Genomic DNA, 112,751 nt, shown 5'->3' with positions numbered 1-112,751 from the left:
GCCGGGCGCCGGAGTATCTACGTTTAAATAAAGACGTGCTAACAATGATTCAGCACTTTTTTGAAGCGAATAAGCCCGTGGCAGCGATTTGTCATGCCGCGCAGCTGCTCGCTGCCGCCAAGGTGTTAGATGGCAAGCAGTGCTCGGCTTACCCGGCGTGTCAGCCAGAAGTCGAGCTAGCGGGAGGACGCTTTGCTGACTTGGAAGTGACCGACGCGGTCACCGACGGCAATCTCGTCACAGCTCCGGCTTGGCCTGCTCACCCCGCGTGGTTAGCACAGTTTATGGCCTTGTTGGATCGCTAATTTGGTCGCCATATAAGTCAGCGTTAAAGCGACTAGCCACGATGACGCAGCGTGATACGAACTCAGACATCGCCACCCAGGTGCGCGCACTGCTGGTGGAGAGCCCGGATGACGCATTACCCATGACCTACCAGCAAGTGGCCCAGGCGCTTGGGCTTGCGCCACCGCGCACTATTCAGCGCGTTGCCCAGGCGCTTGAGCAGCTCATGGCTGAGGATGTCGCCGCTGGGCGGCCGATGATCGCCGCGCTGGTGGTTAGCCGTCGAGGCGATGATCTGCCCGCCACCGGCTTTTTCGAACGAGCGGTAGCGTTGGGCCGTTTCCCCGCCGATACCTGCCAACATAAAGCGTTATATATCGCTGAGCGTGAGCAGGCGCTTAGGGATAGGTGCTAATGACCGATACTAGTGAAAGGTACCAGCGACAGGTACTGGGCACATTATCGTTTCCGCAGGGGTTCGAGCAGGTCACTCAAACCGTTGTGGTCAATCTCGTGCATTAAATGCAGAAGTTGGCCTATTTCTCCCGCAGGAAAACCTTCCCGCGCAAACCAGTTTAGGTACGGCCCGGGTAAGTCGGCGATAAGCCAGCCGGCATATTTGCCGAAGGGCAGCGTGCGCGTTACCAGCTTCTCAAGGTCTTCTGGGTTCACCGGTTCATTCCTTTAAAGCATAATTAATTTAGTGTCGCATGGCCTGTTCTTGGCGACGATGCTGCAACGGCGCGTCGCCAAAATAGCGCTTATAGTCGCGACTGAATTGCGGCCCACTTCGGTAGCCCACCGCCTGCGCCGCTTGGCTGACATTATGGTCATCTTGTAGCAGCAGTTGCTGGGCTTTAATCAGCCGCAGCTGCTTGATGTATTGCGCTGGCGATGCGCGAGTGATTTGTTTAAAGTGCTGGTGAAACGTCGAGGGGCTCATGTTGGCCTGCCGGGCTAGCTGCTCGACGCTGTAATCGTCGGCGAAGTGACGATGCAGCAATGACAGCACCTGAACGATACGCGCATAGTGGCCGTGGCCGCGCACCAATGCCCTGAGTGCCGGGCCTTGGTCTCCCTTCAATGCCTCAAATACGACATCGCGAATGCGCGCGTTACCCATCGTGGCAAGTTCCGCCGGATTGTGGAGGGCGCTCACGAGTCGCCCTACCGCGGCGTGCATGCCGTCATTCATCGCAACGGATGCCATGGGCATCGTAGTGGGATAATCGCCGGGCGCATCGCCCATGGTGGTCACCATCTCGCTAAGTAGCGCCGGCTCCAATTGAATGGAAACCCCCAGTAAAGGTGCTTCCGGGGTCCCATAGGTTTCACACTCAAACGGCAGCGGCAAGGTTTGTACCAAGTAGTGGCCGGGGTCGTAGTGAATTTCCCTATCGCCCAGATAGCCAATCTTCCGCCCTTGGGCAATGATAATTAAGCTAGGCTGGTAGAGCAGTGGTGTTCGAGCCCGGTGGTGGTCAAGGCTCAGCAGGGTGACGCCACTAAGTGCGGTAGGTGTTATGCCTTGTTGTTCCAGCAGCGGGGTGATCAACTCAGCCAGCGTACTGCCCACGCCGTCTATGTGCATGCTAGGGTTGAAGACTTCGCCCGACATAGCTACCTCATGAGAAAATTTCCAGCAATAAAGATAATTATGACATTTTCTAGCCCATCTTTTGTTATTTTATATCGTATGTATGGAGGATCGTGCAAAAGTTTCGTAGCTTCGTTCATCGCTATCTAAGCCTATTAGGTTAATAATGGGCGCCCATCCCCGTCGCTGAGGGGGATCACTGAAAAAGGAGCTTCATTCGATGAGCCAAGCTAATGCATATGCAGCCCACGCCGACGATAAGCCGCTTGAACCGCTAACGATTGATCGCCGTTCGCCGCGCCCCGATGATGTCGCCATTGAGATTCTTTACTGCGGCGTATGCCACAGCGATTTGCACTTTGCCAAAAACGACTGGGGGCTGACGCGTTACCCCGTCGTGCCCGGCCATGAGATTGTTGGCCGTGTTACCAGCGTAGGTGATGATGTCACGCGCTTTAAGGCCGGCGATGTCGTCGGCGTTGGCTGCATGGTCGACTCTTGCCGCACCTGTTCGGCCTGCCAGGATGACGTTGAGCAGTATTGTTTAAACGGCTTCACCATGACCTACGGCAGCGATGATCGCCAAGATGGCACCATGACCCAAGGTGGCTATGCTGAATCGATCGTGGTCAGCGAGCATTTTGTGCTTACCATGCCGGAAGGTATTGACCTGCCCTCTGCCGCGCCAATTCTTTGCGCTGGCATCACCACGTACTCGCCGCTTCGCCACTATGGTGTGAAAAAAGGCCATAAAGTGGGCGTTATCGGCATGGGCGGCCTTGGCCATATGGGCGTGAAACTGGCCAAAGCGCTTGGCGCTGAGGTCACGGTATTTACCCGCTCTGACGCCAAAGTCGAGGAAGCCAAGCGCCACGGCGCCGATCACGTCGTGGTCTCAACCGACGAAGCGCAAATGAAAGCGGTGGCTGAAACTTACGATTTCATGCTCGATACCGTGCCGGTCCAGCACGATATCAACCCTTACCTCGCTACGCTTAAGTACGACGGTACCCACATCATGGTTGGGTTGATGGACCCCATTGAACCGGCTGTTCAAGGTGCCAACCTGATCTTTAAGCGCCGTGTACTGGCGGGGTCGCTGATTGGCGGTATCGCCGAGACACAAGAACTGTTGGATTTCTGCGCCGAGCACAACATCACCTGCGATGTGGAAATGATCGATATGCAGAACATCAACGAGGCCTTTGAGCGCATGAAAAAAGGCGATGTTCACTACCGTTTTGTTATCGATATGAAATCGCTGAAAAACGCAGCGTAAAACCATAGAGAAAAACTAGCAGCGGCGCGGTAGATGCTGCTGAAAACGCCATCGGGGGAGTGCCCTCGGTGGCGTTTTTTATTAGTCTAAGGTCTATATTTTGGTAATGTTACTTCATATTGGTCAGGCTTGGCCGATGGCCGTTGATATTCACACCTAAAAAAGCAAAGGGATCAACAGGATGCATAACCTTTCGATTAAATGGAGCCTAACCGCTGCGCTGGTGATATTGCTATTAATCATTGGGTTGGTTAGCGGGCTGAGCTTTTACTCGAGCGTTACCAGTGAAAAAGCACTGCACGAATTAGCCATTAACAATGAAGAATTGGCGAACGCCGCTAACCGTACCCAAGTCAATGCCCTACGAGCTCAAACGTTTTTAGACCGCTACGCCAGCTTCAGCACCCAGGGGAACCCTGACAAAGGCCAGGAAAGCCAGGAAATGGCTCGCGCTGCCGTTGAAGCCGCCGAAGAGCGTTTCGAGCAGTTCCGCCAGGTTGAGCTGGCTGAGGATGACCCTCGCAGCGAATATGTCGAGGATATGGTGGTGGCTTACGATGCTTTCGTCACCGAGGGTATCATTCCCCTACTCGACGCAGCGCCGTTTCAAGTCCAGTTCCGTCAGGAAGAGTTAAGTGAGCTGGGGGCTGCCTTCGATGACGCCATGCTGGCGTTTACGGGATACGCCAACCAGCGTAGCGACACCATGTTGGACAATGTCTCCTCATTGAATAATATCGTGGGGATGATCGCCATTATCCTGCTGGTCATTGCCGTACTGGCAACGCTGATCATGCGCATGGTGATTGTGCGCGGTCTGGTGACACCACTGCGCGAGGCGGTTAGCCATTTTGAGCGGATTGCCAACGGCGATTTAACCGCAAACATTGAAGACCGAGGCCGAAATGAAGTCGGGCAACTCTATAAAGGGTTAGCCTTTATGCAGACCAAACTTAAGTCGCTGGTGACTTCGCTACGTGAAAATAGCGATAGTGTGTTCAGTGGCTCTGGCGATATTTCAGCGGGTAGCCAAGATCTCTCAGCGCGGACAGAGCAACAAGCCTCAGCGCTACAACAAACCGCCTCCAGCATGGAGCAAATGGCTTCTGCGATTAGCCGCAATACCGAAACGGCCCAAGAAGCGGATCAACTGTCGGTGGCGGCTTCGCAGTCGGCCGAAGCCGGGGGCAAAGAGGTATCTCATACGGTTCAGCTAATGCGGGATATCGCCATAAGTGCTGAACGCGTCAACGACATCATCGGTGTGATTGACTCCATTGCCTTTCAAACCAATATTCTTGCCTTAAATGCCTCGGTAGAGGCGGCACGGGCCGGTGAACAGGGAAGGGGGTTTGCCGTTGTCGCCAGCGAAGTGCGTTTGCTGGCAAGCCGCAGCGCTGATTCGGCCAAAGAGATCCGGCAGTTAATTGAAGCGACCACCGGTCAGATCAACCAGGGCGCGGCACAAGCAGAGCGAAGCGGCGAGACGATCAACGATACCGTGGATTCCATCCGTCAGGTCACCACACTAGTGAGCGAGATTTCCACCGCCACGCGTGAGCAAAACAACGGTATTGAACAAATCAATGCGGCACTGACCGAGATGGACTCCGTGACCCAGCAAAATGCTGCCCTGGTGCAGCAGACCAACGTGGCTGCTGTGTCGTTAGAGGGGCAAGCGAAACAGCTGGCCGACTTGATGGCGACCTTCCGGATAGAGCAGGGTGACGACGTGGCACGACAAAGTGTCGGCGCGAAGGACGCCTCAGTGCTGGCGGCGCCCCGAAAGGAAAGCCCAGAACCCCCGCGTGACAAGCAGGCAGTGCCAGCGCAACATGATAACGATGAGTGGGAAGAGTTCTAAATCACGAAGACTTACCCTGCCTCATACGAGGCGGGGTAAGACATCTAGACGCTGGCGCTGACTCTTATATAGACGTAATCCGCCGTCCAATTGTCATAGCCATCGTGTAGGGTGTAGCCCAAAGTCAGAAGCGCGTTATCGATAATCGTGAAGCGCAGATCCTCTTCAAGGCCGTGTATAAACGGTTCGGCAAAATGTGTTAGCCAGCGCTCCATCCCCGGGGGTAAAATTTTCGGGGATGGTACTAGCGCAAGACTCTTGACCTTAAACCCAACGGTTTCCAATACATGCCGATACTCATCCGGCGTGGGGAAATACCACGGGTAGCGCCCATGGGTGCTAATGCCACGAAACTGCAGCGCAGCGATCAGCGCCGTGCAAATCGCCGCAGTATTGCCATGTCCGCCAAATTCGGCCACAAAGCGTCCGCCGGGTTTTAGCGCCCGCTTAACGCCTGCCAATACTGTTTGCGGATCAAGCATCCAGTGCAGCAGTCCGTAGCTAAATACCGCATCAAACTCGTGATCAAAGGTCATTTGGTAGGCATCCATAACACGGGCATCCACCCCGCGCTCTTGCGCAGTGGCGACCCGTTCTTTCGCGGTATCTACCCCCACGACCTCGGCCCCGCGTTTGGCGATGCGCTCAATCAGCGTGCCATCGCCGCAGCCCAGCACCAAAATTCGCTCGCCTTGTTGGGGCGCAAGCATGCTTAATGCCTCATCACCTTGATTGGGTGCGAAGTTCGCATGCTGGGCGTACCCCTCAGGATTCCAAGGTTGCCTGGTAGGCTGGCGTGATGAATCAGTCATAAAAGCTTCTATGGTAGCGTTCGATTTGAGTCATTGACTAAGTATAGCGTGATACACGGCTAACTGCGTTGTGCCATCGGCATTTTAATGCAACGTAAAAGCTGGTTTTTGTATCTGAGTAATTGGTGGCTTAACACGGGTTCAGTAAATGGGCGCTGGCTATCCAATTAGCTGAGCTACCACTACGCTTAAAAGTGTATGTTCCTCTATTTCGTATCGTTGGCACAGGACGCACAGCATGAGTGAGGAAGAACAAGCGGAAGATGATTTTGAAGGGGGCTTAGACGCCGACTCGGGCGATGAGCAAGAAGGCTCAGACAAAAGCGCCGACACCAAGCACAGTTCTCACCGTACCCGTAACGATAAACCCCATGAACTCCCGTCCCAGGCGGCGGCGGTTCACCAGCGCCTGCGTTTGGATGGCCAAAAAGAATTGGCGCGCGGGTCGATGGCGCTGTTGCTCTCGGCGGTGGCTGCAGGCATATCGATGAGCTTTTCCATGGTGGCGCGCGGCATCATGCACGCCAAACTGCCCGATAGCGATGTGGGGTTCTTAGTGGAATGCCTGGGTTACACCATTGGGTTTATTGCCGTGATTTTGGCCCGCCAACAGCTTTTCACCGAAAATACCGTCACAGCCGTCTTGCCCGTTATGAGCCAGCCAACGCGGAAGAGCCTTGGTTCCCTGGGACGGCTTTGGAGCGTGGTGTTATTCGGCAACTTGGCGGGTGCGGCGATATCTGCCGTTACTTTTTTGTACATGCCGATGTTCGACGACGCTACCCACAAAGCGTTTATTACCTTGGGCGAGCACATTATGGAAAATTCGCCCTACGAAATGTTCGCCAAAGCAATTCTTGCCGGCTGGATGGTTGCCACCCTGGTGTGGCTGATCCCTGCTGCAGGGGAAGCCAAAGTATGGATTATCATCATCATCACCTATGTCATGGCGATCGGTGGGTTCACCCATATTGTGGTCGGGGCCAGCGAGGCGGTTTACCTGCTGCTGGTGGGTAATATCAACTGGCATGAACTGCTGTTCCAATTCGGCTTGCCAACGCTGGTGGGCAATGTGATTGGCGGCACGTTTATCTTCGCGCTGATCAGCCACGCCCAAATTCGTGGCGACAAAGACATCTCCATTAAAGATCAAACCTAGCTGATCCCAAGTGGTTGGCCGCCGTATAACGTTGATAACCCATGGGGGGAACAAACCTCAGGCCTGCGGGCACGCTTGGATGAATTGGCTATACTCCGAGGAACAAGATGTCTACACAACAACTGCGATGTTCAGGAGACCCCTATGACCTTAAAGCGTGCCTACTGCCTACTGGCAGCGTTCTACAGTCTATTGCTGGTAATCGGTATTGTCGCTGTGCTGATGGGCGGCGGTACACCGTTGGCAGCGGTCTATCTGGTCGTCGGTTTTTTTGCCGTGTTGGGGCTGTGGGGGACAAGCCTTCAGCGCAGCGTCATGAGCCCGCGTATGTGGCGTCCGCTGGCCGTCGCCTTGGCGGTGGGTGGCGTTGCACAGCTGGTGGTCATAGCGTTGGTGCCGGTATCGAGCGTGACCCTCACCTGGATGCTGATCAGCAGCATTTTTGCGCTGTTACTGGCCATGGTGCTTTACCACTACGGTAACCGGGATCAGCCGTTATGGGCCACGGAAGAAGAGCGAAACGCCGCCAGTCGTTTGCGCGCTATGTTCCATCAACAAACGGCGCTCACCGCGATCCACCGAGAAGGCGAGCGCGAAAACCACGCCAACGTGTTTAAAGTGGGTAATGAGTACGAAGCCAACATTACCCGCCACTCGCCGGAAGGTCAGGAAGCCTTTAGCGAACGCTTCCACCATCCTGAATCGCTCGTGTTTTTTCTGGAAAAATTTGCCTGTATCTCGGTTAACGATTTTCAGCGGTCAACGTCTAGCTGATTGCTGCTAGCCGTCAGTTAGCACTTCATCAATCCAGGTTAGCCATGTTTGAGTCAGTCGCTGGCCTAGGCGAAGTGTGTGCCAGGGCGCTCGTTCCTCGGCAGTCAGTGATGCCGGGTCAGCAAACCACGTTGCCTCAATGGCTTGGTAGCTCCTCAACCTCACGTTAAGTGATTCACGAAGGGCTAACAATTCTGCGTGCCTAGCCTCATCTGGCCATCGTTCCCAGGCAAAAAATTTTGCGAACAACGGCGAGCGGACTGGCTGAGGACCGAGCGGCTCCGCCAACCACGTTTCCAAAAATGCAACGCCCTCCTCAGTGATGCGGTAGACCTTGCGGTCCGGGCGGTCTTGTTGCGGAATAGTTTCGCAGCTAAGCAATTCCGCCATGTGCAGCTTATCCAGCTCTCGGTAAATCTGTTGATGACTTGCATGCCAAACGTGGGCAAGTCCGGTTTTAAAACGCTGCAGCACATCGTATCCAGAGCCGGGTTCTCGTTGCAGTGTAATAAGCAGTACAGCTTTTAGTGCCATAAATTACCCTACTGTATTTGTTATGCATATTGTTGCATATCAAGTCTGCCAATACTACGCTAGCTAATATGCAACAAGTGGCACTATATGGGGAAACAATGATGCTGATATTGCATATATGGGCCTCGTTTCTTGGGCTAGCGTTAGGGGCATTGGTACTGCTGGGTCGCAAAGGAACTCGGTTACATCAATTACTGGGGGGGATGTGGGTTTCATTGATGGCGGCATCAGCGCTAAGCTCATTCTGGTTAGGTGGTGGGGTGCTGCCCCTGGTTGGGCATTTCGGCCCAATACATTTGTTATCGCTTTGGATGCTTGTCTCGCTAACCTTGGCGCTTATCGCGATATCAAAAGGTCAGATAAGAGGCCATCAACGTTGGATGCAAGGCGCTTATTTTGGCTTAGTGGGGGCTTTTATTGGAACGTTAATGCCGGGTCGATGGGTTTCAACGCAACTGGGTATTTGGTAATTAGGAGTAGGTAATGTTTCATGGCCTGAGCGCCTTTCCGTTAACCCCCATGAATGAGCAGGGGCTCCAAGAACGCGAGTTTATCCGGTTAGTCGAACACTTAGCCGAGGCAGAGGTGGATTCCATCGGGGCGCTAGGATCCACCGGCAGCTATGCCTATTTAAGCCAAGCGGAGCGTGCTCGCGTTACCCAGCTTGCTGTGGCGAGCGCCGACAAGGTGCCGGTTATCGTTGGCATTGGTGCACTGCGTACTCGGGATGTGTTAATCCACGCAGAAAACGCCCAACTGGCAGGTGCTAGTGGCGTGTTGTTGGCACCGGTTTCTTACCAAACGCTCACCAATGACGAAGTCTATGGCCTTTATGAGACGGTAGGCCAATCGCTCAGCGTGCCGCTCTGCGTTTACGATAACCCCGGTACCACGCATTTTACGTTCAGCGACGAACTGCATGGCCGCATCGCGCAACTATCGCAGGTTCATTCCATTAAGATTCCCCCGGTCGCAGGCAACCAGGCCGCCGTGCGGGAGCGAGTTGAGCGGTTGCGCGCATTAATACCTGGCGATGTCACCATCGGCATCAGCGGTGATCCGATGGCCGCGGCAGGGCTCAGTGCCGGCTGCGATGCATGGTACTCGGTCTTGGGTGGTTTGTTTCCCGAGACAGCGCTGGCGATCACCCGCGCGGCTCAGGCAGGAGAACCTGACAAAGCGCAGGCTATCAACTGTGAACTTGAATCACTTTGGGCGCTTTATCGCGACTACGGCGGTAGCTTGAGGGTCATTGCCACCATGGCCGAAATCACGGGCAGGGTGAGTCACCCGTGTTTGCCCCTGCCGCTCAAGACGCTGCAGGGCAGCGCCAGGGAAAGGGTGGTGAAGGTGATAGAGCAGCTGTCTCTGGTGTGAGGTGCAAAAAAACACCCGGCCTCGGCCGGGTGCGATAGAGCGTGAAGCGGTGGTTACTCGACAAGTTCCAACAGGCGGTCAGGGTAGTTGGTGAACAGACCGTTGACGCCCATGTCCATCAGACGCTCCATTTCCTCGGTTTCGTTGATGGTATAGACGTGTACCGGCAGGCCGTTTTCCTGGGCTTGCTGGATAAAGTCGGCGTCAATCACTGGCTGACCGTCATAAAGGTAGTTGGTGCCAATGCCCACGGCGTAGTCGGCGACTGCCTGGAAGTCTTCATCGGTAATCTCAGAGGTCCCTGGCGTTACGTTCGTCCATTCCACCAGTTTCGAATTGTCTTCTTCGCTGGGGTAGTACCACACTAGCTGGATCAGCGGCACGTCGTCGTTCAATTCCTGCACTTTCAACAGGCTGTCCTGCTCGAAGGACTGCACCAGGACGCGACCGTTCTCGATCATGTCGTGCTCTTCCAGCTTTTCCACCAGGGCTTCTTCCAGGCCCGGGTTCAGCTGCGGCGACTTGGTCTCGATGTAGTAGCGGGCATCGTGGCCAAAGCGCTCGAAGAGCTCATCCAGGGTGAGCATCTTCGCCCCTGCAAAGTCATCGCTGGCGCTATCGGGGTTTGCCTCGTTGAACCAGGTGCCGGTATCCAGCGCTTTCAGCTCTTCCAGGGTGTAGTCGTTGATCGCGCCTTCGCCGTCACTGGTGCGGTCGATGGTGTCATCATGAAACACCACCACTTCACCATCGGACGATAGCTGGGCGTCCAACTCCAGGTAATCGACGTCCCACTCATGGGCCATCTCAAAGGCCGCCATGGTGCTTTCCGGCGCGTGGCCGCTGGCGCCGCGGTGGGCGATGACTTGAAAGTGCTGCAGCTCGGCAAGTTGTTCTTCAAGCGCGGGAGTGCTCGCGTGGCCGATAGCAGGAAAGGCAGCGGCAGTAAGGAGTGCAACAGGGAGCGTTTTAGTGAGTTGTTTCATTGAGGCACCTATATTCGCAGGGTGAAGGGTTTTTTTGAATGTTTGTTCAGCAAGCGTAGACGCGATTCGTCGTTCCAACATGATGAGACGGCTTCACGTCCATGCCGTATGCCAAGACTAACCATGCCCGTAGAGGTTGGCATTTTTATGAATGTGGTCGATATGCTCAAACTCTAAACTCGAGTGGGCTATGCCAAAGCGCTCTTTAAGTCGCGTTTTTATATCGGCCTTGATCGTCTCAAGCTGCTGCCAGCCGGATTCCGTGATCACCACGTGGCAATCAAGCGCGACGGCATCTTCTTGCATTTGCCATAAATGAACGTGATGAACTTCTATCACACCTTCGGCGTCACGCATCGCGTCAATGACGGCTTGTCCATCAATATCGGGCGGTGAGCCCAGCATCAGTGTACGGATCGGGCCGCCAATCTCGGCAAAGGCGAGATAAAGAATATAGACGGCAATACCGATGGTAATCGCGGGATCTACCCAGCGCATGTCGTACAATAGGATAAGGGAACCGCCAATGATCACCGCGACAGAAGCAAACGCATCGGAGAGGTTATGCAGAAACAGGGCGCGAATATTGACGCTATCTTTTTGCATTGACCACGTGAGGAGCGCCGTGAGGGCATCGACTGCAAGGGCAACGCCACCAATGATCACGATCATCCAGCCCTGAATTTCGGGTGGGTCGATCATGCGCATGGCACCTTCATAGATCAGATAGACGCCGACGAGAATGAGCGTGGTGTAGTTGACCAGTGCCGCCACAATTTCGATTCGGCCATAGCCAAACGTCATCTGGGCGTCTGCCGGTCGCCTCGCAATTTTGCGGGCTGCGAACGCAATGACAAGTGCGGCCATATCGGAAAAATTATGCAGCGCATCCGCAATGAGCGAGAGGCTCCCCGCTAATATACCCCCAATAATCTGGGCGATGGTCAATAACCCGTTGGCCCAGATGGAGATAGTCACACGTCGGTCGCCAGAGGCAGGATCAATGTGGTGGTGACCGTGATGTTGTCCCATACGTTACTCTCACTTTTTGACGAAAAGCCGCACAAATTGCTGTAAACACGACCGCACTAACGTCGAATGATCAAGGCACGCAAGAAGATGAAGCATTTCTCAGCCATCGTTGACGGCGGATAAGGCTCTTATCAAGCGTTCCCAGCATTTTGCCATTGTTACCTTACTGGGGAGAGTGGAAGTTTAGTATTGCCTAAACTCCTAGACTTTTCATGGCGGGAACGCCCACACTGAAATGACATCTCCCCTGGAGGGCCTAACTCATGCGCGTTTTTTCCAATCCTGTCGGCTCTGGTTCACTCTGGTTTGATAACCTGGTGACCGCTGATGGCTTCCCTGTCGCTTACGATCCACAGGCGCGGGCCTTTTTGCCCATGCCGCCTTTCTGTGCCAACCGTGAGGTGATCGGTTGTAACTGGATCGCTCCTAAGCAGGGCGCCTTCTGTCGATCTTGCGCCATGACGGCTCTGGCTCCCGATCCCTCGATTCCGAATGCAATACCCAACTGGACGCAAACAGAGGCCGCCAAGCGCTGGGTAATCGACAATCTTGGCCGCTGGCACTGGTTTCGGCCCGAAGATCCCGGCGCTCCACCGGTGTTTCATATGCTGGCCGAGGGGGCAACGCCGGTTCCCATGGGGCATGTGGGCGGCGTGGTGACCATCAGCGTGGCCGAGGCCGACCCAGTATTACGCACCATTCGTCGCGAAGCGCTGGAAGAACCCTACCGCACCATGATCGGGCATATGCGCCATGAGATTTCGCATATGCTGTGGTGGCGCTTGAGCCTGCGCGAAGATTTTCTGGATGCCTTCCGAGAGATGTTCGGCGATGAGCGCGAGGATTATCCCGCCGCCCTCCAGCGTCACTATCATGACGGCCCACCGCCGGATTGGAGGCAACGCTTCCTGACGACCTACGCCTCCGCCCACCCGCATGAGGACTGGGCGGAAACCGCAGCCCACCTGCTGCACCTAACCGACATTACCGATAGCTTTGTCGCGGCAGGGTTGTCGACGCCGGAGATGCCGCACCCGGGGTGGGATGCCTACGCCGAGCCGGATGCCGGGCGATTGATCCATATTGCCGCATCACTGGTGGCTGGCGTTAACCACGTCAATCGCTCCATGGGGTTGGCAGATCTCTATCCCTTCGTGCTTTCCGATGTGGCGATGCGCAAGCTTGCCTTCGTGCATGACTGGCTGCGCCGGGGAGCCCAAGGGCGTTAAGGAGCGCGTGATGCACGAGAACACTAAGAAAGAGGTCGCACTCGATAGGGTACGGCGTTACCTGGAACCCGGCCCTGTGGTGCTGGTCTCGTCACAGCACGAAGGTGAATGCAATCTTATGACCATGGGTTGGCATATGGTTATGGCCTTTACGCCGTCGCTATTTGGATGTTTGATCTCCGCGGGCAATCACAGCTTCGAGCTGGTGCGCAAAAGCCGCGAATGTGTGATCAACGTCCCGACCACCGACCTTACCGATGAAGTGGTTGGCATTGGCAACACCAGTGGCCGCGAGATCGATAAGTTTGCGCACTTTGGCCTAACGCCCGAGTCTTCCGAGCAAATCGACACACCGGGTGTGCGCGAGTGCTACGCCAACTTTGAATGCCGGCTGGTCGATGACAGCTTGGTGAATAGCTACAACTTCTTCATCTTCGAGGTAGTGGCTGGCCGGGCGGAGGCGGCCCCCGCGTACCCAGAAACGCTGCACTACACCGGCGACGGTGTCTTTATGGTGGCCGGTGAGATCATTGACCGCCATCGGCAATTTTTGCCTCAGATGCTCTGAGTGATGCCAACCAAGGTATTTTGTTGCACCGCCGGGCTCCCGGAAGGGCGTGACTGCAACGCCTCCGACGATTTTTCATGAAATAAGTCGCATCAGTGTTCATTGCTGCGGCAAGGGCATGTGCATCCCCACAGATAGCCATCGCACAATCATAGGGCGTGTTTAACCATTTAACCTCTTCGAGGATAGCGACGAGCCCCAGCCGGGCTACTCAGCTTGGTAAATTCGCACTACGCTAAAAGGTAGCATACAGCCATAGTGACACCCTATACCGGCGAGGGAGGCACATATGATTGGCGCGATAGCGGGCGACATCATTGGCTCGGTGTACGAACACCAGCCGACGAAAACCACCGACTTTCTGCTGTTTCAGGCGTCGTCGCGGTTTACCGACGACAGCGTGCTCAGCGTGGCAATTGCCAGCGCGATTCTCAATGACACGCCCTATGCCCAGGCCGTTCGGCAGATCGGCAGACAGTACCCTAACGCAGGCTACGGTGGCTCCTTCATCCAATGGCTGGGTGCTGACAATGCGGGGCCTTATCACAGTTGGGGCAACGGCTCGGCCATGCGCGTCGGTCCAGTAGGCTTTGCCTACACCACCGAAACCGAAGTGCTCGCCCAGGCCAAAGCCACCGCTGAGATTACCCACAATCACCCGGAAGGTATCAAGAGCGCTCAGGCCACCGCGCTTGCGGTATTCCTGGCGCGCACTGGTTCGGATAAAGCCACTATCCGCACGACCATCACCGAGCGGTTCGACTATGACCTGTCGCGCACGCTGGATGAGATACGCCCGCATTACTGCTTCGATGTGTCCTGCCAGGGCAGCGTGCCGGAAGCCATCATTGCGTTTCTTGAGGCGGATTCGTACGAAGCGGCGGTTCGCAATGCGGTGTCGCTGGGCGGCGACAGCGACACCCAGGCCTGCATTGCCGGGGGAATTGCCGAGGCCTTCTATGGCGGCGTGCCAAACGCCATCCGTGCCGAGGTAGAGCAGCGCCTAACGCCGGATTTATGGGCGATTACCGACGCTTTCTGCCGCCAGTTCCGATAAACCGGGCCGCTACGAGGCTCTTTATATAGCGAGGCACCCCATGGCCCATATCGTGGTATGCGCAGACGGCACCTGGAACCGGCCGGAAGAAGACATAGACAACGACTTTCCCACCAACGTGTTGAAGCTTGCCCGGTCGGTGACCCCGCAGGCGGAAGGCATCAAGCAGCACGTGTTTTACGACTGGGGGCTGGGCTCATACCACAGCAGCCTCAGCGCGGGCGCCACCGGCGTGGGGCTGCACAAAAATATCCTCGATGGCTACCGTTACATCGTGCAGAACTACGCCCCCGGCGATCATATCTACCTGTTCGGGTTTAGTCGGGGTGCGTACACGGTGAGGGCGCTAAGCGGGCTGATCAACAACTGCGGTATTCTCAAACGCTCCGATGCGCGGCTGATCACCGAGGCCTGGAAGATCTACAAGAGCACCAAAAAGACCCATCATCCTCGGGGCGAGGCAGCCATTCGGTTTCGTGACAAGCACAGCTATGCGCAGCGCGACGTGCATTTTATCGGCGTGTGGGACACTGTGGGCGCGCTGGGCATTCCAATCAGCATCATGGGCCTGTTTAACGGCACCGACGAATTCTACGACACTAAAATGGGCGCCAATGTCGCCATTGCCCGCCACGCCATGGCCATCGATGAACGCCGCGAAGACTTTAGCCCGACCATCTGGACGCCCCGTTCAGGCGTTGATTTAAAACAGGTCTGGTTTGCAGGGGTACACGCGGATATCGGCGGTTCCTACAAACCGGATAAACACGGCCTGCAAGCCGCCGACACGCCGCTTGCCTGGATGCTGGACGAAGCCAACGCCGCCGGGCTGATCACCGAACCGCATATTCGCGATAACCTCACCGACGGTGCGAGAGGCCAGATTCACCAATCGCGCAAGCACGTCTACCGTTTCAAGAAGCCGCTGGACCGTCCGCTGGTCATCGATGACAAGCCCACCCTGATTCACCCCAGCGTAAAAGCCCGCTACGAGCGCGACGACCGCTACCGCCCCAAGCAGTTAAAAGCGCTGGTCGAGCAGTATGGGTGGCAGGGCATCAAGGTGGGCGCGTAAATATCGACCAAGCCGTCTGGCCTCATGCATTCACCCCCTTCATGCCTTCCGGTGTATAGCGCTCACCGGTCACCGGCAGGTTGGCGGTAGCCGTTTCCAACTGCTGTTGTTCATCGGCGGTCAGGGTAATGGATGCCGCTGCCGCATTCTCTTCAAGGTAGCGCAGCCGCTTGGTGCCGGGAATCGGCACAATGTTATCGCCTTTGGATAGCAGCCAAGCCAGCGACAGCTGCGCCGGAGTGCAGCCTTTGAGCGCTGCCACTTCGCCGATCACGTCGGCGATACGGCGGTTGGCGCCCATGGCCTGTTCAGAAAAGCGTGGCAGGTTAGGTCGAAAATCGTCTTCGCCGAAATCGCTGGTATCCTGAAATCGGCCCGTCAAAAAGCCTCGGCCCAGAGGTGAGTAGGGCACAAAGCCGACACCGAGTTCCTTGCAGGTAGGCAGCACCGATTGCTCCACGTCCCGCGTCCACAGCGAATACTCGGTTTGCACAGCGGTGACCGGATGTACCGCATGGGCGCGGCGCAAGGTGTCAGCGCTGACTTCGCAGAGGCCAATGTGGGCAATTTTTCCTTCTGTCACCAACTGGGCTAAGCCCTCCATCGTCTCCTCAATGGGCGTTTCCGGGTTAACGCGGTGGACGTAGTAAAGATCGATTTGCTCGACACCCAGTCGCTTCAAAGACGCCTCGCAGGCCTGGCGGGCATAGCGAGCGCTGCTGTCTAGGCTGCGTTGATACTCCCCAGGGTTGCGCACAATGCCGAACTTGGTGGCGATACGTACCTTGGGCTTGTGACTGGCGAGAAAGCGACCAATCAACGCCTCGTTATGGTGCGGGCCGTACATATCTGCCGTATCGAAAAAGTCGATGCCCAGCTCCACCGCCCGCGCCAATACCCGTAGCGACTCGCTATCGTCTCGGGGGCCGTAAAACTCGCTCATTCCCATGCAGCCTAAGCCAATGGCGGAAACGGATAGATCGGTGCCCAGTGTGCGTGTTTGCATGATGTGTCTCCTGCGTTGTTTACCAATGCGATGCGCTAGAAACGTGCTTTAACCGTTCTTGAATCGCGCAGTTACAGCGTGGCACTATCCAGAAATGAAAAAAATTGACGAGTTTGATAAGCCGCTTTCCGGTTTTGAAAATCAGATGCCGCGTGGGTGGGTGTGGGACGATACGCGCACCTTTCTGGCGGTGGCCCGCCACGGCACGTTGAGCGGTGCGGCAGCGGAACTCCACCTGGGCATCGCCACGCTCTCCCGGCGTATCGAGCGGCTTGAGAAAGCCCTCAAGGTGCCGCTTTTTGTGCGTCAGCAGTCCGGTTACCAACTGACCGAGGAGGGGGCCGGGCTCATCGAAAAAGCCGAAGCGCTGGAAGCCGCTGCAGCAGCTTTTTCCAGCGGGGTGTCGCACGCCACACAGCTGAGCGGCTGGGTGCGGCTGGCCACCGCTGAAAACCTGGCCACGGCGCTGATTCTGCCTGCGCTGCCGCAGTTTCAAGCGCAATACCCCGGCATCAGGCTTGAGCTGGTGACCGATATCACCACCGTCAATCTGCACCGCCGCGACGCCGATGTAGCGCTTAGAATGGTCAAGCCCGAGCGCGGCAATGTCACCCTTCGCCGTCTCGGCACGCTGGGTTTCGGGCTTTACGCGAGCCCCGGGTATGTAGCGCAGCGTGAGGCTCATGAAGACGCGGGCGATTACGACTTGGATGCTTTTATCACCTGGGGGGAAACGCAAGCGCACTTGCCAGCCGCCCAGTGGGTTGAGCGGGTTCTGCAAGGTCGCGAACCGGCGCTAACCACTACCTCGCTGGCGACCCAGCTAGCGGCGGCCAAAGCGGGGTTGGGGATGGCGGTATTGCCGCATTTTCTGGCGCGAGAGGCCGGGCTGGACTGTGTTGCTGCGGATATTGGTGTGGATCAGCCCATCTACCTCGTCATCCAGACGGATCTCACCCAATCAGGTCGTACCCGAGCCGTGGCGGACTTTCTGGCTGAGTTGGTGGCTAACAACCGTGAACGCTTGAGCGGGTGAAATACATGTCCCTTTTCACGTTCGAAGGTTGCTAGCGATCTACCCCCAACTCCCGCTTGAGCCACGCGGCCAGCGGTTCGCTGCGGCGCATATCTGCCTGGCTGGGCAGCCACAAACACAGGCGGGCAGGCGTTTCGATGCTGCCCCAGGGGGCGACCAGTCGACCGCTCTTCAGGTCGTCTTCGACCAACAGGGTCGGTGCAATGGCCACGCCTAGGCCCGCCACCGCGGCTTCTATTAAATAGTAAAGATGCTCGAACCCCTGGCCGTTGCTGAGCGCCTCTTCCAGTTGCGCCAGCTCAATCCCTTGGGCGTTAGCCCACTGCGGCCATGCCTGGGGGCGCGAGGCGGTGTATAGCAGCGTGTTGGTAAACAGCGTTGCCGGTTGGGCGGGGTCGCACTGGGCCGCCAAGCGCGGGCTCGCCACCGCGCAGATGCGTTCCGGGGTTAGCTCGATCACCTGCTTGTCGGCAGGCCAGGGGGGTGCCGAAAACGCCAGACTGGCGCTGGCCTCCGTCTGCTTTTCGGGATGCTCGCTTTCGCTGACCACGACTTTCAGATTGAGCTCAGGCAGGTCTCGGTGCAGGCGATCCAGCCGGGGGATCAACCAGCGCGCCAACAGGCTGCCCGGGCAGGCGAGGGTGAAGGGTGCTTCCTCTAGTTCATGCTTGAGTGAAGCGCAACTATCGCGCAGGCGCGTAAATGCCTCGCCCACACCGTTTTGCAGCCGCTCGCCATGTGGGGTAAGCACAATGCCGCGTCCGGCCTTGGCAAACAACGCGACGCCAAAGTGTTCATCCAGGCTACGTAGCTGGCGACTGACCGCGCCGTGGGTCACGCTTAGCTCATCGGCGGCGGCAGTCACGCTGCCTAATCGGGCGGTGGCTTCAAAGGCACGCAAGGCACTGAGCGGTGGCATGCTGTGTGGCATAAATAGGTGACTCCAGCTCACATGTTGCTGCCATCTTATCGATTTTTATCCCCGCCTGCCTGCGCTACTTTCATTGCATTGTTTGATAACGCATGCCGAGGTCGTGATGAATAAACCCATGGATTTATCTTCCAGCTTACCCGATGCCAACGGGCTGTTTGGCAGCTTCGGTGGCCGCTTCGTCGCCGAAACGCTGATGCCTTTGATCTTAGAGCTGCAAGACGAATACGCCACCGCCAAAAACGATCCCGAATTCCAGCGCCAGTTGGCTTATTTTCAAGGCGACTACGTGGGCCGGCCAAGCCCGCTCTACTTTGCTGAGCGGCTGACCGAGCATTTTGGCGGGGCGAGTATTTACCTTAAACGCGAAGAGCTGAATCACACCGGCGCGCACAAGATCAACAACTGTATCGGCCAGGGGCTGCTGGCCAGGCAGATGGGCAAAAAACGCATCATCGCCGAAACCGGCGCGGGCATGCACGGCGTTGCCACGGCTACGGTGGCGGCACGCTTTGGCCTGCCGTGCGTGATCTACATGGGCACCGCGGATATCGAACGCCAGCAAACCAACGTATTCCGCATGCAGCTGTTGGGCGCCGAGATTGTCCCCGTGACCTCCGGAACCGGCACGCTCAAAGACGCCATGAACGAAGCGCTGCGCGACTGGGTCACCAACGTCGACGACACCTTCTACATCATCGGCACCGTGGCCGGGCCGCACCCGTACCCCGCCATGGTGCGCGACTTCCAAGCGGTAATCGGCCATGAAACCCGCGCGCAAATGCTCGAAAAACACGGCCGCCTGCCGGACTCGTTAGTGGCCTGCATTGGCGGCGGCTCCAACGCCATGGGGCTGTTCCATCCCTTCCTGAACGATTCAGCGGTGCAGATGATTGGCGTGGAAGCAGGCGGCAAAGGCGTGAACAGCGGCCTGCACGCGGCCAGCCTGAACGGCGGCACGCCCGGCGTATTGCACGGCAACCGCACGTATTTGCTGCAAAACGCAGATGGCCAGATTAGCGACGCCCACTCGATTTCCGCAGGGCTGGATTACCCCGGCATCGGGCCGGAACATGCCTGGCTGCACGAGCAGGGGCGGGTCGAGTATGTCTCCGCCACCGACGCCGAAGCGCTGGAGGCCTTCCAGATCTGCTGCCGCCAGGAAGGCATTATCCCCGCCCTGGAAACCGCCCACGCCCTGGCGGAAGTCGCCAAGCGCGCGCCCACGCTTCCCCGAGAGCATCTGATGGTAGTCAACCTCAGCGGTCGCGGCGACAAGGACATGATGAGCGTCGCCCACCACTTGGGTGAACAACTCGACGAGGCATGCTAATGATCGCCATCCAGGACAACACCATGAACGATACCGTTAACCAGGCTGTGACCCACTCATCGCGTCTTGAGCAGTGCTTTGCCACGCTCAAGCAGCAAAACCGCCCGGCGCTGGTCAGCTACCTCACCGCCGGCGACCCGGACGCCGATACCTCCCACCGCCTGCTGCACGGGCTGCCCGACGCCGGGGTAGATATTATCGAACTCGGCATGCCGTTCAGCGACCCCATGGCCGATGGCCCCGCCATTCAAAAAGCCGCACTGCGCGCCCTGGAAAGCGGCCAGACCCAAACCAAAACGCTGGAAATGGTGCGAAACTTTCGCCAGGAAAACTCCACCACGCCCGTTGTACTGATGGGCTACTACAACCCCATCTACTGCTACGGCGTTGAACGCTTTTTAACCGATGCGGCAACCGCCGGGGTAGACGGCCTGATCGTGGTCGACCTGCCGCCGGAACATGACGAAGAACTCTGCCAGCCAGCGGCGCAACACGGCATTGATTTTATTCGCCTGGCCACCCCGACCACCGATGCCAGGCGCCTGCCCAAGGTGCTGGCGAACGCTTCCGGGTTTATCTACTACGTCTCGGTGGCAGGCGTGACCGGCGGCAGCGCGCCCACCCCGGAAAGGCTGGAAAACTCGGTGGCGCACCTGCGCGAACATACTGACCTGCCCATTGCCGTCGGCTTCGGTATTCGCACTGCCGAACAAGCCGCCACCATCGGCCGCTTCAGCGACGCCGTGGTGGTGGGCTCGGCGCTGGTCGACTGCATTGAACACGCCGCCAGCGGGGATGATGCCGTCGAGCAGGTGCACGGCCTCGTCAGTGAACTGGCGGAAAGCGTCAGGGCGTGCAGGGAGGTGGATGAGCAGGTGATCAGTTAAAAGTGGAGATGGGGTAAGTGCAAAAGAGCAGGTAATGAACGCCTGCTCTTTTTTATCTGACCAGCTGCTTTGCCGGGGGCTTTAAGCGACGGGCACTGTATTTGTGGGTGCGCCAGGTAAATAAAAAATCGTATTTTGGTTGATTACTGAACATTTTCTTGTTGAAGTGAATAAAATATTTTGATTTGAGGCGCTTTGTGATGAGGCCGGTAGGTTATGCGTACCTGCATGAACATTTGGCGTTGGGGGTATGCCCACCCATTTACCCTGCGCGGGTGCGCCCAGTCACACGCATCATGTCTATGGAGAAGGAAATAGCAGTACCTGCCGTGCGTGCGCCAGAAACGTCATTGCTCGACCATCTGCTCTTCGCACTTAAGCACGAAGGTATCGACCTCGCCATTCTGGCGGGCGCATTGCCACATTTGCCTATAGAAGCGCTTCAAAACGCCTTGCAAGCCTCGCCAAACGGCATCTACTTAAGAAAGTTAGGCTATCTGTACGAAGCGTTCGTAAAGCGCTTGCCGTTCGATGTAAACGTCAGTGGCCGAGCAGTACCTCTGTTCGACCCCGTGCGCTATGTTACTGGCCCTGCCGTTCGTGATAGCCGCTGGCGGATTGACTTTAACGGGCTAGGAACACTGGATTATTGTGCAACCGTGAGGCGTACGCCAGAAATTGACGGACTACTTGAAGAAGACATTCTGACCCAAGCCGCTACTTTTATGGCCTCGTTGCCCCCCGGCATGTTGGACCGTGCCATTCAGTGGGCTTATCTCAGTGAAACCCAATCTTCGTTTGCCATTGAACGAGAATCGCCGTCGCAAGATAAGCAGCAGCGCTTCATGCAGCTACTACGTCAAGCCCATGAGGGTAAACGCCTGACTGAAGCGTACTTTGTTGAACTGCAAAATAGCACTATCAGCAACCCTTTTGACAAAGCAATGGCATTTCGCCATGAGCAAAACTATCTACATAACGGGTTGCCCGGCGCATTAGGCGTCAGCTATTTACCTCCACCGCCGGATCTTTGCAATAAATTAATGGGCGCATTGATGACCTGGGCGAACCAACTTCCAGACAGCGATTCGTCAGAGGCTGTGCCAGCGCTAGTAGCTTCAGCGATACTGTCCTTTGGTTTTGTTTTTTTGCATCCCTTCATGGATGGCAACGGTCGCATATCACGTTTTCTGATTCACCATACCCTGTGTCGAATGGATGGCCTTCCCCACGATAATCTTCTGCCTATCTCGGTTGCCATGAGGCGGTATGAAGCTGATTACCTAGCAGCGCTAGAAGCGTTTTCAAGGCCTGCTCGTGAGCATTGGCGAGTAAGCTGGGTAGATGCTGACCAGTATGATTTTGAGTATCTGGGTCTTGATGCGCTCTATCGCTATTGGGATGCCACAAACGCTGTGGCTTTTACATTGAAAATGGCAAAAGTAGCGCTGGAAGAGGAATTGAAAGCAGAAACACGCTACCTCGCTTGTTTTGACCGGGTATATGCGGCAGTGGATGCGAATTTCGATATACGTGGAGGTGATTTAGCACGCTTAGTGATGATGTGCCTAAGTAATGAGGGGCGCCTCTCCAACAACCGGCGTAAGCAGTTCCGTTACCAAGTGTCTGAAGAGGTGCTGGATGCTATCGAGGCAGAAGCACAGAACGTGCTTGAAGAGTACAAAAACCCGTAACACAGGCGGCAGTGCCTATACGCCAGCGCTGCTCGAGCAATTTAGTCGCCCAAGTGTGCGAAGATACCGAGCTGCCCATCGTCGTCGGTTTCGGCATCCGCACCGCCGAGCAGGCAGCGGCCATCGGCCGCTTCAGCGACGCCGTGGTGGTGGGCTCGGCGCTGGTCGACTGCATTGAACACGCCGCCAGCGCGGATGATGCCGTCGAGCAGGTGCATGGCCTCGTTAGTGAACTGGCGGAAAGCGTCAGGGCGTGCCGGAAGTAGGTCATTTCGGTGGCGCGCGGCTTTATAGATCCATGACCATCTCGTGCCATGTCATACCGCCATGATCGGAGTCCGAAGGTTTCACGTAGCGATAACCCATGCGTTTGTATAGTTCGACGTGACGCTCCTTACACATCAAATGAACCGTCTGTTTGCCCAGCGCTTTCATGTGCTCGACGAAGGCTCGCATCATCTTTGATGCGTAGCCCATGCCCTGGTACGCGGGGTCTATCACCACCGACATGATGACCACGTTGGGCGCCTTGGCATCATGGCCCTCCAGTTCCTTGAACGACTCGTCGGACATCGCCACTTCATGCGCGCACCCGCTGTTGATGAAACCGATCACCTGTTTGTCTAATTCCAGGACACGAAAGCCTTGCGGGTACTGCTCAATGCGTGTGGCGATCTTTTCCCGGGTGGCCCCTTCTTCGCCTTCATAGGCGGATGCCTCGATTCGGTAGCAGCGCATGGTGTCGGCCGGTATGGCGTTTCGGAAGATAGGTTCGTTCATGGTGCAGGCTCCTTTTCTGCCAGTCGGCGGGTTGGGTAGCAATTCGTTGACAGAATGATAAAGAAAACCAAAGATGTATGTCCTGCATTCTATTCAGGTCTTTATGCAGCTTATGCACTCCACTCTGCGCCGCCTTGATCTCAATCTGCTGTTGGTTTTCGATGCGTTATTCCGTCATCGCAGTGTGATCATGGCAGCCGACGAATTGTCGATGAGCCCTTCGGCGTGCAGCCACGCCCTATCACGTTTGCGTGACGCCCTCGCTGACGAGCTGTTCGTCCGCACGGGCAACGCCATGCAACCCACGGCGCAGGCCGAACTGATGGCCGATGGTGTTTCAGACGCACTGCACATTTTGTCAGACCGGCTCATTGATAGGTCTCCATTTTCGCCCGCTACCAGCGAGAAAACCTTCGTCTTCGCGGCCACCGATTACACTGCCTACGCAGTACTGCCGCTGCTGGTCGCTCGGCTGGAGCGTCTGGCACCGCATCTGCATCTCAAGGTGATCTATGCCACCCACCATGACTCGTTGGATGAGCTGCGCGAGGGGCGAATCCATTTTGCGCTGGGCGTTTCGCACGGCAAGGCGACGCTGCCGGAGGGGGTAGCGGCATGTGATTGCCTGAGTGATGACTACGTGGTGATTGCACGCAAAGGCCATGAACGGATCGGCGATTACTTATCGCTCGAACGGTACCTGGCCGAGCGGCATATCGCCGCTCGGCCCTGGGAAGATGCAAGTAGCGTGATCGACGGCGCTCTGGCACAGCTGGGGCGACAGAGAGATGTAGCCGTGCAGTTGCCAAGCCTCATGGCCGCGCCCTATATCGTTGCCCAGTCGAATTATCTTTTTACGTTGCCGCGTCGGGCCGCTCTAGAATGGGTCAACACGTTGCCGTTTATCGTGCATGACGTCCCCTTCGAGGCACCTCGCTATACGCTGCGCATGCTTCATCATGTCCGTCACTCAGGGGCGCCAGGTCACCGTTGGATACGCGAACAGCTGATGTTGGCATTGGATAATGCGTCAAGCGAACCTTCCGATGCCTCGGTCATTTAGCCCTTAATCGCGGATGATGAAGACGATGCCATCATGGTGGAGGAAAACGTGGAGCGGAGCATCGGGGAAGGCTTGAAACTCCAGGCCGCTGCTCATCAGTCCATGCGGGAAGTGTCAGGCCCTATCATCGCCGTGGGGCTGGGGCTGGGGCTGGGGCTGTGTGCGGTGTTTATTCCCATGGCTTTTCTCCGGGCGCGCCCGCCGCCATGACGGATAGCCCTAGCTTATGCCGGTAGCACTACGGATGCTTGTACATAATTACTCATTAACTGTGCAATGATGACCTATCGTTAGTGAACACCAACGAGGGGGCGTCATGAAAAAGCTCTTTTCACTGATGATGGTGCTGGCGCTGGCCGGCTGCGCCGCCATGGAGCCGCATGCGGAGCGTGACGTCCAGCGCGACGCCGGTCTGGCCATCCAGGCGATCTACGAGCAGGCGCTGCCGACGCTATCCGAGAACAAGCAGCGCCACTTTGCCCAGCGGCTCTACCGCCTGACGGGCGAGCAGCGCTGGCTGGCCCTCAATCGTGCCTACGGCGAGCGTCTACTGGTGCGACTCGAGGAGGACATTGTTGGCCTCGCCGAGCCCGGGTACGCGGCTGCCCGCAGTCGGGCGATCGTTGCCGACTACTCCCAGCGCACGGCCAAGCAGCGCGCCCGGCGCGCCATGCTGGGTGAGTGGGGGGAGATCGCCTTCGCTCGTTCGCTGCTGTTCCGGCTGGTCCAGGCCGAGTACCACGACCTGCTGCCGGCCATTGAGAATCACGAACGGGCGCTGGGCTACCAGGCAGAGGTCGACTGGTCGACCTTCCTGACCGCCCCCTCGGTGATCGGGGTCTATGCCGCTCAGGTGGCCAACTATACGTACTTCCTGCACCAGCTCGGCGTGATGGACCTGCGGCGGGAGGTGGAGGAAGCCTTCCGACGCCACTACCCGCCTGATCGAGTCGCCGATCTCGACGACGCCGAGTACCGTAACTGGCTCTATGGCCTGACCCACTTCGTCATCGCTGACAGCCGCTACTACCAACGGAAGGTGGACCCGGAGGTGCACGCCTGGGTGCTTGAAGCGCTGGAGCGAGAGACGGCCGGCATCATGGCCCGGGCCACGGCCGACATCCAAGCCGAGGTGGCATTGGCATTCCTGCTTGCCGGCCGCGAGAACCACCCGCTTGTGGGCCGGGTGCGTGAGGCACTGATGGCGGCGATAGACCCGGCCAGCGGCATTATCCCCTCGCCCTCGGGGGAAAAGGGGCTGGCGGGTGGTGAACACCGCAACGTTCTGGCGATCATGGTGTTGCGCTGGCCGGGCCGCCTGCATCCCGGCCCCGACCTCTCGGACGAGCTTGGCGGACGCTCAGCCGAATAGGATGGAATTGCCCCTGCACGGTTGAATTACCTCAATGTGCCTACACTGATGGGGTATCAGTTCACCATAAGGAGGTGCTATGACCACGCTAGTGATTGGCGCGAACGGACAGATTGGCAAACAGTTCTGCGAGCTGGCTCAGCAGGCGGGCACGCCCATCAAGGCGATGCTGCGCAGTGAAGAGCAGGTGCCGTGGTTCAAGGAGCGCGGCATTGAGACCGTGATTGCCGACCTGGAAGGCGACTTTGCCCACGCCTTTGAAGGCTGCGACCAAGTGGTCTTCACCGCCGGTTCAGGCCCCCACACCGGGCCGGACAAAACCCTGCTGATCGACCTTTACGGGGCCATTCGTGCGGCGGACATCGCAAGCGAGCAGGGCCTTTCGCGCTACGTGATGATCAGCGCCATGCGCGCCGAAGACCCCATGCAAGCCCCCGAAAAGCTGCGCCCTTACATGGCCGCGAAGTTTGCCGCCGATGCTCACCTGCGTACCAGCGGCGTGCCCTACGCCATCCTCAAACCCGGCCGCCTGACGGACGAACCCGCCAGCCAGCAGTTTGCGGACTCCCTGGATGAAGCAGGTGATAACCAGATCTCCCGTGCCAACGTCGCCCATGCGCTGCTGCATACCGTGCAAAACGCCAACATCACCAACCAGGAATTCATGCTGCTGGACGGTAAGCGACCGATAGGTGAGATCATCAAATAACCATCGCCGCAGGCATTGCCCGTCTAATAACCAACACGCCGCCGCCCTGAGTCGCTTTCTCGATACAAGGGTGGCGGCGTTGCGTTATGGTCTCTGTTACCGCAGGAAGCCACCATCCAAGTTCTGACAACTCGAGAAACTCGATGAAAAAGCTATTATCACTGTTAGTCGTGCTCGCGCTGGGCTATGCCGGGCTCTATGTTTATTACGGCGTGACCGTGAAGCAGGAAGCGCAAAAGCAGCTGGATGACCGAGGGCTTTCCTCCATCAGCGTGGATAACGTCGAGTATGGCCTGCTGGCGCCCATCAGCACCTCCGCGAACATCACCATGACCGTCGCGTACCGCGGCGCTGAGGTGGCACTGGATTTGGCGGTGCAAGGGCACCCGGTATTTTCAGACGAGGTAAGCGTCGAATTCGACGGCCTTCAGGCGCTGCGCCTGGGCATCGGCTTCGGACAGGGCGACGATTAAAAAACCGTATTAAAAAGCACAACAAGAACAAAGGAGCAGGGCATGAACCAACATGAAACGCTCAACTACGTCGAGTTCGCCGCCAAGGACTTGAACGCCACCAAAGACTTCTTCTCAGCGGTGTTTGGCTGGGAGTTCACCGACTACGGCCCCGAATACACCGCGTTTGCCAACCAGGGGCTGGACGGTGGTTTCTACCAGGCGGACGCCTGCAGCCGAACCGACAACGGCGCCGCTCTGCTGGTGTTCTACAGCGAACATCTTGAAGCCACTTACAACAAGGTGGTGGATCACGGCGGCGAGGTCATAAAGCCGATTTTCGAGTTCCCCGGCGGCTTTCGCTTTCACTTCATCGAACCCAGCGGTAACGAGTTTGCCGTGTGGTCAGAAGCGCGCGCCTAACGCCTCCCTTTGGGCTGATTGATATTGACGGGTTGATCATGAACAGTAGGAACGCGTTATCAAGCTAGGCAGTAGACGTGAGCGGTAACCAAACGTGCTCATAACCAATCGATAACGCCACGGCGACCAGCAACCCCGCCATCAGCCAATTGAAGCGCTTAACGATTCCTGGGCTTTTGATACGATTGCCTACCACGCTGCCGATCATCACATAACTGCCGGGTGCGCCCGCGGCTAGCATCGCCAGCCCGAACGCCCAAACCACTAAGCTAAGCCCATGTATGTCAGCGGCAGGAAACTGCAGTGTGGCAATGGGCAGGGTGGCCAAAATGGCTTTGGGGTTAAGCAACTGCATGATCAGCCCGTCTCGAAAACTTAACAGCCGAGGGGCGTTATCCGGCTTGCTTAAATCAATGCTTGAACGGGCAATTTTGCTCGCGAGATAAACAATATAGCCACAACCCAAAGCACTCACCACAAGCAGTGCTTCATCGTTAATCCAAGCGGCCCCCACCCAGCCCAATACCAATAAGTAAACCAGCATGGCGGTGCCCACCCCCAGGCAAAATCCTACCGATTGTTTGGCGCGACCATTGATACCAATATTCAGGCCAAGCAGATTCACAGGCCCAGGTGAATACATAGCGCCTAAGGCATAGGCGACGATTGCTAACATGGTGAAACCTCTATTTAGGTGTAAGGGTCTGTACGAAAAGTCGGCGAGCGAAGGCTAGACAAGGCAAAAATCAACGAAAAAGCGGAGTTTACGGGGAGTAAATGAGCATTTTGAGATGATTTTTAACGCAGTATTGGCGAGCGCAGCCAGTTTTCGTTCAGAGCCTAGCGCGCGATATCACGCTGATACTTATGGGGCGTCATGCCATAAATGCGCTTAAAGCGACGATTGAAATGGCTGAGATCGGCAAACCCATAACGCAAAGCGACCTCGGTCAGGGAAGCGCCTTGATCTAGCGCGGAGCGGGCCGCATTGATCCGGCAATTAATCACATACTGATGCGGCGTAATGCCGTAATGCTGACGAAACAGACGCAAGAAATGGTATTTAGATAGGTGCGCTGCTTGGCTGATGTCATCAAGAGAGAGATCGACGTCCAGATGGGCGTGGATATACTCTTTCGCCAAGCCCAGCAGCGCATCGGGCCGAGAGGGCGCCTGGTTGGGCTGAGAAACACCACCGAGCTGCACCGTGCGCTCGATCACCTGATAAAGCGCGTTCTCCTGATCAATACAGCTACCGGAGTGAGAAGTGACCAAGCGCGCCAGTTCCAAAATGGCATTGCGCAGCCGTACATCCTGAACAAGGGTGTTATTTGAGTGAAAGTCAGTCGTATGCTCGTGCCCCAGGGCATCAGCAAACAAGGGTTTAACCTGCTCGGGGTGTGCATACACCATCAGGTAATCCAGCACGCGCTCACCGCCCGGTTGGCCGTCGTGAACTTCCTCTGGATTGAACAAAATAACGTTGCCCGGTGGGCTACGATGAAACTGCCCGCCGCTGAAGAAATCCTGCCGTCCCGCCAGCGTTACGCCGAAGGCATACTCCTCGTGGGCATGGCGGTCGTAGCTGAAATCCTCAATAGCCGCGTGAAGCACCGTCAGTGTTGGCACGTGCTGGCTTTTGATGAATTGAAACCGGCTTGCGTTACTCATGCCGCCCCCTCCTGATTAGTCACACCACCTAGCTTATGCAGCCCCGCCTCCTAATGCTTGTACATAATTGCTAATCGGCTGTGGGACAATAAGCGTACAAATTAGCCTGAAATAAGAAACCTAAACGAACAGAGCTTCAACTTAACCACTACTCAGTGAGGCCCAAATTAATGCACTACCGCACGATGACCATTAACGACTACGAGGCCGCCATCGCTCTATGGAGCGAGAGTGAAGGCGTTCGCCTGCGCGATGCCGATTCACGAGAAGGCATCGAGAAGTACCTACTGCGTAACCCCGGCTTGAGCTTTGTGGCCGAAGTAGAGAAAGGAGCAGAGGGAAAGCTGGTGGGTACGTTAATGGCGGGCCACGATGGCAAGCGGGGCTATATCCAGCACTTATCGGTTGCGGACGCCCACCGCCGAAAAGGCATTGCGACACAGTTGGTTAGCCTATGCCTGGAAGCGCTGAAAAACGAAGGGATACTGAAATCGCACCTAATGATTATGGCCGAGAACGAAACCGCCAGACAGTTCTGGGCCAGCCAGGGCTGGGCGTGTCGTTCAGATATTCAGCTGTATTCGTTTATTAATGGGAATAATCAGAACGTTTAGCCAAGTTGAGCTTCAATCGCGGCCTTATCGATGACCGACCAGACCTCGCAAATCTTTTTGTTGTGGAAAAGGTAGAACGCGTTCTCGCAAAACGTCACTTTTTGCCCATTGATAGGTAAGTCCAGGAAGCTGCCTTTAGGCGTGACATCGAAACGAAGCCTGCACGCAATATTTGGCGGATCAGCGATCAACAGCTGAATGTTGAAGTGAAGGTCAGGTATCTGCTCGTAGTCGGCTTCCAGCATGGCGCGATAGCCATCGAGCCCCAGCGGCTTGCCGTTGTGGCGAACATCGTCATGCACGAACTGGCCAAGGTTCGTCCACGCCTGCTTATTGAGGCAGGCGATGTAGCCGCGATAGGTCGCTTTTAGATCAAACTTGCTCATCTTTGCTTCTCCTTTCCTGGGCAGGCGTGAAGGCATTCGCCAAGGGTACACAGGCCCAGTATCATAAGCAGCAAATCAAACCGCAGAAGCCATCATTTATGTCGTGCCCACCTTGCCCAAGTTGCCAATCTGAATTCGTCTATCAGGATCAAAGCCTGCTCATCTGCCCGGAATGCGGCCACGAATGGAACCCCGCTGAGCCAGAGGCGGAAGACACCTTAACTGTAAAAGATGCCCACGGCACCCTGTTATCGGAAGGCGACAAGGTAACGATGATTAAAGACCTCAAGGTCAAAGGCAGTTCACTGGTACTCAAGGTGGGTACCAAAGCCGTTATCAAGCGGCTCAAAGAAGGCAAGGATCACCAACTGGACTGCAAGGTCGACGGCGTCGGCGACATGATGGTCACCGCCCATTTTGTGAAAAAGGCCTGACTAAAATCTGAACTTACATGACAACCGTGCCGCCGATGACTGCTAGCCGACATTACCGATGGGTTATTCTGCTGATAGCCACCCTTGCTCAAGCAGCGGCTTGCTTTTTCGTTCAAGGCATCGGCGCCATAAGCGTGTATATACAGGCAGATATGGCGCTTTCTGCATTTCAGATTGGGACGCTGGTCTCTGCTGCTCAACTGGTGCCTTTAGTCGGGCTGTTAGTTGCCGGGGAACTGCTGGACAGGTTCAGTGAGCGTTTGGTGGTGGGAGTGGGAACCCTCATTGTGGGCATTGCGCTTAGCGCTGCCGTGCTGGCGGAGAGTTACTGGGCCATGCTGCTGTTTTTGGTCATTGTAGGGGCAGGCTACAGTACCGCTCAGCCTGGCGGTAGCAAATCGGTAGCCGCTTGGTTTGACAAATCCCAGCGTGGTTTTGCCATGGGGATTCGCCAGGCAGGCTTGCCACTGGGCGGGGCGCTGGCCGCGATCATACTACCAACCGTCGCGATCACCTGGGGGTGGCGTGCCTCTTTTCTGGTGGGTGGGCTGATCGCGATCTTCGGGGCGTTGGTCTTTATGCTTTTTTACCGTGCCCCTATTGGCGTGGTGCCGGTCGCAAGAGCCTCTGAAGGCAGCGTGACAAACATCATCTTGTCGCGACTGGCGATGATTCGCGAACCGGCCATGAAGCAGATCATGGCGTCCGGTATTAGTTTAATCTCGGTTCAGTACGGTATTTTGATTTTTACCGTGCTCTATCTGCATAGTCGTTTGCAGATGGAGGTACTGCAGGCGGCGACGTTGCTATTCGTAGCCCAGGGGGCCGGGGTTGCCGGGCGTATTTTGCTGGCGGCCTGGAGCGACCGCTGTCGCTCGCGCTATTTTCCGGTCATGGTGTGCATGGTGGCGGTAATCGTCGGGTTGCTGGTATTGGTTTGGCTGCCGCTTCACTCAACGCTCATGCTGAGCGGTTTGATGGCTTGGTTGGGCTTTTTTGGTTTTGGTTGGTACGGCCCTTGGGTCGCTTATGTGGCTGAGTCTGCACCTGCTGATAAAACCGGTTTTGTGCTAGGTCTAGCCATGGCGATTAACCAACTGGCGATTGTATCGATACCACCACTCCTTGGGTGGCTGTTAGATATAAGTGGCAGTTTTATGCTCGGCTGGAGTCTGCTGATCGCCATGACGTTATTGGGGCTATTAATGACCATCCAGCGGCAAGGAGAAATGAATGAAAGCGATCGTGTTTGACGTATTTGGCACTATTGTTGATTGGCGCTCCAGTTTGATTCATCAGTTCAATGCGCTAGAGAAAGAGTTGGGGATTGAACTGCCTAGTGAAGTGCTAGCTGATCAATGGCGTCAGCTTTATGCGCCTTCCATGGACAGGGTACGCAGAGGGGAAATCCCCTGGACGGTATTAGATGATCTGCATCGAGAAAGCTTAGTCAAACTACTCAATCAACATGGGATTGCGCTAGACGAAGCGACCATTGATCGCGTCAATTACTTTTGGCACCAATTAGAGCCCTGGCCGGATGTCCCACATGGCCTACAGCGCTTGAAAGAGCACACCATCATCGCAACGCTGACCAACGGTAATGTCTCATTAATGGTCGATGTTGCCCGTCACGCCAAGTTACCGTGGGATATGATTTTTTGCGCCGAGTTATTCGAGCACTACAAGCCTGATTCGGAGGTTTATTTAGGCGCTTGCCGTCTGCTACGCCTACCGCCTGAAGAGGTAATGCTGTGTGCGGCGCATAATGCTGACCTGCGTGCTGCCCGTGCATTAGGAATGAAAACAGCGTTTATACCCCGACGCACAGAATATGGCCCTCAACAGAGCAAAGATTTAGAAGCAGAGGAAGCATGGGATTTTGTGGCTGAAGATCTCGTCGCGTTGAGCGAGCGGCTAATAAGAGAGAGAAGGTAAGAGAGAGAAGGCGAGCTTAGTGCTGTGTCTCAGCCCGCAAGTTTTCTACTTCTTCCACGCTCAGCTCTTCGATGTCGGCGATCATCTGGTCATCCATTTCGGTGCGAGCGATTAGCTTACGGGCTGCATTACGCTTGCTTTCCAATGCACGCTGCTCAGCTTCTTGTTGCGCTTCTTGACGTCCTTCTTGACGTCCTTCTTGACGTCCTTTCTCAATACCCAGTCTCTCAATCGTGTTGACGTAAGGCATGTGCTTCTCCTCCTGTATGGCGTAGACCGCCTGTGCAAAGTCAGGATCTAAACTTCTAGGCAATTAGATCATCCAATCGATGATATTGAACAGCCGTAAAACCTGATCGCGGGTGGTCACCGTGGCGACTATCCTCCTGATCGCTCATGCCTACCCCTCGTATCAATGCGCTGCACTACCGCTTCGCAAAAAAAGATATATATCTAAGAATAAATAGCGGGTTTTCGGGAAGCAACTATTGGCTCATGAGAGAGAAGAGAGACCTATATAACCCCCCGAATTCTTCGATCCACCTCACGATGCAGTCAACTAAGACTCATTCACCACCACTGCATCACGAAACGTTTCAGCGAAGCTTGCCAGGGCGGGTGTCCAGGTTTCCGGTTCGGAGGCGGCAAATTTGGTATCGACCTTGGCGATGTATTTGCAGAAAACGGCATAAACCGCAACACTCTCGGTAACCCAGGGTATCCTCCAGCAGCATTTTCTACGTACCTAACAAAGGTAGTCACCATGTCAGCTACGATGAGCAAAGACGACGCACACAAGCTAATTGAGCAACTTCCTGCGAATGCCACCTGGGAAGACCTTATGTATGAGATCTACATCCGAGAGACCATCGAAAAGGGCATGGCAGATAGCCAAGCGGGTAACATTACGAACGTGGCAGATATTCGCAAGAAATACGGCTTGCCTGAATGAATGTGTTCTGGACAGCAACAGCAGAAGCTCATTTGGAAGCGATTTATGCCTATATTGCGCAGGACTCAGAAGCTTATGCGTTGAGTACCGTTGATAAAATCACCCGAAGGTCACAACAGATCGGTGATTTCCCCGCTTCAGGACGCAAGGTACCCGAGTACGATATCGCGCAAATAAGGGAAGTCTTGTGTGGCGCTTACCGCATTATTTACTACATCAAACCAGATCAAATTGACGTTCTCGCCGTCCTACACGCATCTATGAACCGACTGGAAAGCGAATAGGGCGACGCTATAGCGTAGTGTAGGTACCCACCTCACGACGCTGTAAGCTGAGGCTCATCCACCACCACCGCGTCACGCAACGTTTCAGCGAAGCTTGCCAGGGCGGGCGTCCAGGACTCCTGTTCGGAGGCGACAAAATAGGTATCAATATTAGCGATGGACGTGGGCAATTCCAGGTAGTGAACTTCGAAACGGTGTTGGTGAGCTTCGACCGTCACACGGGGCAGCACCGTGTAGCCCATCCCCGCAGAGACGCAGCCCAGCATTGCGTCCAGTGAACCGAACTCGAATATCCGGCCTGCATTGACGCCATAAGACGCCAGCAATAACTCGATACGCTGTCGGTAGCTACACCCCTGGCGAAACGCCAAGAAGGCAGACGTCAGCAGTTCTTGTGAAGAGGGCATCGTCGTCATAGGCGCTGAGCCCACTAACACAAGTTGCTCGCTAAACGCTTTGAGCAAGTGATAGCGGGGATGCTCGATACGCCCGGCCACAAAGACACAGTCCACCTGGCCGTTTAGCAACCATTCAACCAGTTCAGCCGTTGGGCCGGTCTTGAGTTTGATATCAACCTCGGGCTGCGCTGCGTGGTACGCGGCCAGTATAGGCGGAAGGCGCAGTGCCGTTGTGGTTTCCATGGCGCCTATGCGTAGCTGGCCACAGGTCTTATCTTGCCCCTTAAATAGCGATACCGCTTCATCATGGGCAGCCAACATGCGCTCAGCATATTCCACAAGCGCCAACCCCGCATTCGTAGGGCGGACTAGCCCCGCACGGTGAATGAGCTGTACGCCTAACTCCTCCTCAAGTTTCTTAATGTGGGCCGTCACGTTGGATTGCACGGTGTGTAGCTGTTTTGCGGCCGCCACGAAGCTGCCTGTTTCGGCCACCGCCATGAATAGTCGCAGCGATTTAAGTTGCACGCGCCCTCTCCCTGTCAGGCTATCTCTAAACAAGATAGTAGCGATCAAAACTAATCGTTTCTAGAAATAGTTCCTCGCACGTAGTCTGTCTGTGTACCAACGCGCTGCCCACCTTGTCTGAATGGCGGCACGAAAAGGACATAATATGATGAACAGTAAGCTTAATAGCCAAGACGTGCCCGCGCTGTTAACCGGGATAATGGCGACGTTGGCGGGAATTGGCATTGCTCGCTTTGCCTATACGCCGCTACTGCCTGCGATTATTCAACAGGGATGGTTCACCGCGAGCCAAGGCGCCTACCTTGGGGCCGCCAACCTGCTGGGTTACTTTATCGGCGCACTCGCAGCCCACTCGCTGAGCGAGCGTTTTTCTCCTCGCAAGGTGGTCGGCGCAAGTTTCGCGGGTATCGCGCTAAGCTTTGTGCTCTGCGCCGGGGAGGGCGGTTTCACCTGGTTCTTCTTCTGGCGGTTAGTCTCGGGCATTGCCGGGGCCATCTTAATGGTCGTTGGCCCTTCGCTGGCGCTGGCAGCTACCCCGCCTGAAAAGCGAACCCGTGTCGGTGCCATGGTGTTTACCGGTATTGGTCTAGGGGCACTGCTTTCGGCCTCCATCGTGCCGTTACTCATTGAGTTAAGCCTAGCGTTCACCTGGGGCACGCTGGGGCTGCTCTGCATTATTGCGGGTCTTATATGCGACCGAGGCGTCACTCGCCTGGCCTCACCGGTAGCGGCTAGCTCAGGGGGCAATGGTCACAAGGACTATGCGGGCGTAAAGGTAGTCGTGCTGCTTGTCATCGGTGCTTATGCCCTGGATGCGGTTGGGTTTGTGCCCCATACCGTGTTCTGGGTGGACTATCTCGCCAGGGAAAACGACCTGGGTAATCAAGCCGCTTCGCTTCAGTGGGGCATCTTTGGGTTGGGCGCCTTGTGTGGGCCGTTCATGGTAGGCGCACTGGCGCAGCGAGTGGGTTGGCATCGCGGTTTAGCGATCGCCTTTGTGGCGAAGGCCGCCGCTGTTTCACTGCTGGTGTTCTCGCTAGCATTCCTCAGTCAATCAGTTTCCTCCTTCATGGTGGGAGCGATGATCCCCGGCATTGTTGCACTCACCTCTGGTCGCCTTGCTGAGCTGGTAGGGCCAACCGCCCACAAAAAGCTCTGGGGACAAGCCACCGCTGCCTTCGCTGCCGCCCAAGCGGTGGCAGGTTATGCCATGTCAGCGCTCTATGCGCTTTGGGGCAGCTACACGCCACTGTTTGCCATCGGCGGCCTCATGCTAGCGGGAGGCTTTTTGCTGGTGCTTCTAAGCCGTGGTGTGCAACAGCGCCACAGCCATCTCACTGTTCAAAATAGGAGGCAATAATGGAACTCTACCTGAACGCAACGTCGCCTTATGCGCGCCTGGCGCGCATCGTTTTAATTGAAAAAGGGCTAGATGAGGCCGTTACGCTGAAGTGGTGCGACCCCTGGGCAGACGATGCCGCTCTATTAAAGGCCAATCCCGCCGGGCGCATTCCCGCGCTGATAACAGAGGACGGCACCACGCTAAGCGAGTCGATGCTGATTGCCGTTTATCTGGATGGCATCAGTCCCAACAAGCCAATGATTCCCTCAACGTGTTTGGGTGATGTGTTGCACCTGGCTGGGTTGGGCCAAAACCTGATGGATGCCGCTTTCACGACCGTGATTGCAAGAAAGCATTACGGCAATGAGATCGAAGAGAGCGAACTCGGGCTAAGACGCCAACGAGCCCTACAGCGAATCTTAAAACAACTGAACCGCGAGCTTAAAAAACCCTTTGCCTCGTCAGTTAATCTCGGTGAAATCGCGATAGCCGTTGCGCTCGATTACTTAGCTTTCAGGTTGCCAGAGGTGCGCTGGAAAGAAGCGTATCCACAACTTCAGGTTTGGCACGCTGGCATGGTCGCAACAAAGAGCTTCCAGCAGACGGCATTCTGTTAGTAGAGGCTGACCACATCAAAGCAACCATCCCAAGCCCGCAATCCATAGACCAAAACCGAAGCTGGAATGTGCCACAAGGCTGCGAAGCCTAGCGACGTTTGGCTGAGGTGTCTTACGGGCGGTGATCCCTGCGCCCAAGCAAGGTTGCAGGACAAGAAAAGGCGCAAGCACCGTCATCGCACCGAAACCTAGCGCAGGCATGAGCGTAGGGCGGGCGAGCCAGTCCGGCCCAACAAATACCAGGAACGTCATAGCGAAAGCGATCCCAATCAGGTAATGCGCAAACCACCCTAGAGGAGCTTCTGCTTGGATCTGTGCGCTATTGCCGATAGGCCGATGGATGAACCTGCCGCTCGGCAAGTGACCCAGCCAGCGCCCGACCATCGCGTAATTCAGTGAGGGGATACCCAGCAGGCGTTTTTGCAACAGTGCTACGATATCCATGAAAGCGGTCGCCCCAACGCCGAGCAATAGAGCATCGATCAGCAGCCCGTTCATTTCGGTGCAACCAAGGTAATGGCGAAAATCAGTGTGGCCTGAACGACTGCCAATCGCGTAAAGGCAGGGCTGACCCTGTGGGTGAAACGAGCCTGATTATTGAAAAGAGGCATCTTCCTCAATCTCCTTGAAGGCTAGGGTGAGGCGAAGTAGCTTATTACTTCAAGTCAACTTGAAGTCAAGTGCCATGCTCGATATTGCCGAACTCGCCCGTAAAAGCGGCATTCCCGCCTCGAAACTGCGCTATTACGAAGAAGTGGGGCTGATCAGATCAGTTGGGCGCAATGGGTTGCGCCGGGTTTTCGAAACGGACGTATTAACGCGCTTGTCATTGATTGCGCTGGGGCAGGTCGCGGGGTTTTCGCTGGCCGAAATACGCGAAATGCTGGGTTCTGAACGAGAGCCGGAAATCGACCGTGAGATGGTGAGTGACAAGGCGGATCTCCTGGATCGCCGCATCAAAGAACTGACAGCACTACGTGATGGTTTGCGTCATGTGGTGACTTGCACGGCGCCAAGTCATCTGGAATGCCCCACCTTTCAACGTCTGATGCGGATTGCACAAACGCGCCAGGCGACGCGAGGGCGTGAGCAGAAAAAGGCCCGCACGAGGCGGAAGGGTGGAGGGGGTAGTCGCGAGGCATCATCGTTAGGTAGAGACTGAAAAATAGTCCTGACTGAGTGATCGCCTGGCAGTGGGGTGACGCACTGGTTCCAGCGCTAATCACCCGTGCCTGGCTTATGTATTCAAAACAAGAATATCTAGGCTTGCTTATATGCTTTTTTGAAATGGCGAGATGCACTAAAATGGTGCTCTTTTAAGTCAGGCCGCTGGGCGCCTGTTGCCTCGTTAGGCCAAAGATAGGGATATCACCATGCGCACAACCCCGTTTAGGAACAGCCCCCTATGAGTGAGTCGAATCCGATCAAAGCCCTGTTGGCCGACGTACCCTTTATGGTCATCGACGGTGCCTTGGCCACCGAGCTGGAAGCGCTAGGCTGCGACCTCAATGACGCCCTCTGGTCGGCGCGTTTGTTGACTCAGGCCCCGGAGAAGATCCGTCAGGTTCATCAGGCTTACTTTGAAGCCGGGGCCGATTGTGCGATTACCGCCAGCTATCAGGCCACGGTGCCGGGCTTTATGCAGGCGGGGCTGACGGCAGAAGAGGCGCGGGCGTTGATTCAGTTATCGGTCACGCTGGCTCAACAGGCGCGGGATGCGGTCTGGCAGCCTGGCCAAACCGACCGGCCCAAACCGTTGGTGGCCGCATCCGTCGGCCCTTATGGCGCTTATCTGGCGGATGGCAGTGAATACCGAGGCGGCTATGACCTGGATCGCGCCGGGCTGGTTGAATTTCACCGCGAGCGTTTTGAACTCTTGCTGGCAGCGGGGGCGGACCTACTGGCCGCAGAAACCTTGCCCTCATTGGAAGAAGCGCTGGCGATCACAGATTTGCTGGCCGAACATCCGGGCGCGCAGGCCTGGATCACCTTCTCAGCGAAGGATGGCCAACACATCAGCGATGGCACGCCGATCGAGGAATGTGCGGCAGCCCTGGCCAACCGCCCGGGCGTGGCGGCGATCGGCGTGAACTGCACGGCGTTGCCCCACATTGAATCGCTGATTCAGGCGATCCGGCGTCAGTGCGACCTGCCGGTGTTGGTCTACCCCAACTCAGGGGAAGTGTACGACCCGGTGACTAAAACCTGGCACCCGGCCCAATGCGATCATACCGCTGCCGATCTTTCCGGGCTGGCACAAGGGGGAGAGCACTGGCTGGCAGCAGGCGCGTCAGGCATTGGCGGTTGCTGCCGGACGACACCAGAGGATATTCAAGCGCTGGCCGAGTGGCGGCGGTCACGCCAGCTTGCTTAGGCTTTAATGCCGAGTCTCTGCCCGTCACTTCTCCACCTCATCGACGGGCAGCTCTTCGATGTCCGCAATCATCTGATCATCCATTTCGGTGCGAGCGATCAGCTTACGGGCCGCGTAGCGTTTGCCTTCCAAAGCGCGCTGCTCGCCTTCCTGAAGCCCTTCCAAACGTCCTTTCTCAAAGCCCAAGCATTTATTACTTCAGCCAAAGGCATTGGTATAGCGGTAGCAATGGCATCAATATGACCCACGTCATGCCCGTATCCTAAAGTTTGATGAGGTAAGCGTAGGATTCAAGGGAGCCAACTGCTAGGCTGATTTTACTAGAGCGAAAAAACGCCGCAGGGAACAACCGAATGCCACAGGCACCTCGCATCGAGCTTCATCCCGTTAACCAGCGCGTGCAGGTGCATGTGGATGGCAAGCTAATCGCCGACTCCACTCAAGCCCTCGAACTCCGCGAAACCGGCTGCCCGCCACGCCACTACTTCCCACGCGAAGACGTGCGGATGGATTTACTCACTGTTACAGATACTGCAATCTATTTTCCTTTTAAGGATTATACTATGTGTTTTTGCTGGGTAATGTTTAGGATGATATTAGAATATGAATGGCTGAATGACAGATCGCATGTAACATTGGGCAGGGAAATACCAGGTTGAAAGTTTCAAAATTAAAATGAAATGAAATTAATTTAATGAGGTGGTTATGGCTTTTTATCCTAGAGGTTCCGAGTGGAGAAAGTGGGATCTACACGTACATACTCCTCTTTCAGTATTGAACAATGGATTCGGGAGTGATTGGGACTCTTACGTAAAAACGCTTTTTAAAAAAGCAATAGAAAACGATATTAGCGTAATAGGCATTACTGATTATTATTTACCTGAGGGATATAAAATACTTAAAAGAGAGTATTTAGATAACATAGGTAAATTACAGGCCCTGTTTGATGAAGATGAAATTAGGAAGATAAAAGAAATAAGAGTTTTTCCAAATATTGAGTTTAGAATTGAAAAATTAATTATTAGTAAAGAGAAGGGTTTAACTTGGAATAGAAAAGTTAATTATCATATTTTGTTATCTGATGAAGTATCTATTGAAAAAATGGAAAGTGATTTTATATCTCAAATAAAATTTAATTTTAATGCTGCCTCTGGGGCCACCGTAGAAAAAAGACCGCTTACGAAATCTAATTTGGAAGAATTAGGACGTAGGCTGATTGAAGAGCACCCCCCATTTTCCAAGAGTGGTAACGCGCTGTATGTAGGAATGCTAAATGCTTCTGTAGACGAAGATGATTTAATATCTATCCTTAATGATAATTCAAACTTTCGAGGCAATTATTTAGTAGGTTTACCATGTGATGAAGATTTAAGCGAGGTTAATTGGAATTCACAAGGACATAGCATAAGAAAAAATCTTATAAAGCAAGCACATTTTATATTTTCATCAAACCATAATACACGTAAATTCCTTCTTGGAGGAGCTGATAAAGAAGCACACGAAAAAGAATTTGGGCCGATTAAACCATGCGTATGGGGATCAGATGCTCATAATAACGAAAATCTATTCAAGCCAGATGAAAATAGAATCACTTGGATTAAAGCAGATGCAACCTTTGAAGGCTTAAAATCGGTTTTGTATGAACCTAGTTCTCGTGTGGCTATCCAAGAATTAAGTCCACAACAAAAAAGTGGTTATCAAGTTATTAGTCGAGTCAGGTATTTAGATGAGCAGAAAAGAGGCTTATTTAGTGAAAGTTGGCAGCCCATAAACCCAGATTTAAATACAATAATTGGAGGAAAGTCGTCTGGTAAGTCGCTTCTCCTTTATCATATTGCCAAAGCTATTAATAAAGAAGAGGTTGATCAAAAAATAAATCTATCAAAGGCATCTTCATACAGTGACTTATCTGGCATTGATTTTGAAGTTGAATGGGGTAATGGCGAAATAAGTAAACTTAGTGAAAAAGATGATGCTAAGCCCATTACTTATATACCTCAGCTTTATATAAATCACCTTGCAGAGGAGGATGGTAAAGGCCAGCTTAATAATCTTGTAAAAGATATTTTAAACCAAAGTCAAAACTTTAAAACATTTAGTATAAATCAAGAGAGGAAGATAGCTGAAATAAACAAAGAGTTGACTTCAAGAATTGATAAGCTTTTTGAGTTGCGTGAAAATTATGCCAGATTAACAAAGGATTCAGAAGCTTATGGAACTAAGGCAGCTGTGTCTGGTGAAGTTAAGAACCTTAAAGATAAGATTGAAAGCTTAAGAAAAAGATCGGGATTTACTTTGGAAGAAGAAACAGCTTATAAAATGCTGACCTCCAGAAAAAAATCTCTTGAAAATCGGTTAGCTGTTTTGGAGAAGCTTGATTTTTGCAGTAGTCAGGTAACAAAATCTTCAAAATCAAATCATATTAACTTGATTTCTGATTTTTGCGAAAAAATTATTTCTGATGTAGACATGCCGAATAATTCTACTTATTTGAAATCTCTGTTAATGTTTTTAGAAGATGAGCTTAAGAGTTCTATTGATAAATTTGATTTTCATGTTAAAAAGCGATCAAAAGGTATTCCTGTTGAAATAGAAAAAATTAAAAATAAAATGCTCTCTATTGAAGAGGATTTAAAGCCTATTGTGAGGAAGTTTACAGATAAAGAAGCTCTAAACACTTCTTCGGATCAATTGAAAAAGGAAGAGCATAAGCTTAAGAATATCGATGATATTGAAAAGAAAAAAATAGCAATTAGAGAGAGTGGGATAGAATGTAAAGAAGAAATAAAGAAATTGTATCGCATGCTTATAAATTGCTATAAGGAATACGCGGAAGAGATTTTAAAGCCCGAATACCAACCTGAAGAAGATTTAAAAATTTCAGCTGAAATAAGTTTTAATGAAGAGAGGTTCGGAGAGTTTGTTTCTTCTTTTGACAGGAGAGGGAATATGCAGGCGCTGCTGGGATCTCTTATAGATACCAGTGGTTATTATTGTTTTGATATTGATGTTCATTCTGAAAATATTTTTATCGTTCAAGAAAATATAGAAAGAAATAGAGATATACCAACTCTTCGCAAGGGTGTAACAGATATTGATTTGATTAAACGTCTATATAGCGACTGTTTCTATATAAGTTTTGTTGTCCATTATAAAGGTGATGATATAGTAAAAATGTCACCCGGGAAAAGAGGGTTGGTGCTACTTAATTTAATTATTTATTTGAGTAACTCTGAGCATCCTATACTGATAGATCAGCCAGAAGATAATCTTGATAATAGAACTATATATGACCAGCTTAATGAGTTTATTAAGTTAAGAAAGAAAAAAAGACAAATCATAATGGTTACTCATAATGCCAATCTTGTAGTTGCTGCTGACTCAGAATGTGTGATTGTCGCAAATCAAGCTGGACAACAAGCCAATATTGAGAATGAATTTTTTAAATTTGAGTATTGTAGCGGTAGTTTGGAGTGTTCATTTGAAGATCAAAATGAATCAAGGGCACTCAAAAAGAAGGGAATTCGTCAACATGTCTGTGAGATACTGGAAGGCGGTGTAACTGCTTTTAAAGAAAGAGAGTTAAAATATGGTTTTAAAAAATGATAGGAATTTTTCAAAATACGCCGATAAATTGAGATTTCAAGGTGGTTTTGTGGAAACTATTTCTGAGTGTAAATATGGATGCTTTGAAGATAAGTGGCATTTTGGGAGATAAGAGCGTTGATCTCGGTTGTTTATGGAATGCTATTTTTGTAATTGTACCTGTACCTGTACCTGTACGTGTCGTGCACATGAAATATTTTAGTTAGGTGGAAATACTTCATATGTTATATTTTTGTGTTTCAAGATTGATTTTTAACGGGGTGGTAGCTTGGATTTAAATAATTTAGGGGTGAACTTTCTCGAACATGCCGATGTAGAAAGAGGTTTTGTTTTACATAACTTTCTTTTAGTATTTAATAATACATTTGTAAAATCAAATAACGCTAGATTTAAGAGTTTTTTTGAAAAAAATCGTAACATAAATAAGTGGATGGTATTTAGTGATTACGTTCTTGATGATAAAAATAAACCTAATGACGTTGTTACATTTTCAATCCTACCCTACACGGAAGATTTTTTTACATTGGGAAAGAGTATTGATAAGTTATCGTTTAAAGATGTTAAAAAACTTAAGAGGGTAAAAAAAGAATTTATTGAATTTATAAATAACAGTGAGATAATAAATATATCTTTTATTATTTCTAAAAAGAGAAGGCTAGACCCACTGAATGAGAAAGAGATGCTTATAACAAGATATAAAATGGCTATCAACCAAATAAAAGTATGGATCTCAAATGATGCGGATAATAAAGAATATTTAACCTTATTAAAAAATTATGAGCTAATGCTTTCTGAAGTATGTAAGCCTAGAGCGAATCTTAAATATATCCGTGATATTGAGATAGTTTCATCATTGATTGCTTACTTAATATTTCAGATATGTAATGAGATAGAAATTGAAGTTATTGGTTGGTTCTCTGATAGAGATGCTCTATTAAGCTATAAAGCTGCTAAACTCAGTAAGCCTATAATATTTGATATGGCACATAACCTATATCATAACTTATCATTTAATAAATGTGAAGGTTATAAAGAGAAGTTCGTATTTGGTCTGCCTGAAAGAGAAGGGAAAGTCTGGTATGATTCCTACAATAGAATCCCTGACCTTATTGCAGCAACATTAGCCGATTATGATTATGAGAATAATGAAATTAGTCATAGTAAATTCAAGCCTGTGGTCGAAAAAATACTTACAAATAAAGAAAAAAATATTATTTATGAACTATGTCTTGATGGTGATGTTTTCTCAGCTGGTGTTTTAGATTTGGCTGTGTCTTGCGATAATTAGAGAAGTGTTTTTACAAAGATGTCTATTCATAAATTTTTAATGGATGTTTTTTAAAATCATAGGCTTCAAAATAATTTGTGCTGTATCTATCTTGTTAAGATACTTAATAAACGCATTGAATTTGTCGCTTGTAATTTAATAGCTCTACGCAAAAGTCAACTGTCCCTTTCTACCACCCCACTAACTCTCATAACCTCCCTAGTCACCGCATCATTCAATATCCCGCGTTTGGCTTCCACCACAGTGAGCCATTCGCGAGCGCGGGTTATGCCTGTGTAAACCAGCTCGCGGGTGAGGATGGGGTTGGGTGTGGGCGGTAGCAGCAGGGCGGTGTGCAAGAACTCCGAACCCTGGGATTTATGTACCGTCATCGCGAACACGGTTTCTACCGCGTGCAGGCGGGAAGGCAGCACCCAGTTGATGGGTTTTTCCTCGTCGCTGGTGGGGAAGGCGACGCGCAGTAATGATTTACCCGGCGTGCGCGGGTCCGGTACCGCCAAAGTGATGCCGATATCGCCGTTCATCAGTTTCAGGCCGTAGTCGTTTTGGGTCACCAGCACCGGGCGGCCTTCGTACCAGCCTTTTTCCAGCATGTGGTCGCTGCCGAACAGCAGCTTTTCGCTGCGTAGCGTTTTGGAGATGCGCAGGTTCAGGCCTTCTACCCCCCAGGGGCCTTTGCGCAGCGCGCACAGCAGCTGAAAGTGGCTGTAGGCGCTGAGCACTGCGCCGGCCCAGTCGTTATACGCCTTTTTATCTTCCTCAAACGCTAGCCCCTGCGGGCGCTGCGCTTTTAGCGTGTTCAGGTAGTGGCGGTAGCCTGTGGGCGGGGCGATGGGCGCGCCTTCGTGGTCGGTGCGTCCTTCGCCCGCGTTCGGAAACGCATCGGGGCTGCCGTGAATTACCAGCTTATCCAGCGTGGTGTCTTCCTCTCTGCTTTCAGCGTTATTGCCCAACACTAAATGATGCAGATCCGGGTAGCCGTGGTGCAGTACGCCATGCACCGCCTGGTGCTTTTCCCGTTCGCTTTGGGCGTGGCTGGGCTGGTTGATCGCCTGGGCCAGCTGGCCGATGCCGCTGGCGGCGTTGAAGCGGTGGCTGACCCGCAGCATGGTAATCGCCTGGTCGAGCGGCTGGCCGTTGGGGTCCAGGTAGTGCTCGGGCAGCGGCTGGCCGGTGGCGTTTTCCAGCCACTGGGCGGTTTCCGGGGTGTAGTGGGCGGCCTCGGCGCGGCGGCACAGGTCGCCGAGCACGGCGCCAGCTTCCACCGAGGCCAGCTGGTCTTTATCGCCCAGCAGCACCAGTTGCGCCTGGGCGGGCAGGGCGCTGAGCACGGCGGTCATCATTTCGATATCCACCATCGAGGCTTCGTCGATCACCAGCACGTCTAACGCCAGCGGGTTGGCGGCGTTATGGCGGAAGTGGCGGGTGTCGGGGCGTGCGCCTAATAAGCGGTGAAGTGTCGTCACCTCGGTGGGAATCGAGGATTTTAGCTGCTCGGTGACGGCGTCATCGCACAAGTCGGCCAGTGCTTCGGTGGGCAGCAGGCTTACCTGTCCGGCGATGGATTCATTCAGCCTTGCGGCGGCTTTGCCGGTGGGCGCGGCCAAGCGAATGCGCAGCGGTTGCGTGGGCGATTGGGCCAGCTGCATGGTTTGCAGCAGGGCGAGCAGGCGCACCACGGTGGTGGTTTTGCCGGTGCCGGGGCCGCCGGTAATGACCCCGAAGCGGTTACGGGCGGCCAGGGCGCAGGCGGTTTTTTGCCAGTCGAGGGTGGTGGTTTTTTTAAATAGAACGTTTAGGGCGTTGGGGAGTAATTCAGGGTGACTATCGTCACCCATCGCCCGATGAATCGGGCTCCTACAAGTGCTAGCGGGCTCCGTGCCTGAATCTATCGCCCGACAAGTCTGGCTCCTACAAGTGCTATTGAGCTCATCGCCATCTTTCGGGGAGAGGCGGTTGGCGATTTCCTGGTGCAGGGTTTGTTCATACTGCCAGTAGCGGCGCAGGTAGAGGCGGGTGGTGTGTTCGCTGTCGCTGCGTACCAGGGGGGTGTTGCCGGGGCCTTGGCTGATCAGCGTGGGGTGGTTGAGCGCGGTTTGCCAGTCGGCGAGGGTGAGCGTGGCCAGTACGTCGCTGGGCAGCGGCGGTGGGTCGGTTAGGTCGTCGCCTTCCGGGGGTAGCGAAAGCGCGAAGTCCGGGGCGTTGAGCGTGGCGTTGAGGTCCAGGCACACGTGGCCGCGGCCGAGCTGGTGGCTGGCGAGTGCGGCGGCCATCAACAGCAGCGGCGGGGCGTCCGGCGCTTCCGTGGCTAAAAAGCGTACCAGGGCGCGATCCAGGTCGCGCAGCCAGCCTCTTGCGACCCAGCGCTCGCATAGTGCCAGCAGCTCGACTGTATTGCTTAGCGCGGGGTGAGCGTTCACTTGCGCTGGAGTGCTTGGCGGGTCGGCTTCGGGGGCGTCGCCGAACAGGTCGGGCGTGTGGTGGTCGTGTTGTGAACCGCTCATGCGGTGGCCTCCTGTGACGTGCCTGTAAACAGGCCATCCAGTGCTTCGATCAATGCCACGGGGGCGGCTTCGGTGTATACGCCGCGCCCTGGGCTGCGGCTGCCGCGCAGAAATACCGTCATCGAGCCGCCCAGGTGCTGGTGCGGGTCGTAGTGGGGCAGCCGCGCTTTGAGCAGCCGGTGCATCGCCAGCAGGTAAAGCGCGGCCTGCAGGTCGTAGCGTTTGGCGAGCAGCGCGTGGTGCAGGGCGTCCGGTTCGTAGGCGCTGTCGTCCGGTCCCAGGTAGTTGGATTTCCAGTCGAGCACGTAAAAGCGCCCCTGGTGCTCAAAGGCTAAATCGATAAAGCCCTTGAGCATGCCGTTCAATGTGTCGGCATCCAGCGCGGGGCGTTCGTACCCCGGCAGTAAGTGCTTGCTAACCAGCGCGTCGATGGCCTGAGTGTTCACCTGCTTGGCGGCCAGCCAGAACTCCAGCTCGACCTGGTAGCTGGCAAGCTCGGTGAGCGCGACGCTTTGTTGAGAGGCCAGCGGCAGCGGGGTGGTCAGCAGCGCGGTCAGCCAGCCGGAAAGTGGTTCCTGCCACTTCTGCCAGCCGCGCAGCTGCACCCGCCGCCAGAGCATATCGTCGAGGCTCTCAGCGTCGCTGGCGGCGGCGTCAAAGCCTTGCCTGCCTGCCCATTCCAGTAGCCCGTGCAGGAAGGTGCCGGGGCCGGGGCCTCTGGGGAATTTATGCAGATGAAACGCCTCTGGCTGGGCGAGATCCTGAGGTTCGTCCAGCACCTCGAACGCCGTGGCTTCCTGGGCGGTGGTGGGTTCCAGCGGCGTGGTGACCGGGGCGGTCAGCGTGCCGGAAAGCCGCAGCGCCGAGTAGCTGGCAATCCACCAGTGTTCCTTGGCCGGGCGCAGCGGCGTGCGGGCGTGGCCCAGCGCGGCGGTGTCCTTGGGGGGCGTTAGCCGCTGGGCGGTGGGCGCGGGCGGTTCGTCAACGTGGATGTCGCTGCCTGCTGCCAGGTCGGCAAGTTTTGCGTTGAGCGTGTCCGGCGCCATGGCCTCGCCGCCGTTGATCAGGTGGCCGATGGCGCTGTCCTCAATCCCTTTGAGCGACGCGAGCCCCAGCCAGGTGGCGTGGCGGGCGCGGGTCAGCGCGACGTAGAGCTTGCGCAGGTCTTCGCCCAGGCGTTCGCGGTCGGCGGTGGCCAGCGTGGTCTCGTCGGCGTCCAGGCTGAGTTGCAGGCTGCCTTCGCCGTCGTGCCAGCGCAGCGGTACGTCACCGGCTTTAACCGGGCGGTGGTTGGCGATAAACGGCAGAAACACCAGCGGGTACTCGAGCCCCTTGGATTTGTGGATGGTCACCACCTTGACCAGATCGGCGTCGCTTTCCAGGCGTAGCTTGTGGCTGTCGCCGTGGCTGTCCGGGTCGGCGATGGCGTCATACAGAAAGCGAATCAGCGCGTGTTCGCCGTCCAGTTCCTGGCTGGCCTGCTGGAGCAGTTCGCCCAGGTGGAGCAGGTCGGTTAGCAAGCGCTCACCGTCCTCGAACTCCGCCAGCAGGCGGGCGGGGATGTCGAAATCCACCATCATGCGGCGTACCAGCGGCAGCACGCCCTGGCGTTGCCACAGCCGGTGGTAGTGGCTGAACTGCTCCACCCGTTCTTCCCAGGCCAGCTCGCTTTGTTGCAGGTGGTCCAGGTCGGCGAGCGTCAGGCCCAGTACCGGGGTGGCTAATGCTGCACGCAGATGGGCTTCGGCCTGGCGGGAGCTTGCCAGGGGCTCGGCACAGGCGCGCAGCCAGCGTTCTACCTGGGCGGCCATGGGCGAGCTGAATACCTTGTCGTGGTCGGAGAGGTAGACGCTTTTGACGCCACGGCTGGCCAGCGCCAGGCGAATCGCGCGGGCTTCCTGCAGGCCGTTGACCAGCACCGCCATATCGGATGGTTTGAGCGGCGTGAGGGCGTCGCCGTCTTGAAAGCCGCTTTCTGCCTGCTGGCCTGCCTCGAGCAGTTCTGTCATGTAAGAGGCGCAGCGCTCGGCCATTTCTGTCTGGTAGGCGGTTTTGGAGAGCGGCTCGTCGCTTTCAAGCGGCCACAGCGTCATCGCGGGCAGCGGCTGGCCCTGGTGTACCAGTTGTTCGTCGCGGCCTTTGGCGCCCACCGGGTTGAAGGGCAGAGGGTTGTCGTCGCCCTCGCGGAACAGGAACGCCCCGGCGGAGTGCCGATCGGCGTAGCGGAAGCAGTGGTTGACCGCCTCGACCATGGCGCGGCTGGAACGGAAGTTGGTGCCCAGCGTGACGTGGCGGCCGGCGGTGTCCTGACGGGCCTGCAGGTAGGTGAAGATATCCGCGCCGCGAAACGCGTAGATGGCCTGTTTGGGGTCGCCGATCAACAGGATGGCGGCATCGCGCCGGGGCTTGGCGACCTCGAACACCGCGTTGAAAATGCGGTACTGGATGGGGTCGGTGTCCTGGAATTCGTCGATCAGCGCCACGGGGAACTGGCGCAGAATCTGCGCGGCCAGCGCTTCGCGGTTGGGGCCTTGCAGGGCGCGGTCCAGGTGGGTGAGCAGGTCGTTGGGGCCCATTTCGGCGCGGCGTTCCTGCTCGCGTTCCAGGCGCACCTTGCACCACTGCACGGCGTGAATCAGCAGGTCGTTGCGCGGTTCGGGCAGGGCGTTAAGCTCGGCGGGCAGTTCGGCCAGCGCTTGCCATGCATCCGGGCAGGGCGGCGCGCCGTCTTTCCAGATCTCGGCCATGCCGTCCGGCGTCATGCGTTTCCAGGCGGCGTCGGTGAGCGCCGGGCGGTCGGCGTCGCTTTCGCTCCATTCGCGCAGCGCGCCCAGCCAGTTGGTGCGGCTGCGGGCATTGAAGCTCTGGCCTTTGAAGGCTTTGCGCTTGGCGGCGTCTTCAAGGGCGGGGCCGAGCTCATCCAGCCAGGCGGGCCAGGGGGCTTTCAGTTCGCTTAACGTGGCGCGGCGTTCGGCCTCGGCGGCGCTGAGCGTGTCGGCGGGTTCTGGGCGCTCGCTGCCCAGCGCCTCGCTTTCGGGCAGTAGCCGGGCGACCTGGGCGTGCAGCGCGTCGGGGGAGGCCCAATAGCGGGTGATGTTGCCCAGCGCCTCGGCATCCAACGGATAATAGAAGGTGCGCCAGTAGTCGCGGACGACTTCCTGCTCGAGTTCGTGCTGGTCGTTTTCCAAGTCGAGGGAGAACAGGCTGCCGCTGTCGAAGGCGTGCTCGCGCAGCATGCGGTAGCACCAGCTGTGAATGGTGGAGACGGCGGCTTCGTCCATCCATTCGGCGGCCAGTTCCAGGCGGCGGGCGCAGGCGGGCCAGGTGGCCGGATCGTATTGGTCGCGGAGCTGGATAAGTAGTGAATCGGCGCCTACGTCGGATGTGTCAGCCCGAAACACCCCGGCGGCTTCTACCAGCCGGTTGCGGATGCGTTCGCGCAGTTCCTGGGTGGCGGCGTTGGTGAAGGTGACCACGAGGATTTCCGGCGGCGTGAGCGGGCGCACAAAGGCGGTCTCGTCGTCGCTGTGCTGGCCGCCCAGCACCAGGCGCACGTAAAGCAGTGCAATAGTGAAGGTTTTGCCGGTGCCCGCGCTTGCCTCTATCAGGCGGCTGCCGTGGAGCGGTAGACGCAATGGATTGAGTGGTGCGGGCTGGCTCATCACTGATCTCCGGTAATCGACGATAGAAACAAAACGCTCGATAGCGGGGTGTGAGGGCAGATTGAAGCGAGGGTTTTTTTCCAGGGATGGAAAAAGTAGCGCCCAGGGATGGGTTCACAGCGCCCTCGCGGAAATCTGTCGTCGACACCCAGGCAGGTATGTATCCAGCACTCCCGAGCTATAGACTATATGAGAACCCCGCCACCTGATAATCTTGTCGCCGAGCCACTTTGGGTGCAATTAGTTTACGCTACCGGCGGCTTCGGTTCACTCTAACGATGGGATCTCATGCTGACATCGCTGCTGGATAATGACTTCTATAAGATCACGATGCAGAACGCCGTGATTAAACGCTTTCCTTATGCCCATGCGCGCTACGCCTTTATCAATCGTGGCGAGCACGCTTTTCCTGACGGCTTCGGTGCCGCTCTGCGCCGTGAAGTCAATCAGATGGCGGATCTTCGCCTGCGCGATGAAGAGAAGCGCTACCTCGAAACGACGTGCCCTTATCTCGACCCTACCTACCTCGACTTCCTCGCCGGGTTTCACTACAACCCCAGCGAGGTGATTATCGAGCAGCAGGGGAGTGACCTTTCGGTGATTATCGAAGGGCCCTGGTATCGCACTATTCTCTGGGAAGTGCCGCTGATGGCGTTGATCAGCGAGCTTTGGTACCTCGTGCGCGGTGTTTCGATCCCGCCTGAGGCCGATGCGGTGATTGAGCAACGCGCTCAGGAGAAGATCGAACTCTACCGCCGTTTAGGGCTGAAGATTGCCGAGTTCGGCACCCGGCGACGCTTCTCGTTTGACGTTCACGACCGCGTGGTGGGCGCGCTTGGCCATTACGGCGGCGAGGCGTTTAGCGGCACCAGTAATGTACTGCTGGCCATGCGCCACGGTGTTAAACCGATCGGCACCCACGCCCACGAGTGGTTTATGTTCCACGGCGCGCGCTTCGGTTTCAAAATGGCCAATAGCCTTGCCCTTGAGCATTGGGTGGATGTGTATCGCGGGGATCTGGGGATCGCCTTAACCGATACCTTTACCTCCAAGGCCTTTTACGACAGCTTCGATAAGAAGTTCGCCAAGCTGTTCGATGGCGTTCGCCACGATAGCGGCGACCCTTTCGAGTTTGCCTCCCAGACCATCGCGCACTACGAGCGCCTGGGTATCAATCCGCTGAGCAAGACGATTATCTTCTCCGATTCGCTGACCCCGGAAAGGGTCGAGCATATTCATGCCTTTTGCCAGGATCGCATCGGGATGGCGTTTGGTATCGGCACCAACTTTACCAACGACGTGGGCGTTGAGCCGATGAACATGGTGGTCAAGATGGTCGAGGCACGCCCTGAGGGGCAGGGCTGGCTACCGGTGATCAAGCTTTCCGATGTGGCGGAAAAGAACACCGGCGACCCGGAGATGATTTCGCTGGCCAAGCGGATTTTGTCGCTTACCCGCGAGAATCCTTAGCTATTGCTAACACTAGCTGCGCTTGCGGACGCTTCAGGCCAAATCACTCATCCCTTAACCGAATAGTGCAGCGGGGCGTAGAGCGCCTCGGTGAGCGTAGCGAAGCGGTGGCCGTGTTGGGTTTGCTCGTTAAATAACCGTTCGAAGCGCGGCCACTGGTGGCTCAGGTAGGCGCTTTGGGCGACTTCGCCGGTCTGAAAACGCCCGCCTTCATAGGCAGACTCGGCGGCGGCGTAGGCGTCGCTTTCCCGGCCTTTTTCTTCCGCCATTTCCGGCGTGCCTAGCTTGGTCAGCCAGGCAAACGCCGCCTGGGGCGCCAGCGGTAGCGGGGCTTCCAGGCCGTGTTGCCAGGCGCTCAGTTGGGTCGATAGGTGAGAGCGGGCGGTGTCGGCGGCGATGGGGTTTAGCGTAATGTTGCCCGCTTTGGAAAGCAGCTGGGTGGTCATCGGGCCGCTCAGGTTCCCCGCCAGGTGGGCGACCCAGGGGCGCAGCAGGTGAGCCCAGCGGTATTGGCCGCGCCCGCTGCCCTGGCTGATCAAGCTGCTGCTGAGCAACAACAACCGGCAGCGTTCACCCTGTTCGTTGTGGCGCAGCTCGCCCAGCCAGTCTTCCAGCACGATGCCGTCATTACCTTCTACATGAATGGCCTCCGGCGCACTGAGCGCCACCGGCCACTGGGCCAGCGCTTCTTCGTAAGCGCTGAACAGGTCGTCCATCGGCTCGGCCAGGGCCGTGCGCATGCGTTCGCCAAACGCACCCATGGCGAGCACGCCCTGGCCCTGGAAGCGTTCAAGCTCGGCGTTCAGCGCTTCAAGGCGTGGCTCGCCGCTGTCGACCGCGCGGCGTTGGGCGGCAATCAGCCGGTCTTGCAGCTGCCAGTTTTGCAGGCCGTCCAGCGTGAAGGGTTCGGCGTCCAGCTCGGCGATGGCTTCCTGCTCGAAATACACGCCTAGCCGGGTATTGAAGAAGGTACGCACCGGCTCACGCAGAAAGCCGCCCAGCTGGCCGAGGTTAAGGCTGGTGGGGGCGTTTTCCGGCTTGGGTAGCGCAGTTTGGGCTGCTGGTGCTGTGCGAGGCGCGTGGATCTCACGCCATTCGTGGGCAAAGGTGAACAGTCGCCCGGTGTCTTCCCCGCCCTGGAAGTACGCGCGGCTGAACGGCTGCAGTGGATGCTCAGTGGTCAACGCATCGAGCAGCGGCGCGTCGTTGTCATAGCCCCAGCCGGCGGCCAGGTGGTCGCGCAGCTGGCCGACCAGCACCGAGGGCGGTAGCGGGGTGTTGTCGATCTGGCTGCGGCCCACCCAGCTGACGTAGAGCTGGTCGCGGGCGGAGAGCAGCGCTTCGAGAAACAGGTAGCGGTCGTCTTCCCGGCGCGAGCGGTCGCCGGGGCGGTAGTCGCTGCCCATCAGGTCGAAATCCAGCGGCGGCTGCGAGCGCGGGTATTCGCCGTCGTTCATGCCCAGCAGGCACACGCGCTTGAACGGAATGGCGCGCATGGGCATCAGCGTGGCGAAGTTCACCGCTCCGGCCAGAAAGCGCTGGGAAAGGCTGTGCTCGTCGATCTGTGCCAGCCAGTGCTCGCGCACCATGGAAAGCGGCAGCGGGTCGGCAAGCTGGGCTTCGCTGCTGCTTTCCAGCAGTTGCTGAAGGCCGTTTTCCAGCTTGGTGAGCATCACGCTTTCCTGGGCGTCGTCGGTGAGAAAGAAGGTTTCCATCAGCGTGCGTAGCCGTTCCACCCAACTGGCGGCGTCGGTGGGCTGGCGGAAGGTTTCCCAGGTGGCTTCGAGTTTTTCCAGCAGCGTGGCCAGCGGCCCGGCCAGGCCCGCTTCCAGCCCGCCGATATCGTCGAACGGCTCGATGCCCTGCCAGGCGTCGCCTTCGCCCACGGTGTAACCCAGCAGCAGGCGGCGCAGGCCAAACGCCCAGGTGTTTTGGCTAAGCCCGCCAGGTAGCTCGAGAGTCTGGCGCTGTTTGGCATTCAGCCCCCAGCGGATGCCCGCGCCCTCCATCCAGCGTTCCAGCACTGGCAGGTCGCGTTCTTCCAGCCCAAAACGCTGGCGCAGGGCGGGTACGTCTAAAAGGTCCAGCAGGTCGCTGACGGAAAGGCGCAGCTCCGGCAGGCGCAGCAGCTTTTCCAGCGCAATCATTAGCGGCAGGCGGTGGCGGCTGGCCTGGTCGGAAAGTGTGTAGGGAATAAAGCGCGGGTCGTCCGAAGGCAGCTGGCCGAACACCGCTTCGATGTGCGGCGCGTAGCGGTCGATGTCCGGCACCATGACGATGATATCTCGCGGGCGCAGCTCGGGGTCGGCGCTGAACGCGGCCAGCAACTGGTCGTGGAGAATCTCGACTTCCCGCTGGGGCCCGTGGGCGATGTGAAACACCAATGAGTCATCCGCCGGGTCGAGGGCGGGCCAGTGGCTTTGGGTTTCGGCCACCGGGCGCAGCTCGCGGATGTCGTCCTGCAGCTGGCTGAGCAGGCAGCCGCGCTCGCCGGAGAACGGTTCGAACATATCGATGCGCAGCGCCTGCTGCTCGAATAGGGTCTGGTAGTCGCCGGTGTCGTCGTGCTCATCCAGCAGGCGCAGGTAGTCGCGGCCTTGTTTGCCCCAGGCGGCGAGCAGCGGCTGGGCGTGCAGGTGCAGGGCATCGTCGGCGTCGCCGGTGCCGAGCACATCCAGCGCTTCGGGCATGCCGGTCTTGCGCCGCTGGCGGTAGCGGCTGGCGCGCAGCAGGTCCTTGTGTTCGATGATATCCGCCCAGTAGAACTGGCAGGGGTTATGCACGCAGAGCACGATCTGGCAGCAGCGCGAGAGCGCGGCCAGGGCTTCCAACGTTTGCTGGGGCAGCGATGAAATGCCGAAAATGATCAGCCGCCGGGGGAGGCCCGGCGGGCAGGGCTGGCCTGCCAGCTGTTCGGTGGCTTTCAGGAAACGCCGATGCACCTGGGCGCGGCTGCTGTCGAGACCAGCATCGCCCTGGGTGGCGGCCACATCGTCGCGCAGAATGCGCCATAGCGCGGGCTGCCAGCGCTGGTGGTCTTCCAGCGGGCGGGCCTCGCCCCGGGCGGTAATCAGCACGTCGTCGCCGTTGGCCCAGGCGTCCAGCCAGTCGGCGCGGTAGACCTGATACTGGTCGAACAGGTCCGCCAGCCGCTCGGCCAGCTGGTGGTGCTTGCGCTGGTCGCGGTCGACTTCCAGAAACTGCGCCAGTGGGGCGAACACGTCCTGCTCGGCCAGGGTGGGCAGCAGGCGTAAAAGCCGCCAGACCAGGCGCGATTTATCGAACGGCGAGGTTTCCGGCACGGCGTCTTCATGCTGCGAGACATGGGTTAGCACCGTGCGATAGGCCTGCCACAGGAACCGCGCGGGCAGCATCACGTCCAGCGCCGCCGCGATCCCCGCGCCGCCGTTGTCCGGGTCTTCCGCCAGCGCCAGCTTCAGCCACTGCCCAATGCCGTTGCTCTGCACCAGAATGGTTTCATTTTCCAACGGCGAGAGCGGGTACAGACGCATCCACTCCACCGCCAGCCCGCGCAGGTCTTCCAGGCGATTGCCATGCACCACCATGAATCCTGGCGTTAACGGCGGCGTATCGAGGAGCGACGGATTGGCAGACATGCGGCGGTGTTCCTTCACGGCAGTGGTGGGAGCTAAGCGTATGGTGCCATAAGTGGTGGGCTAACGCTCAGTGCATTAGCATCTTGGCTTTTAGCTGCTATGATGAATATATGTTGTTTTTTGGTTGCATAAGTGCAGCGGGAGGCTTGTCATGGCGACAGCAATAGAAGAATCACATAGCGACCCGATGGGTTATCAAGCCCCAGATTCCTTTGCGCGGTTCCTTGCCGACTTGAAGGGTGTCGCTCGTGAAGAACGCCAGCCGCTCATCAATCCTAAGCTGTTTGCCAGCGCGCTGAGCATGGATATTCAAACGCTGGCCAGTCACGCGCACGTGCATCGCACGACTATCTCCAGGGCGCAAGGCGCGGAGAAGCTCCAACGCTATCTGCGTGATGCTCTTAGGGTATTAGGTGCGGCGGCTGATATTAATGGTGATTTCCACGATGCGTTGTTTTGGTTCCGAAATGAGCCTATCGGTGCCTTTGATTATAAAACGCCTGAGCAATTAGTGAGCGAAGGCCGCGCCGATGACCTTCTTCGTTATGTCAAAGCGCTGCAAGCGGGTGTGGTGGGATGATTGTACTGCCAGAGTTAAATACTCAGGCCTATCGTGTGTATGTACCGAAATGGGCATTTTCGCCTACTAGCGGCGCTGGAGCGAGAGAGCATGGTGGTCGATTAAATCGCCCCGGTGTGGCTGCCTTATATTTAGCGCTTGATGATCAAACAGCGCTGGCCGAGTACAAGCAGCTGTCTGCCTTGATGCCGCCAGGCTTGATCGTTAGCTATACATTAAGCGTTACTCAGCTTGTCGATTTTCGTGACGGTTATAGCGTGGAGTGGGATTCTCTTTGGCAGGAGCTGTACTGCGACTGGCGCAAGCTTTGGTTCAATGAACATATCGAACCACCCTGCTGGCTGTTAGGGGATATGGCATTAGCACAAGGGGCGAAAGGCGTACTGTTTCCATCCCTGGCAAACCCGTCAGGTATTAATCTTGTGCTTTATACCGACAATCTGACTGAAAATGACTTATTAGAAGCCTACGATCCGCGTGGCGATCTGCCTCGTAACGCACATTCCTGGGAGTAATTACTTGTATTTTGAGATGTTCCTCTAAGGTTGTGGCGATGTTTTAAAGCAGTTACTGGTCTTGCTGGAGGCGCGGTAAGCGCGTTAGCTATGCGCTTTGGGTCGTGAAAGTGGTTCGATGGATAGGCGCAATCCCAGGGAGTTAGCAACCTTGCTGATGGTTGAAAATGCCGGATTGCCTTCCCCAGACAAGGCCTTGTAGAGCCCTTCGCGGCTCATGCCCACGTCCTTGGCAAGTTGGCTCATGTTGCGTGCACGGGCGATATCACCGAGGGCGGCTGCCAGCAGGGCGGGATCATTTTCTTCCATCACTGCGTCCAGATAAGCTGCAATATCCTCCTCAGTTTGAAGGTAATCGGCAGTATCGTAGTGACTGAAAGTGACGTTAGTAACGGTCATGGAGTTACTCCTTCCATTGCGCGGCAATGGCTTTGGCCTGTTCGATGTCGCGGGGTTGGCTGGCTTTGTCACCACCGCACAGCAGTACCACGATCACTGGCCCCTTTGTAATGTAGTAAATGCGGTAGCCTGGTCCATAGGAAATTCGCAACTCAGAAATTCCTTCGCCAACCGGCTTCACATCGCCGGGGTTGCCCAGACTCAAGCGTCGGATGCGTGTTTCGATCTTGGCGCGGGCGCGGATATCGCGCAGCTCACGTAGCCATCCGTCGAAGACATCGGTTTTAATCAACTCGATCATGTGATAACTATAGTTGGCAGTGCGATAAGTGTCAACTTTGGTTGACACCTAATAAAAAGCAATGATGAGTCTACTGCTAGGGTGCCATAAGTAAACGTCTTGCGGGATGTGAGATATATCGCCAAGCTATGCGGATACCGTGAGCCAAGCTAAGAGAAGATGTCCATGACCGACCCTAATAATACCCGCCGCCATTCCGCCCCGGTCGTCGACGGCCCCGGCAAAGCCGCCAGCCGCGCGATGCTGCGCGCGGTGGGGTTTAACGACGACGATTTTAAAAAGCCCCAGGTAGGGGTGGCCTCGACCTGGAGCATGGTGACGCCGTGCAACAGCCACATTGGCGAGCTGGCCGAGTTTGCTCGTGATGGCGCAGATGCGGCCGGTGGTAAAGGCGTGATCTTTAATACCATCACTATTTCTGACGGTATCGCCAACGGCACCGAAGGCATGAAGTACTCGCTGGTATCGCGTGAGGTGATTGCCGATTCCATCGAAACCGTGGCGGGCTGCGAAGGCTTTGATGGCCTGGTGGCGATTGGTGGCTGCGACAAGAACATGCCCGGCTGTGTGATGGGCTTGGCGCGGCTTAATCGCCCCAGCGTGTTCGTTTACGGCGGCACCATCATGCCCGGCGAGGGCCACACCGATATCGTCTCGGTGTTTGAAGCTATGGGCGCCCACTCGCGTGGTGATATCGACCTGATCGAACTCAAAAATATCGAAGAGACGGCGATCCCCGGCCCTGGTTCCTGTGGCGGTATGTATACGGCCAACACTATGGCCTCGGCGATTGAAGCCTTGGGCATGAGCCTGCCGGGTAGCTCGGCGCAGAACGCCATCTCCCGCGATAAGCGCGAGGATTGCCAAGCGGCGGGCGAAGCCGTGCTGGCGCTACTGGCCGACGATATCAAGCCATCCGATATCATGACCCGCGAGGCATTCGAGAACGCGATCACCGTGGTGATTGCTCTGGGTGGTTCCACCAACGCCGTGCTGCACTTAATCGGCATGGCGAGCACCATTGGTGTCGAGCTATCGCTTGCCGACTTCACCGAGATTGGCAAACGCGTGCCGGTGTTGGCCGATTTGCGCCCTAGCGGCCACTATATGATGAGTGAGCTGGTGGCCATCGGCGGCATTCAGCCGCTGATGAAAGTCCTGCTGGACGTGGGCCTGCTGAACGGTGAGTGCCTGACGGTCACCGGCAAAACGCTGGCGGAAAACCTTGCCGACGTTGAGCCTTATCCGTTGGATCAGCAGATCATCGCGCCGCTGGGTAACCCGATTAAACAGGAAAGCCACCTGCGCATTCTGTTTGGCAATTTGGCGCCGGAAGGCTCGGTGGCCAAGATTACCGGCAAAGAAGGCACACGGTTTAGCGGTTCGGCGCGGGTGTTTGGCTCTGAAGAAGAAGCCCAGGCGCGCATCAACGACGGTACCGTTGTCGCCGGTGACGTGGTGGTGATTCGCTACGAAGGCCCCAAAGGCGGCCCCGGCATGCGCGAAATGCTCACGCCTACCTCGGCGATTATGGGCCGGGGCTTGGGTAGCGACGTGGCGTTGATTACCGATGGGCGTTTCTCCGGCGGCAGCCACGGCTTTGTGGTGGGCCACGTATCGCCCGAAGCCTTCGAGGGCGGCCCGCTGGCGCTGGTGGAAGACGGCGACACTATCACCATCGATGCCGAAGCCGACACCATTGAGGTGAGCGTGAGCGATGAGGAGCTGATGCGCCGCCGCGCTGCTTGGCAGCAGCCAGAACCGCGTTATCGCCGTGGCGTGTTGGCCAAGTATGCCAAGTTAGTGAGTTCCGCTAGTACCGGCGCGGTGACCGACAACGAAGACTAGGCTCTGCCTGAAAACTGGCTGCGCTCGCCGACTTTTCAGACCAAGCCTAACGCTGTCATCTGCATGTCAAACGCCAGGGTTAACCTGGCGTTTTTTTATGGGCGTAAAGGAAACCGTTTGATGACGACGCAACCGCTCTCCACAACGTCGCGGGTCAGCGAGGTGTTTAAGGCGTTTTTGCTCTTGGGGCTGACGTCCTTTGGCGGGCCGGTGGCGCATTTGGGATACTTTCGCAGCGAGTTTGTCGCCCGCCGCCAATGGTTGACCGAAAGCGCCTACGCCGATCTCGTCGCGTTGTGCCAGTTTTTGCCGGGGCCGGCGAGTAGCCAGGTGGGCTTTGCGCTGGGGTTGATGCGCGCAGGCCCCTGGGGCGCGGCCATGGCGTGGCTGGCGTTTACCCTGCCTTCCGCCATTGTGCTGGTGCTGTTTGCGTTTGGCGCAGCAGTGCTGGATGGCCCCATTGCCAGCGGGATCATTCACGGTTTAAAAGTCGTCGCGGTGGCGATTGTCGCCCACGCGGTGTGGGGCATGGCGCGCAATTTGTGCCCGGATAACACCCGTGCGGGGATCGCGCTTGCGGCGGTATTGACTGTGGTGATGGTAAGTGGCCCGCTGGGGCAGGTGGCGGCCATCGCGCTAGGCGGCTTAGTCGGGCTGGCGCTATGTCGCGATAGTGCTGCCGCCCCGGCAAGCGAGTCGCTTTCATTCCCGGTGTCTCGCCTTGCTGGGTTGGTCGCTCTGGGGCTATTTGGCGGGCTGCTGATTTTGCTGCCGCTACTGGCCGGAAGCGCCGGATGGCTAAATATTGCCGATGCGTTCTACCGTTCAGGCGCGCTGGTGTTTGGCGGGGGGCACGTGGTGCTGCCGCTACTCGAGGCGGAGGTCGTGCAGTCGGGCTGGGTGTCGGCCGAGCAATTTTTGACCGGCTATGGCGCCGCCCAGGCGATTCCGGGGCCGCTGTTTACCTTTTCGGCTTACTTGGGGGCGTTGATACCCGCAGGCGGTAGTTTACTTATCGCCGCGCTTTCGCTGCTGGCGATTTTTCTGCCGGGGTTTTTGCTGTTGGTGGGCATACTGCCGTTCTGGAACCGCTTTCGTCAGTGGCATTGGGCTCAGGCGCTGATGCGCGGCGCCAATGCGGCGGTAGTGGGTATTCTAGGGGCGGCGCTCTATCAGCCGGTGTGGACAAGTGCGATTCTCGGCCCGCCGGAGTTTGCCCTGGCGCTTACCGGTTTCTTGCTACTGACTGTGTGGAAGCTGCCCGCTTGGGCGGTGGTGATTGTGGTGGCGATGGGCGGTGTTTTTATCGCGCCCTAATTAGTGCTCTCTAAATACTATTTCCTAAACACTCGCCACTAAACATTCTTCTCTAAACAAGGTCCGGCATAAAAAACGGCCCCAGAGCGCATGAGGTGAACTGCGATCTGGGGCCGTTTGTTTTAGTATCACACCGAGATGTTTATGCCTTTATCAGACGCGGCTGACTTTTACCGGCAGTCCCTGCCGCACGCTAGCGCCGCTGATGGGTTCAAGCCAGGTGCCATCGACGTTGCGGGTGGGGTCTTTGAAGCCAAGGTTGTTAATGTTGATCCCCGCGCGCATCCACGGCATATCGGGCTGCGATTCCCCGTCGATGACATGCGGGGTGGCACCAAGGTCGCGGTGGCCGTAGCCGTGCTCGATACCTAACGAACCCGGCATCACGCTCTCGCTTACCAAGGCCAGCCCAATCACACTACCGCCGGGGCTTTCGATGCGAATGGTGTCACCGTGGGCGATGCCGAAGCGCTCAGCGTCTTGGCGGTGCATTTGCACTGGGTTGTAAGGCTTGATCATACGCAGCCGCTCGTTACCGATGGCGTAGGAGTTCATCAGACTCGACTTGAACGAGAACGCCAGAAGCGGCCAATCGTCTTCGGTGAATATCTCGCGCATGGTTTGCTTGTTCGCCAGCAGCGGTAGGCTGTGGTAGGGCACGCCGCGATTAGGCTTGCCGCTCGTGGTGTCGATGCTGGTGCCCACGGTTTCGTTGTAAACGCAGAGCGTGCGACGCCAGGCGCTGGTTAAGCGCTCGCCTTTGAAGTGATCGCTAAAATCTTCAAAGCGCCCGCCACGCGCGTACAGATAAGCCACGCGGCCGCGCTCCTCCGGCTTTAAGGTGCGCTCAATTTTGGGCAGCAAAGGTGCGATACCGCTGTGGGCGATATCAGCATCGCTGGCTTCTGGCAGCGGGTCGTTTTGAAAGGTGATATTGGCTGCGGCGCGTAAGTAGTAGTCTTCCGCGCGATTGAGCGGGTGCAGGTTGCCCTCGGCATCAGGAATGGCGTCATCGCCGAAGCCAGCAAGCCCCAAGCGCTTGGCGACGGCTATAAAGAAGCTATCTAGCGAGACCGGTTCGCCCTCGGCGCTTTTTTGCTGGCGCGGTTCCACCACCGGCCAGCAGGCGGTGGTCATCTTGCCCAGCGTGCCTTTCCACGCGCCGGCAAAGCCCCATACCTCGTACATCACCGAATCCGGCACGATGTAGTCGGCGTAGCGGTTAGTTTCGTTGATGAAACCATCTACCGCGACGAATAGCCCGAGGCGTTTCGGGTCTTTGAGCTTATCGGCAATCAGCGCTTCAAGCCCGGCTTGGCCGTAGATCGGATTTGCCATGCAGCCGATCACCGCTTTGATCGGGTAGGGATAGCCGTCAAGCGCTGAAGGCAAGTGCTCGGTGAGCGTTGGCGGCGCTAAAGAGCGCCACGGTGCTTTGGCGGGGTAGGGGGTTTCCCCGGCGGCGACTTTGCGTTGGTACTCTGATGACTTCTCGTAGGGAAAGCGCGAGCGGGAGAGGAAAACGCCCTGTGGGCCGCGCTTACCAGGGAAATTGGCCAGATCATAACGCGGGCCTTCGCCGGTGCCGTTGAAGGTGCCACCGCCCACGGCGCTGCCGCCTTTCATGTTGTAGTTGCCCGCTAACAAGTTGAGCATCTGCACGCCGAACGCGGCGTAGAAGCCATTGCCGGACATCATGCCGCCGTGGCAGTTCACCGCCGCGCGGCGACCGTGCTTAGCAAAGCGGGTGGCCAGTTCGACAATAGTGGCTTCCGGGATGCCGCAATGCTCGGCGTAGGTGGCAAGGTCATACTCGTTGGCCGCTTCGCGCAGCAAGGTCATGCTGCTTTTGACTCGCACGCGCTCGCCATCCGTCAGCTCTACTTCGCGGTCGACAAAAAGTTCGGCGGCCATCACGTCTTCGCTGTTTGTCAGCACGCCATTGGTCATCACCATAGGGGCGTCGTTGTCGCTTCCGGCCTCAGCTAGGCCAAGGTCGCTGGTGCGCAGGAAGTGGCCGCGGCGGGGGTAATCCTCGCTGTCGATGACGAGATGCGTGGCATTGGAGTGGGTCGCTTCACCGGCGGCATCGGCGGCGGCTTTACCCGGTAGTTCCAGAAATGCGTGAGCGTAGCCTTGGTGATTTAACAGCCACTGAATCACTCCCATAGCAAAGGCGCTATCGGTGCCCGGTGTGATGGGTACCCAGTGGTTATGATCCGCCGCGTGCGAGGCGGAGGTATTCAAACCGGGGTCAATCACCACGTATTCGAGGGTGCCTGCAGCGCGCGCTTGAGCAATTAATCGACCTTGGCGCTTGAATGGGTTGCCGGCTTGGCTGGGCGCGGTGCCGATGTACATGATAAAGCGCGCGTGCTGAATATCTGGCTTCACGTGGGCGTTTTTGGCGAGGTCATTCATTACCGCGCCCGAGCCCATGCGAAACGCCAGGCCGCAGTAGGAGCCGTGGTGGCCGTAGTTGCGGGTGGCAAAGGCGTTGAAAGCAAAGCGTTTGAGCAGGCTGGAACGGCCGTAATCGGTCGCCTCCATCACCATCAGCTGGTTGGCCTTGGGGCCGTATTCGGGGTTTTCCGGGTCAATCAGCGTGTCGTGATCGTGAATGTCGCGCAGGCCGTCGACATGGCCTTCACCAAAGAGATCGCCCCCTTCGCAGATATCTTCGATCAGTTGCTCAAACGAGATTTTTTGCCAGCGTCGCTCACCACGACCGCCTACACGCTTTAGGCAGTGGTCGACGCGAAAGGGGTTGTCTAGCTGGCTCATCATGGCGTTGCCGCGTGCGCAGGCGGTGGAGCGGTTGGCTTGGCCTTGATCACCATAGGCGCTGACGCTGCGCAGCGCATCAACCACCGGCGTGCGCATGGGCAGATGCTCATCGGCAGAGAGCGGGTGATAAGGGTTGCCCGCTACGCGCAGCACTTTATCGCTGGTGTTATCGATACGCACCCGCACGCCGCACTTGGTGGTGCAGCCGTAGCAGATGGTAAAGGCGGTGCGTTGATCCGGGTTGAGGGTTAATTCACCGCTATCAAGGTCGACGCGGTATTCCGGTGCAAGCGAGTTGCCATGAATAGGGTGGTTGGGCGTCTCCCCGGCGCTGCCGGTGGTGCCTTTGGCCATCTTCATTAGCGGGTCGGCGTAACCGGCAACGAAGGTGACAGCGCCTCCCGCGGCGGCAGCGCCTTTAAGGAAGCGACGGCGTGATGAATCCACGGAAGACTTAGCCATGGTGGGCGGCTCCTTTGACAGCAGCGTGATCAGAATCGGTAACGGGGTTAGCCGGGGCGTGGCCGCCTTGCGTTGCGTGGCGCCAGGGGATGAAAAGCTCAATGACTAGCACAGCGGCAAGCCAAAGGCCGAAGGTGCCGATGATGCCGAGCAGCCCGGCTGAGCCAGCTGGAATGCCATAGTGGTGAAAACCGGCGCTATGGCGCGCGACGGTTTGTACGTCCATCAACACGACCCAACGGAACATCCAGCCCATGTGAATGGCGAAAAGACCCACAAGCCAAGCCCAGCACAATAGCGAGCGTTGCTGCTCGCCTCGGCGCGTTAGCATCCACAGCACAACGGCCAACAACAAAACCCCTGATATTAGGCCCCATAGCGCAGTATCGCGCCAAGAAGGGCTGTGGCGCACAGATTCCAGCGCGGCGGTAACCGAGCCGATATTGGCATTGATGCCGTCAAGCAGCCAAGTCAGCGCCATCAGCCCGGCAATCGCACAGGCGGCTAACAACACCTTTAGCATTTGCATGTTAGTGGCGTGCTTGCGAACGCCGCTTACCCGGTTGAGCACGAGCAACAAACCCGCCGCTGCAATAAAGCCGGTGGCAACTAACATGGGCGGTAGCCACATGGTGTGCCAAAGCGGGCGCGCTTTGACGATGGCAAGCTCCGCACCGGTGTAAAGCATGATGCCGCTGGAGAGCAGCAAAGCGACAAGCCCGACCAAGACCACTAACGCACGTGGGGTGGCGCTAGTGCCGAATGCGAGTCGGCGCGCGACAAAACCGCTGATACCCGACGCTTCTCGGTTGTCGTGTAGCGCCGGGCGCCAAGCAAGCCAGGTGAGAGCCAGCACGCTGACGACATAAAGCGGCAGAATCAGGCTGCCAATCGACATCCACGAACTTTCAGTGGCGTAGGCGTAGAAGTGCCAGAAGCGAAGCGGCTGGTGTAGATCCGCCAGCAGTGCCACTGGGGCGACAAGCGTGGTGGTGACGCAGGCTAAAAGCGCCAAACGCGCGGTAGGTAGCCACGCCTTTTTGCCTAACACCAGCGCGGGGGCGGCGAGCCACAACGTGGCGTAGGAAAGCGCGATCATAAAAAAATACTGCACCGCCCAGGGGTACCAAGCAATATCATAGCGTGGGGCAAGTAGCTCAATGGTGGAATTCATAGCCCATCTCCTGACCGTGGGGGTCTAACACTTCTAGGGTGACCGGCTCAGCATTCGGACGCGTGATAAAGCGCTCGTCCATGCCGAGATAGAAGACCTGGGGCGCGGTGTTTTTTTCCGGCTGTAACACCATCAGCTCGTCACGGTAGTCGGCGATCATGCGACTGATCTGGCTTTCTGAGTTGCGCATGTCGCCGATGATCCGTGCGCCGCCCACGCAGCTTTCAACGCACGCAGGTAATAAGCCGGCTTCTAAGCGGTGCGCGCAAAACGTGCATTTGTCGGCGGTTTGGGTTTTATCGTTGATAAAGCGGGCGTCATAAGGGCAGGCGTTAACGCAGTAAGCGCATCCGACACAGCGGTCGCTATCCACCACCACAATGCCGTCGCGCTGTTGATAGGTTGCCTCCACCGGGCAAACGGGCACGCAGGGCGGATTCTCACAGTGATTGCAAAGCCTGGGCAGCATAAAGGTGGCGAGTTCGCCGCTCTCTTGATGCTCGACTTCATACTGCGCCACGGTGGTGCGAAATTTGCCCAGCGGCGCGTCGTTTTCGATATGGCAAGATACCGTGCAGGCTTGGCAACCGATACACCGACGCAGGTCAATCAGCATGCCGTAGCGTTTCGTCGGATCGCCTTCACGGCGAAGTGGTTGTTGATTAATGCCGGCTTGGGCAACGCTTGCCAGTGGCACGAGTGCTGCACCCGCACTGAGACGAGCGAGTTGGCCGAGTAGCGAGCGGCGGATGGGATCCATAGCGACTCCTGAACTTAGCAGAGGATCACTCTACAGGGTGAAACGTCGGGTTAAGGTTCAGGATAGGGGTTGCGCTATAGAAAAAATTGACGCGTATCAATGGCTTATATCGGGTTTTTTAATGCTCACTTAATCTTATGGGTAAGGGGTTGTTTGCTAACAAAAAAAGCCAACCGCATAGCGGTTGGCTTTTACCCGATGAAGGGCTCTTTTTCAGGGCGCGTTAATGCAGAGGCGCCTCCGTCTCTAATGTGCGACGCAAAACGTAGAGTTCGTCTACGTTAAGGTGCTCAAGCCTGCCAGCGAGAAGATCGCTTACCTTCTGTACCGGTAGTCCCGCCCGCCGAGCAATTTCACGGCTGCCGAGTTCGGAGACGGCGATAAGGCGGATAATAATACGCATTAGTCGCGTACGTTTTTCTAACTCCCTGACGTCAAGTTCGTCAGGGCAGCTTCGCGGAGGGTCGGTCATTTCCGCGTTTGCATATGAGCGTGCCGTACTCATGAGGCTCCATCAGGTCTGAAGTGACATCGACACAATGCCGCTAAGTGACGCGCTTTTCAATGCCCATTTGGTGAAAAGTTGATATCGCCCCAAAGCGCCCGCATGGGAGCGTGCTCTGGTAGACTATCGGCCTTATTTTTAACGTGGCGTTATGATCGCCGAGGAGTGAAAAATGTCGTCAAACAGCGCGCCCAAAGTGGGGGTGATTATGGGGTCTAAATCGGATTGGCCCGTCATGGAGCACGCCGTTGCCATGCTAGAGCGTTTAGGCGTGGCGTATGAAACGCGCGTGGTGTCTGCCCACCGTACGCCTGATCTGCTGTTTGACTATGCTAAAGGCGCGGCTGCGCGGGGATTGCAGGTCATTGTGGCCGGTGCCGGCGGTGCTGCGCATCTACCCGGCATGGTCGCCTCACAAACGCCGCTGCCTGTGTTGGGCGTGCCGGTGGAGTCGAAAGCGCTGAAAGGGCTCGACTCACTGCTTTCTATCGCGCAAATGCCCGGCGGTATCGCCGTGGGCACGCTGGCGATTGGCAAAGCGGGTGCTACCAACGCAGGCTTGCTGGCGGCGCAAATCATCGGCCTGCAAGAGCCTGCCGTACGCGAGGCCGTCGACGCTTTTCGGGCTGAACAAACCCGCACCGTACTCGATAACCCCGACCCGCGCCCTGACACAGAGTAAAGGAGGTGAGCATGAATATTGGTGTCTTAGGCGCAGGCCAACTCGGACGTATGTTGGCGCTAGCGGGCTATCCGCTGGGCAATCGCTTCACCTTTTTGGATACTACCGGCAAGCCTAGCGCCGGTATCGGTGAGGTGATCATTGACCCTGACAATCAGCACCTGGCGGAATTTCTCGCCAACGTCGACGTAGTGACCTATGAGTTTGAGCATTTGCCGGTCACGCTGGTGCGCGAAATCGAAAAGCACAAACCGGTCTACCCCGGCAGTCGTGCCATTGAGGTGTGCCAAAACCGCGTCGAAGAGAAAGCGCTGTTTGATCGGTTGAATATTCCCACGCCGGCGTATCGCGTGGTGCAAAGCGCTGAGCAGTTAGAGGCCGCCGCACGCGAGCTGGGTTGCCCGGTGGTTGCCAAGTCGGTGACCGAAGGCTACGACGGTAAAAGCCAAACCGTGCTGAAAGCGCCGGAACAGGCGCGCGAGGCGTGGGCAAGCATCAACCACACGCAGCTGATCGTTGAAGCATTTGTCGACTTTGTCCGCGAAGTCTCGATGATTGCCGTGCGCGGTCGCGACGGCGAGGTGAAGTTTTACCCCATGGCAGAGAACCAGCACGTTGATGGGATTCTGCGCTACTCGATTGCGCCGCTGCCGGATCTCGCTGCGGCTGTGCAACAAACCGCCGATAACTACATTCGCGCCCTGCTTGATGAACTGGACTACGTTGGCGTGTTAGCGCTGGAGTTGTTTCAGACCCGCGATGGAAAGCTATTAGCTAATGAAATGGCACCACGGGTGCATAACTCTGGCCACTGGACCATGAACGGAGCGGTCACCAGCCAGTTTGAAAATCACCTGCGCGCAGTTCAAGGCTTGCCGCTGGGTGAGACACAAGCGATTGCGCCGACCTGCATGGTGAACGTGATTGGCCGTGAACCGCAAAGCGCTGAAGTGCTGCAATTGGAAAACGCGCACCTGCACCGCTATGACAAGAGCGAGCGTGCCGGGCGCAAGCTTGCGCATATTAACCTGGTGGCGAAAAACCACGCTGAGCTTCTTAAAAAGGTTCAAACGTGCGCGGCACTGCTGCCAGATGCCCCGGCGCCCGTCTTTCATTTTGTGCCCTAACGAGCACGCCACTGGCACTTGCTTCTCTTTTGCGTTAAATATAACTAACCGTCTAGTCAGGCCGCCGTTGGGCGGCCTGAAGTGTCTAAGGCGTTTTGGCCTGTACGGTTTATCTAAAACTTGTTCTGAATGTCCATAGTATTTGGTATATAAAAATAATCGAATATTAGCGCCGTTAGTCAGCGCATAAAAAACGGAGTTTGTATGCCTAACGCTTCATCCACTGCGACAGCGTCCGGGCTTCGCAGTGACTTTCGTCGTGAACACTATGTCACGCTCAAACGGCTGCGCAGTGAGAAAGTGCGCTTACTTTACGACAAGCTGTGGCAACCGGTGTTGGCAAGCGTCGTAGCGGCTATTTTGCTGGTGGCAGCGCTGTGGCCGGTCGTGTCAGCGGAGATATTGCTTGGCTGGTTGGTGTCTGTGGTCGTGGTGTCTGGCGTACGCCTGGGCATTGCGTACCGTTACCATCAGTTGCCAATCATGCAGCAGCAGCGCCGGCGTTGGCTGTGGCGCTTCAGTGCAGGGGCCATCGCCGCTGGCTGTGTGTGGGGCGCGGGGAGCTGGTTATTGTTTACCCCGGAACACAGCGGTCAAGTCGCCGCACTCGCCATTGTAATGTCAGGCATTACCGCAGGAGGCGTCACCACGCTTTCCGCCGTTTGGTGGGTGGCGCTGGGGTTTGTGCTGCCGATTATGCTGCCTTTATTAATACGGTTTATATGGCTCGGTACGCCCCTGGCGATGTTGATTGGGGTGGTGCTCGTGCTGTTTTTGGGGCTGATTTTTGTGGCTAGCCGCCGCTTCAGCCGCATTATTCACGATAACATCGCCCTGCGCGTTAGCATGGCCGCGCGCGAGACCATGTTGTTAGAGAGTGAAAACCGCTACCGCTCGATCTTTAACCATTCGCCGCTTGGGGTGGTGCACTTTGATTGCGATGGCCAAATTACCGACTGCAATGACAAGTTGCTGACGATCTTGGGCGTGGAGCGCGGCCAGATGATGGGCTATAACATGCTGGCGCCTTCCGCCGACCCAGGCGTGGCAAAGGGAGTGCGCGATGCACTATCGCGCGGTACGGGCTACTACGAAGGCACCTACGTATTGCCTAAAGCCGAGCAGGGCACACCGCTGCGCGTATTTTTCAATGCGGTGCATAGTGCCGGGAAAGAGAAAGTCGGTGGCGTGGCGATCATCGAAGATTTTACCGAGCGCAAGCGCTACGAGGCGATTATTTACCGCCAAGCCTACTATGATGCGCTGACCGACATGCCCAATCGGCGGCTATTTATTGAGCGCCTTGAGACGCTGTGGCGTTCGCCAACGCCATGCAGGGGCATGCTGCTGTTTATGGACCTGGACCGTTTCAAACTTATCAACGACACGCTAGGACATGCCGCAGGGGATGATCTGCTGGTGCAGGTCGCCCGCCGGTTAGGTAGCTGCCTCGGCGAAAACGATATTGCGGCGCGTTTAAGCGGCGATGAGTTTGTGCTGCTCGCACGTTTTGATGATGCCTCAGACACTACTGCCATTGAGGCCCACGCCACGGCCTATGCCGAGCGCGTACAGCATGCGCTATCCGCCTCGTACCGCCTGGAAAGCCGCTGGGTCGATGTCACGCCCAGCATTGGGTACACCTGCATCAACAGCGCCGAACTTGATCACGAAGAAGCGCTCAAGCAGGCAGATATTGCTATGTACCGGGCAAAAAGCGCAGGGCGTGATCGCATGTGCCGTTATCAGACCGAGATGCGCGATGATTTCCAGCGCGACGCCGAGCGGGATATAACGCCTCACGACTAATGCAAAAAGCCCGGCAAGTGGAAGTGCTGGGCTAACGTGAGCGGGGTCAACGCCTTAGCAGTTATCGCTGTCGAGAAGCATTGCCTTGTCAACGGGGTATTGAATAATCGCTAGGCTCTGTCTGAAAACTGGCTGCGCTCGACCATACGGCGTTAAAAATCGGCTCAAAGTACTCATTTACACTACGTAAACTCCGTCTTTTCGCCGATTTTTGCCTTGTCTGGCCTTCGCTCGCCGACTTTTCAGACAAAGCCTAATTGTATGATCGTTAACCAGGTGCTTCTGGCGTAAACGGGTTTGATCTGCGACGCTTGCCTGTAAGAGTGTGGTAAAGCATCTGGATTAAGCGATAAATAAAAATAACGTCTACAACCGCTCACATGTGACCAAATACTATCATTATTGTTCGATTGGTTTCTGAGGAATGTCAGGAGGTAAGAAAATGCCAGAAAAACGAGGCGATAAAATACCTCTTTCCTCAACCAAGAGCGATGCATACTCGCTGACGGCTGACTCAAAAAGTGTACAGAATTTCTATGAGTTGATTGAAAACCTGCCAATGGTCGCCGTGCAGGGTTATAACAAAAAGCGCGAAGTTATTTATTGGAATGAAGCAAGCCGGCGTCTTTACGGCTATACCCGGGAGGAAGCGCAGGGAAAGTTATTAGAAGATTTGATTATCCCTGATTCTATGCGCGAAGACGTGATTGCCGCTCACCAGAACTGGTTAGATAACAATATTGATATTCCCTCAGAGGAAATTGAGCTAAAACACAAAGATGGTCACCTTATTCCTGTTTATTCCAGCCATGTGATGATTAAGCAGGATACTGGTGACTGCGAAATGTTTTGCATCGATATTTGCCTTCAGGAGCAGAAAGAAGCCAACGAAAAGCTGTATCGGATAGCACATTTTGACAATTTAACCCAGCTGCCCAACAGGCGGTTGATGGAGTTTGAATTGTCAAAGTATCTTGCCGTCGCAGAACGACGACCAGAGAGTCAAGTCGCGGTAGTGTTTATTGATTTGGATAATTTCAAGTTGATCAATGACACCCTTGGGCATCATTATGGTGACGATCTCTTGCAGGCGATTGCTGAGCGTCTTAAAAAAGAAATTCGTAGTTGCGATCTACTAAGCCGATTCGGTGGTGACGAGTTTGTATTGTTGCTATTTGATTTCGATAGAACCGAAAGTATTTATGAACTTCTTCAGCGTTTAATTAGCGTGCTAGATCAAGGCTTTGTTCTGGATGGCGTTCGTTATCAGATGACAGCCAGTTTTGGTGTCAGCCTTTTTCCCGATGATGGCTCGACAGTGGTAGAGCTTATGGGAAACGCTGATGCTGCCATGTACCAGGCTAAAGAGTCAGGAAAAAACAGTATTTGTTTTTACACCTCTGACATTAATGATCAGTTGGTTCACTATCAGGAAGTGACGGCACTTCTTCGAAATGCACTGGCTGCCGACAGTCTGCAACTTTATTTTCAGCCTCAAATTGATTTGAAAAACGGAGAAATATATTCCTGCGAGGCCCTACTGCGATGCTTCGATGGAAGTTCTCAGCCGGTTTCTCCGTCCATTTTCATTCCAATAGCAGAGAAATCAGGGCTAATTAATCGTATTGGCGACTGGGTAATTGAAAACGCCTGCAGACAGCTTAAAGCTTGGCAGGGTACAGCGCTTGAAAAGATACGGGTTGATGTTAATTTATCGGGTCGGCAGCTGACGAATCAGCACTTAGCCGACTACATCCTGCAGACGCTATACGACCATGACCTCTCTCCCTCTCAATTAGGCGTGGAACTGACAGAGAATGAAGTGATTGGTGTGGAAGGGGAGCAAATAAGGCAACTCAAGATATTGAAGCAGGCGGGCGTGCATATTTCCATTGACGACTTCGGTACGGGGTATTCCTCTCTGGTTTATTTGCGAAATTTACCCGTTTGCAGCCTTAAGATTGATAGAAACTTTCTTCATCATGCCATGGAAAATGATAGCGATATGGCGATCTTGCAGGCCATTATTACGGTTGGGCACTGCCTTGGTTTGACGGTGGTGGTGGAAGGCGTGGAAACCGCTGATCAAGACAGCCTAGTTAAAGATTTAAACTGTGATTTAGCGCAGGGGTTTCTTCACGCAAGGCCTATGCCGGCAAATGAGATGCCGTTATTCCTCGCTGATAGGGGGCAGATCAAAGAGCGATAGGCGTCGTTGGTTGTGTGAAATAAACCTCCCCAGCGGGCTGGGAAGGTTTTTTAGTTACTCTCTACTAAATAGTAACTCTCCGCTAAATAGTAACTCTCCGCTAAATAGTTACTCTTCGCCGAAGTAGCGCTGATGAATTTCGTCGTAAGTGCCGTCTTCTTCCAGCGACTCAAGCGCGTCGTTGAATTTCTCGGCGAGTGCTTCATCGCGTTGGCGGAAGGCGATACCAAAGCCATCGCCAAAGTACGCTTTTGGCTCGGTGATCATGTCGCCGATCACTTTGTAGTTGCGGTTATTGCTGTCTAAAAGCGTTGCCTTGCCAACCGGGTAGTCGAGGAAAAGGATGTCGAGACGCTCGGCTTCCATATCGAGGACCATATCGTCAGCGGTGGCGTAGCGGTTAACGTCAGCCACGTCGCCGTACATATCGGTAACGTAGTTGTCCTGAAGGGTGCCGCGCTGAACGCCGATGGTAAGATCTTCAAGCGACGCTTCGGTAGTTTCTTCAAGCTCGCTGGTGGCGGGCGCAAACCAGGCAGAGGGGGGTGTGAAGTAAGGCTCGGAGAAGAGTACTTGCTCACGGCGTTCATCGTTAATCGTCATCGACGACATAATAGCGTCGTACTTGCGCGCCATTAGCCCGGGGATGATGCCGTCCCAGCCTTGTACCACCCATTCGCACTGAATGCCGATTTCGGCGCAAAGCGCGTTACCCAGGTCGATATCAAAACCGGTCAGCTCACCGTCGGGCGTGCGGTATTCCATGGGTTCGTAAGGCACATCCACACCGATGCGAATCTCATCGTAATCGCGCGCCTGAGCACTGGTGGCGGCAACGGCTAAGCTGAGAATGGACAGTGACAGCACTTTTTTCATGGTATTGCTTGGCATCAAGCGGGTCATAACATTTCTCCAGAAGTAATGAGTTCACCTAATGGTGATCACCATTAATTTACCCCAGCCAAGCGTTGAGGCAAAGCCTAACGCTTAAAACAAACTAACGTTTGTTTTATGTCGTTGCTTTGTCTCATTGTTATGTCATCGGCTGCAAATGGGCGAGCAGCTTTTTCTCCAGATAGCGGAACAGATAGAGAATCGCAAAGGTGAGGCAGAGATAAATCGCTGCCACGAACAAAAACGCATCAAACGGCGCGTAAAAGCGGGCATAAACAAAGCGCGCGGCTCCGGTGAGATCCATGATCGTGACGACGCTGGCGATGGCGCTGGCGTGGAGCATAAAAATCACTTCGTTTCCGTAGGCGGGCAGGGCGCGGCGAAAAGCGCTGGGCAGCACGATACGGCGCAGTGTGAGCGCCGGTGACATGCCGTAGGCGCGCGCGGCTTCGATTTCCCCTTTTGGGGTCGCCTTGATGGCGCCGTGAAAAATTTCGGTGGTGTAGGCTGCCGTGTTGAGAGTAAACGCGACCAAAGCGGGCACAAAGGGCTCTTTCAAAAGCACCCACAGCCACGTTTCTTGAATTCCATCGACAAACACCACGCCGTAGTAGATCAAATAGAGCTGGATCAAAAGCGGCGTGCCGCGAAACACATAGGTGTAGGCAAAAATGGGCCACTTGATAAAGCGCCGTTTGGATCCGCGGCCGATGGCCAGCGGCACAGCAGCAACCAGCCCAATTAGCAGCGAGATAAAGACCAGTTGAACGGTGGTGGAAAGCCCTTCGCCGTAATAGGAGAGCGTTTGCAGGGTAAAAATGCTGTTCTCTGCGAGCAGTGCTTCCAATCGATTGATGAGTGCTTCCATTAGTCCGCCTCCCCATAGCCGATGTTATAGCGCTTTTGCAGGCGGGCAAATATCCATTCGGAAACGCTGGCAATCAAAAGATAAATCACCGCGACGGTCATCATAAACACAAACGGCTCGCGGGTGGCTTTCGACGCTTCGGCGGCTACGCGCACCATGTCCGATAGGCCGATGACCGAGACAAGCGCGGTGGTTTTTAACAGCACCATCCAATTATTGGAAAGCCCGGGTAGCGCGTGACGCATCATCAGCGGAAAGCGAATACGCCGGAACACCAGCGCATCGCTCATGCCGTAGGCTTTACCCGCTTCAACCTGGCCTTGATCCACCGCCATGAACGCGCCGCGAAAAGTTTCGCCCATGTAGGCGCCAAAAATCAGCCCGATGGTGACAACCCCGGCGACGAAGGCGTTGATATTGATAAAGATATCGATATCAAATTCATAATAGAGAAAGTCGGTGATGACATTGACGCCTATCTGGCCGCCAAAGAACAACAGCATCATTAGCACGAGATCCGGCACGCCGCGAATCACCGTGGTGTAAAACGTAGCGATACGGTGCGCTAACCAGCTGCGCGACATCTTGGCACTGGCCGTAATAAGCCCCAGCACAATCGCCAGCGCCAGCGCCAGCAGGGCTAGCGTGATCGTAACACCCGCCCCTTCAAGCAAGCGCGGGCCGTAACCGTGAAGGTCAAGCATGGTGAGCCTCGCAAAACATGTCAGTATTTAGGCGCCAGAAACTGCTTTAAGCGCGGCGATTGCGGGTTGCCTAGCACATCAGCGGGTGCTCCTGACTCTTCAATCAGGCCTTGATGCAAGTAAATCACTTGGCTTGAGACATCGCGGGCAAAGCCCATCTCATGGGTGACCACAATCATCGTGCGACCCTCGTCGGCAAGATCGTGCATTACCTTGAGGACATCGCCGACCAGTTCTGGGTCAAGCGCGGATGTCGGCTCGTCGAACAGCATGACTTCCGGGTCCATGGCTAGCGCGCGGGCGATGGCGCCACGTTGCTGCTGCCCACCGGACATTTGCGCGGGATAGGCATCGGCGCGGTGAGAAAGCCCCACCCGCTCAAGTAGCGCATTGGCGTGTTCGATGGCGTCTTTTTTGGGTTTGCCCAGCACGTAAATAGGCGCCTCGATGATATTTTCCAGAAGCGTCATGTGTGCCCAAAGGTTGAAGCTTTGAAATACCATCGACAGCCGAGCGCGCATCCGCACGACCTGTTTCCAATCGGCCGGCTCGCGCCCACGCTTGGTGGTTTTAAAGCGAACCTCTTCGCCGTGGACGATCAGATCGCCTTCGTCGGGCTGCTCTAACAGGTTCATGCAGCGTAAAAAGGTGCTTTTACCCGAGCCGGAGGCGCCAATCATCGTGATGACATCGCCTTTATGGGCGTGGAGTGACAGGCCTTTGAGGACTTCCGTATCGCCAAAGCGCTTTTTTATATTGCGCACTTCAAGGGGAATAGGCGTTGCGGCCATAGCAGGGCTCCAAAACATTGGCTCTAAAAACAGAGGCTCTAAAACGTGAGCGCCAAGAACGGGGACGGCTCAGCTGACGCGGTTACTCTAGTGAAATAGCAGCCAGCGCGAAAAAGGGAGCGATTCTATCATTGATTATCATTATGTGGGGGTGCGCTCGATGTTACTAACAAGCCCGCGCGGGCGCCAATTTCCACGTCGGCGTTGGGAAAGACCACGTGCAAGGGCGTCTCAAGAACGCGGATGTCTCCCTGCTGCCCATCTTTTGCAAGAAGCGTGCCGGGTCCAAAGGCGGTGAAATTCGGCGTGTCATCGGCAAAGCAGAGGTGGAAATCCTCGGCTTGGCGCCTAATTTCGTGCGCTACGCGGAAAAACGCCATCTGCTCGGGCGCGGCTTGCGCCGGGGCTTGGCCGCTCGCCAAGGCACTAAGGAGTTCGAGCATCGGTGCGAGGGACGCCAGATCATTGTGGCCAAAAGGGGCCACCCGCCCAAGCTCAAACGTGAACGCCTGCGCGCCGTGGTAGTGCTTGCTGTAGTGAGAAAAGGTGTCGCTTGGCTCGCGTTGGTGCAACACGGCTTGCATATCGGCGGCGGCAAGCCAGCGCCACTGACGTGGCTCGGTGGCGGTGTCGGCATGCGGCTCGACCACAAAGCGGGGGTAGCAGCTATCGCGAATGGCGGTGTGCAAGTCGTAATGCAGCGGGGTTTGCTTGGCGTGGCGGGCGTAAAACGCATCCACTTGCGCCATCAGCTCACGGGCGCGAGCTGGCTCATGCCCCGCGGCGGACAGGCCGCGCTGAAACAAGCGGTTAAGGTTGGTAGTCATAAAGCGCTGGCCGGCACGCAGCGCAGGTAGGTTGCCGAGTATCACCAATATTGGCGCGCCCAGCGGCAGCACGCCGGCTTCAATGCGCGCCAGCAGATCGCCGATAAGCTCGACCGGCGCGGTTTCATTGCCGTGGATCGCCGCGGAGAAAACGCAGGCCTGGGCGTTCTCGGTAGGGGCGAACGGCGTTAGCTCCAGCACGCCAGGGGCGAGCAGCGTGTAGTGGCCCGAGGGGAGCGGGCCTTGGCGATGCGACGTCGGTGCGCCTTCAAGCGTCCAATCGAGCCATTCGCTCAGCATGGCGAGCTCCTGTGAAGTAAATCGATGTTCTCTGTCGAAAACATTCGCTTTTATCTGTCTATGGGGCGGCTATCGTGTAGCGCATACATTCTGTTTAACGATAACCATTGTAAAGGAGTTAACGATGACAAAGGTACTGGTGCTTTACTATTCCATGTACGGCCATATCGATACCATGGCGCACGCCGTGGCGGAAGGCGCGAAAGGCGTTGACGGCGTTGATGTGACCGTTAAGCGCGTGCCGGAAACCATGCCGGAAGATGCTTTTAAAGACGCCGGCGGTAAGCAGGATTTCACCACCCCGGAAGCCACGCCGCAGGAGCTGGCCGATTACGACGCCATCATCTTTGGCACGCCGACGCGTTTTGGCAACATGGCAGGCCAGATGCGCACCTTCTTTGACCAAACCGGTGGGCTGTGGGCAAGCGGCGCGCTACGCGGCAAGGTAGCGAGCGTATTTACCTCCACGGGCACCGGTGGTGGCGACGAGCAGACCATTACGTCCACTTGGACCACGCTCGCCCACCACGGCATGGTGATAGTGCCCATCGGCTACGGCATTGAAGAGCAGTTCGACATCTCCAAAGTCAGCGGCGGTACGCCGTATGGCGCCGCTACCATTGCCGGCGGTGACGGTTCGCGCCAGCCGGATGAGCGCGAGCTGAAAATCGCCCGCTTCCAAGGTGAATTGGTTGCTAAAACCGCGGCTAAACTGGCCGGTTAACTAGCCATAAAGATTTGTTCAGCTGGACTTTTATAACGCCCCCCGCGGGGGCGTTTTGCATGGAAGAGAGGAAGTTTTTCAAGGTTAAAGGGCGGTAAATGTACTCGTTAGAGGCATTTTAGGGGCTCTACACACTCGGTTCCGGCCGCTTCTTTTTGCTTCATACAGCGCCTTGTCTGCGGCATCAATAAGCTCTGAAAAACCACCGCGTCCAATGCAAGATAATTCGGCGACCCCGATGCTTACCGTAACCGGGATAATTTGGCCGATCTCAGCAAGCCATACGCCCTCTTTATCGATAAAATTGCATATTTGATTGGCGAGTACCTCCGCTTCAGCTTGGGGGAGGGAAGGAAGCAGAACAGTGAATTCTTCACCACCAAATCGGCCTAGTGTTGCAATGTGGTCTTTCAGTTCTTCTTCACAACGTTGGGCAACGGCCCTGATCGCTTGGTCTCCGGCTAAGTGGCCCCAGGTATCGTTGATGATCTTAAAAAAGTCGATATCGATCAGCAGAAAGGAAAGGGGCTCGCCAAAGTGACGAGCACGTTCGACCTCCTCTTCACCCAGCTCCATCAGCCGTCGGCGATTGACGGTATTGGTTAATGGATCGTAGTTGGCCAAACGGTGTAGCTTTTGGTTCATTTTTTCGAGCTGTTCATTCTGGGCCGCCAAGCGTGCGTTGAGTGCGTTAAGCTCCTCTTTATAGCGCATCTGCTCTTCAAGGCTAAAGCACACCCCGGTAAAACGGTTACATCCATGGTGGTCGTCGCGATCAACGATCTTGCCGTAATTGGCAAACCATACCCATTCACCGGTTTGGTTACGCAGCCGGAATTCGCTGTAATAGCGTAATGTTTGGCCGTCGATATGGCGTTCTACGGCGAGCTTAACCGCGGCAATATCATCTGGGTGCATCAATGCATAGATGTCATCGACATAGGCAACCACATCTTGCTGGGTATAGCCCAGTTGGTAAAACACTTTGGTTAAGCCGAAGACAACCTCGCCGGTACTAAGGTCGTTTTCCCATAGATCCAAGCCACTTGCTTCCAGAGCAATATCCAGGCGACGCTCAAAGAGTTCCTGCTTGGTTAAGAACTCGTGCATAGCCGATACTCCGAAGTAAGTTGGCAAACGAGGCTCTAATCAATAGAAAGTCCGCCAGCTGTTTTGAGTAAATACTCCAACTTTTTTATTGCATCAGGATCCAATGCGCTCCGCAATCGCCTTGCCTAAACTTTCCGTCGTCCCCTGACCACCAATATCGCGGGTCAGTACATCGGCGTCGCCCTCGGCGAGCACCGCTTCGATGGCGTCGACCATTGCCTTTGCAGCGTCTTGATGTCCCAAATGCTCCAGCATCATCGCGCCCGACCAGATTTGGCCGATGGGGTTGGCGATGCCTTTGCCGGCGATATCCGGCGCGCTGCCGTGTACCGGCTCAAACAGGCTGGGAAAGTTGCCTTCCGGGTTGATATTGGCCGAAGGCGCGATGCCGATGGTGCCGGTACACGCAGGCCCTAAGTCGGAGAGAATATCGCCGAACAGGTTGCTGCCTACCACGACATCGAACCAGTCTGGGTGAAGCACGAAGTTGGCAGTTAAAATATCGATGTGGAATTTATCCACCGCAACGTCTGGGTATTGCTTGGCCATTTCGGCCACGCGCTCATCCCAGTAGGGCATGGTGATCGAGATGCCGTTGGATTTCGTCGCCGAGGTGAGTTTTTTGCGCGGCCGCGTCTGCGCCAAGTCGAAAGCGTATTTCAGCACACGATCAACGCCGGTACGCGTCATCACCGTCTCTTGCATCACCACTTCGCGCTCGGTGCCTTCAAACATTTTGCCGCCGACGCTCGAGTACTCGCCTTCGGTATTTTCGCGCACCACGTAAAAGTCGATATCGCCCGGTTCGCGGCCTGCCAGCGGACTTTTAATACCCGGCATCAGCTTGCACGGGCGCAGGTTGATGTACTGATCGAACTGGCGGCGGAACTGCAACAGCGACCCCCACAGCGAGATGTGATCCGGTACCGTGTCGGGCCAGCCCACCGCGCCGTAAAAGAGCGCATCGAAACCCTTCAACTGCTCAAACCAGTCGTTCGGCAGCATCTGGCCGTGTTCGAGGTAGTAATCGCAGCTGCCAAAGTCAAAGGTATGAAAGTCGAGGTCAAGGTTGAAACGCTTGGCGGCGGCTTCAAGGGCGCGCACGCCTTCGGGCATTACTTCGGTACCGATACCGTCACCCGCGATGACAGCAATACGCTGTGCCATGTCGCTCTCCTGGGATAAACAAAATAAATAGGATAAAAAGATGCCGTCAGTCTGACGGGCAGGCCTCGCCGTGCGTCACGTCGATGAGCTCGTCAGTGGGAAAGTCGAGTTCGGCGGCGCGCTCACGAAGCCGTGCTTCGGTGTCGGGCGCCATCTGCGGCGTACGCGAGAGAACCCACAGGTAATCGCGGTTTGGGCCTGCAACCAATGCCCATTGGTAGTCGTCATCGAGCGCCAGGATGTTATAGCCGCCGAAGAAGGGGCCAAAAAAGCTCACTTTCAGCCGGCCAACCGTTTCCTCTTCCATAAAGTACGCGCGCCCTTCGGCTTCATCCCACGCTTGCTCTTCAGTGTTATAGCCGCGGTTGATGACCCGAACGCCGTCGTCATCGCGTAGGCTGTAGGTGGCGGTTACGCAATTAAGGTCGCTCTCGAAGGAGTGGTCTAAGCGGGCGATTTCGTACCACTTGCCGAGATAACGGTCGAGTTCAAAACCTGTGATCGGCTCGGTACCGGAAGGCATACCGGTACAGCCGGCAAGAAAAACAGCCGCGGCAAAGCCGCCGCCAAGCGGTTTAAGCATAGTGCATCCTGGTGAGCGGTTGCTGATTAAAGTAGCGACAGAGTAACCCATACAAGTCGGGGTACGCATCGGCGAGCCGCTTGGGGGCTGAGAAAAACGTCTCACAACTAACGGCAAAGCACTCGCCGGGGTGGCTCGCGGCGTAGTCATCAATAGGCGTTGGTTGGTTTTGCGAGAGGCGACGCTGCAGGTCGTTCCATACTTGGGAAAAGATACCGTGCCACTCCGCCGGCGTAATATTGTTGGGTAGCGGCGGAAAGCCGTCGGTATCGATGGAATTGCCCATATCCAACTTGTGGGCGAACTCGTGAATCAGCACGTTAAAGCCGTTGAAATCGCCGCTTTGCATCAGATCGGTGAAGGAAACCACCACCGGGCCTTGGTATGAGGTTTCGCCCGCGCGGGTATCCGTATACGCGTGAACCACGCCAAATTCGTCCATCTCTTCCACATCGCGGGTAAAGCCGTCGGGCAGCACCACGATCTCATGCACGTTAGAGAAAGCATCCGCGTGCTCGAACTCGCTCCACCCGAGCGTAATCAGGCAGGCTTGCCCGGCTAACACCAGCTGCGCCGGGCGGTCGAAGGGCGTGTTTTCAAGCGCTGGATGAAGCGTGATGCGTTTGCGCTCAAGAAACTGCCAGGCACGTTGGCCCAAGCGTTCAGCCTCCTCTTCTGAGAGCGAGCGCAGCAGCGCCACGCGCTGGCACGCCGCGTGCCAATCGCCAGCCGGAAACGTGCCAGATGAAGAGCGAGAGCTGAACCAGCGAAACAGCATGAGCGAAAGCCTGTTAACAGTACGGTAAGGAGCAGCGGGTAAGCGACTATGCAACAATCTTATACTAATGGATAGAAGGGCATGCAACTTATCAGCGGCGTTTAAAAGCCATCAAAAGCCGTTACCGCTTCATGCTGCATATCGACGGATGCTGATAGTGAGTTTGTGCGGTTTGTCTAAGTGATAGTCTGCAGCGTTTTCTGATGCAATCGACTGATAGCTCTACGATATGCGTAGGGCAGTTTGATAAGGATGTTTTGATAGATGACGAATTTTCGCTCCATGCGCAAACTGATTGCTGCAAAGCTGCCTGATATTGCCGAAACGGCGGAGGTTTTAACCTCGCGGAGCTTGAATCACCAGCCAGAATATTTCCTTGCCTTGAAAACGGCTGAAGCGATTCATGACCATTTCAAAAGCTACCGCTTTTCCATGGAAGTGCAGCTTAAGGATATATGCGCGGATGCTGATATTCAAATGGAAGCCGTGCCGGAGCAGTACCGCATAAATGGGTTGAAGCGCGCCGATTTGGTGGTTCGACACTCAAAAAATGGGCGCTATCGGCATGTGGTCGAGTTCAAGCGCAGCGTGAAACAAACCAATTTAATGAAGGATGCCAAGCGGCTAGCTTGGCTATGCCAAAATGTGCAGATAGGCCACAAGATGGAAAAGAATTTTTTGGTGGCTATCTCCACGTTTGGCCCAAATGTGCTCGCAAAGAGAACCCAGGCGATGACCGGCATGCTTGAAGTGGATTTTCCGTATGTGGTTCTGAAAGATACATACGTCGATCTTGAAACATTCGAAAGTACCTCCCCTAAAACCCAAGGTAAGCCTCTCCATGCCATGGTTTGGGAGTTCCATTATAAAGAGTGAGTAGACCGAGTATATGATGTAATTGCTCGTCACAGTCGCAAAAAAAGCGCCCATCGCAAAGATAGCGTGGGCGCTTTTGGTATCTCAATGTTACTCGCTAAGCGTTGCTTCTACCGCCGGCCAGGCGGGTTCGCCGTCGCGGGTGGTCACGTTCTCTAGCATGGATTTAACTTTATCGCGGTTATCGTTTATCCATTGGGTGGCGACCGTGTTCAGGTCTTGCTCTTCTTGACCGAACTGCTGAATCATCCAGCTTTGCTCTTCGGCGGTGAAGCTAAACCCTTCAAAAAAGGTCACCACGTTGGGGTGCGCGTCCGCGTACTCGCTACGCATGACCGTGAGTACTTCGCTTTCGCCGTTGTTTTCGCCGAACAGGTCTTTCGGGTCTTCGAGATAGCGCATGGGGAGCTCAAGGTTCATCCAATGCGGTGTCCACCCGACCCAGACAATCGGTTCTTCGCGGGAAATCGCATCGCGGGCGGCCGTCAGCATGCCGACCTCACTGGTGTCTACCAGTTGCCAGTCACCCAGGCCCCAGACATCGTTATCCATCGCGTTATGGAGAATTTCGCTGGCGGCGGAGCCGGCGCCAAAGCCGTGAATCTCACCTTCGAACTGCTCGCGGTTGGCGTCTAAATCGGCGAAGCTTTGCACACCAGCGTCAAAGGTATATTCCGGCACGGCAAGCGTCATCTGTGCGCCGTCAACGTTATTACCCGCGGCGCGAATGCTGCCCGCTTCCTGAAGTGGGTGGAACATTTCGCGCTGGGCGGGCAGCCAAGCGCCAAGAAAGGTGTCGATATCGCCACTTTCAAGGCCTTGATAAATCACCTGAAGGCCGATGTTTTCGCTGCGCGTCTCGTAACCCAGCGGGGCGAGCAGCTGTTCGGCGATGGCCGTTTTTACCGTGATCCCCGGCCACGCTGGCACACCAAAATCCAGGGTGTCATTGTCGGCGTGGGCGCTAACGCCGTGCAGGCTTGCTGCGCCGAGTGCGATAGTGAGGGCGGTTTTCGTCATGGGGTTTAACATATTTTTCTCCTCGCATTGTCGTGAAGTCACGTTGTCGTGATGTCGTGTTGTTATCGGTTTAGCCCTGTTGGCGGGCGATAACGCGTAGACGCGATTCCAGCATATCGCGGTCAAGGTAGGTGCCCTGCAGGTGACGCGGGCCGCTATTAGGGTCAAAGGAGCGCCGACCGTGGAGTACGCGGCGATTATCGAAGGCGACCATTTGACCGGGTTCAAGGGTGAACTCGAGTTGGTGCTCGTCGCTGTGAAATAGTGTCCATAGCGTGCGGTAAGCGCGGTACCAGCCATCCATTTGCTCAGCCGGAAGGTGCAAGGTATCGCGAATCCAGTTGTTAAAGCGCAGCTCGTGCAGGGTGCCGTCTGCGTTAAGGTCGATCAGCGGCGCGCGCACGGCGATATCGTGAGTCTCGTCCTGAAAGCGGAAATCAATCGGCGTTTCGCTCAGAATACGCAGGGCGCTGGGGTCTTGTGCGCGCAGTGCTTCAATCACGCGTTCCCCATCGGCAAAGGTGGATTCGCCGCCGGTGGCGCCGTTTTCCAGGCAGTAGAGCAGCTGAATATCCGGCGGATGACGCCAATTGGGTAGGTCAATATGCAGCGCTAGCGCGACCGGCGTGTAGGCAGCGTTGTTGGGGTTGGGCTTGGATTTGACATCAAAACGAGCACCGAAGTTGGTGGCGCGTTGTGGGCCGATCTTTTCCGCAAGGCGGCTGACTTCTTCCTCCACCAGCGGCCCATCGGTGAGAAGCGCCAGTCCATCGCGCAGCATGGCGGTTAACCAGGCCTGCTCGCCTTGGGGCTTCAGAAAGTCGGCGTGGGGAATGCGCTCGGGGGTGAAGCGGTCGCGCCAAGGCTTCTGCGCGGGTAATACATTGGGGAGTGCTGTTTCCGGGCGGCGCTGGTGCAGCCAGCCACTATGAAAGGCGGTACGATGGCCATCGGCCCAGGTCAGCCATAGATGGCCGTCAGTGACGCTAATATCGCGGGGGGCTTTGACCTCATCGAGCGGGATGTAGAGCCGTTCGCGAGTCTGCGGGTGGCGGCACTCGCTGCAGGCGCAGTGGTCGCGTAGCCACAGCCAAGGGAGCTGCGTGGTGTCGCCGTTCTGCCAAATAAGCTGAAGGCTTGCGGTATCGGCGTTGGCCTCGGCTAACAATGGGCCGTCGGCGTAGGGGTAAAGCTCCTGCATATTGGGAGCGACCGGTGTTGCCACGCTGTTCATAAGAGTGCTCTCCGTTATCACGGGTGTGGGCGTTAAGTGAGTCTTAGGGTGGCGGTTGGCAGCGGCAGTCACAAACGATTAATCTGATGGCTAAGGCCAAGCTCTGCTTATAGGTAGATTTCTCATGAGTGCACTTCCTCCTTTGATGTGGCTGCAGGCGTTCGAAGCGGCGGCCCGAACGCTGAGTTTTACCGCCGCTGGGCACGAGCTAGGCGTCACACAAGCGGCTATCAGTCAGCGCATTCGACTGCTGGAGGACCGATTGGGGCAGAAGCTCTTTGTCCGTCATCCACGAAGCCTCTCGCTGACGCCGGCAGGACACGCGTGGCTGCCCAGCATTAATGACGCCTTTACCCGCCTTCAGGAAGGGACCTCGGAAGTGTTTGGGCAAACCGGTGGCCAATCGGTCACGCTACGCGCCACGCCCATCATTCAGCAGACGTGGCTTGCGCCGCGCTTGGTCGCGTTTCACCTTCAAGCACCACATATTGCGGTGCGTACCGTGAGCGCGATCTGGCCGGATGACTTCGGCCCTGAAGGCGCGGATATTGAAATTCGCTATGGTCGGGGTGATTGGCCTGGCGTGGAGGTTTGCTCGCTAGGGGAGGAGCAGCTGTTGCCAGTGTGCCACCCCGCGCTGGCGAGTCGGCTGGGACAGCCTGCCGACTTGGCGGGGCATACGCTACTTCACGCGGTGGGTTTTAGCAGCGGCTGGGCAGCATGGCTTGCGTTTGCCGGCGTGCCCGAGGTAGAGCAACGCTGCCATACGTTGACCTGTGATAATCAAGTGATGTCGTTAGCACTCGCTGCTCAGGGCGGCGGCATTGCGCTGACGCACCGCCGGCTCTTGTCAGGACACGAGCGCTTGGTGGCGCCTTTTGATCTGTTCCTGCCAAGCGATGAGTGCTTTTGGCTAGTCCGCCCGAGCCGTCGCCCCGTTAGCGATGAAGCCGAACGCTTATGGCAGTGGTTGTGCGAAAGTCGCGAAGATAAAGGCGATGACGATGAAAACGTCGATGCAGGATAGGAGGCCGCTATGCCACGCGCCGAGCTACTTGAGCAGATTTACACCATTGTGGATCAAATCCCCGAGGGGCGAATCACCACGTATGGGCGCATTGCGGCCATGACCGAGGGCGCTACGCCGCGTATGGTTGGTACGGCGATGCGCAAGCTGCCTACAGGGCACACGCTGCCATGGCATCGGGTAATCTCGGCAACCCGCCGCGTGGCCGATCACGGTGGCGCGGCGCGACAGTTGGAAAAGCTGCGCGAGGAGGGCGTGGTGCCCGATGTCAAAGGTCGCCTCCCCGCGCATCTTATGTGGCCTTAGATGCCGTTTCGTTACTGATCGTCGAGATTGGCGCCGGACTTCCACGACCAGTCGCGCCAGCGTAGATCAAACAGATCCTTACGGCGGTCTTTTAGGTTGGTCACCGAGCCTTCAGCGCGCAGTATCGTCAAACGGGTAAGGTCGAGATCCGAGAACAGCACCATCTCGGTATTGGGGGTGGTTTCGGCCAGTACTGCATCGTGCGGGAAGGCGAAATCGGAGGGGGAGAACACTGCTGACTGGGCGTACTGGATATCCAGGTTTTCGATTGACGGCAGGTTACCGACGCTGCCGCACACCACCACATAGCACTCGTTTTCGATGGCGCGTGCCTGAGCGCAGTGGCGTACGCGCAGGTAACCGTTTTTGGTGTCGGTCCAAAACGGCACGAAGAGCATGTCCATGTCCTGATCGGCCAGCAGGCGGCTAAGCTCGGGGAACTCGACGTCGTAGCAGATCAAAATCCCTACGCGCCCGGCGTCGGTATCAAACACCTGTAGATTGTCGCCGCCTTCGATCACCCAGTCGCGGCGCTCCTGCGGTGTGATGTGCAGCTTAGCTTGGTGCTCGACGCTGCCGTCGCGGTGGAAGAGATAGGCGATGTTGTAGAGCCGGTCGTCGTCACCCACTTCGATCATTGAGCCGCCCACAATGTTGATATTGTAAGAGACCGCCATGCGCGAGAGCTCGGTTTTGAACTTATCGGTGAAGCCTGCCAAAAAGCGAATCGCGCCCATTTGATCCTGCTGCGCGGCGCGGTCTTGTAGGCCCATCAGCGGCGCGTTGAAGAGCTCTGGGAACACGGCAAAGTCGCTTTGATAGTCGGAAAGCGCGTCGACGAAATACTCAATTTGCTGCAGCGCCGCCTCCACCGAGGCGAACTCGCGCATTTGCCACTGCACGGCGCCGATGCGGACCTGTGTCGGGCGCGTATCGAGCACGTTGTCCGCCGGCTCAAAGAGGATATTGTTCCACTCCAATAGCGTGGCATAACCTTTGGACTGCTCGTCTTCGGGCAAGTACTTGCGTAGCAGGCGCTTGACCTGGAAGTCATTGGCGAGCTGAAAGGAGAGAATCGGGTCGTGGATCTCCTTGCGCGAGACCTTTTCGATGTACTCCGCGGGGCTAAGCTCGTGGGCGTGCTGGTAATACTCGGGGATGCGCCCGCCAGCCAAAATGGCGCGCATATTGAGCGAGCGGCACAGCTCCTTGCGCGCCTCATAAAGCCGGCGGCCGAGACGATAGCCACGGTAGTCGGGATGAATCAGCACATCGAGCCCGTACATGGCGTCGCCGTCGGCATCGTTGCGGATGATCTCACGATGACCGATCAAGTCGTCGTACTGGTGTGGGTTGGAGAACTCGTCGTAGTCCACCCGCACCGTCAGCGCAACACCGACAATGATACCGTCGTCTTCAATCGCAATCTGCCCGTCAGGAAACTCCTGAACGAGTTTGTCGATGGTGTGCTGTGGCCAAGCGCCGCCAATGTCGTGGTAGACGGCATCCATCAGCTTTTTAAGCTGAGGGTAATCCTCAGAGGTTAAGTTGCGCAGGTTTAAATGCAGGTCTTCTAAGGACATATCAGGGGTTCCCGTTAATCATTAACATTGCCGCCATCGTAACATTGGTATGCGTTTACTGCTGAGCACGCTTGATACGACGCGCAGCAAGCACCTGTTTTAGCGGCTGGGTTAGCCGTTGCGCCATGATGACGCCGGCTAAAATCAAAAGCCCCCCAATGACATGAAAAACGGCTAAACGCTCGGCCAAAAACACCATCGCGATCACGGCGCTGAAAAGCGGCATCAGGTTTATGAAAATGCTCGCTTGGCTTGCGCCAATCAGGCGCACGGCGCGCATCCATAAAAACGTGGTAATGATTGAAGCGGGTATGCCTGCGTACAAAATCAACCAGACGTTGTGGCTATTGATCGGCGTCATCGGCCCGATCAGGTAAGGCGGGAGCAAAAACAGCACGGCAAAGCAGACCTGGGCATAAAGCATGACCCACGGTGGCAGCCCCATCTGCCAGCGCTTGAGCATCACGCCATAAAGGGCATAGCAGGTGGCAGCGAGAACCATCAGCGCATCCCCCGGCGAGACCTCAAGGCGTATAAGCGATAGCGGATTGCCTTGCCCCAAGAGCACGGTGACACCAAAAAATGCCAGCACGCCGCCGGCAATACCGCCAATCGTCGGCGGTTCACGCAGAATCAGCGCGCTCAAAAGCACCGTGAGCAGTGGCACCATGGCGGCTAAAATGCCCATATTGGTGGCAGAGGTCGTTTCCGCCGCCACGTAAGCAAGCCCTTGCCACAGCCCCATGCCCAGCATGCCGAGCGCCGCAAGCTTTGGCCACTCGCGGCGGATATCCGCGCGGAAGCGCCACGCGGCGGGCAGCACAAACGGCGTTAACACCAAAAGCGCGAGCAGCCAGCGCAAGAATGCAATGCTGCTCGGCGCAATCGTCCCCACGGTAAGCTGGTTGATGGTCATATTGCCCGACCAAATCAGCACCGTGGCCAGGGGCGGTAAGAAGTAAATGAGTGGCATCGTGTCACCTATTTAGTTAGCCGGGTAATGTGACGTGTCTTTCGTCAGACAGCAAGGGGTGTACGCAACGCGCTGGATGTCATACGCTTGTTTTAATGAGGTTCGAATAATACCAATTTTCTCGTCAGGAGACCGTGATGACCGCTTACCCGCACCTGTTTCAACCGCTCACGTTAGGCCCGTTGTCGCTCCCAAATCGTGTGCTGATGGGCTCGATGCACACCAATCTGGAAGAGGCGCCGGACGGTTTTACCCGCCTGGCGACGTTTTACGCCGAGCGCGTGCGTGCAGGCGTGGGGCTGATTGTGACCGGCGGTATCGCGCCCAATGCCCAAGGGGCGGTGTTTCAGGGCGCCAATGCGCTCACCGATGAGACGCAGCTGGAAGCGCATCGTCATGTAGTCGATACCGTGCACCGCGAAGGCGGACACCTATGCATGCAGATTTTGCACGCCGGCCGCTACGCCTACTCGCCGGACTTAGTCGCGCCGTCGCCGATTCAGGCGCCGATTAACCCGTTTACCCCGCGAGAACTCAACGGCGACGAGGTCGAGCAGCAAATTGACGATTATGTGCGCTGCGCGCGGCTGGCACGCGCGGCAGGCTACGATGGCGTGGAAATCATGGGCTCGGAAGGCTACCTGATCAATCAGTTTCTTTGCCGTCGCACCAACCATCGTGAGGATCAATGGGGCGGCAGTTTCGACAACCGTAGCCGCTTTGCCATCGAGATCGTTCGCCGGGTGCGCGAGGCGGTAGGGCCCGGTTTCGCGCTGATTTTCCGTCTCTCGATGATCGATTTGGTCGATGAGGGCAGCAGCTGGGAAGAAGTGGTTACCTTGGCAAAGGCCATTGAAGCCGCCGGGGGGGATGCGCTCAATACCGGTATCGGCTGGCACGAAGCCCGCGTGCCGACCATTGTGACGAGTGTGCCGCGGGCGGCGTTTACGCAGGTAACGCAAAAGCTGCGCGCCGAGGTACAGATTCCGCTGATCACCACCAACCGTATCAATATGCCCGAAGTGGCGGAGCGCGTGCTCGCCGAGGGGCATGCGGACATGGTTTCTATGGCGCGGCCGTTTTTGGCCGACCCGGAATGGGTGGCCAAGGCCCACGACGGTAAGGCGAACGAGATCAACACCTGTATCGCCTGTAACCAGGCGTGTTTGGATCATACCTTTGCGGGCAAACTGACCTCTTGCTTGGTTAACCCACGTGCTTGTCACGAAACCGAGTTTAACCTTGAACCAGCCGCAGCGCCTAAGCGCGTGGCGGTGGTCGGTGGCGGCCCGGCGGGGTTAGCCACGGCAGTCAGCGCCGCCAGTCGCGGCCATCAGGTGACGTTATTTGAGCGCAATGCCGAGCTTGGCGGCCAGTTTAACTTCGCGCGTAAGATTCCCGGCAAAGAGGAGTTTAACGAGACGCTGCGCTATTACCGCGTGATGCTCGATAAGTACGCAGTGGAGGTGCGCCTCAATACGGCGGCAAGTGAGGATCAACTGGCGGATTTTGATGATGTCGTGTTAGCCACCGGTGTGCGCCCGCGAGAGCTTGTGCTTCCTGGCGCTGACCACTCCAAAGTGCTCTCTTACGCTGAGGCGATTACCCAGCCCGAGCGCGTGGGCCATAAAGTGGCGATTATCGGCGCGGGCGGCATTGGCTTTGATGTCGCCGAATTGTTAGTCAGCCAAGAAGCGACGGCGCTGGATCTGGCGGCCTGGTGCAACGAATGGGGCGTGGACTTAAGCGTTAGCCAGCGCGGCGGTCTGAAAGCACTCGAGCCGCCCCAGGTGCCCCGCGAGGTCACCATGCTGCAACGCAAAACCTCAAAACCGGGCAAACACTTGGGCAAAACCACCGGCTGGGTGCATCGCGTCTCCCTCAAGCAACATGGTGTAGCGATGCTCGCTGGGTGCGAGTACGTCAATATCGACGATGATGGTCTGCATATCACCCATGAAGACACGCCGCAGACCTTGGCGGTTGATACGATTGTCGTTTGTGCAGGACAGGAATCGGTGCGTGAGTTGCTGGCACCCCTTGAGCAGCGCGGTGTCAACGTGCACGTGATCGGCGGAGCTGATGAGGCGTCAGAGCTTGATGCCAAGCGGGCGATTGACCAAGGCACGCGCTTGGCGGCAGCTATGTAAAGGCCTGTAGGCATAAAAAACAAGGCAGATACCCGTGCGTAGATGACGCCAAAGGACAAAGCGCGCTAGGCTTAAAGCACGGCTCTCTTTGGGGAGCCGTTCGCGCTTACGGTAAATAGCTGGCGCGAGTCATCTTCAGATAATAAGGATTTTTGCCCATGACATCAGAGTGTAGCCCGCGTTTTTTGGCCAGTGACAATACATCTGGTATGTGCCCGGAAGCGATGGAAATGCTGCTGAAGGCCAATCACGAGGATGACTTGGCGTACGGCAATGATCGCTGGACGGCCCTCGCGGCAGATCGCTTTCGCGAAATGTTCGACTACGACTGCGAAGTGTTTTTCGTCTTTAACGGCACAGCGGCCAATTCGCTGGCGCTTTCCGCCATGGGACGCAGCTACCACAGTGTGATTTGCCATGAGTTGGCGCATATCGAAACCGATGAGTGCGGCGGGCCGGAATTTTTCTCCAACGGCGCGAAGCTGCTTACTTCCCCTGGGGCTAACGGCAAGCTGACGCCAGAAGGGATCGAGGCGCTTGTGACCAAGCGCAGCGATATACACTACCCCAAGCCCAAAGTTATCTCGCTCACCCAAGCAACCGAGGTCGGCACGGTTTACTCCCGCGAGGAGCTACTCGCCATTCGCGCCATGGCGGATAAGTACGATTTGCGCCTGCATATGGATGGTGCCCGCTTTGCTAACGCCTGCGTGGGGTTAAATGCCTCTCCCGCCGAGTTAACCTGGCAAGTGGGGATCGATGCGCTGTGTTTTTCCGGTACCAAAAATGGGCTGGCTTTTGGCGAAGCCATCCTGTTTTTCAACCGTGACCTCGCGGAAGACTTTGCCTACCGCTGCAAACAGGCAGGGCAACTCGCCTCCAAAATGCGCTTTATCGCCGCGCCGTGGCTGGGGCTTTTGGACAACGACGTGTGGTGGCATAACGCCGCACACGCCAACGCGATGGCGCGCTACCTGGCCGATGGCCTGGCGGACTTGCCCGGTGCATCGCTGATGTTTCCTGTCGAAGCCAATGGCGTCTTCGTTGAATTGCCGCTAAATGCCATTGAAGCGTTGAAAGCGAAAGGTTGGACCTTCTATACCTTTATCGGCGCGGGTGGCGCACGGTTTGTGTGCTCTTGGAATACGTCGACGGCATTGCTGGATCAGCTTTTGCACGATATCCGCGCGGCCTTGGACGCGTAAAACGCCCCACCTGGCCCGCTTCGCTGCAAGGCGAGGCGGGTGCTGCGTTCAATGTGCAATGCCACATTCAACGCAACTTATTGACTCATTGGGTTCTCTTAAGCATTAGCCACCGGCCACTTTGCGCTGCGTTGAAGGAAATGGCATCACGTTCCGCTAATGCTGGCTAAGCTGATAAAGCGATACTTGGAAGTGAATCAACCCGCTGGGTTTTTAGCCTCCGAGTCTGGGCTATAGGAGATTTCCATGAGCATCTTTGACCACGTTCAAGACCGTTTCGCCCGTGTTCAGCAAGAAGACATGAGCCTAGAAGAGTACTTGGCGCTATGTAAACGCGACCCCACTACGTATGCCAGCGCGGCGGAGCGAATGTTGGAAGCGATTGGTGAGCCCGAGGTCATTGATACGGCAAAAGACCCTCGGCTTTCGCGGATTTTTTCCAATAAGGTCATCCGCCGGTACCCGGCTTTTGCCGAATTTCACGGTATGGAAGAGGCCATTGAACAGATCGTTTCTTACTACCGTCACGCGGCGCAGGGGCTAGAGGAGCGCAAGCAGATTCTTTACCTGCTAGGGCCTGTCGGCGGGGGTAAATCGTCGTTGGCGGAGCGCTTGAAGCTTCTGATGGAGCGGATGCCGTTTTATGCCATTAAAGGCTCACCAGTGTATGAATCACCGCTGGGGCTTTTCTCACCGGAGGAAGATGGCGAGCTGTTGGAGAAAGAGTACGGTATTCCGCACCGTTACTTAAAGAGCGTGATGTCGCCCTGGGCGGCTAAACGGTTGAAAGAGTACGGCGGTGATATTTCGCAGTTTCGCGTGGTACGGCTTTATCCGTCGCGGCTTAATCAAATCGCCATCTCCAAAACCGAGCCGGGCGATGAGAATAACCAGGATATTTCGTCGCTGGTGGGTAAGGTGGACATCCGCCAGCTGGAACTTTACTCACAAGATGACCCCGACGCCTACAGCTTTTCCGGCGGGCTTTGTCGCGCCAACCAGGGGTTGATGGAGTTTGTCGAGATGTTCAAGGCGCCAATTAAGGTGCTGCATCCGCTTCTCACGGCAACGCAGGAAGGTAATTACAACCCCACCGAAGGCATGGGCGCGATCCCGTTTGACGGCATCATTCTTGCCCACTCCAACGAAAGCGAGTGGCAGGCATTTCGCAATAATCGCAATAACGAGGCGTTTCTTGATCGGGTGTATATCGTCAAGGTGCCGTACTGTCTGCGCGTTTCTGAAGAGATCAAAATCTATCAGAAACTGCTGGAAGACTCCTCGCTACGCCATGCTCCCTGCGCGCCGGATACACTGCGCATGCTGGCGCAGTTCTCGGTACTTTCGCGCTTGAAGGTGCCGGAAAACTCGAGTATTTACTCCAAAATGCGGGTCTACGATGGTGAGAACTTGAAAGACACCGACCCACGGGCGAAGTCGATTCAAGAGTACCGCGACGCAGCGGGCGTAGACGAAGGCATGGAAGGGCTTTCGACCCGCTTTGCGTTCAAAATTCTCTCCAAAGTCTTCAACTTCGACAGCACCGAAGTCGCCGCCAACCCGGTGCATCTGCTGTACGTGTTGGAACAAGCGCTTGAGCGCGAGCAGCTGCCCTCCGAGGTGTTCGAGCGTTATCTGGGGTTTATTAAGGAGTTCTTGGCGCCGCGCTACGTCGACTTTATCGGTAAAGAGATCCAGACCGCGTATTTGGAATCGTACAGCGAGTATGGCCAGAATATTTTTGATCGCTACGTGATCTACGCCGATTTCTGGATTCAAGACCAGGAGTACCGCGACCCTGAAACCGGCGAGCTGTTGGATCGCCAGGCGCTCAACGAAGAGCTGGAAAAAATCGAAAAGCCGGCGGGCATTTCCAACCCCAAAGATTTCCGCCACGAGGTGGTCAACTTTGTGCTAAGGGCGCGGGCGCAAAATAATGGCATGAACCCGAGCTGGCAGTCGTATGAAAAACTCAAAGGCGTGATCGAGCACAAGATGTTCGCCAATACCGAAGAGCTGCTGCCGGTGATTTCTTTCAACGCCAAGGCATCGAAATCCGACCAGAAAAAACACGAAGATTTTGTCGAGCGTATGAAAGAGCGTGGCTACACCGAAAAGCAGGTGCGCTTGCTGTCCGAGTGGTACCTGCGCGTGCGTAAATCGCAGTAGGTGCGGTTTTCGTATTTTACGCTCGATGCCAGTTTTTAGGAGGTCGTATGACCTACTTTATTGATCGACGCCCCAATGCCAAGCACAAAAGTGCGGTCAATCGGCAGCGCTTTTTAGAGCGCTACCGCAAGCATATCAAGCGCTCGGTGGAAGAAGCGGTCAACCGCCGCTCCATTACCGATATGGAGCGCGGGGAAAAGGTCTCGATCCCCGCCAAAGATATCTCCGAGCCGGTTTTTCAGCACGGACACGGCGGGGAGAGAAGTATTGTCGCGCCGGGTAACAAGGAGTTTGTTGAAGGCGATAAAATCCGCCGCCCCGACGGTCAGGGCGGTGGTGGCGCAGGCGAAGGCGGTGCATCCAATCAGGGCGAAGGCATGGACGAATTCGCCTTTACCCTAAGCCGGGAAGAATTTCTGGAGTTTGTATTTGACGGTTTGGAACTGCCGCACCTGCAGCGCAAGCCGCTGAAATCAATGGAAGAAGTAAAAATGGTGCGGGCGGGGTTGGCGCGTGAGGGCGTGCCGTCGCGGATCAGCATTACCCGCTCGATGCGCGAGGCTTACGCTCGGCGTATCGCCATGCGCGCGCCGATCAAGCGTGCCCTTAGAGAAGCCGAAGCGGCACTAACGGCAGAAGAGCGAAAAGACCCGGTGTTACGCAACCCCGCCCGCATCAGCGAACTGAAAGCGGAAATTGAGCGGTTGAAAAAGCGCATCGAAGCCGTGCCGTTCATCGACACGTACGATCTGCGCTACCATCAGTTGCAAGCGCAGCCACAGCCTTCCAGCAAAGCCGTGATGTTCTGCGTGATGGACGTGTCCGGTTCGATGACCCAGCAGCATAAAGACATCGCCAAACGCTTCTTTTTGCTGCTCTACCTATTTTTGCAGAAGCACTACGAAAAAGTGGAGCTGGTGTTTGTGCGCCACCACACCACCGCCCGCGAGGTCGGCGAGGAGGAGTTTTTCTACTCCCGCGAAACCGGCGGTACCATCGTATCGAGCGCCTTGACGCTGGTGAACGACATTATTGAGGCGCGTTACCCGCCGAACCAATGGAATCTTTATGTGGCCCAGGCCAGCGACGGCGATAACTGGGACGATGATTCCGGCACTTGCCGCGAGTTGCTGGTCAAAGAGTTAATGCCGCAGCTGCAGTATTACGCCTACGTGGAAATCACGCCTCACGACCATCAATCGCTGTGGCAGGAGTACGAAAGCGTGGCGGCACAATTTCCCGAGCGTTTCGCCATGCGCCAGATTGTCGAAGCGGGCGAGATTTACCCGGTATTCCGCGAGCTATTCAAGCGCCGCTTGAGCCAAGCCGGGTAAGGAGGTTCTGATGAGTGCTCTTGGGAGAAAAAAACGCCAACCCATTGCGACCGGCTCGGACTGGAGCTTTGCTGTGTTGGAACGCTTTGATGCCGAGCTTGCAAGGCTTGCCGATGAGTATCGCTTGGATACGTATCCCAACCAGATGGAAGTCATCACCACCGAGCAGATGATGGATGCCTACGCTAGCGTGGGTATGCCGGTGGGCTATCACCACTGGTCGTTCGGTAAGCAGTTCCTCGCCGTGGAGCAGGCGTACAAACGCGGGCAGATGGGGTTGGCGTATGAGCTCGTGATCAACTCCAACCCTTGCATTGCCTATCTCATGGAAGAGAACACGCTGATGATGCAGGTGCTGGTAATGGCGCACGCCTGCTACGGACACAACTCGTTTTTTAAAGGGAACTATCTGTTTCGCACGTGGACGGATGCCGACTCCATCGTCGACTATCTAGTGTTTGCGCGTAAGTACATCGCCAAGTGCGAAGAGCGTCACGGGGTGGCGGCGGTCGAGCAGTTGTTGGATGCCTGTCATGCGCTGCAGAACTATGGCGTGGATCGCTACAAGCGCCCATCGCCTATCTCCGCCCAGGAAGAGGCCAAGCGCCAATCGGAGCGCGAAGCGTATCTGCAAACCCAGGTGAACCTGCTTTGGCGAACCATTCCGGATGCCCCAGACGGCAGTGAACCGCTACCGGGCTCGCTATCGCAGGAGGACGACCCGCTGGGGCTACATGCTGGCGGCGTCTACCCGCCAGAACCGCAAGAAAATCTGCTCTACTTCATCGAAAAGAACGCGCCGCTTCTTGCGCCCTGGCAGCGCGAAATAGTACGTATCGTACGCAAGCTGGCGCAGTATTTTTATCCTCAGCGGCAAACACAGGTGATGAACGAGGGCTGGGCGTGCTTTTGGCACTACACATTGATGAACCGCTTGTACGATGAGGGCACGGTCGATGAAGGGCTGATGCTAGAATTTTTGCAGTCGCATTCGGCGGTCATTAATCAGCCCGATTTTGATAGCCCTTATTACAGCGGCATCAACCCCTATGCGCTGGGGTTTGCGATTTTCATGGATATCAAGCGTATTTGTGAAGCGCCAACGGAGGAGGATCGTCAGTGGTTTCCGGACATGGCGGGCAGCCCCTGGCGGGAAACGTTGGAGTTCGCCATGCGTAACTTTAAAGATGAGTCGTTTATTCAGCAGTTCTTGTCGCCCAAGGTCATGCGCGATCTCAAACTTTTCATGGTGGTGGATGACGATCAAGAAGAGATGCTGAATGTCGCGGCCATTCATAACGAGCGTGGCTATCGCCGCGTGCGCGAGGCTCTCGCGACGCAGTATGCGTTATCGGTGCGGGAGCCGAATATCCAAGTGGTGGAAGCGGCGATTCGCGGAGATCGTTCGCTTACCCTGCATCATGTTCAAGACAGCCGTCGGCCGCTTGCGCGTAGCGTCTACCCGGTGGTGCGTCATCTGCATCAGCTGTGGGGGTTTCCGGTGAAATTGGTGTCGATGCAGGAGGGTCGTATCATGCGACATTACCATTGGCCGGTTGAGGACACGCAGGAATAAAGAGAGCGAACGGCGGCTTTTGGCTTTTTAAGCACAAAGAAGCCCGCATAGGCGGGCTTCTTTGTGCTTAGCGTTGTATGCGCGCTAGTTTTAACCTGCTGACGTCCAGGACTGGCACCAGCCAGCCGGCTCGACGCTGTTCTGCGGGAACAGCTGGCATCCTTGGTTTTCAGCTGTGTAGAACATGCAGTTATCGCAGCGTTCACCTTCCTCGTAAGCCGGGTGGTCGCTGGCTTCGCTTGCGACTTCTACGTAATTAAGCGCTTGGGCGTTGGCTGCAGATGGGTCCAGGCGCGGCAGGTCTTGGGCAAAGGCTGTTTTCGACAGGATGCCGGCACCCAGCGGCAAAGCGGCAAGGCCGAGCACGCTGTTACGCATAAAGTCACGACGACTATAATTAGCCATGATATCTCCTTCTCGTCACGGTCTGACGTTTGGTCACGGTGATCGGGTGGTTTTCCACCTCTTTAAAGCTCCGACAAGACCTGCTTTTCGGAGTTCATCAACATATTAGCGGAACGCGCACCAGAGTGCGAATAACCTTAGCGCGGTAGCGACAATTCGCCACGCGCGGTATTTAAAAGGCGGCTTTCTTGCAAGGCTACGCGGCTTGGCAGGGCGCTGTTATACTCCTGAAACTGCTTCTATTTATTATCATTTTCCTGTGTGCAAGTGAGGTCGTGAAATGCAAAATGCTGTGATTTTAATCAATACCGAGAAGGGCCAGGTCAAAGCTGTGGCAGAGCGTTTAGCCGATGTTGAAGGCATTAGTGAAGTCTATTCCACATGTGGCCGCTACGATTTGGTCGCGATTGCACGCACCCGTGATTTTGAAAGCCTGGCGGATCTCGTCACTGAGCGCTTGAATACCGTTGAGGGAATTAGCGACACCGAAACTCTCAATGCAATGCAGGTTCATTCCCGCCACGACCTTGAGACGATGTTCTCACTCGGCTGGTAAGGCATGTCGCGTTGTTAAGGTGCATGGGCTAAGCAAGCGTGACGCTGTGCTTCTAAGTGTTACGTGTATTTTAGGTTAATGATGAGGAGTGTCGCCGTTTGGGTATGTCGTTTTTACGCTGGCGTCGTCAAGGGCGCCGCCTTGGTGTGTCTTTGCTTTTTGTGCTGTTGGGCTCAGGGCTATGGCAATATCAGGAGCGTCAGCACGGCGATGCTTATACCTGGGCAGGCGTGCCCAGCTGGGAGAGTTTAACCCTGACCTCATTTCATCGTGTTTTTCGTAATGAAGGCTATTTAGTCGGATGGTCTGATGTGCGCGCGGGTGCGCTGTGGGTCAGCTACCAAGTAGAGGCGGTGGAAAATGCCAGCATTGGCTCGCGTCCAGGGTTTAAAGCCGATTGGCGCACTCTGTGGCCGATTAGTACCGATAGCTATGCTGGTAGTGGTTATGATCGCGGCCATTTAGCACCCAACTACGCTATCGCCGCGGTGCACGGTCGCGACGCGCAGGTCGATACGTTTTTTATGAGTAACATGTCGCCGCAACGGCCGAACTTAAACCGGCAGCTTTGGCAGCGCTTAGAAGAAGCGGTGATGGACCACTTCGCGACACGGTATGAGCGCCTGCAAGTGGTGACAGGGCCTATCTATCCTGAAAACTTTATGGATAACGCCTTCAACCGCGTTGGTTTTATTGAAGTGCCTGAGGCGTTTTATAAAATTATCGTCGCGCCGCACCCGGAAACACCGCGCGCATTGGCGTTTATCATGCCGCAGAATGTTCGCGGCAATGAGCCGTTAGATGACTATTTGGTATCCATTGACGAGGTGGAAGCACGCACTGGGCTCGACTTTTTCCCTGAGCTTTCGGCTTCGCTTGAATCAACGCTAGAAGAGAAAATTCGCACGCAGGGCTGGGCCGTTGAGCAAGTGGCAAATAGGCCAGGACGATTTCAGTAAAGTCGGCGGGGTGTGGGTAGGTATAGGTATATTAAGCGCGGCGCTGGTTGGTCGCGTTTTTTAATGATAGGGGAGTAATAATAGAGGGAATATCGGTATTGCCTTGGTGCCCAGGAGAGGACTTGAACCTCCACGTCCATACGGACACTAGCACCTGAAGCTAGCGCGTCTACCAATTCCGCCACCTGGGCATTTCACATACGGTCTTTTAGGCTTTCTTACTGTTTGTGTTCACGTGGTGCCCAGGAGAGGACTTGAACCTCCACGACCATACGGTCACTAGCACCTGAAGCTAGCGCGTCTACCAATTCCGCCACCTGGGCGAACACAAATCTTGCTTTTGCACTAATAAATGACGAAAACATTTATACCGTCAATCATTGGTGCCCAGAAGAGGACTTGAACCTCCACGTCCATACGGACACTAGCACCTGAAGCTAGCGCGTCTACCAATTCCGCCATCTGGGCAAGTGGCGCGTATGATACCGAGGCAGCGATGAAATGCAAGACTTTTCGCGGCCTTCAAGGCGCCCAGTTTTGAGCCTATAAGACGATGCGTTAGGCCTGTTTTAAGCAGGGTTGCGTACTAATTTCGCGCCTTAGACGGTTGGGTGATTGATCTGGCGGCGCTATACTGGGTGGATGACCAAACAAAACTCCGATATTTTTCGCGTTTACAGCGCTGAACCTGCCCGTCCGCGGCGTATTTCGCCTGCGATGTGTCACTGTTTTTTAATAACGCCATCAAGGATGTTGACCGTATGAAGCACTGGTCGTTAAGTGATGATCCGCACGCCAGCCGCGAAGCGCATAAATACGATAACCCCGCGCCAAGCCGGGAATATTTGTTAGAAGCGCTGGAAACGTATGGCAGGCCGATTACTCATGAAGATATGAGCCGCAAGCTGGGTCTTGAAGATGAAGACCTGCTGGAAGCCGTGCGCCGCCGTCTTGCTGCCATGGAACGCGATGGCCAAGTGCTGCGCGACCGGCGTGGTGCTTATGCCTTGATTGATAAGCTAGATTTGATCAAGGGCAAAGTGCTAGGGCACCGCGACGGCTTTGGCTTTTTATTGCGCGACGATGGCAAAAAGCCCGATCTCGTTTTGCCCCCCAGGCAGATGCGGCGTGTTTTTCACGGTGACTATGTCCTCGTGCGTATCAGCGGCCGTGACCGCCGCGGTCGCGATGAGGCCACGATTGCAGAGGTGCTGGCGCGCAACACGCAAACCATGGTCGGGGTCTATCGCAGCAATACACCTGAATTTGGCATTCTGATCCCGGAAAATCCACGTATCACCCAAGAGGTCATTATTCCGCACAGTGCTTGCGGCGGGGCAAAAGATGGCCAAGTGATTTCTGCCAACATTACCCAGCAGCCGGCGACACGCGTTCAGCCGGTTGGTGAGGTAGTGGAAGTGCTGGGTGAGCGCATGGACCCCGGTATGGAAATTGATATTGCGATCCGTAGCTATGATATTCCTGCCGAATTTCCGCCGGAAGTGCTGGACCAAATCGCCACGATCTCTGCGGAAGTAGAGGAGGATGACAAGCAAAACCGCGTTGACCTACGCGATGTCCCGCTTGTCACCATCGACGACGAATCAGCCAAAGACTTTGACGATGCCGTCTGCGCGTGGAAGACCAAGTCAGGCAGCTGGAAATTGCTGGTAGCGATTGCCGATGTCTCCCATTACGTGCGCCCCGGTGCACCGCTGGACGATGAGGGTCGCACACGGGGTAACTCGGTTTACTTCCCCGGCCAAGTTGTTCCTATGTTGCCGGAACTTCTTTCTAATGGGCTCTGTTCGCTGAACCCTCAAGTGGATCGTTTGGTAATGGTCTGCGAGATGAATATCTCGAAGACAGGGGCTATCAGCCGTTACCGCTTCTACGAGGCGGTAATGAACTCTCACGCGCGCCTGACGTACAACAAAGTTGCAGCGATGTTGGATCAGGAGAGCGAAGAGGGTGAGGCGTTGCGCAAGGAGCACCAAAACCTCGTGGCGCCGCTTAAAGATCTGCACGAGCTCTATCATCTGCTGCGTAAAGCGAGGGAAGAGCGCGGCGCGATTGATTTTGATACCACCGAGACGGCCATCATCTTTAATGATGAGCGCAAGATCGAAAAAATCGTGCCGCGTAGCCGTAATGATGCGCACAAAATGATCGAAGAGTGCATGCTTGCGGCGAACGTGGCGACGGCGCGCTTTTTGGATAAGCACGATCTTCCAGCGCTGTACCGCATTCACGAAAAACCCACGCCCGAACGGTTGGATAAATTACGCTTGTTCTTAAACGAGCTTGGGTTAACGCTACCGGGTGGAGACGATCCTACGCCGCAGGATTTCCAAACCCTGCGTGAAACCATCGCCGGTCGCCCCGACGCCGATATCATCCAAACGGTGATGCTGCGCACGATGAATCAAGCGGTTTATTCGCCGCAAAACGAGGGGCATTTTGGTCTCGCGTATCAAGCATATGCTCACTTTACCTCACCGATTCGTCGTTACCCAGACTTGCTCGTGCATCGCGCGATCCGTTCGGTGCTGCGTGGGCCGCGGCAAACCAATACGGTATTGCGGGTCGAAGGTGCGCCGGTAGAGCCGCCGAGCAAGTGGTGTCCTTACACCTTTGAGCAAATGGTTGAGCTGGGTGAGCACTGCTCAATGACCGAGCGCCGCGCAGATGATGCGACTCGCGACGTCGAGAGTTGGCTGAAATGTGAGTTCATGTCCGACAAGCTCGGCGAAACTTTCGAAGGAACGGTGGCGTCTGTCACGCAGTTTGGCCTCTTTGTGCGCCTTGATGAGTTTTTTGTCGAGGGGTTGGTGCACGTCACCTCCTTACCGTCTGACTATTACCATTACGAGGCAGAAAAACATCGCCTTAAAGGCGAGCGCACCGGAACGTCGTATCGCTTAGGCGACGGCGTCACGGTTCAGGTAGCGCGCGTCGACATGGATGATCGCAAGATTGATTTCAGTCTCGCCGATGAGAAGCCGCGCCCTCGCCGTCAGCCGCGTAAACAGCGCAATGAGCAACCGGCTAAGCGTAATAACAATGACGGCCAGCGCCGTTCTCGCCGCGGGCCGCGTAAACCGTAAACTCGCTGTGAGTTTAGTTTGTTACGACGAAAACTAAGACTGGCAACGTATAAGGATTAAGAGTGAAATCAGCGTCATCACGCCGTGGGCCGCGTCCACCCGAAGGGCTGGACCAGGTGTTTGGGGTTCATGCACTAGAAAGTCTGCTAGAGCGCGGTGAGTCGCCTAAGGTGCTATGGGTGCAGCAAGGCGCGAGCAAGCGGCTTCACGCGATCATAGCTCAGGCGCAGTCCGCTGGCGCGAGCATAAAAGAGCACCCACGGGAGGCGTTGGATCAGCTAACCCAAGGTGCTTCGCATCAGGGGGTGGTGGCTTTTTGCCCGCCACTAATACCTGAAGGCGAGGAGTCGCTACTGCTCAAACTACGGGCATGGCAGCCGGCGGCAGCGCCGCTGTTTCTTGTGCTCGATGGCGTGACCGATGTGCACAACTTTGGCGCCTGTTTACGTAGCGCCGATGCGGCTGGTGCCCATGGGGTGATTGTGGCCAAGGATAAAGCGGCCCCGCTGAATGCGACAGTACGAAAAGTGGCTTGTGGCGCGGCGGAATCCGTGCCAGTTTACCAAGTCACTAACTTAGCGCGTACGCTGGGTAAGCTTAAAGATGCTGGCGTGTGGATTACCGGTGCCGCCGGTGAGGCCAGTGCTAGTGTGTATGAGATGAATTTTATTGGCCCTGTTGCGTTGGTCATGGGAGCCGAAGGCAAAGGGATGCGCCGCCTAACCCGTGAAGCGTGTGATCACTTGGCCAAGCTGCCGATGGCGGGCCAGGTCTCAAGTCTCAATGTATCCGTTGCCACCGGCATCTGTTTGTTTGAAGCGGTGCGCCAACGCCAGCTTGCAAGTCAGCCAATGTCCCACTAGAATACTTCCGCCTGTTTACCTTGTAAGCAGGCATTCGTTATATCTACTGGTTTTTTACCAGATCTGCTTGATGCCTTGGCACTGCCGATTAGCACGGCGGTGCTGAATGCATTTCAGTTAACTCCTTGCTTCCTTGTGCACGTATTGCCAATGGCATACGTCTCAGTGAAGCTGCCAAACCGCAAGGAGATTCCATGCGTCATTACGAAATCGTGTTTATGGTCCACCCGGATCAGAGCGAGCAAGTGCCGGCAATGGTCGAGCGCTATACAGGCATCGTGACCGAAAATGGTGGCACGGTGCATCGCTTAGAAGATTGGGGACGCCGTCACATGGCTTACCCGATCAACAAGATCCACAAAGCCCACTACGTGTTGATGAACGTTGAGTGTGCCGGCGAGACGCTCGAAGAAATCGAGAACATCTTCCGCTTCAACGACGCTATCATCCGCAGCCTGGTTGTTCGCTGCAAAGAAGCCATCACCGAAGCATCACCGATGATGAAGCCGGCTGAAGAAAAGCGTCCGCGTCGCGAAGAAAAGCCGAGCGCTGAAACCGCTTAATTCACCCTCATTGCACGTATAAAGGAGCTCATCCATGGCACGTTTTTTCCGTCGCCGTAAGTTTTGCCGCTTCACTGCTGAAGGCGTCAAGCAGATCGATTACAAAGATCTGGATACGCTGAAGGCTTACATCACCGAAACCGGCAAGATCGTTCCGAGCCGTATTACCGGCACCAAAGCACGCTATCAGCGCCAGCTAGCAGGCGCCGTTAAGCGCGCTCGCTACCTAGCACTGCTGCCCTATACCGATAGCCACCAGTAAGCCGTTAACGTGATGCTGGCACTTGCCCGATGGCTGATGCAGGCGACGCCTTATGCTGTAGGCGTCGCAGCACTTGCGTCATTAATCCCTTGGCTATTTTGGCTGGGGGCGGCGATAGCCGGGCTTGTCACACTACGTAAAGGGTTTGCCCCTGCGCTACCCGTGATTATTGCCGCCGCTCTCCCCGCCGGTTGGTGGTGGATGCAAGGCGATGTGATACCACTGGCCAGTGTTCTTCTGGTGTCCTTGATGGCGGTTGTCCTGCGTGAGCGTATGCGCTGGAGTGAAGCGCTGATACTTGGCGCTATCGCAGCCTCCGTGATGGTGCAGTTGGGTATTTTTACCCCACCAGGAAGTACCGAGGCAATGCTTACGCAGCTGCGTGAGAGCTCGCAAGAGGTCGAGCAGGTGCTAAGTGAGCTGACCCAGCAGGGTTACGATACGCAAACGTTGGCTGAGCTAGTGGTTGGCGGCGTCACGGGGTTAGTAGTTTTGATCGCCGCGGTTGTCTGCTTAGTATTAGCACGCAGTTGGCAAGCTGGGCTCTACAACCCGGGGGGCTTTCGCGAAGAGTTTCATGCCTTACGTTTAGCACCAAAAGAACTTGCTGTTCTGGTTGTGTTGGGCGTTCTGAGTATGCTCTTTGAGTTGCCCGCGTTTTCGATGCTTATCTGGGTGCCGCTGCTGATTGCGGGTATTGCGTTGGTGCATGGTGTTATTGGATTAAAGGGAATGAACGGGCTGTGGTTGGTGGCATTCTATCTATTGCTGATCACCACGTGGCCCACGATTCTCATTGTGCTGCTGATAGGGTTAATGGATACATTCGCGAACGTTCGCGCACGCCTTGCCCGCAGCAATTGATAAGAGGTTTACGAGATGGAAGTCATTCTGCTCGATAAAATTGGTAAGCTGGGTAGCCTGGGTGACAAAGTCACCGTTAAGCCCGGTTACGGTCGTAACTACTTAGTGCCTTACGGCTTAGCCGTTCCGGCCACTAAAGAAAACATTGCCGCTTTCGAAGCCCAGCGTGCTGAGCTTGAAGCCCAAGCTGCAGAGCGTAAGGCGGAAGCCGAAGCGCGCGCTGAGCAGCTCAACGACATCGAGCTGTCGCTGGTGTCTAAATCCGGTGATGAAGGCAAACTGTTTGGCTCAATCGGTCCGCGCGATTTGGCAGACGCTATCTCCTCTGCCGGTATCGAAGTGGCGAAGAGCGAAGTACGCATGCCAGAAGGCCCGATTCGTCAAACTGGCGAATATGACATCGCTCTCCACCTGCACGCTGAAGTGGATGCTGTTGTTCGTGTAGTCGTCGTCGCAGAGTAATTCTGCACGCCGTACACGGTTTGAAAGGCGCGGGAAATCCCCGCGCCTTTTGCTGTTTATAGTGACCCAATTTCCGCCTCGATAGATAGGCGTCCCGAATGGGGTACAATATCGTGTTATTACGGCTGGTTTTCACCCCTGCTTTATTGCGCTGAGCTAAGGAGTTCGTTATGCAGGACATCGCTGATCAAGAAACGGCAGCGCTGAAACTGCCTCCGCACTCCCTAGAGGCAGAGCAGTCGGTGTTAGGCGGGCTAATGCTCGATAACCAGGCCTGGGACAACATTTCTGACCGTTTGGTCGCCGACGATTTTTATCGTTACGAACACCGCTTGGTGTTCAATGTGATGAATCATTTAGCCGAAGCGGGTCAGCCGCTGGACGTGGTGACGCTTTCAGAGGCGCTGGAGGGGCGTGACCAGCTTGATACCGTCGGCGGTTTAGCCTTTCTCGCGGAGCTTGCGCGCAATACACCTTCGGCCAGCAACATCCGCGCTTATGCTGATATTGTTCGTGAACGGGCGACACTGCGAAAGCTGATTCGGGCGGCGAATCAAATTGCGGAAGGGGCATTCGCGCCGCAAGGGCGCCCAGCGGATGAGCTTCTGAACGAAGCAGAACGCCTGGTCTTCCAAATTGCCGAAGAGCGGCCGAAAACCGGTGGCCCCATCGGTATGAGTGACCTTTTGACCAAAGCGGTTGATCGTATCGACGAGCTTTTCAACCTCAAAGGCGAGATGACCGGCCTATCTTCTGGATTCCGCGATCTGGATGAGATGACATCAGGTTTGCAGCCCTCCGATATGGTGATCATTGCCGGAAGGCCCTCGATGGGCAAGACCACGTTCGCTATGAACGTGGTTGAGCATGCGGTGATTTCAAGTGATAAGCCGGTTATGGTGTTCTCCATGGAGATGCCGGCTGAATCCTTGATGCTTAGGATGCTTTCCTCGCTCGGGCGAATTGATCAAACCCGCGTGCGCACCGGTCAGCTAGAAGATGAGGATTGGCCGCGCCTGACCTCAGCGGTGAATTTGCTCAAAGATAAACAGCTCTTCATCGATGATACCGCCGCACTATCGCCCAACGAGATGCGCTCGCGGATTCGTCGGGTGGTGCGTGAGCAAGGCAATATGGCCTTGATCATGATCGACTACCTGCAGCTCATGCAAATCCCCGGCTTCTCGGAAAACCGCACCGGTGAAATTTCTGAAATTTCACGCTCACTCAAAGGGTTGGCCAAAGAGTTCAACTGCCCAGTGGTCGCGCTTTCGCAGCTGAACCGCTCGCTTGAGCAGCGTCCTAATAAACGCCCGGTGATGTCGGATCTACGCGAATCCGGCGCGATTGAGCAGGATGCTGACGTAATTGCTTTTGTGTATCGCGACGAGGTGTATAACCCGGATAACCCAGATAACCAGGGATTGGCGGAGTTGATTATCGGTAAACAGCGTAACGGGCCGATTGGAACGGTTCACATGGCGTTTATCGGTAAATATACGCGTTTTGAAGATTTGGCGCCGGATAGCTATGGTGAAGCATTTGGCGACTAACTTGAGCCTTGGCGGCGAGCCCGTATAATGCGCAGCCTTTTACACGTATTTGTGCATTTCATCATACGATAGGGGATTAGCGATGGCAGGTGGTTTTAAACGCGGTAATCGACAGCGCGTACCTAAGCTTCAAGGGCGGGGTGAGCTTCAGGAGCTGGAGAGAGAAGGGCCGTTTAAAGAATGGCTGGGGATGCCAGATCTCTACCGCTACTATCTTACTGTCGACGGTGAGAAATACAGCTATCAGACCGAAGACCCGGAAGTGCCGGTGGCTATTGGTGACAAGGTGGTCTTTCGCTATAAAGAAACCAAAGCAGGGAATTGGATTGACCGCAATTCCCTGGGCAAAGCCATCGATCCTTCCGAGTATCAGTAAGCAAAAGGATGTGATGTAATCTGCGTAACGGCTTCATAGCTGTGTGAGAATGAACAAGCGAGGAACTCTCCTATATTGCGATCGTCATATGGCTGACATATAAAAGCCATTGGAATGTCATTGGGTGGCGTCATGCTGATCTTTATTCGTAAAGGCATTCACCGACAAACCCAACGACACGACGTAAATAAAAAAAGTTAATAACAGGAGGGAGCCATGGAGCTTAAAGCACTTAAGGCTTTTGTTGAAAAGCACGATAATTTTGAAATTCGTGTCATTACTCACGCAGGAAGCCGTTTTTATCAAGCCGAGCTAGAGGACGTGGAAGGCGAGCGCTATATGCTATCCCAACGGGGTAAGCCGATGCTCTTTCGCTCGCTTGAAGACGTTTACAATGAGCTCAAGCGCGCCGGTATCCGTCGTGCGTATTTGGTACAGCATGTGCCCCACGACGAGGTAATCGGCCGTGACGCTCACTACAGCGAGCCATTGACATCGCGCATGCCACTGGTTTTTTAACATTCGCTCTTTTAACGTCTGTTCTTTAAGCGCCTATCTCGCTCGCGATTGGCGTTTTTCCCACCATTGCCCCAGTCTTACCCGCCGGCGAGCAAAAAAGCGGTAACTAGCGTCCATCACGGCGCTAACAATGGGCAAGCAAGAAATCCACACCAGCCGCCGGTAGCCCAGGACTGCATAGAGGGCCCGGCTGGCATCCATACCGATGTACCACCTTCCTTGGTTATCCAGCACGTGCAGTTTGCCCATCATGGCATCAAAGTGGGTATCGTAATCGTCTGCACAAAAATGCTTATCTTGAATATCCACTAACTTAACGCGCTCGCGGTGGTGATGTTTGCCGAGCCAGTTGACCTCAACGCGGCAGAAGGGGCAATGGCCGTCGTGAAACAGCGTCACCGGTGCCTTGGCATTTAGCATGCGAAAACGGCTCATGATGTTGCCTCTGGGTTGGGTCGGGTTTTGCCATCGTAACCGTCGGTGTGAATGGCATCGCCGTAGCCGGGTGCGGTGTCGAGTTTGGCGAGAAACGCTTGGGCTTGCTGGCGCATGGCGTCGCGTTTTTCCGTTTTCATCCTGGCGAGCGAGCCGTAAATCAGCTTCATGCGTGGATTTTGGCTCAGCTTGTTCTCATGTGTTTCCAGAAAGTGCCAGTATAAGCTGTTTAATGGGCAGGCCTTGGCCCCGGTGACTTGTTTCGGCGAGTAGCGGCAGTGCTGGCAATGATCTGACATCTTGTCGATATATTTACCCGACGCGCAATAGGGTTTGGAGCCCATCAAGCCGCCGTCAGCATGGAGGACCATGCCGAGTGTATTGGGCAGTTCGACCCACTCGCAGGCATCGGCGTAGACGGCGAGATACCAATCGCACAGTGCTTCTGGCTTCACACCACACAGCAGGGCAAAGTTGCCGGTCACCATCAGGCGTTGAATATGGTGGGCGTAGCTGTTGTCAATTGTCATCTCAATCGCGCGCTGTAAGCAGCGCATATCGGTGTTGCCATCCCAGTAGAAAGCCGGCAAATCGCGGGTAAAGCCCAACCGGTTTTCGCGCTTATAATTTGGCATTTGTGTCCAGTACAAGCCGCGTACGTACTCTCGCCAGCCGAGAATCTGCCGAATAAAACCTTCTACCGCGTTAATCGGCGCTGACCCTGTGTAATAGCAGGTCTCGGCAGCCTTGCACACTTCGCGCGGTGAGAGCAGGCCTATGTTCATCGCGACGGCTAAACGCGAGTGAAACAGAAAGGGATCGGTATCGCTGATGGCATCCTGATAGCGGCCGAAATCGGGCAGGCAGTGATCTAAAAAATGACGCATATCCACGAGTGCCTGGCGCCGCGTGACCGGCCAGTTGAATGTTTCGAGCGTGCCCATATGGTGTCCAAAATGTTGCTGAGCCACGGCCAGCGCTTCACGGGTTAGCGCATCCTGTTGGTGTTGCGGTGGGCGAGGGGACTCAAACGTCTCGGGAAGTGGCTCGCGGTTGTCGTGATCGAAGTTCCACTGTCCGCCAGCGGGTTCGCCATGTTCCATCAAAAGCCCGCTGCGTTTACGCTGCTCGCGATAAAAATACTCGAGCCGCAGCTGCTTGCGCCCTTTGGCCCACTGAGCAAAATCCTCTGGCGTGGTGAAAAAACGATCATCTTCAAATAGTTGCCAAGGTAAAGCGGTATCCTGGCGGTTTTGCATAGCTTGCCAAAGCCGCCATTCGCCGGGTCTTACCGCTTGAATATGATTGCAGTCGTAAGCACTTGCTAACCGCTCAGCCTCGCTGATTAGGGTATGCGTGTTGTCGGGGTCGTCCAACGCGCTGTAGTGAACGGTGAAACCCTTGTCGCGCAGCGTTTGGGCAAAATGCCGCATTGCCGCCAAAAAAACACCGATTTTGTGAATATGGTGAGGGACGTAATGCGCTTCACTTGCTACTTCACACAGGGCAACGACGGCGTTTTCCGGTGCCTGGCGCAACGTCGGCAGTGAAAGCGTCAGCTGATCTCCCAACAGGATAATAAGCGGCTTGGACATAAGTTTGCCTATAGTTATACAAATTGTGCTGATAGTATAACTTCATGCCGCCTATTTGCGAAAAATGTTACGATGACATCACAAGTTACGTGTTTGGCCACGTGGCGCGTTTGCGAGAGGAGATTTGCATGACCACAGATGTTGCGATGGATCAGCCGGGAGAAGGCCGCTTGGTCAACGCCCCAAGTGACCACCCCCCCATCCCGCGAGCAAAAGTGGGGGTTGTGCTGGCGAATTTAGGGACACCGGATAATACCGACTACTGGTCAATGCGCCGCTATCTCAATGAGTTTCTTTCCGACAAGCGCGTCGTCGATTATGCCAATTGGAAGTGGCAGCCGCTTTTACAGCTAATTATTTTGACTAAGCGCCCGTTTTCTTCCGGCGAGGCCTATAAAAGCATTTGGAACACAGAAAAAGACGAAAGCCCGCTGTTGACTATCACCCGCGCACAGACGGAAAAAATGACCGAACGTCTCAAAGCGCTTTATGGCGATGATGTCGAAGTCGATTTCTGTATGCGCTATGGCAATCCATCGACGGAAAGTGTGCTCACGCGCATGAAAGAGAAGGGCTGCGAGCGTATTGTCTTCTTCCCGCTCTATCCGCAGTACGGTTCGCCCACGACCGCCACGGCTAATGATCAGGCTTTCCGCACGCTGATGAAAATGAAGTGGCAGCCTTATATCCGCACGGTACCGGCTTACTATGAGCACCCCGCTTACACTCAGGCGCTGGCGAACTCGGTACAGGAGGCGTATGACAGTTTAGACGGGCGGCCGAGCAAACTCGTCGCCAGTTATCATGGTGTACCGGAGCGCTATTTGCTCGAAGGCGACCCCTACCACTGCCAGTGCCAGAAAACCACGCGCCTTCTGCGTGAGAAGCTTGGATTTAGCAAAGAAGAGGTCGATACCGCGTTTCAGTCGCAGTTCGGGCCCGAGAAGTGGGTGGGGCCGCAGACGGTGAACCACGTCGCTGAGCTGGCCAAACAAGGCCATAAGCATATCGCGGTATTGTCACCGGCGTTCTCCTCGGACTGTGTGGAAACCTTGGAAGAAATCCAGGAAGAGATCCATGACAGCTTCATGGAAGCCGGCGGTGAAACCTTCACCTACATTCCCTGCTTGAACGACCGTGATGATCATATCGAAGCGCTGACGCAAGTGGTTAACAATGAGCTGCGAGGCTGGCTTGGCTAATTCGCACGATACAAAACGTATGGCACTTAACGGCGAGCATCATGGCTCGCCGTTTGCCTTTCTGCTATGCCTATAATTCATTACCACTTTTTGGTACAACAGCTTAGCTCTATAGATGAGTGCGACAAACGCTATAGATTAGGACAACAAACAAAGTGGGTGCGCCGTGTTTTTCTGCCTTGACGAGGATGACGACTCGGCTTTCAGATAAGGCCTAAGGCGTTAGTTTACAGGTGGGTTAACTCGTACGCAGCCCATAAGGAGAGTCCCTTGATTCAACTGGCCGTGTTGCTGGGATTTGTGCTGGCGGCGGCGTCACCGCTTCTGCACCGCTGGTGTGGGGATCGAACGAGCTCAGTGCTGGCCCTGTTTCCAGCGCTTTTAGCGGTCTGGTTGCTCTTGCAAGCGCCAACGGTCGTGGCCGATGGCGCTATGCTGCTGGAGTGGGCCTGGGTGCCATCGCTGAGTATCAGCCTGTCGTTTTTGCTCGACGGGTTATCGCTGCTGTTTGGCCTCTTGATTACCGGCATCGGCGCATGCGTACTGGTGTATGCCGGTGAGTACTTGAAAGGCCACCCGGATTTGCCGCGCTTTCACATCGCGTTGATGGCCTTTATGGCGTCAATGCTGGGGCTGGTGATGGCCGATGGGTTATTGACGCTGTTCGTGTTTTGGGAACTCACTAGCATTACCTCCTACCTCTTGATTGGCTTCAACCATAGCGATGTCGAGGCGAGAAAGTCAGCACGGCAAGGGCTCTTTGTGACCGTTGGTGGTGGGCTGGCGCTGATGGCAGGGTTAACGCTTTTAGGGGTGGTATCTGGCAGCTGGTCGCTTCACGAGATTGGTGAATTAGATATCGATCTGCGTGAACACGCCCTGTACACGCCCATGCTGATTTGTCTGCTTCTTGGCGCTTTTACCAAATCGGCGCAGTTCCCGTTTCACTTCTGGCTGCCCAATGCCATGGCGGCGCCAACGCCTGTATCGGCGTACCTTCACTCGGCGACCATGGTGAAAGCCGGGATTTATCTCTTGGCGCGGCTGCAGCCGGAATTAGGCGGCACAGAGCTTTGGGTCAACACGCTAACGTTGGTGGGTGGCGTGACCATGTTTACCGGTGCCTTTATGGCAATTCAGTTTACCAACATCAAAAAGCTGTTGGCTTACTCCACCATCATGGCGCTGGGCACGCTGACGCTGCTACTCGGCATTGGTACCCAGGGCGCGATAGTGGCGTTTGTGGGTTTTTTGCTCGCCCACTCGTTGTATAAAGGCGCGCTCTTTATGGTGGCGGGGATTTTGGATCACGAAACCGGCACCAAAGACGTGACGGTGATGGGCGGTTTGCGCCCGTTGATGCCAATCACGGCGGGGGTAGCACTGCTTGCCGCGTTGTCTTTGGCCGGTGTGCCGCCGCTACTGGGCTTTATTGGCAAAGAGTTGATGTTTGAATCCGTGCTTGGTGCGAGTCGCTTTCGTGGGTTTTTGATAGTGCTGGCCTTTGCTGCAGCGTTTCTGATGATTGCCGTGGCGGCCGTCGTCGCGTTACGCCCGTTTTATGGCAAGCGCCACCAGACCCCGCGCGTACCGCATGAGGCGCCGCTTGCCATGCTGATAGGGCCGGCGCTGCTTGCGGGGCTGTCGCTAATATTGGGCGTGGCGCCCTCGCTTCTAACGGGGCTGGTCTCCTCCACGGTATCCGCGGTTGTAGGCGAGCCAGTTGAGGCATATTTGTCGCTCTGGCATGGGGTGAATTTGCCCCTTGTGATGTCGGTGGTGAGCCTGGGCTTGGGCTACTGGCTATTCAGGCACTGGGATCGTGTGCGCGGTAAGTTATTGTTGCTGGCGCCGATTATGCGAAATGGTCCGGAAGCCGGCTATGAGGCCATCATGGCAGCGTTTGTGCGCTTTTCTGAGTGGCAAACGCGGCTGCTGCAAAATGGCTACATGCGCAATTATATTCTCGTCATGCTGCTGACGCTGATTGGATTGGTGGGCACGTCGCTTCTGGTGCGCCATTCCCCGATTATTGCGTTTGAGTTTGATGTGCGCTTTCACGAAGCGGTGGTGGTCGGCACGATGGCCATGGGGGCGCTGTTTGCTGCGATTGCGCGTTCTCGCTTGGGGGCAGTGGTCTCCGTCGGCGCGATGGGCTTTTCGATTGCGATGATTTTTATCCTCTTTAGCGCGCCCGATTTAGGCATTACCCAACTGCTGGTGGAAACGCTCACCGTGATTCTGTTGGTGTTGGTTCTCTTCCGCTTACCGCGGTTCTCCAACCTGTCGACCAGCCTTGAGCGAATTCGCGATGGGTTGGTGGCAGCCACCGTGGGGATATTGATTTGTCTGTTGATTCTCACGGCGTGGAGTATCCAACAGTTTGAGCCGATTTCAGGCTACATGGTGGAAAACAGCGTCCCGTTGGGACACGGGCTGAATATCGTCAACGTCATTTTAGTTGACTACCGGGCGCTGGATACCCTGGGTGAGATGTTCGTGCTCGCGCTTGCCGCGATTGGTGTCATCGCCATGTTAAAACTTCGCCACGACGCATCACCTCCATCAGTCACTGAAGGCAAAAAAACGGCGGCCAAGGAGCCTTACGATGGTTAAGTCAGGCACGCTTATTCTCAATACGGCGGCGCGTTTTCTCATGCCGCTGCAGCTTTTATTCTCGGTGTTTTTGCTTTTACGCGGCCACGATGAACCAGGTGGTGGCTTCATTGCCGGGTTGGTCGCGGCCGGTGCGTTTACACTTTATCTTTTTGCGTTTGGGGTGACGGCCACCAAAGAAGTACTGCGTATGGTCGACCCGCGCGATTTGATCGGCGTTGGGCTGCTACTGGGGATGATATCGGTGTTTCCGGCGTGGTTTCTCGATCAGCCTTTTTTAACTGCGCAGTGGTGGACGATTCCGGTGATCGATTTTAAAGCCTCCACCCCGCTGATATTCGATATTGGTGTCTATTTGGCGGTGCTAGGTTCCGTGACGGGGATGGTAATGACGCTCATGGAGGTAGATAAAGATGAGCCATAAACCACAGGCCAAAATACGCGCAGCAAAACGGGGAGGCTGCCTATGGAGCCGTTAATGGCGATTGGGATAGGGCTTTTATACGCCACCGCTATCTTTCTCATGCTGCGGCGCTCAATTGTGAAACTGGTCATCGGTTTGATGCTGCTCTCAAATGCCGCCAATCTGTTGATTTTTACTACCGCAGGGATGACCCGAGGCGCGCCACCGCTGATTCCCAAGGGGATGACCGCCCCGATAGGGGAGGTAGCCGACCCTCTCCCGCAAGCCGTCGTTCTTACCGCGATTGTGATTGCCTTCGGGGTGCTGGCGTTTGCGGT

109 protein-coding genes, 3 tRNA genes and 1 pseudogene (2 of these 113 only partly in view) are annotated in these 112,751 nt (G+C 55.8%); 69 read left to right on the top strand and 44 right to left on the bottom strand.

What is annotated here, in order from left to right; genetic code table 11:
- Together HZS81_RS02460 and HZS81_RS02455 are read left to right on the top strand one after the other, a co-directional pair.
- Nucleotides 1-305 carry the 3' portion of a DJ-1/PfpI family protein gene (locus HZS81_RS02460; RefSeq protein ID WP_179928941.1) on the top strand. The gene continues 265 nt to the left of window position 1, outside the view, so 305 of the gene's 570 nt are visible here — the last part of the coding sequence; its start codon lies beyond the left edge, outside the window; it ends in the stop codon at nt 303-305.
- Between the two features lie 41 nt (nt 306-346).
- Complete coding sequence (locus HZS81_RS02455; protein WP_179928940.1) at nt 347-700, top strand: hypothetical protein; 354 nt, start codon at nt 347-349, stop codon at nt 698-700.
- A 44-nt stretch (nt 701-744) separates the two neighbouring features.
- On the opposite strand, the gene HZS81_RS02450 is transcribed toward HZS81_RS02455, so the two are convergent.
- Both HZS81_RS02450 and HZS81_RS02445 read right to left on the bottom strand, forming a co-directional pair.
- On the bottom strand, nt 745-957 hold the full coding sequence (locus tag HZS81_RS02450; RefSeq protein ID WP_179928939.1) for a putative quorum-sensing-regulated virulence factor: 213 nt from the start codon (nt 955-957) through the stop codon (nt 745-747).
- Between the two features lie 28 nt (nt 958-985).
- A complete protein-coding gene (locus HZS81_RS02445) occupies nt 986-1,903 on the bottom strand; it encodes an AraC family transcriptional regulator (RefSeq protein WP_241697341.1) in 918 nt (305 codons plus the stop codon).
- A gap of 199 nt (nt 1,904-2,102) precedes the next feature.
- Here HZS81_RS02445 and HZS81_RS02440 point away from each other — a divergent pair, with 199 nt between their 5' ends.
- Both HZS81_RS02440 and HZS81_RS02435 read left to right on the top strand, forming a co-directional pair.
- Nucleotides 2,103-3,161, top strand: coding sequence for an NAD(P)-dependent alcohol dehydrogenase (locus tag HZS81_RS02440; protein ID WP_179928938.1), 1,059 nt, complete (start codon nt 2,103-2,105; stop codon nt 3,159-3,161).
- 181 nt (nt 3,162-3,342) lie between these two features.
- The gene (locus HZS81_RS02435) at nt 3,343-5,025 is read left to right on the top strand and encodes a methyl-accepting chemotaxis protein (RefSeq protein ID WP_179928937.1); all 1,683 of its coding nucleotides are present in this window, start codon (nt 3,343-3,345) and stop codon (nt 5,023-5,025) included.
- A 44-nt stretch (nt 5,026-5,069) separates the two neighbouring features.
- Here HZS81_RS02435 and HZS81_RS02430 read toward each other — a convergent pair whose 3' ends face one another.
- On the bottom strand, nt 5,070-5,837 hold the full coding sequence (locus tag HZS81_RS02430; RefSeq protein WP_179928936.1) for a class I SAM-dependent methyltransferase: 768 nt from the start codon (nt 5,835-5,837) through the stop codon (nt 5,070-5,072).
- A gap of 238 nt (nt 5,838-6,075) precedes the next feature.
- On the opposite strand from HZS81_RS02430, the gene HZS81_RS02425 reads away from it, so the two are divergent.
- Nucleotides 6,076-6,996: a formate/nitrite transporter family protein gene (locus HZS81_RS02425; protein ID WP_179928935.1), complete on the top strand. Its 921-nt coding sequence runs from the start codon at nt 6,076-6,078 to the stop codon at nt 6,994-6,996.
- A gap of 144 nt (nt 6,997-7,140) precedes the next feature.
- Complete coding sequence (locus HZS81_RS02420; protein WP_179928934.1) at nt 7,141-7,770, top strand: hypothetical protein; 630 nt, start codon at nt 7,141-7,143, stop codon at nt 7,768-7,770.
- A gap of 6 nt (nt 7,771-7,776) precedes the next feature.
- On the opposite strand, the gene HZS81_RS02415 is transcribed toward HZS81_RS02420, so the two are convergent.
- Nucleotides 7,777-8,304, bottom strand: coding sequence for a PadR family transcriptional regulator (locus HZS81_RS02415; protein ID WP_179928933.1), 528 nt, complete (start codon nt 8,302-8,304; stop codon nt 7,777-7,779).
- 68 nt (nt 8,305-8,372) lie between these two features.
- Here HZS81_RS02415 and HZS81_RS02410 point away from each other — a divergent pair, with 68 nt between their 5' ends.
- Together HZS81_RS02410 and HZS81_RS02405 are read left to right on the top strand one after the other, a co-directional pair.
- Entirely contained in the window at nt 8,373-8,774 is a 402-nt protein-coding gene (locus HZS81_RS02410) for a DUF2306 domain-containing protein (RefSeq protein WP_338401805.1), read from the top strand.
- 13 nt (nt 8,775-8,787) lie between these two features.
- Nucleotides 8,788-9,681 carry a dihydrodipicolinate synthase family protein gene (locus tag HZS81_RS02405; RefSeq protein ID WP_179928932.1) on the top strand — a complete coding sequence of 298 codons (894 nt, stop codon included), beginning with the start codon at nt 8,788-8,790 and terminating at the stop codon, nt 9,679-9,681.
- A 53-nt stretch (nt 9,682-9,734) separates the two neighbouring features.
- Here the strand turns inward: HZS81_RS02405 and HZS81_RS02400 are convergent, their stop codons facing one another.
- On the bottom strand, nt 9,735-10,667 hold the full coding sequence (locus HZS81_RS02400; RefSeq protein WP_179928931.1) for a glycerophosphodiester phosphodiesterase: 933 nt from the start codon (nt 10,665-10,667) through the stop codon (nt 9,735-9,737).
- 117 nt (nt 10,668-10,784) lie between these two features.
- Nucleotides 10,785-11,699 carry a cation diffusion facilitator family transporter gene (locus HZS81_RS02395; protein ID WP_179928930.1) on the bottom strand — a complete coding sequence of 305 codons (915 nt, stop codon included), beginning with the start codon at nt 11,697-11,699 and terminating at the stop codon, nt 10,785-10,787.
- A 263-nt stretch (nt 11,700-11,962) separates the two neighbouring features.
- Here HZS81_RS02395 and HZS81_RS02390 point away from each other — a divergent pair, with 263 nt between their 5' ends.
- The 4 genes from HZS81_RS02390 (at nt 11,963) to HZS81_RS02375 (ending at nt 15,628) form a co-directional block, all read left to right on the top strand.
- Nucleotides 11,963-12,928: a zinc-binding metallopeptidase family protein gene (locus HZS81_RS02390; RefSeq protein ID WP_179928929.1), complete on the top strand. Its 966-nt coding sequence runs from the start codon at nt 11,963-11,965 to the stop codon at nt 12,926-12,928.
- 10 nt (nt 12,929-12,938) lie between these two features.
- On the top strand, nt 12,939-13,496 hold the full coding sequence (locus HZS81_RS02385) for a flavin reductase family protein (RefSeq protein ID WP_179928928.1): 558 nt from the start codon (nt 12,939-12,941) through the stop codon (nt 13,494-13,496).
- A gap of 289 nt (nt 13,497-13,785) precedes the next feature.
- Entirely contained in the window at nt 13,786-14,553 is a 768-nt protein-coding gene (locus tag HZS81_RS02380) for an ADP-ribosylglycohydrolase family protein (RefSeq protein ID WP_179928927.1), read from the top strand.
- 40 nt (nt 14,554-14,593) lie between these two features.
- Nucleotides 14,594-15,628 carry a DUF2235 domain-containing protein gene (locus tag HZS81_RS02375; protein WP_179928926.1) on the top strand — a complete coding sequence of 345 codons (1,035 nt, stop codon included), beginning with the start codon at nt 14,594-14,596 and terminating at the stop codon, nt 15,626-15,628.
- Nucleotides 15,629-15,650: 22 nt separating this feature from the next.
- Here HZS81_RS02375 and HZS81_RS02370 read toward each other — a convergent pair whose 3' ends face one another.
- Nucleotides 15,651-16,634 (bottom strand): aldo/keto reductase, encoded by a 984-nt coding sequence (locus HZS81_RS02370; RefSeq protein WP_179928925.1) that lies wholly within the window; start codon nt 16,632-16,634, stop codon nt 15,651-15,653.
- 94 nt (nt 16,635-16,728) lie between these two features.
- On the opposite strand from HZS81_RS02370, the gene HZS81_RS02365 reads away from it, so the two are divergent.
- Nucleotides 16,729-17,670: a LysR family transcriptional regulator gene (locus HZS81_RS02365; protein ID WP_179928924.1), complete on the top strand. Its 942-nt coding sequence runs from the start codon at nt 16,729-16,731 to the stop codon at nt 17,668-17,670.
- A gap of 31 nt (nt 17,671-17,701) precedes the next feature.
- On the opposite strand, the gene HZS81_RS02360 is transcribed toward HZS81_RS02365, so the two are convergent.
- The gene (locus HZS81_RS02360) at nt 17,702-18,601 is read right to left on the bottom strand and encodes a LysR family transcriptional regulator (RefSeq protein WP_179928923.1); all 900 of its coding nucleotides are present in this window, start codon (nt 18,599-18,601) and stop codon (nt 17,702-17,704) included.
- Between the two features lie 106 nt (nt 18,602-18,707).
- On the opposite strand from HZS81_RS02360, the gene trpB reads away from it, so the two are divergent.
- The 4 genes from trpB to HZS81_RS02340 all read left to right on the top strand — a co-directional run bounded on the left by trpB (nt 18,708) and on the right by HZS81_RS02340 (nt 22,781).
- The gene (trpB, locus tag HZS81_RS02355; RefSeq protein WP_241697340.1) at nt 18,708-19,934 is read left to right on the top strand and encodes a tryptophan synthase subunit beta; all 1,227 of its coding nucleotides are present in this window, start codon (nt 18,708-18,710) and stop codon (nt 19,932-19,934) included.
- Between the two features lie 47 nt (nt 19,935-19,981).
- Nucleotides 19,982-20,821: a tryptophan synthase subunit alpha gene (trpA, locus tag HZS81_RS02350; RefSeq protein WP_179929036.1), complete on the top strand. Its 840-nt coding sequence runs from the start codon at nt 19,982-19,984 to the stop codon at nt 20,819-20,821.
- 200 nt (nt 20,822-21,021) lie between these two features.
- A complete protein-coding gene (locus HZS81_RS02345) occupies nt 21,022-22,515 on the top strand; it encodes a Fic family protein (RefSeq protein WP_179928921.1) in 1,494 nt (497 codons plus the stop codon).
- An 11-nt stretch (nt 22,516-22,526) separates the two neighbouring features.
- The gene (locus HZS81_RS02340) at nt 22,527-22,781 is read left to right on the top strand and encodes a tryptophan synthase subunit alpha (protein ID WP_422141292.1); all 255 of its coding nucleotides are present in this window, start codon (nt 22,527-22,529) and stop codon (nt 22,779-22,781) included.
- Between the two features lie 22 nt (nt 22,782-22,803).
- Here HZS81_RS02340 and HZS81_RS02335 read toward each other — a convergent pair whose 3' ends face one another.
- Nucleotides 22,804-23,295, bottom strand: a complete 492-nt coding sequence (locus tag HZS81_RS02335) for a GNAT family N-acetyltransferase (protein WP_179928920.1) — start codon at nt 23,293-23,295, stop codon at nt 22,804-22,806.
- A gap of 73 nt (nt 23,296-23,368) precedes the next feature.
- Here HZS81_RS02335 and HZS81_RS02330 point away from each other — a divergent pair, with 73 nt between their 5' ends.
- From HZS81_RS02330 to HZS81_RS02305, 6 genes and pseudogenes are all read left to right on the top strand, one after another.
- A complete protein-coding gene (locus HZS81_RS02330; protein WP_206679524.1) occupies nt 23,369-24,358 on the top strand; it encodes a LysR family transcriptional regulator in 990 nt (329 codons plus the stop codon).
- Nucleotides 24,359-24,379: 21 nt separating this feature from the next.
- A pseudogene (locus tag HZS81_RS02325) lies at nt 24,380-24,547 on the top strand (efflux RND transporter permease subunit); the annotation flags it as partial.
- 127 nt (nt 24,548-24,674) lie between these two features.
- A complete protein-coding gene (locus tag HZS81_RS02320; protein ID WP_179928918.1) occupies nt 24,675-25,730 on the top strand; it encodes a DUF3541 domain-containing protein in 1,056 nt (351 codons plus the stop codon).
- 79 nt (nt 25,731-25,809) lie between these two features.
- Nucleotides 25,810-26,439 carry an SDR family oxidoreductase gene (locus tag HZS81_RS02315; protein WP_179928917.1) on the top strand — a complete coding sequence of 210 codons (630 nt, stop codon included), beginning with the start codon at nt 25,810-25,812 and terminating at the stop codon, nt 26,437-26,439.
- Nucleotides 26,440-26,582: 143 nt separating this feature from the next.
- Complete coding sequence (locus HZS81_RS02310; RefSeq protein WP_089706082.1) at nt 26,583-26,912, top strand: hypothetical protein; 330 nt, start codon at nt 26,583-26,585, stop codon at nt 26,910-26,912.
- 42 nt (nt 26,913-26,954) lie between these two features.
- On the top strand, nt 26,955-27,314 hold the full coding sequence (locus HZS81_RS02305) for a VOC family protein (RefSeq protein WP_179928916.1): 360 nt from the start codon (nt 26,955-26,957) through the stop codon (nt 27,312-27,314).
- A 64-nt stretch (nt 27,315-27,378) separates the two neighbouring features.
- Here HZS81_RS02305 and HZS81_RS02300 read toward each other — a convergent pair whose 3' ends face one another.
- Entirely contained in the window at nt 27,379-27,990 is a 612-nt protein-coding gene (locus tag HZS81_RS02300; protein ID WP_179928915.1) for a LysE family translocator, read from the bottom strand.
- A gap of 164 nt (nt 27,991-28,154) precedes the next feature.
- Nucleotides 28,155-28,985 (bottom strand): helix-turn-helix transcriptional regulator, encoded by an 831-nt coding sequence (locus tag HZS81_RS02295; protein ID WP_179928914.1) that lies wholly within the window; start codon nt 28,983-28,985, stop codon nt 28,155-28,157.
- A gap of 170 nt (nt 28,986-29,155) precedes the next feature.
- Between HZS81_RS02295 and HZS81_RS02290 the strand changes: the two genes are divergently transcribed.
- Nucleotides 29,156-29,599, top strand: coding sequence for a GNAT family N-acetyltransferase (locus tag HZS81_RS02290; protein ID WP_089706096.1), 444 nt, complete (start codon nt 29,156-29,158; stop codon nt 29,597-29,599).
- Here the strand turns inward: HZS81_RS02290 and HZS81_RS02285 are convergent.
- Complete coding sequence (locus tag HZS81_RS02285) at nt 29,596-29,985, bottom strand: ester cyclase (RefSeq protein WP_179928913.1); 390 nt, start codon at nt 29,983-29,985, stop codon at nt 29,596-29,598. The two genes, HZS81_RS02290 and HZS81_RS02285, sit on opposite strands and share 4 nt — an antisense overlap.
- A 98-nt stretch (nt 29,986-30,083) precedes the next feature.
- Between HZS81_RS02285 and HZS81_RS02280 the strand changes: the two genes are divergently transcribed.
- From HZS81_RS02280 to HZS81_RS02270, 3 genes are read left to right on the top strand one after another with little or no spacing between them, the layout of a single operon-like run.
- On the top strand, nt 30,084-30,419 hold the full coding sequence (locus tag HZS81_RS02280) for a zinc ribbon domain-containing protein YjdM (protein ID WP_179929034.1): 336 nt from the start codon (nt 30,084-30,086) through the stop codon (nt 30,417-30,419).
- A gap of 17 nt (nt 30,420-30,436) precedes the next feature.
- Entirely contained in the window at nt 30,437-31,672 is a 1,236-nt protein-coding gene (locus tag HZS81_RS02275; RefSeq protein ID WP_179928912.1) for an MFS transporter, read from the top strand.
- Nucleotides 31,653-32,357 (top strand): haloacid dehalogenase type II, encoded by a 705-nt coding sequence (locus tag HZS81_RS02270; RefSeq protein WP_179928911.1) that lies wholly within the window; start codon nt 31,653-31,655, stop codon nt 32,355-32,357. The genes HZS81_RS02275 and HZS81_RS02270 overlap by 20 nt, the downstream gene beginning before the upstream one ends.
- Before the next feature lie 16 nt (nt 32,358-32,373).
- On the opposite strand, the gene HZS81_RS02265 is transcribed toward HZS81_RS02270, so the two are convergent.
- Nucleotides 32,374-32,607, bottom strand: a complete 234-nt coding sequence (locus HZS81_RS02265; RefSeq protein ID WP_179928910.1) for an RpnC/YadD family protein — start codon at nt 32,605-32,607, stop codon at nt 32,374-32,376.
- Nucleotides 32,608-33,120: 513 nt separating this feature from the next.
- Between HZS81_RS02265 and HZS81_RS02260 the strand changes: the two genes are divergently transcribed.
- Both HZS81_RS02260 and HZS81_RS02255 read left to right on the top strand, forming a co-directional pair.
- The gene (locus HZS81_RS02260) at nt 33,121-33,309 is read left to right on the top strand and encodes a hypothetical protein (RefSeq protein WP_179928909.1); all 189 of its coding nucleotides are present in this window, start codon (nt 33,121-33,123) and stop codon (nt 33,307-33,309) included.
- Nucleotides 33,306-33,593, top strand: a complete 288-nt coding sequence (locus HZS81_RS02255) for a type II toxin-antitoxin system RelE/ParE family toxin (protein WP_179928908.1) — start codon at nt 33,306-33,308, stop codon at nt 33,591-33,593. Before HZS81_RS02260 ends, HZS81_RS02255 begins: the two co-directional genes overlap by 4 nt.
- Before the next feature lie 32 nt (nt 33,594-33,625).
- On the opposite strand, the gene HZS81_RS02250 is transcribed toward HZS81_RS02255, so the two are convergent.
- On the bottom strand, nt 33,626-34,519 hold the full coding sequence (locus HZS81_RS02250) for a LysR substrate-binding domain-containing protein (RefSeq protein WP_179928907.1): 894 nt from the start codon (nt 34,517-34,519) through the stop codon (nt 33,626-33,628).
- Between the two features lie 148 nt (nt 34,520-34,667).
- On the opposite strand from HZS81_RS02250, the gene HZS81_RS02245 reads away from it, so the two are divergent.
- On the top strand, nt 34,668-35,879 hold the full coding sequence (locus tag HZS81_RS02245; protein WP_179929033.1) for a YbfB/YjiJ family MFS transporter: 1,212 nt from the start codon (nt 34,668-34,670) through the stop codon (nt 35,877-35,879).
- Nucleotides 35,879-36,478, top strand: coding sequence for a glutathione S-transferase family protein (locus HZS81_RS02240; RefSeq protein ID WP_179928906.1), 600 nt, complete (start codon nt 35,879-35,881; stop codon nt 36,476-36,478). The genes HZS81_RS02245 and HZS81_RS02240 overlap by 1 nt, the downstream gene beginning before the upstream one ends.
- A gap of 15 nt (nt 36,479-36,493) precedes the next feature.
- Here the strand turns inward: HZS81_RS02240 and HZS81_RS02235 are convergent, their stop codons facing one another.
- Nucleotides 36,494-36,976, bottom strand: a complete 483-nt coding sequence (locus tag HZS81_RS02235; RefSeq protein WP_179928905.1) for a DUF2938 domain-containing protein — start codon at nt 36,974-36,976, stop codon at nt 36,494-36,496.
- A 187-nt stretch (nt 36,977-37,163) separates the two neighbouring features.
- Between HZS81_RS02235 and HZS81_RS02230 the strand changes: the two genes are divergently transcribed.
- Nucleotides 37,164-37,640 carry a helix-turn-helix domain-containing protein gene (locus tag HZS81_RS02230; protein WP_179928904.1) on the top strand — a complete coding sequence of 159 codons (477 nt, stop codon included), beginning with the start codon at nt 37,164-37,166 and terminating at the stop codon, nt 37,638-37,640.
- 243 nt (nt 37,641-37,883) lie between these two features.
- A complete protein-coding gene (gene mmuM / locus HZS81_RS02225) occupies nt 37,884-38,852 on the top strand; it encodes a homocysteine S-methyltransferase (protein WP_179928903.1) in 969 nt (322 codons plus the stop codon).
- 24 nt (nt 38,853-38,876) lie between these two features.
- Here mmuM and HZS81_RS02220 read toward each other — a convergent pair whose 3' ends face one another.
- Nucleotides 38,877-39,038 (bottom strand): hypothetical protein, encoded by a 162-nt coding sequence (locus tag HZS81_RS02220; protein WP_179928902.1) that lies wholly within the window; start codon nt 39,036-39,038, stop codon nt 38,877-38,879.
- Between the two features lie 167 nt (nt 39,039-39,205).
- On the opposite strand from HZS81_RS02220, the gene HZS81_RS02215 reads away from it, so the two are divergent.
- The 3 genes from HZS81_RS02215 to HZS81_RS02205 all read left to right on the top strand — a co-directional run bounded on the left by HZS81_RS02215 (nt 39,206) and on the right by HZS81_RS02205 (nt 43,746).
- Complete coding sequence (locus HZS81_RS02215) at nt 39,206-39,511, top strand: DUF427 domain-containing protein (protein WP_179928901.1); 306 nt, start codon at nt 39,206-39,208, stop codon at nt 39,509-39,511.
- 46 nt (nt 39,512-39,557) lie between these two features.
- On the top strand, nt 39,558-42,458 hold the full coding sequence (locus HZS81_RS02210) for a TrlF family AAA-like ATPase (protein ID WP_179928900.1): 2,901 nt from the start codon (nt 39,558-39,560) through the stop codon (nt 42,456-42,458).
- A 268-nt stretch (nt 42,459-42,726) separates the two neighbouring features.
- Nucleotides 42,727-43,746 (top strand): hypothetical protein, encoded by a 1,020-nt coding sequence (locus HZS81_RS02205; protein WP_179928899.1) that lies wholly within the window; start codon nt 42,727-42,729, stop codon nt 43,744-43,746.
- A 155-nt stretch (nt 43,747-43,901) separates the two neighbouring features.
- Here HZS81_RS02205 and recD read toward each other — a convergent pair whose 3' ends face one another.
- Both recD and recB read right to left on the bottom strand, forming a co-directional pair.
- Entirely contained in the window at nt 43,902-46,250 is a 2,349-nt protein-coding gene (recD, locus tag HZS81_RS02200; protein WP_179928898.1) for an exodeoxyribonuclease V subunit alpha, read from the bottom strand.
- Nucleotides 46,247-49,912 (bottom strand): exodeoxyribonuclease V subunit beta, encoded by a 3,666-nt coding sequence (gene recB, locus HZS81_RS02195; RefSeq protein WP_179928897.1) that lies wholly within the window; start codon nt 49,910-49,912, stop codon nt 46,247-46,249. Before recB ends, recD begins: the two co-directional genes overlap by 4 nt.
- A gap of 288 nt (nt 49,913-50,200) precedes the next feature.
- On the opposite strand from recB, the gene pncB reads away from it, so the two are divergent.
- The gene (gene pncB, locus HZS81_RS02190) at nt 50,201-51,382 is read left to right on the top strand and encodes a nicotinate phosphoribosyltransferase (RefSeq protein ID WP_179928896.1); all 1,182 of its coding nucleotides are present in this window, start codon (nt 50,201-50,203) and stop codon (nt 51,380-51,382) included.
- A 47-nt stretch (nt 51,383-51,429) separates the two neighbouring features.
- On the opposite strand, the gene recC is transcribed toward pncB, so the two are convergent.
- Nucleotides 51,430-54,999 (bottom strand): exodeoxyribonuclease V subunit gamma, encoded by a 3,570-nt coding sequence (gene recC / locus HZS81_RS02185; RefSeq protein ID WP_179928895.1) that lies wholly within the window; start codon nt 54,997-54,999, stop codon nt 51,430-51,432.
- Nucleotides 55,000-55,150: 151 nt separating this feature from the next.
- On the opposite strand from recC, the gene HZS81_RS02180 reads away from it, so the two are divergent.
- Both HZS81_RS02180 and HZS81_RS02175 read left to right on the top strand, forming a co-directional pair.
- Nucleotides 55,151-55,579 carry a DUF2384 domain-containing protein gene (locus HZS81_RS02180; RefSeq protein WP_179928894.1) on the top strand — a complete coding sequence of 143 codons (429 nt, stop codon included), beginning with the start codon at nt 55,151-55,153 and terminating at the stop codon, nt 55,577-55,579.
- Nucleotides 55,576-56,094 carry an RES family NAD+ phosphorylase gene (locus tag HZS81_RS02175; RefSeq protein WP_179928893.1) on the top strand — a complete coding sequence of 173 codons (519 nt, stop codon included), beginning with the start codon at nt 55,576-55,578 and terminating at the stop codon, nt 56,092-56,094. The genes HZS81_RS02180 and HZS81_RS02175 overlap by 4 nt, the downstream gene beginning before the upstream one ends.
- Nucleotides 56,095-56,178: 84 nt before the next feature.
- Here HZS81_RS02175 and HZS81_RS02170 read toward each other — a convergent pair whose 3' ends face one another.
- Complete coding sequence (locus tag HZS81_RS02170; RefSeq protein ID WP_179928892.1) at nt 56,179-56,493, bottom strand: addiction module antidote protein; 315 nt, start codon at nt 56,491-56,493, stop codon at nt 56,179-56,181.
- Between the two features lie 4 nt (nt 56,494-56,497).
- On the bottom strand, nt 56,498-56,794 hold the full coding sequence (locus HZS81_RS02165) for a type II toxin-antitoxin system RelE/ParE family toxin (protein WP_179928891.1): 297 nt from the start codon (nt 56,792-56,794) through the stop codon (nt 56,498-56,500).
- A gap of 165 nt (nt 56,795-56,959) precedes the next feature.
- On the opposite strand from HZS81_RS02165, the gene ilvD reads away from it, so the two are divergent.
- Both ilvD and chrA read left to right on the top strand, forming a co-directional pair.
- Nucleotides 56,960-58,642 (top strand): dihydroxy-acid dehydratase, encoded by a 1,683-nt coding sequence (gene ilvD, locus HZS81_RS02160; RefSeq protein WP_179928890.1) that lies wholly within the window; start codon nt 56,960-56,962, stop codon nt 58,640-58,642.
- 120 nt (nt 58,643-58,762) lie between these two features.
- The gene (gene chrA / locus HZS81_RS02155) at nt 58,763-59,959 is read left to right on the top strand and encodes a chromate efflux transporter (RefSeq protein WP_179928889.1); all 1,197 of its coding nucleotides are present in this window, start codon (nt 58,763-58,765) and stop codon (nt 59,957-59,959) included.
- A 153-nt stretch (nt 59,960-60,112) separates the two neighbouring features.
- Here the strand turns inward: chrA and HZS81_RS02150 are convergent, their stop codons facing one another.
- The 4 genes from HZS81_RS02150 to HZS81_RS02135 form a co-directional block, all read right to left on the bottom strand.
- Entirely contained in the window at nt 60,113-63,208 is a 3,096-nt protein-coding gene (locus HZS81_RS02150; protein WP_179928888.1) for a molybdopterin dinucleotide binding domain-containing protein, read from the bottom strand.
- The gene (gene nrfD / locus HZS81_RS02145) at nt 63,201-64,382 is read right to left on the bottom strand and encodes an NrfD/PsrC family molybdoenzyme membrane anchor subunit (RefSeq protein ID WP_179928887.1); all 1,182 of its coding nucleotides are present in this window, start codon (nt 64,380-64,382) and stop codon (nt 63,201-63,203) included. Before nrfD ends, HZS81_RS02150 begins: the two co-directional genes overlap by 8 nt.
- A complete protein-coding gene (gene dsrO, locus HZS81_RS02140; RefSeq protein ID WP_179928886.1) occupies nt 64,366-65,142 on the bottom strand; it encodes a sulfate reduction electron transfer complex DsrMKJOP subunit DsrO in 777 nt (258 codons plus the stop codon). The genes nrfD and dsrO overlap by 17 nt, the downstream gene beginning before the upstream one ends.
- Nucleotides 65,143-65,365: 223 nt before the next feature.
- Nucleotides 65,366-65,647: an XRE family transcriptional regulator gene (locus HZS81_RS02135; RefSeq protein WP_179928885.1), complete on the bottom strand. Its 282-nt coding sequence runs from the start codon at nt 65,645-65,647 to the stop codon at nt 65,366-65,368.
- Nucleotides 65,648-65,819: 172 nt separating this feature from the next.
- Between HZS81_RS02135 and purE the strand changes: the two genes are divergently transcribed.
- The 4 genes from purE to HZS81_RS02115 all read left to right on the top strand — a co-directional run bounded on the left by purE (nt 65,820) and on the right by HZS81_RS02115 (nt 71,474).
- Nucleotides 65,820-66,329 carry a 5-(carboxyamino)imidazole ribonucleotide mutase gene (gene purE / locus HZS81_RS02130; protein ID WP_179928884.1) on the top strand — a complete coding sequence of 170 codons (510 nt, stop codon included), beginning with the start codon at nt 65,820-65,822 and terminating at the stop codon, nt 66,327-66,329.
- Nucleotides 66,330-66,340: 11 nt separating this feature from the next.
- The gene (locus HZS81_RS02125; protein WP_179928883.1) at nt 66,341-67,456 is read left to right on the top strand and encodes a 5-(carboxyamino)imidazole ribonucleotide synthase; all 1,116 of its coding nucleotides are present in this window, start codon (nt 66,341-66,343) and stop codon (nt 67,454-67,456) included.
- 204 nt (nt 67,457-67,660) lie between these two features.
- Nucleotides 67,661-69,265, top strand: a complete 1,605-nt coding sequence (locus HZS81_RS02120) for a sensor domain-containing diguanylate cyclase (protein ID WP_179928882.1) — start codon at nt 67,661-67,663, stop codon at nt 69,263-69,265.
- Nucleotides 69,266-69,707: 442 nt separating this feature from the next.
- Nucleotides 69,708-71,474, top strand: a complete 1,767-nt coding sequence (locus tag HZS81_RS02115; RefSeq protein WP_179928881.1) for a putative bifunctional diguanylate cyclase/phosphodiesterase — start codon at nt 69,708-69,710, stop codon at nt 71,472-71,474.
- Between the two features lie 108 nt (nt 71,475-71,582).
- On the opposite strand, the gene HZS81_RS02110 is transcribed toward HZS81_RS02115, so the two are convergent.
- From HZS81_RS02110 to HZS81_RS02090, 5 genes are all read right to left on the bottom strand, one after another.
- Nucleotides 71,583-72,350, bottom strand: coding sequence for a transporter substrate-binding domain-containing protein (locus tag HZS81_RS02110; protein WP_179929032.1), 768 nt, complete (start codon nt 72,348-72,350; stop codon nt 71,583-71,585).
- A 157-nt stretch (nt 72,351-72,507) separates the two neighbouring features.
- On the bottom strand, nt 72,508-73,236 hold the full coding sequence (locus HZS81_RS02105; protein ID WP_179928880.1) for an ABC transporter permease: 729 nt from the start codon (nt 73,234-73,236) through the stop codon (nt 72,508-72,510).
- Nucleotides 73,236-73,940, bottom strand: a complete 705-nt coding sequence (locus HZS81_RS02100; RefSeq protein ID WP_179928879.1) for an ABC transporter permease — start codon at nt 73,938-73,940, stop codon at nt 73,236-73,238. Before HZS81_RS02100 ends, HZS81_RS02105 begins: the two co-directional genes overlap by 1 nt.
- Nucleotides 73,941-73,960: 20 nt before the next feature.
- Complete coding sequence (locus HZS81_RS02095) at nt 73,961-74,731, bottom strand: ABC transporter ATP-binding protein (protein ID WP_179928878.1); 771 nt, start codon at nt 74,729-74,731, stop codon at nt 73,961-73,963.
- Between the two features lie 128 nt (nt 74,732-74,859).
- Entirely contained in the window at nt 74,860-75,858 is a 999-nt protein-coding gene (locus HZS81_RS02090) for a succinylglutamate desuccinylase (protein ID WP_179928877.1), read from the bottom strand.
- A 124-nt stretch (nt 75,859-75,982) separates the two neighbouring features.
- On the opposite strand from HZS81_RS02090, the gene wrbA reads away from it, so the two are divergent.
- Nucleotides 75,983-76,582: an NAD(P)H:quinone oxidoreductase gene (gene wrbA / locus HZS81_RS02085; protein ID WP_179928876.1), complete on the top strand. Its 600-nt coding sequence runs from the start codon at nt 75,983-75,985 to the stop codon at nt 76,580-76,582.
- An 84-nt stretch (nt 76,583-76,666) separates the two neighbouring features.
- Here wrbA and HZS81_RS02080 read toward each other — a convergent pair whose 3' ends face one another.
- The 4 genes from HZS81_RS02080 to HZS81_RS02065 all read right to left on the bottom strand — a co-directional run bounded on the left by HZS81_RS02080 (nt 76,667) and on the right by HZS81_RS02065 (nt 80,220).
- Entirely contained in the window at nt 76,667-77,692 is a 1,026-nt protein-coding gene (locus tag HZS81_RS02080) for a sensor domain-containing diguanylate cyclase (RefSeq protein WP_179928875.1), read from the bottom strand.
- Nucleotides 77,693-77,785: 93 nt separating this feature from the next.
- Nucleotides 77,786-78,859: a tartrate dehydrogenase gene (locus HZS81_RS02075; protein WP_179928874.1), complete on the bottom strand. Its 1,074-nt coding sequence runs from the start codon at nt 78,857-78,859 to the stop codon at nt 77,786-77,788.
- Nucleotides 78,860-78,905: 46 nt separating this feature from the next.
- Nucleotides 78,906-79,442 (bottom strand): lipocalin family protein, encoded by a 537-nt coding sequence (locus HZS81_RS02070; RefSeq protein WP_179928873.1) that lies wholly within the window; start codon nt 79,440-79,442, stop codon nt 78,906-78,908.
- Nucleotides 79,435-80,220, bottom strand: coding sequence for a M90 family metallopeptidase (locus HZS81_RS02065; protein WP_179928872.1), 786 nt, complete (start codon nt 80,218-80,220; stop codon nt 79,435-79,437). Before HZS81_RS02065 ends, HZS81_RS02070 begins: the two co-directional genes overlap by 8 nt.
- Nucleotides 80,221-80,484: 264 nt before the next feature.
- Here HZS81_RS02065 and HZS81_RS02060 point away from each other — a divergent pair, with 264 nt between their 5' ends.
- Nucleotides 80,485-81,096, top strand: coding sequence for a hypothetical protein (locus HZS81_RS02060; protein ID WP_179928871.1), 612 nt, complete (start codon nt 80,485-80,487; stop codon nt 81,094-81,096).
- Nucleotides 81,097-81,186: 90 nt separating this feature from the next.
- Here HZS81_RS02060 and HZS81_RS02055 read toward each other — a convergent pair whose 3' ends face one another.
- On the bottom strand, nt 81,187-82,128 hold the full coding sequence (locus HZS81_RS02055; RefSeq protein WP_179928870.1) for an ABC transporter substrate-binding protein: 942 nt from the start codon (nt 82,126-82,128) through the stop codon (nt 81,187-81,189).
- Between the two features lie 58 nt (nt 82,129-82,186).
- The gene (locus HZS81_RS02050) at nt 82,187-83,350 is read right to left on the bottom strand and encodes a TauD/TfdA family dioxygenase (protein WP_241697338.1); all 1,164 of its coding nucleotides are present in this window, start codon (nt 83,348-83,350) and stop codon (nt 82,187-82,189) included.
- 124 nt (nt 83,351-83,474) lie between these two features.
- Here HZS81_RS02050 and HZS81_RS02045 point away from each other — a divergent pair, with 124 nt between their 5' ends.
- Nucleotides 83,475-84,377 carry a LysR substrate-binding domain-containing protein gene (locus HZS81_RS02045; RefSeq protein ID WP_179928869.1) on the top strand — a complete coding sequence of 301 codons (903 nt, stop codon included), beginning with the start codon at nt 83,475-83,477 and terminating at the stop codon, nt 84,375-84,377.
- 9 nt (nt 84,378-84,386) lie between these two features.
- A complete protein-coding gene (locus HZS81_RS02040) occupies nt 84,387-84,683 on the top strand; it encodes an MGMT family protein (RefSeq protein WP_179928868.1) in 297 nt (98 codons plus the stop codon).
- An 11-nt stretch (nt 84,684-84,694) separates the two neighbouring features.
- Here the strand turns inward: HZS81_RS02040 and HZS81_RS02035 are convergent, their stop codons facing one another.
- On the bottom strand, nt 84,695-86,266 hold the full coding sequence (locus HZS81_RS02035) for a bifunctional GNAT family N-acetyltransferase/carbon-nitrogen hydrolase family protein (RefSeq protein ID WP_179928867.1): 1,572 nt from the start codon (nt 86,264-86,266) through the stop codon (nt 84,695-84,697).
- Between the two features lie 55 nt (nt 86,267-86,321).
- Nucleotides 86,322-87,239 carry a DMT family transporter gene (locus HZS81_RS02030; protein ID WP_179928866.1) on the bottom strand — a complete coding sequence of 306 codons (918 nt, stop codon included), beginning with the start codon at nt 87,237-87,239 and terminating at the stop codon, nt 86,322-86,324.
- Between the two features lie 137 nt (nt 87,240-87,376).
- On the opposite strand from HZS81_RS02030, the gene HZS81_RS02025 reads away from it, so the two are divergent.
- The 5 genes from HZS81_RS02025 to HZS81_RS02005 all read left to right on the top strand — a co-directional run bounded on the left by HZS81_RS02025 (nt 87,377) and on the right by HZS81_RS02005 (nt 95,673).
- Nucleotides 87,377-89,389: an NADPH-dependent 2,4-dienoyl-CoA reductase gene (locus tag HZS81_RS02025; RefSeq protein WP_179928865.1), complete on the top strand. Its 2,013-nt coding sequence runs from the start codon at nt 87,377-87,379 to the stop codon at nt 89,387-89,389.
- A gap of 158 nt (nt 89,390-89,547) precedes the next feature.
- Nucleotides 89,548-90,594, top strand: coding sequence for a threonine aldolase family protein (locus HZS81_RS02020; protein ID WP_179928864.1), 1,047 nt, complete (start codon nt 89,548-89,550; stop codon nt 90,592-90,594).
- Between the two features lie 246 nt (nt 90,595-90,840).
- Entirely contained in the window at nt 90,841-92,763 is a 1,923-nt protein-coding gene (locus HZS81_RS02015; protein ID WP_179928863.1) for a PrkA family serine protein kinase, read from the top strand.
- A gap of 47 nt (nt 92,764-92,810) precedes the next feature.
- Entirely contained in the window at nt 92,811-94,097 is a 1,287-nt protein-coding gene (locus HZS81_RS02010) for a YeaH/YhbH family protein (protein ID WP_179928862.1), read from the top strand.
- A 10-nt stretch (nt 94,098-94,107) separates the two neighbouring features.
- A complete protein-coding gene (locus HZS81_RS02005) occupies nt 94,108-95,673 on the top strand; it encodes a SpoVR family protein (RefSeq protein WP_179928861.1) in 1,566 nt (521 codons plus the stop codon).
- A gap of 90 nt (nt 95,674-95,763) precedes the next feature.
- Here HZS81_RS02005 and HZS81_RS02000 read toward each other — a convergent pair whose 3' ends face one another.
- Entirely contained in the window at nt 95,764-96,078 is a 315-nt protein-coding gene (locus tag HZS81_RS02000) for a high-potential iron-sulfur protein (RefSeq protein ID WP_179928860.1), read from the bottom strand.
- Between the two features lie 280 nt (nt 96,079-96,358).
- Between HZS81_RS02000 and HZS81_RS01995 the strand changes: the two genes are divergently transcribed.
- Both HZS81_RS01995 and HZS81_RS01990 read left to right on the top strand, forming a co-directional pair.
- The gene (locus tag HZS81_RS01995; RefSeq protein WP_179928859.1) at nt 96,359-96,634 is read left to right on the top strand and encodes an Lrp/AsnC family transcriptional regulator; all 276 of its coding nucleotides are present in this window, start codon (nt 96,359-96,361) and stop codon (nt 96,632-96,634) included.
- Nucleotides 96,635-96,738: 104 nt separating this feature from the next.
- Nucleotides 96,739-97,593 carry a DNA/RNA non-specific endonuclease gene (locus HZS81_RS01990; protein WP_179929030.1) on the top strand — a complete coding sequence of 285 codons (855 nt, stop codon included), beginning with the start codon at nt 96,739-96,741 and terminating at the stop codon, nt 97,591-97,593.
- A 104-nt stretch (nt 97,594-97,697) separates the two neighbouring features.
- Here HZS81_RS01990 and HZS81_RS01985 read toward each other — a convergent pair.
- The 3 genes from HZS81_RS01985 to HZS81_RS01975 form a co-directional block, all read right to left on the bottom strand.
- Nucleotides 97,698-97,784 (bottom strand) — tRNA-Leu (locus HZS81_RS01985).
- A gap of 45 nt (nt 97,785-97,829) precedes the next feature.
- Nucleotides 97,830-97,916: transfer RNA gene (locus HZS81_RS01980), tRNA-Leu, on the bottom strand.
- A gap of 58 nt (nt 97,917-97,974) precedes the next feature.
- Nucleotides 97,975-98,061 (bottom strand) — tRNA-Leu (locus tag HZS81_RS01975).
- Nucleotides 98,062-98,354: 293 nt separating this feature from the next.
- Between HZS81_RS01975 and rnr the strand changes: the two genes are divergently transcribed.
- The 9 genes from rnr (at nt 98,355) to HZS81_RS01930 (ending at nt 106,162) form a co-directional block, all read left to right on the top strand.
- Nucleotides 98,355-100,700 (top strand): ribonuclease R, encoded by a 2,346-nt coding sequence (rnr, locus tag HZS81_RS01970; RefSeq protein ID WP_179928858.1) that lies wholly within the window; start codon nt 98,355-98,357, stop codon nt 100,698-100,700.
- A 62-nt stretch (nt 100,701-100,762) separates the two neighbouring features.
- The gene (gene rlmB, locus HZS81_RS01965) at nt 100,763-101,563 is read left to right on the top strand and encodes a 23S rRNA (guanosine(2251)-2'-O)-methyltransferase RlmB (RefSeq protein WP_179928857.1); all 801 of its coding nucleotides are present in this window, start codon (nt 100,763-100,765) and stop codon (nt 101,561-101,563) included.
- 194 nt (nt 101,564-101,757) lie between these two features.
- Nucleotides 101,758-102,126, top strand: coding sequence for a 30S ribosomal protein S6 (rpsF, locus tag HZS81_RS01960; protein ID WP_179928856.1), 369 nt, complete (start codon nt 101,758-101,760; stop codon nt 102,124-102,126).
- A 34-nt stretch (nt 102,127-102,160) separates the two neighbouring features.
- A complete protein-coding gene (rpsR, locus tag HZS81_RS01955) occupies nt 102,161-102,388 on the top strand; it encodes a 30S ribosomal protein S18 (RefSeq protein ID WP_179928855.1) in 228 nt (75 codons plus the stop codon).
- Nucleotides 102,389-102,400: 12 nt separating this feature from the next.
- Nucleotides 102,401-103,252: a hypothetical protein gene (locus tag HZS81_RS01950; protein WP_179928854.1), complete on the top strand. Its 852-nt coding sequence runs from the start codon at nt 102,401-102,403 to the stop codon at nt 103,250-103,252.
- 15 nt (nt 103,253-103,267) lie between these two features.
- Nucleotides 103,268-103,714 carry a 50S ribosomal protein L9 gene (rplI, locus tag HZS81_RS01945; RefSeq protein ID WP_179928853.1) on the top strand — a complete coding sequence of 149 codons (447 nt, stop codon included), beginning with the start codon at nt 103,268-103,270 and terminating at the stop codon, nt 103,712-103,714.
- A gap of 170 nt (nt 103,715-103,884) precedes the next feature.
- On the top strand, nt 103,885-105,267 hold the full coding sequence (gene dnaB / locus HZS81_RS01940) for a replicative DNA helicase (protein ID WP_179928852.1): 1,383 nt from the start codon (nt 103,885-103,887) through the stop codon (nt 105,265-105,267).
- An 82-nt stretch (nt 105,268-105,349) separates the two neighbouring features.
- Nucleotides 105,350-105,643, top strand: a complete 294-nt coding sequence (locus tag HZS81_RS01935; protein WP_179928851.1) for a hypothetical protein — start codon at nt 105,350-105,352, stop codon at nt 105,641-105,643.
- A 216-nt stretch (nt 105,644-105,859) separates the two neighbouring features.
- The gene (locus HZS81_RS01930) at nt 105,860-106,162 is read left to right on the top strand and encodes a DUF6482 family protein (protein WP_179928850.1); all 303 of its coding nucleotides are present in this window, start codon (nt 105,860-105,862) and stop codon (nt 106,160-106,162) included.
- Nucleotides 106,163-106,195: 33 nt separating this feature from the next.
- On the opposite strand, the gene HZS81_RS01925 is transcribed toward HZS81_RS01930, so the two are convergent.
- Both HZS81_RS01925 and HZS81_RS01920 read right to left on the bottom strand, forming a co-directional pair.
- Nucleotides 106,196-106,597: a thiol-disulfide oxidoreductase DCC family protein gene (locus HZS81_RS01925; RefSeq protein WP_179928849.1), complete on the bottom strand. Its 402-nt coding sequence runs from the start codon at nt 106,595-106,597 to the stop codon at nt 106,196-106,198.
- Nucleotides 106,594-108,192 carry a cryptochrome/photolyase family protein gene (locus HZS81_RS01920; protein WP_179928848.1) on the bottom strand — a complete coding sequence of 533 codons (1,599 nt, stop codon included), beginning with the start codon at nt 108,190-108,192 and terminating at the stop codon, nt 106,594-106,596. The genes HZS81_RS01925 and HZS81_RS01920 overlap by 4 nt, the downstream gene beginning before the upstream one ends.
- Nucleotides 108,193-108,320: 128 nt before the next feature.
- Between HZS81_RS01920 and hemH the strand changes: the two genes are divergently transcribed.
- From hemH to HZS81_RS01900, 4 genes are all read left to right on the top strand, one after another.
- Nucleotides 108,321-109,394, top strand: coding sequence for a ferrochelatase (gene hemH / locus HZS81_RS01915; RefSeq protein ID WP_179928847.1), 1,074 nt, complete (start codon nt 108,321-108,323; stop codon nt 109,392-109,394).
- 273 nt (nt 109,395-109,667) lie between these two features.
- A complete protein-coding gene (locus HZS81_RS01910; protein WP_179929029.1) occupies nt 109,668-112,010 on the top strand; it encodes a putative monovalent cation/H+ antiporter subunit A in 2,343 nt (780 codons plus the stop codon).
- Complete coding sequence (locus HZS81_RS01905; RefSeq protein WP_179928846.1) at nt 112,003-112,434, top strand: Na+/H+ antiporter subunit B; 432 nt, start codon at nt 112,003-112,005, stop codon at nt 112,432-112,434. The genes HZS81_RS01910 and HZS81_RS01905 overlap by 8 nt, the downstream gene beginning before the upstream one ends.
- Before the next feature lie 42 nt (nt 112,435-112,476).
- On the top strand, nt 112,477-112,751 hold the 5' portion of the coding sequence (locus HZS81_RS01900; protein ID WP_179928845.1) for a Na+/H+ antiporter subunit C. It continues 73 nt past the right edge of the window; the window shows 275 of its 348 coding nt (coding positions 1-275); it begins with the start codon at nt 112,477-112,479; the stop codon falls past the right edge of the window.

It is taken from the genome of Vreelandella salicampi, from assembly GCF_013415105.1.
Taxonomy (GTDB): domain Bacteria; phylum Pseudomonadota; class Gammaproteobacteria; order Pseudomonadales; family Halomonadaceae; genus Vreelandella; species Vreelandella salicampi.
This window is presented reverse-complemented; position numbering and strand designations above follow the sequence as displayed.

Coding starts and splice junctions, on each gene's coding strand:
- HZS81_RS02320 (WP_179928918.1), top strand. CDS start 24,675: ATGAAAAAGCTCTTTTCACTGATGATGGTGCTGGCGCTGGCCGGCTGC.
- HZS81_RS01950 (WP_179928854.1), top strand. CDS start 102,401: ATGCTGGCACTTGCCCGATGGCTGATGCAGGCGACGCCTTATGCTGTA.
- HZS81_RS02175 (WP_179928893.1), top strand. CDS start 55,576: ATGATTGTACTGCCAGAGTTAAATACTCAGGCCTATCGTGTGTATGTA.
- recB (WP_179928897.1), bottom strand. CDS start 49,912: ATGAGCCAGCCCGCACCACTCAATCCATTGCGTCTACCGCTCCACGGC.
- HZS81_RS02275 (WP_179928912.1), top strand. CDS start 30,437: ATGACAACCGTGCCGCCGATGACTGCTAGCCGACATTACCGATGGGTT.
- HZS81_RS02380 (WP_179928927.1), top strand. CDS start 13,786: ATGATTGGCGCGATAGCGGGCGACATCATTGGCTCGGTGTACGAACAC.
- HZS81_RS02105 (WP_179928880.1), bottom strand. CDS start 73,236: ATGGAAGCACTCATCAATCGATTGGAAGCACTGCTCGCAGAGAACAGC.
- dnaB (WP_179928852.1), top strand. CDS start 103,885: ATGCAGGACATCGCTGATCAAGAAACGGCAGCGCTGAAACTGCCTCCG.
- HZS81_RS02290 (WP_089706096.1), top strand. CDS start 29,156: ATGCACTACCGCACGATGACCATTAACGACTACGAGGCCGCCATCGCT.
- HZS81_RS01995 (WP_179928859.1), top strand. CDS start 96,359: ATGCAAAATGCTGTGATTTTAATCAATACCGAGAAGGGCCAGGTCAAA.
- HZS81_RS02305 (WP_179928916.1), top strand. CDS start 26,955: ATGAACCAACATGAAACGCTCAACTACGTCGAGTTCGCCGCCAAGGAC.
- HZS81_RS02110 (WP_179929032.1), bottom strand. CDS start 72,350: ATGAAAAAAGTGCTGTCACTGTCCATTCTCAGCTTAGCCGTTGCCGCC.
- HZS81_RS02385 (WP_179928928.1), top strand. CDS start 12,939: ATGCACGAGAACACTAAGAAAGAGGTCGCACTCGATAGGGTACGGCGT.
- HZS81_RS02165 (WP_179928891.1), bottom strand. CDS start 56,794: ATGATCGAGTTGATTAAAACCGATGTCTTCGACGGATGGCTACGTGAG.
- HZS81_RS02230 (WP_179928904.1), top strand. CDS start 37,164: ATGCTCGATATTGCCGAACTCGCCCGTAAAAGCGGCATTCCCGCCTCG.
- HZS81_RS02045 (WP_179928869.1), top strand. CDS start 83,475: ATGAGTGCACTTCCTCCTTTGATGTGGCTGCAGGCGTTCGAAGCGGCG.
- recC (WP_179928895.1), bottom strand. CDS start 54,999: ATGTCTGCCAATCCGTCGCTCCTCGATACGCCGCCGTTAACGCCAGGA.
- HZS81_RS02270 (WP_179928911.1), top strand. CDS start 31,653: ATGAAAGCGATCGTGTTTGACGTATTTGGCACTATTGTTGATTGGCGC.
- HZS81_RS02005 (WP_179928861.1), top strand. CDS start 94,108: ATGAGTGCTCTTGGGAGAAAAAAACGCCAACCCATTGCGACCGGCTCG.
- HZS81_RS02310 (WP_089706082.1), top strand. CDS start 26,583: ATGAAAAAGCTATTATCACTGTTAGTCGTGCTCGCGCTGGGCTATGCC.
- HZS81_RS02285 (WP_179928913.1), bottom strand. CDS start 29,985: ATGAGCAAGTTTGATCTAAAAGCGACCTATCGCGGCTACATCGCCTGC.
- HZS81_RS02375 (WP_179928926.1), top strand. CDS start 14,594: ATGGCCCATATCGTGGTATGCGCAGACGGCACCTGGAACCGGCCGGAA.
- HZS81_RS02090 (WP_179928877.1), bottom strand. CDS start 75,858: ATGCTGAGCGAATGGCTCGATTGGACGCTTGAAGGCGCACCGACGTCG.
- HZS81_RS02255 (WP_179928908.1), top strand. CDS start 33,306: ATGAATGTGTTCTGGACAGCAACAGCAGAAGCTCATTTGGAAGCGATT.
- rplI (WP_179928853.1), top strand. CDS start 103,268: ATGGAAGTCATTCTGCTCGATAAAATTGGTAAGCTGGGTAGCCTGGGT.
- HZS81_RS02405 (WP_179928932.1), top strand. CDS start 8,788: ATGTTTCATGGCCTGAGCGCCTTTCCGTTAACCCCCATGAATGAGCAG.
- HZS81_RS02075 (WP_179928874.1), bottom strand. CDS start 78,859: ATGGCACAGCGTATTGCTGTCATCGCGGGTGACGGTATCGGTACCGAA.
- ilvD (WP_179928890.1), top strand. CDS start 56,960: ATGACCGACCCTAATAATACCCGCCGCCATTCCGCCCCGGTCGTCGAC.
- HZS81_RS02265 (WP_179928910.1), bottom strand. CDS start 32,607: ATGCCTTACGTCAACACGATTGAGAGACTGGGTATTGAGAAAGGACGT.
- rpsF (WP_179928856.1), top strand. CDS start 101,758: ATGCGTCATTACGAAATCGTGTTTATGGTCCACCCGGATCAGAGCGAG.
- HZS81_RS02245 (WP_179929033.1), top strand. CDS start 34,668: ATGAACAGTAAGCTTAATAGCCAAGACGTGCCCGCGCTGTTAACCGGG.
- HZS81_RS02210 (WP_179928900.1), top strand. CDS start 39,558: ATGGCTTTTTATCCTAGAGGTTCCGAGTGGAGAAAGTGGGATCTACAC.
- HZS81_RS01905 (WP_179928846.1), top strand. CDS start 112,003: ATGGTTAAGTCAGGCACGCTTATTCTCAATACGGCGGCGCGTTTTCTC.
- HZS81_RS02435 (WP_179928937.1), top strand. CDS start 3,343: ATGCATAACCTTTCGATTAAATGGAGCCTAACCGCTGCGCTGGTGATA.
- HZS81_RS02035 (WP_179928867.1), bottom strand. CDS start 86,266: ATGTCCTTAGAAGACCTGCATTTAAACCTGCGCAACTTAACCTCTGAG.
- HZS81_RS02135 (WP_179928885.1), bottom strand. CDS start 65,647: ATGAGTACGGCACGCTCATATGCAAACGCGGAAATGACCGACCCTCCG.
- HZS81_RS02010 (WP_179928862.1), top strand. CDS start 92,811: ATGACCTACTTTATTGATCGACGCCCCAATGCCAAGCACAAAAGTGCG.
- hemH (WP_179928847.1), top strand. CDS start 108,321: ATGACCACAGATGTTGCGATGGATCAGCCGGGAGAAGGCCGCTTGGTC.
- HZS81_RS02240 (WP_179928906.1), top strand. CDS start 35,879: ATGGAACTCTACCTGAACGCAACGTCGCCTTATGCGCGCCTGGCGCGC.
- HZS81_RS01935 (WP_179928851.1), top strand. CDS start 105,350: ATGGCAGGTGGTTTTAAACGCGGTAATCGACAGCGCGTACCTAAGCTT.
- HZS81_RS02125 (WP_179928883.1), top strand. CDS start 66,341: ATGAATATTGGTGTCTTAGGCGCAGGCCAACTCGGACGTATGTTGGCG.
- HZS81_RS02420 (WP_179928934.1), top strand. CDS start 7,141: ATGACCTTAAAGCGTGCCTACTGCCTACTGGCAGCGTTCTACAGTCTA.
- HZS81_RS02150 (WP_179928888.1), bottom strand. CDS start 63,208: ATGGCTAAGTCTTCCGTGGATTCATCACGCCGTCGCTTCCTTAAAGGC.
- HZS81_RS02445 (WP_241697341.1), bottom strand. CDS start 1,903: ATGTCGGGCGAAGTCTTCAACCCTAGCATGCACATAGACGGCGTGGGC.
- HZS81_RS02000 (WP_179928860.1), bottom strand. CDS start 96,078: ATGGCTAATTATAGTCGTCGTGACTTTATGCGTAACAGCGTGCTCGGC.
- HZS81_RS02330 (WP_206679524.1), top strand. CDS start 23,369: ATGTATGTCCTGCATTCTATTCAGGTCTTTATGCAGCTTATGCACTCC.
- nrfD (WP_179928887.1), bottom strand. CDS start 64,382: ATGAATTCCACCATTGAGCTACTTGCCCCACGCTATGATATTGCTTGG.
- purE (WP_179928884.1), top strand. CDS start 65,820: ATGTCGTCAAACAGCGCGCCCAAAGTGGGGGTGATTATGGGGTCTAAA.
- HZS81_RS02360 (WP_179928923.1), bottom strand. CDS start 18,601: ATGCCACACAGCATGCCACCGCTCAGTGCCTTGCGTGCCTTTGAAGCC.
- HZS81_RS02260 (WP_179928909.1), top strand. CDS start 33,121: ATGTCAGCTACGATGAGCAAAGACGACGCACACAAGCTAATTGAGCAA.
- recD (WP_179928898.1), bottom strand. CDS start 46,250: ATGAGCGGTTCACAACACGACCACCACACGCCCGACCTGTTCGGCGAC.
- HZS81_RS02095 (WP_179928878.1), bottom strand. CDS start 74,731: ATGGCCGCAACGCCTATTCCCCTTGAAGTGCGCAATATAAAAAAGCGC.
- HZS81_RS01920 (WP_179928848.1), bottom strand. CDS start 108,192: ATGTCCAAGCCGCTTATTATCCTGTTGGGAGATCAGCTGACGCTTTCA.
- HZS81_RS02280 (WP_179929034.1), top strand. CDS start 30,084: ATGTCGTGCCCACCTTGCCCAAGTTGCCAATCTGAATTCGTCTATCAG.
- HZS81_RS02065 (WP_179928872.1), bottom strand. CDS start 80,220: ATGCTGTTTCGCTGGTTCAGCTCTCGCTCTTCATCTGGCACGTTTCCG.
- HZS81_RS01930 (WP_179928850.1), top strand. CDS start 105,860: ATGGAGCTTAAAGCACTTAAGGCTTTTGTTGAAAAGCACGATAATTTT.
- chrA (WP_179928889.1), top strand. CDS start 58,763: ATGACGACGCAACCGCTCTCCACAACGTCGCGGGTCAGCGAGGTGTTT.
- rnr (WP_179928858.1), top strand. CDS start 98,355: ATGAAGCACTGGTCGTTAAGTGATGATCCGCACGCCAGCCGCGAAGCG.
- HZS81_RS02115 (WP_179928881.1), top strand. CDS start 69,708: ATGCCAGAAAAACGAGGCGATAAAATACCTCTTTCCTCAACCAAGAGC.
- HZS81_RS01990 (WP_179929030.1), top strand. CDS start 96,739: ATGTCGTTTTTACGCTGGCGTCGTCAAGGGCGCCGCCTTGGTGTGTCT.
- HZS81_RS02050 (WP_241697338.1), bottom strand. CDS start 83,350: ATGAACAGCGTGGCAACACCGGTCGCTCCCAATATGCAGGAGCTTTAC.
- HZS81_RS01925 (WP_179928849.1), bottom strand. CDS start 106,597: ATGAGCCGTTTTCGCATGCTAAATGCCAAGGCACCGGTGACGCTGTTT.
- HZS81_RS02410 (WP_338401805.1), top strand. CDS start 8,373: ATGCAACAAGTGGCACTATATGGGGAAACAATGATGCTGATATTGCAT.
- HZS81_RS02180 (WP_179928894.1), top strand. CDS start 55,151: ATGGCGACAGCAATAGAAGAATCACATAGCGACCCGATGGGTTATCAA.
- HZS81_RS02235 (WP_179928905.1), bottom strand. CDS start 36,976: ATGAACGGGCTGCTGATCGATGCTCTATTGCTCGGCGTTGGGGCGACC.
- HZS81_RS02170 (WP_179928892.1), bottom strand. CDS start 56,493: ATGACCGTTACTAACGTCACTTTCAGTCACTACGATACTGCCGATTAC.
- HZS81_RS02400 (WP_179928931.1), bottom strand. CDS start 10,667: ATGAAACAACTCACTAAAACGCTCCCTGTTGCACTCCTTACTGCCGCT.
- HZS81_RS02020 (WP_179928864.1), top strand. CDS start 89,548: ATGACATCAGAGTGTAGCCCGCGTTTTTTGGCCAGTGACAATACATCT.
- HZS81_RS02070 (WP_179928873.1), bottom strand. CDS start 79,442: ATGCTTAAACCGCTTGGCGGCGGCTTTGCCGCGGCTGTTTTTCTTGCC.
- HZS81_RS02440 (WP_179928938.1), top strand. CDS start 2,103: ATGAGCCAAGCTAATGCATATGCAGCCCACGCCGACGATAAGCCGCTT.
- HZS81_RS02080 (WP_179928875.1), bottom strand. CDS start 77,692: ATGCACGAGTTCTTAACCAAGCAGGAACTCTTTGAGCGTCGCCTGGAT.
- HZS81_RS02120 (WP_179928882.1), top strand. CDS start 67,661: ATGCCTAACGCTTCATCCACTGCGACAGCGTCCGGGCTTCGCAGTGAC.
- HZS81_RS02295 (WP_179928914.1), bottom strand. CDS start 28,985: ATGAGTAACGCAAGCCGGTTTCAATTCATCAAAAGCCAGCACGTGCCA.
- HZS81_RS02025 (WP_179928865.1), top strand. CDS start 87,377: ATGACCGCTTACCCGCACCTGTTTCAACCGCTCACGTTAGGCCCGTTG.
- wrbA (WP_179928876.1), top strand. CDS start 75,983: ATGACAAAGGTACTGGTGCTTTACTATTCCATGTACGGCCATATCGAT.
- HZS81_RS02055 (WP_179928870.1), bottom strand. CDS start 82,128: ATGTTAAACCCCATGACGAAAACCGCCCTCACTATCGCACTCGGCGCA.
- HZS81_RS02015 (WP_179928863.1), top strand. CDS start 90,841: ATGAGCATCTTTGACCACGTTCAAGACCGTTTCGCCCGTGTTCAGCAA.
- HZS81_RS02370 (WP_179928925.1), bottom strand. CDS start 16,634: ATGCAAACACGCACACTGGGCACCGATCTATCCGTTTCCGCCATTGGC.
- pncB (WP_179928896.1), top strand. CDS start 50,201: ATGCTGACATCGCTGCTGGATAATGACTTCTATAAGATCACGATGCAG.
- HZS81_RS02365 (WP_179928924.1), top strand. CDS start 16,729: ATGAAAAAAATTGACGAGTTTGATAAGCCGCTTTCCGGTTTTGAAAAT.
- dsrO (WP_179928886.1), bottom strand. CDS start 65,142: ATGGATCCCATCCGCCGCTCGCTACTCGGCCAACTCGCTCGTCTCAGT.
- mmuM (WP_179928903.1), top strand. CDS start 37,884: ATGAGTGAGTCGAATCCGATCAAAGCCCTGTTGGCCGACGTACCCTTT.
- HZS81_RS02455 (WP_179928940.1), top strand. CDS start 347: ATGACGCAGCGTGATACGAACTCAGACATCGCCACCCAGGTGCGCGCA.
- rpsR (WP_179928855.1), top strand. CDS start 102,161: ATGGCACGTTTTTTCCGTCGCCGTAAGTTTTGCCGCTTCACTGCTGAA.
- trpB (WP_241697340.1), top strand. CDS start 18,708: ATGAATAAACCCATGGATTTATCTTCCAGCTTACCCGATGCCAACGGG.
- HZS81_RS02395 (WP_179928930.1), bottom strand. CDS start 11,699: ATGGGACAACATCACGGTCACCACCACATTGATCCTGCCTCTGGCGAC.
- HZS81_RS02030 (WP_179928866.1), bottom strand. CDS start 87,239: ATGCCACTCATTTACTTCTTACCGCCCCTGGCCACGGTGCTGATTTGG.
- HZS81_RS02215 (WP_179928901.1), top strand. CDS start 39,206: ATGCCACAGGCACCTCGCATCGAGCTTCATCCCGTTAACCAGCGCGTG.
- HZS81_RS02315 (WP_179928917.1), top strand. CDS start 25,810: ATGACCACGCTAGTGATTGGCGCGAACGGACAGATTGGCAAACAGTTC.
- HZS81_RS02100 (WP_179928879.1), bottom strand. CDS start 73,940: ATGCTTGACCTTCACGGTTACGGCCCGCGCTTGCTTGAAGGGGCGGGT.
- HZS81_RS02335 (WP_179928920.1), bottom strand. CDS start 23,295: ATGAACGAACCTATCTTCCGAAACGCCATACCGGCCGACACCATGCGC.
- HZS81_RS02040 (WP_179928868.1), top strand. CDS start 84,387: ATGCCACGCGCCGAGCTACTTGAGCAGATTTACACCATTGTGGATCAA.
- HZS81_RS02425 (WP_179928935.1), top strand. CDS start 6,076: ATGAGTGAGGAAGAACAAGCGGAAGATGATTTTGAAGGGGGCTTAGAC.
- HZS81_RS02345 (WP_179928921.1), top strand. CDS start 21,022: ATGAGGCCGGTAGGTTATGCGTACCTGCATGAACATTTGGCGTTGGGG.
- HZS81_RS02300 (WP_179928915.1), bottom strand. CDS start 27,990: ATGTTAGCAATCGTCGCCTATGCCTTAGGCGCTATGTATTCACCTGGG.
- HZS81_RS02390 (WP_179928929.1), top strand. CDS start 11,963: ATGCGCGTTTTTTCCAATCCTGTCGGCTCTGGTTCACTCTGGTTTGAT.
- HZS81_RS02060 (WP_179928871.1), top strand. CDS start 80,485: ATGACGAATTTTCGCTCCATGCGCAAACTGATTGCTGCAAAGCTGCCT.
- HZS81_RS02415 (WP_179928933.1), bottom strand. CDS start 8,304: ATGGCACTAAAAGCTGTACTGCTTATTACACTGCAACGAGAACCCGGC.
- HZS81_RS02430 (WP_179928936.1), bottom strand. CDS start 5,837: ATGACTGATTCATCACGCCAGCCTACCAGGCAACCTTGGAATCCTGAG.